The sequence below is a fragment of the Stakelama saccharophila genome (genome assembly GCF_032229225.1).
GTDB lineage: Bacteria > Pseudomonadota > Alphaproteobacteria > Sphingomonadales > Sphingomonadaceae > Sphingomonas > Sphingomonas saccharophila.
In genome coordinates this window covers 1179480-1290423 of sequence record NZ_CP135076.1, presented here as the reverse complement: position 1 = coordinate 1290423, position 110944 = coordinate 1179480, and the positions used below count along the sequence as shown (strand labels likewise).

Annotated in this window: 116 protein-coding genes and 1 pseudogene (2 of these 117 only partly in view); 69 read left to right on the top strand and 48 right to left on the bottom strand. The window is 67.4% G+C overall.

The genetic code is table 11. The annotated features are described in order from the left end of the window. From gspN to RPR59_RS05990, 3 genes are all read left to right on the top strand, one after another. Window positions 1–44 carry the final stretch of a type II secretion system protein N gene (gspN, locus tag RPR59_RS06000; RefSeq protein WP_313918364.1) on the top strand. Its footprint begins 583 nt before the window's first position, so the window shows 44 of its 627 coding nt (coding positions 584–627); its start codon lies beyond the left edge, outside the window; the stop codon is at window positions 42–44. A 371-nt stretch (window positions 45–415) separates the two neighbouring features. Next, on the top strand, window positions 416–1297 hold the full coding sequence (locus RPR59_RS05995; protein ID WP_313917684.1) for a dienelactone hydrolase family protein: 882 nt from the start codon (window positions 416–418) through the stop codon (window positions 1295–1297). 62 nt (window positions 1298–1359) lie between these two features. After that, complete coding sequence (locus RPR59_RS05990) at window positions 1360–2367, top strand: zinc-dependent alcohol dehydrogenase family protein (protein WP_313917682.1); 1008 nt, start codon at window positions 1360–1362, stop codon at window positions 2365–2367. A gap of 15 nt (window positions 2368–2382) precedes the next feature. Here the strand turns inward: RPR59_RS05990 and RPR59_RS05985 are convergent, their stop codons facing one another. The 4 genes from RPR59_RS05985 to gspL are packed head-to-tail and all read right to left on the bottom strand — an operon-like array spanning window position 2383 to window position 6729. Next, on the bottom strand, window positions 2383–3609 hold the full coding sequence (locus tag RPR59_RS05985; RefSeq protein WP_313917680.1) for a type II secretion system F family protein: 1227 nt from the start codon (window positions 3607–3609) through the stop codon (window positions 2383–2385). Next, a complete protein-coding gene (gene gspE / locus RPR59_RS05980; protein WP_313918362.1) occupies window positions 3609–5087 on the bottom strand; it encodes a type II secretion system ATPase GspE in 1479 nt (492 codons plus the stop codon). The genes RPR59_RS05985 and gspE overlap by 1 nt, the downstream gene beginning before the upstream one ends. Before the next feature lie 5 nt (window positions 5088–5092). Further along, the gene (gene gspM / locus RPR59_RS05975) at window positions 5093–5584 is read right to left on the bottom strand and encodes a type II secretion system protein GspM (RefSeq protein ID WP_313917678.1); all 492 of its coding nucleotides are present in this window, start codon (window positions 5582–5584) and stop codon (window positions 5093–5095) included. A 5-nt stretch (window positions 5585–5589) separates the two neighbouring features. Then, window positions 5590–6729 carry a type II secretion system protein GspL gene (gene gspL / locus RPR59_RS05970; RefSeq protein WP_313917676.1) on the bottom strand — a complete coding sequence of 380 codons (1140 nt, stop codon included), beginning with the start codon at window positions 6727–6729 and terminating at the stop codon, window positions 5590–5592. A 9-nt stretch (window positions 6730–6738) separates the two neighbouring features. Here gspL and gspG point away from each other — a divergent pair, with 9 nt between their 5' ends. From gspG to gspD, 5 genes are read left to right on the top strand one after another with little or no spacing between them, the layout of a single operon-like run. Next, window positions 6739–7227, top strand: coding sequence for a type II secretion system major pseudopilin GspG (gspG, locus tag RPR59_RS05965; protein ID WP_313917674.1), 489 nt, complete (start codon window positions 6739–6741; stop codon window positions 7225–7227). Window positions 7228–7233: 6 nt separating this feature from the next. Then, window positions 7234–7704 carry a prepilin-type N-terminal cleavage/methylation domain-containing protein gene (locus RPR59_RS05960; protein ID WP_313917672.1) on the top strand — a complete coding sequence of 157 codons (471 nt, stop codon included), beginning with the start codon at window positions 7234–7236 and terminating at the stop codon, window positions 7702–7704. Continuing rightward, window positions 7701–8072, top strand: a complete 372-nt coding sequence (gspI, locus tag RPR59_RS05955; RefSeq protein ID WP_313917670.1) for a type II secretion system minor pseudopilin GspI — start codon at window positions 7701–7703, stop codon at window positions 8070–8072. The genes RPR59_RS05960 and gspI overlap by 4 nt, the downstream gene beginning before the upstream one ends. Continuing rightward, complete coding sequence (locus RPR59_RS05950; protein WP_313917668.1) at window positions 8069–8854, top strand: type II secretion system protein N; 786 nt, start codon at window positions 8069–8071, stop codon at window positions 8852–8854. The genes gspI and RPR59_RS05950 overlap by 4 nt, the downstream gene beginning before the upstream one ends. Before the next feature lie 11 nt (window positions 8855–8865). Further along, entirely contained in the window at window positions 8866–10926 is a 2061-nt protein-coding gene (gene gspD, locus RPR59_RS05945) for a type II secretion system secretin GspD (protein ID WP_313917666.1), read from the top strand. Here the strand turns inward: gspD and RPR59_RS05940 are convergent. The 6 genes from RPR59_RS05940 to RPR59_RS05915 all read right to left on the bottom strand — a co-directional run bounded on the left by RPR59_RS05940 (window position 10920) and on the right by RPR59_RS05915 (window position 14380). Next, on the bottom strand, window positions 10920–11363 hold the full coding sequence (locus RPR59_RS05940; RefSeq protein WP_313917664.1) for a hypothetical protein: 444 nt from the start codon (window positions 11361–11363) through the stop codon (window positions 10920–10922). The genes gspD and RPR59_RS05940 overlap by 7 nt on opposite strands. Continuing rightward, a complete protein-coding gene (locus RPR59_RS05935) occupies window positions 11360–11821 on the bottom strand; it encodes a hypothetical protein (RefSeq protein WP_313917662.1) in 462 nt (153 codons plus the stop codon). Before RPR59_RS05935 ends, RPR59_RS05940 begins: the two co-directional genes overlap by 4 nt. After that, a complete protein-coding gene (locus RPR59_RS05930; RefSeq protein WP_313917660.1) occupies window positions 11818–12393 on the bottom strand; it encodes a hypothetical protein in 576 nt (191 codons plus the stop codon). The genes RPR59_RS05935 and RPR59_RS05930 overlap by 4 nt, the downstream gene beginning before the upstream one ends. Before the next feature lie 42 nt (window positions 12394–12435). Continuing rightward, window positions 12436–12774, bottom strand: a complete 339-nt coding sequence (locus RPR59_RS05925) for a hypothetical protein (protein ID WP_313917658.1) — start codon at window positions 12772–12774, stop codon at window positions 12436–12438. After that, window positions 12771–13439, bottom strand: coding sequence for a TetR/AcrR family transcriptional regulator (locus tag RPR59_RS05920; protein ID WP_313917656.1), 669 nt, complete (start codon window positions 13437–13439; stop codon window positions 12771–12773). The genes RPR59_RS05925 and RPR59_RS05920 overlap by 4 nt, the downstream gene beginning before the upstream one ends. A 104-nt stretch (window positions 13440–13543) precedes the next feature. Then, entirely contained in the window at window positions 13544–14380 is an 837-nt protein-coding gene (locus RPR59_RS05915) for a hypothetical protein (RefSeq protein WP_313917653.1), read from the bottom strand. Window positions 14381–14504: 124 nt separating this feature from the next. On the opposite strand from RPR59_RS05915, the gene RPR59_RS05910 reads away from it, so the two are divergent. From RPR59_RS05910 to RPR59_RS05880, 7 genes are read left to right on the top strand one after another with little or no spacing between them, the layout of a single operon-like run. Beyond that, a complete protein-coding gene (locus RPR59_RS05910) occupies window positions 14505–15173 on the top strand; it encodes a hypothetical protein (RefSeq protein WP_313917651.1) in 669 nt (222 codons plus the stop codon). A gap of 2 nt (window positions 15174–15175) precedes the next feature. After that, window positions 15176–16372: a hypothetical protein gene (locus RPR59_RS05905; protein ID WP_313917648.1), complete on the top strand. Its 1197-nt coding sequence runs from the start codon at window positions 15176–15178 to the stop codon at window positions 16370–16372. Then, window positions 16369–17325: an AAA family ATPase gene (locus RPR59_RS05900; RefSeq protein WP_313917646.1), complete on the top strand. Its 957-nt coding sequence runs from the start codon at window positions 16369–16371 to the stop codon at window positions 17323–17325. The genes RPR59_RS05905 and RPR59_RS05900 overlap by 4 nt, the downstream gene beginning before the upstream one ends. Then, window positions 17322–18584, top strand: a complete 1263-nt coding sequence (locus tag RPR59_RS05895) for a DUF58 domain-containing protein (protein WP_313917644.1) — start codon at window positions 17322–17324, stop codon at window positions 18582–18584. The genes RPR59_RS05900 and RPR59_RS05895 overlap by 4 nt, the downstream gene beginning before the upstream one ends. Next, window positions 18581–19585, top strand: coding sequence for a stage II sporulation protein M (locus RPR59_RS05890; RefSeq protein WP_313917642.1), 1005 nt, complete (start codon window positions 18581–18583; stop codon window positions 19583–19585). Before RPR59_RS05895 ends, RPR59_RS05890 begins: the two co-directional genes overlap by 4 nt. Next, the gene (locus RPR59_RS05885) at window positions 19572–20459 is read left to right on the top strand and encodes an RDD family protein (protein ID WP_313917639.1); all 888 of its coding nucleotides are present in this window, start codon (window positions 19572–19574) and stop codon (window positions 20457–20459) included. Before RPR59_RS05890 ends, RPR59_RS05885 begins: the two co-directional genes overlap by 14 nt. Then, window positions 20459–20836 (top strand): winged helix-turn-helix domain-containing protein, encoded by a 378-nt coding sequence (locus RPR59_RS05880; RefSeq protein WP_313917637.1) that lies wholly within the window; start codon window positions 20459–20461, stop codon window positions 20834–20836. Before RPR59_RS05885 ends, RPR59_RS05880 begins: the two co-directional genes overlap by 1 nt. Before the next feature lie 21 nt (window positions 20837–20857). Here RPR59_RS05880 and RPR59_RS05875 read toward each other — a convergent pair whose 3' ends face one another. Then, window positions 20858–22213, bottom strand: coding sequence for an MFS transporter (locus RPR59_RS05875; RefSeq protein ID WP_313917635.1), 1356 nt, complete (start codon window positions 22211–22213; stop codon window positions 20858–20860). Window positions 22214–22382: 169 nt separating this feature from the next. Here RPR59_RS05875 and cyoA point away from each other — a divergent pair, with 169 nt between their 5' ends. The 9 genes from cyoA to RPR59_RS05830 all read left to right on the top strand — a co-directional run bounded on the left by cyoA (window position 22383) and on the right by RPR59_RS05830 (window position 30784). Next, window positions 22383–23498, top strand: a complete 1116-nt coding sequence (gene cyoA, locus RPR59_RS05870; protein ID WP_313918360.1) for a ubiquinol oxidase subunit II — start codon at window positions 22383–22385, stop codon at window positions 23496–23498. 13 nt (window positions 23499–23511) lie between these two features. Next, the gene (gene cyoB, locus RPR59_RS05865) at window positions 23512–25527 is read left to right on the top strand and encodes a cytochrome o ubiquinol oxidase subunit I (protein ID WP_313917633.1); all 2016 of its coding nucleotides are present in this window, start codon (window positions 23512–23514) and stop codon (window positions 25525–25527) included. Further along, complete coding sequence (gene cyoC, locus RPR59_RS05860; protein ID WP_432280294.1) at window positions 25524–26153, top strand: cytochrome o ubiquinol oxidase subunit III; 630 nt, start codon at window positions 25524–25526, stop codon at window positions 26151–26153. The genes cyoB and cyoC overlap by 4 nt, the downstream gene beginning before the upstream one ends. Next, window positions 26150–26530 carry a cytochrome o ubiquinol oxidase subunit IV gene (cyoD, locus tag RPR59_RS05855; protein ID WP_313917631.1) on the top strand — a complete coding sequence of 127 codons (381 nt, stop codon included), beginning with the start codon at window positions 26150–26152 and terminating at the stop codon, window positions 26528–26530. The genes cyoC and cyoD overlap by 4 nt, the downstream gene beginning before the upstream one ends. Window positions 26531–26619: 89 nt before the next feature. After that, window positions 26620–27303, top strand: coding sequence for an SURF1 family protein (locus RPR59_RS05850; protein WP_432280307.1), 684 nt, complete (start codon window positions 26620–26622; stop codon window positions 27301–27303). Window positions 27304–27314: 11 nt separating this feature from the next. Beyond that, complete coding sequence (locus RPR59_RS05845) at window positions 27315–28634, top strand: ATP-binding protein (RefSeq protein ID WP_313917627.1); 1320 nt, start codon at window positions 27315–27317, stop codon at window positions 28632–28634. Then, window positions 28624–29157: a response regulator transcription factor gene (locus RPR59_RS05840; RefSeq protein ID WP_313918356.1), complete on the top strand. Its 534-nt coding sequence runs from the start codon at window positions 28624–28626 to the stop codon at window positions 29155–29157. The genes RPR59_RS05845 and RPR59_RS05840 overlap by 11 nt, the downstream gene beginning before the upstream one ends. Before the next feature lie 77 nt (window positions 29158–29234). Continuing rightward, a complete protein-coding gene (gene purE, locus RPR59_RS05835; protein WP_313917625.1) occupies window positions 29235–29720 on the top strand; it encodes a 5-(carboxyamino)imidazole ribonucleotide mutase in 486 nt (161 codons plus the stop codon). After that, window positions 29717–30784 (top strand): 5-(carboxyamino)imidazole ribonucleotide synthase, encoded by a 1068-nt coding sequence (locus RPR59_RS05830; RefSeq protein ID WP_313917623.1) that lies wholly within the window; start codon window positions 29717–29719, stop codon window positions 30782–30784. Before purE ends, RPR59_RS05830 begins: the two co-directional genes overlap by 4 nt. A 221-nt stretch (window positions 30785–31005) precedes the next feature. Here the strand turns inward: RPR59_RS05830 and queE are convergent, their stop codons facing one another. The 7 genes from queE to RPR59_RS05795 form a co-directional block, all read right to left on the bottom strand. Then, the gene (gene queE / locus RPR59_RS05825) at window positions 31006–31638 is read right to left on the bottom strand and encodes a 7-carboxy-7-deazaguanine synthase (RefSeq protein WP_313917621.1); all 633 of its coding nucleotides are present in this window, start codon (window positions 31636–31638) and stop codon (window positions 31006–31008) included. Next, window positions 31635–32324, bottom strand: a complete 690-nt coding sequence (queC, locus tag RPR59_RS05820; protein ID WP_313917619.1) for a 7-cyano-7-deazaguanine synthase QueC — start codon at window positions 32322–32324, stop codon at window positions 31635–31637. The genes queE and queC overlap by 4 nt, the downstream gene beginning before the upstream one ends. Before the next feature lie 209 nt (window positions 32325–32533). Next, the gene (locus tag RPR59_RS05815) at window positions 32534–32965 is read right to left on the bottom strand and encodes a DUF3617 domain-containing protein (protein WP_313917617.1); all 432 of its coding nucleotides are present in this window, start codon (window positions 32963–32965) and stop codon (window positions 32534–32536) included. Window positions 32966–33034: 69 nt separating this feature from the next. After that, window positions 33035–33952 carry an Hsp33 family molecular chaperone HslO gene (gene hslO, locus RPR59_RS05810; RefSeq protein WP_313917615.1) on the bottom strand — a complete coding sequence of 306 codons (918 nt, stop codon included), beginning with the start codon at window positions 33950–33952 and terminating at the stop codon, window positions 33035–33037. A 116-nt stretch (window positions 33953–34068) separates the two neighbouring features. Next, on the bottom strand, window positions 34069–35016 hold the full coding sequence (gene argF / locus RPR59_RS05805) for an ornithine carbamoyltransferase (RefSeq protein WP_313917612.1): 948 nt from the start codon (window positions 35014–35016) through the stop codon (window positions 34069–34071). Between the two features lie 115 nt (window positions 35017–35131). Next, window positions 35132–36328, bottom strand: coding sequence for an aspartate aminotransferase family protein (locus RPR59_RS05800; RefSeq protein ID WP_313917610.1), 1197 nt, complete (start codon window positions 36326–36328; stop codon window positions 35132–35134). Between the two features lie 264 nt (window positions 36329–36592). After that, entirely contained in the window at window positions 36593–37429 is an 837-nt protein-coding gene (locus RPR59_RS05795; RefSeq protein WP_313917608.1) for an ABC transporter permease, read from the bottom strand. A 77-nt stretch (window positions 37430–37506) separates the two neighbouring features. Between RPR59_RS05795 and RPR59_RS05790 the strand changes: the two genes are divergently transcribed. From RPR59_RS05790 to parE, 4 genes are all read left to right on the top strand, one after another. After that, window positions 37507–38172 (top strand): GcrA family cell cycle regulator, encoded by a 666-nt coding sequence (locus RPR59_RS05790; protein ID WP_313917606.1) that lies wholly within the window; start codon window positions 37507–37509, stop codon window positions 38170–38172. Between the two features lie 203 nt (window positions 38173–38375). Next, window positions 38376–38798, top strand: a complete 423-nt coding sequence (locus RPR59_RS05785; protein WP_313917605.1) for a TadE/TadG family type IV pilus assembly protein — start codon at window positions 38376–38378, stop codon at window positions 38796–38798. After that, entirely contained in the window at window positions 38795–40432 is a 1638-nt protein-coding gene (locus tag RPR59_RS05780; RefSeq protein WP_313917603.1) for a pilus assembly protein TadG-related protein, read from the top strand. Before RPR59_RS05785 ends, RPR59_RS05780 begins: the two co-directional genes overlap by 4 nt. Before the next feature lie 80 nt (window positions 40433–40512). Beyond that, the gene (parE, locus tag RPR59_RS05775; protein ID WP_313917601.1) at window positions 40513–42498 is read left to right on the top strand and encodes a DNA topoisomerase IV subunit B; all 1986 of its coding nucleotides are present in this window, start codon (window positions 40513–40515) and stop codon (window positions 42496–42498) included. A 45-nt stretch (window positions 42499–42543) separates the two neighbouring features. On the opposite strand, the gene RPR59_RS05770 is transcribed toward parE, so the two are convergent. The 5 genes from RPR59_RS05770 to RPR59_RS05750 all read right to left on the bottom strand — a co-directional run bounded on the left by RPR59_RS05770 (window position 42544) and on the right by RPR59_RS05750 (window position 45819). Next, the gene (locus RPR59_RS05770) at window positions 42544–42795 is read right to left on the bottom strand and encodes a hypothetical protein (RefSeq protein ID WP_313917599.1); all 252 of its coding nucleotides are present in this window, start codon (window positions 42793–42795) and stop codon (window positions 42544–42546) included. Beyond that, window positions 42782–43321, bottom strand: coding sequence for a GNAT family N-acetyltransferase (locus RPR59_RS05765; protein WP_313917597.1), 540 nt, complete (start codon window positions 43319–43321; stop codon window positions 42782–42784). Before RPR59_RS05765 ends, RPR59_RS05770 begins: the two co-directional genes overlap by 14 nt. After that, window positions 43318–44109, bottom strand: a complete 792-nt coding sequence (locus tag RPR59_RS05760) for a LysR family transcriptional regulator (protein WP_313917595.1) — start codon at window positions 44107–44109, stop codon at window positions 43318–43320. Before RPR59_RS05760 ends, RPR59_RS05765 begins: the two co-directional genes overlap by 4 nt. 109 nt (window positions 44110–44218) lie before the next feature. After that, the gene (gene apaG / locus RPR59_RS05755; RefSeq protein ID WP_313917593.1) at window positions 44219–44617 is read right to left on the bottom strand and encodes a Co2+/Mg2+ efflux protein ApaG; all 399 of its coding nucleotides are present in this window, start codon (window positions 44615–44617) and stop codon (window positions 44219–44221) included. Continuing rightward, the gene (locus RPR59_RS05750; RefSeq protein ID WP_313917591.1) at window positions 44614–45819 is read right to left on the bottom strand and encodes a trans-sulfuration enzyme family protein; all 1206 of its coding nucleotides are present in this window, start codon (window positions 45817–45819) and stop codon (window positions 44614–44616) included. The genes apaG and RPR59_RS05750 overlap by 4 nt, the downstream gene beginning before the upstream one ends. A gap of 62 nt (window positions 45820–45881) precedes the next feature. Between RPR59_RS05750 and RPR59_RS05745 the strand changes: the two genes are divergently transcribed. Then, entirely contained in the window at window positions 45882–47210 is a 1329-nt protein-coding gene (locus RPR59_RS05745; protein WP_313917588.1) for a phospholipid carrier-dependent glycosyltransferase, read from the top strand. A 16-nt stretch (window positions 47211–47226) separates the two neighbouring features. Here the strand turns inward: RPR59_RS05745 and RPR59_RS05740 are convergent, their stop codons facing one another. Further along, window positions 47227–47655: a nucleoside deaminase gene (locus RPR59_RS05740; RefSeq protein ID WP_313918354.1), complete on the bottom strand. Its 429-nt coding sequence runs from the start codon at window positions 47653–47655 to the stop codon at window positions 47227–47229. A 68-nt stretch (window positions 47656–47723) separates the two neighbouring features. Continuing rightward, the gene (locus RPR59_RS05735; RefSeq protein ID WP_313917586.1) at window positions 47724–47966 is read right to left on the bottom strand and encodes a hypothetical protein; all 243 of its coding nucleotides are present in this window, start codon (window positions 47964–47966) and stop codon (window positions 47724–47726) included. 166 nt (window positions 47967–48132) lie between these two features. On the opposite strand from RPR59_RS05735, the gene rpmB reads away from it, so the two are divergent. Continuing rightward, complete coding sequence (gene rpmB, locus RPR59_RS05730) at window positions 48133–48429, top strand: 50S ribosomal protein L28 (RefSeq protein ID WP_313918352.1); 297 nt, start codon at window positions 48133–48135, stop codon at window positions 48427–48429. Window positions 48430–48448: 19 nt separating this feature from the next. On the opposite strand, the gene RPR59_RS05725 is transcribed toward rpmB, so the two are convergent. Beyond that, complete coding sequence (locus RPR59_RS05725) at window positions 48449–49432, bottom strand: esterase-like activity of phytase family protein (RefSeq protein ID WP_313917584.1); 984 nt, start codon at window positions 49430–49432, stop codon at window positions 48449–48451. 175 nt (window positions 49433–49607) lie between these two features. On the opposite strand from RPR59_RS05725, the gene RPR59_RS05720 reads away from it, so the two are divergent. Next, the gene (locus RPR59_RS05720) at window positions 49608–49991 is read left to right on the top strand and encodes a glycine zipper 2TM domain-containing protein (protein WP_313917582.1); all 384 of its coding nucleotides are present in this window, start codon (window positions 49608–49610) and stop codon (window positions 49989–49991) included. Here the strand turns inward: RPR59_RS05720 and RPR59_RS05715 are convergent. The 4 genes from RPR59_RS05715 to RPR59_RS05700 all read right to left on the bottom strand — a co-directional run bounded on the left by RPR59_RS05715 (window position 49979) and on the right by RPR59_RS05700 (window position 54839). Beyond that, window positions 49979–50716: a sulfotransferase family protein gene (locus RPR59_RS05715; RefSeq protein WP_313917580.1), complete on the bottom strand. Its 738-nt coding sequence runs from the start codon at window positions 50714–50716 to the stop codon at window positions 49979–49981. The genes RPR59_RS05720 and RPR59_RS05715 overlap by 13 nt on opposite strands. A 112-nt stretch (window positions 50717–50828) precedes the next feature. Continuing rightward, complete coding sequence (gene phbB, locus RPR59_RS05710; protein WP_313917578.1) at window positions 50829–51551, bottom strand: acetoacetyl-CoA reductase; 723 nt, start codon at window positions 51549–51551, stop codon at window positions 50829–50831. Window positions 51552–51585: 34 nt separating this feature from the next. Then, the gene (gene hemH, locus RPR59_RS05705) at window positions 51586–52590 is read right to left on the bottom strand and encodes a ferrochelatase (RefSeq protein ID WP_313917576.1); all 1005 of its coding nucleotides are present in this window, start codon (window positions 52588–52590) and stop codon (window positions 51586–51588) included. Further along, window positions 52587–54839 (bottom strand): xanthine dehydrogenase family protein molybdopterin-binding subunit, encoded by a 2253-nt coding sequence (locus tag RPR59_RS05700; protein ID WP_313917573.1) that lies wholly within the window; start codon window positions 54837–54839, stop codon window positions 52587–52589. Before RPR59_RS05700 ends, hemH begins: the two co-directional genes overlap by 4 nt. An 80-nt stretch (window positions 54840–54919) precedes the next feature. On the opposite strand from RPR59_RS05700, the gene lgt reads away from it, so the two are divergent. The 5 genes from lgt (at window position 54920) to RPR59_RS05675 (ending at window position 59750) form a co-directional block, all read left to right on the top strand. Next, the gene (gene lgt / locus RPR59_RS05695; protein WP_313917571.1) at window positions 54920–55849 is read left to right on the top strand and encodes a prolipoprotein diacylglyceryl transferase; all 930 of its coding nucleotides are present in this window, start codon (window positions 54920–54922) and stop codon (window positions 55847–55849) included. A 157-nt stretch (window positions 55850–56006) separates the two neighbouring features. After that, window positions 56007–57074 (top strand): class I SAM-dependent methyltransferase, encoded by a 1068-nt coding sequence (locus RPR59_RS05690; protein ID WP_313917568.1) that lies wholly within the window; start codon window positions 56007–56009, stop codon window positions 57072–57074. Then, the gene (locus RPR59_RS05685; protein WP_313917566.1) at window positions 57071–57580 is read left to right on the top strand and encodes a GNAT family N-acetyltransferase; all 510 of its coding nucleotides are present in this window, start codon (window positions 57071–57073) and stop codon (window positions 57578–57580) included. Before RPR59_RS05690 ends, RPR59_RS05685 begins: the two co-directional genes overlap by 4 nt. Further along, window positions 57577–58335 (top strand): peptidoglycan editing factor PgeF, encoded by a 759-nt coding sequence (gene pgeF / locus RPR59_RS05680; protein ID WP_313917564.1) that lies wholly within the window; start codon window positions 57577–57579, stop codon window positions 58333–58335. The genes RPR59_RS05685 and pgeF overlap by 4 nt, the downstream gene beginning before the upstream one ends. Window positions 58336–58439: 104 nt before the next feature. Next, a complete protein-coding gene (locus RPR59_RS05675; protein WP_313917562.1) occupies window positions 58440–59750 on the top strand; it encodes a cystathionine gamma-synthase family protein in 1311 nt (436 codons plus the stop codon). 38 nt (window positions 59751–59788) lie between these two features. Here the strand turns inward: RPR59_RS05675 and RPR59_RS05670 are convergent, their stop codons facing one another. Continuing rightward, window positions 59789–60487, bottom strand: coding sequence for a DUF4396 domain-containing protein (locus RPR59_RS05670; protein WP_313917559.1), 699 nt, complete (start codon window positions 60485–60487; stop codon window positions 59789–59791). A gap of 139 nt (window positions 60488–60626) precedes the next feature. Here RPR59_RS05670 and topA point away from each other — a divergent pair, with 139 nt between their 5' ends. After that, window positions 60627–63161 (top strand): type I DNA topoisomerase, encoded by a 2535-nt coding sequence (gene topA, locus RPR59_RS05665; protein WP_313917557.1) that lies wholly within the window; start codon window positions 60627–60629, stop codon window positions 63159–63161. A 143-nt stretch (window positions 63162–63304) separates the two neighbouring features. Here topA and RPR59_RS05660 read toward each other — a convergent pair whose 3' ends face one another. Then, window positions 63305–63601 carry an SEL1-like repeat protein gene (locus tag RPR59_RS05660; protein WP_313917556.1) on the bottom strand — a complete coding sequence of 99 codons (297 nt, stop codon included), beginning with the start codon at window positions 63599–63601 and terminating at the stop codon, window positions 63305–63307. A 73-nt stretch (window positions 63602–63674) separates the two neighbouring features. Further along, entirely contained in the window at window positions 63675–64523 is an 849-nt protein-coding gene (gene panC / locus RPR59_RS05655) for a pantoate--beta-alanine ligase (protein WP_313917554.1), read from the bottom strand. A gap of 83 nt (window positions 64524–64606) precedes the next feature. On the opposite strand from panC, the gene RPR59_RS05650 reads away from it, so the two are divergent. The 5 genes from RPR59_RS05650 to RPR59_RS05630 all read left to right on the top strand — a co-directional run bounded on the left by RPR59_RS05650 (window position 64607) and on the right by RPR59_RS05630 (window position 69219). Beyond that, complete coding sequence (locus RPR59_RS05650; RefSeq protein WP_313917552.1) at window positions 64607–65401, top strand: division plane positioning ATPase MipZ; 795 nt, start codon at window positions 64607–64609, stop codon at window positions 65399–65401. Then, window positions 65402–65686 (top strand): J domain-containing protein, encoded by a 285-nt coding sequence (locus RPR59_RS05645; RefSeq protein WP_313917550.1) that lies wholly within the window; start codon window positions 65402–65404, stop codon window positions 65684–65686. A gap of 57 nt (window positions 65687–65743) precedes the next feature. After that, entirely contained in the window at window positions 65744–67126 is a 1383-nt protein-coding gene (pgmG, locus tag RPR59_RS05640; RefSeq protein WP_313917548.1) for a phosphoglucomutase/phosphomannomutase PgmG, read from the top strand. 112 nt (window positions 67127–67238) lie between these two features. Further along, window positions 67239–67991 carry an exonuclease domain-containing protein gene (locus RPR59_RS05635; RefSeq protein ID WP_313917546.1) on the top strand — a complete coding sequence of 251 codons (753 nt, stop codon included), beginning with the start codon at window positions 67239–67241 and terminating at the stop codon, window positions 67989–67991. A gap of 22 nt (window positions 67992–68013) precedes the next feature. Continuing rightward, on the top strand, window positions 68014–69219 hold the full coding sequence (locus RPR59_RS05630; RefSeq protein ID WP_313917544.1) for an alpha/beta fold hydrolase: 1206 nt from the start codon (window positions 68014–68016) through the stop codon (window positions 69217–69219). A gap of 29 nt (window positions 69220–69248) precedes the next feature. On the opposite strand, the gene RPR59_RS05625 is transcribed toward RPR59_RS05630, so the two are convergent. The 3 genes from RPR59_RS05625 to plsY all read right to left on the bottom strand — a co-directional run bounded on the left by RPR59_RS05625 (window position 69249) and on the right by plsY (window position 71455). Then, a complete protein-coding gene (locus RPR59_RS05625; RefSeq protein ID WP_313917542.1) occupies window positions 69249–69659 on the bottom strand; it encodes a DUF1801 domain-containing protein in 411 nt (136 codons plus the stop codon). 88 nt (window positions 69660–69747) lie between these two features. Beyond that, window positions 69748–70833, bottom strand: coding sequence for a DNA-processing protein DprA (gene dprA / locus RPR59_RS05620; protein WP_313917540.1), 1086 nt, complete (start codon window positions 70831–70833; stop codon window positions 69748–69750). Further along, entirely contained in the window at window positions 70826–71455 is a 630-nt protein-coding gene (gene plsY / locus RPR59_RS05615) for a glycerol-3-phosphate 1-O-acyltransferase PlsY (protein WP_432280293.1), read from the bottom strand. The genes dprA and plsY overlap by 8 nt, the downstream gene beginning before the upstream one ends. Window positions 71456–71519: 64 nt before the next feature. On the opposite strand from plsY, the gene murI reads away from it, so the two are divergent. Next, a complete protein-coding gene (murI, locus tag RPR59_RS05610) occupies window positions 71520–72314 on the top strand; it encodes a glutamate racemase (protein WP_313917535.1) in 795 nt (264 codons plus the stop codon). Between the two features lie 13 nt (window positions 72315–72327). On the opposite strand, the gene RPR59_RS05605 is transcribed toward murI, so the two are convergent. After that, window positions 72328–72504 (bottom strand): hypothetical protein, encoded by a 177-nt coding sequence (locus tag RPR59_RS05605; RefSeq protein WP_313917533.1) that lies wholly within the window; start codon window positions 72502–72504, stop codon window positions 72328–72330. A gap of 231 nt (window positions 72505–72735) precedes the next feature. Between RPR59_RS05605 and hemA the strand changes: the two genes are divergently transcribed. After that, window positions 72736–73980 carry a 5-aminolevulinate synthase gene (hemA, locus tag RPR59_RS05600; protein WP_313917532.1) on the top strand — a complete coding sequence of 415 codons (1245 nt, stop codon included), beginning with the start codon at window positions 72736–72738 and terminating at the stop codon, window positions 73978–73980. A 38-nt stretch (window positions 73981–74018) separates the two neighbouring features. Here hemA and RPR59_RS05595 read toward each other — a convergent pair whose 3' ends face one another. From RPR59_RS05595 to RPR59_RS05585, 3 genes are all read right to left on the bottom strand, one after another. After that, window positions 74019–74651, bottom strand: coding sequence for a class I SAM-dependent methyltransferase (locus RPR59_RS05595; RefSeq protein ID WP_313917530.1), 633 nt, complete (start codon window positions 74649–74651; stop codon window positions 74019–74021). Beyond that, window positions 74648–75883 carry a BtaA family protein gene (locus RPR59_RS05590; RefSeq protein WP_313917527.1) on the bottom strand — a complete coding sequence of 412 codons (1236 nt, stop codon included), beginning with the start codon at window positions 75881–75883 and terminating at the stop codon, window positions 74648–74650. Before RPR59_RS05590 ends, RPR59_RS05595 begins: the two co-directional genes overlap by 4 nt. A gap of 83 nt (window positions 75884–75966) precedes the next feature. Continuing rightward, the gene (locus RPR59_RS05585) at window positions 75967–76455 is read right to left on the bottom strand and encodes a hypothetical protein (RefSeq protein WP_313917525.1); all 489 of its coding nucleotides are present in this window, start codon (window positions 76453–76455) and stop codon (window positions 75967–75969) included. A gap of 46 nt (window positions 76456–76501) precedes the next feature. Here RPR59_RS05585 and rpiB point away from each other — a divergent pair, with 46 nt between their 5' ends. From rpiB to RPR59_RS05500, 17 genes are all read left to right on the top strand, one after another. Further along, complete coding sequence (gene rpiB / locus RPR59_RS05580; protein ID WP_313917523.1) at window positions 76502–76960, top strand: ribose 5-phosphate isomerase B; 459 nt, start codon at window positions 76502–76504, stop codon at window positions 76958–76960. A gap of 121 nt (window positions 76961–77081) precedes the next feature. Then, entirely contained in the window at window positions 77082–78395 is a 1314-nt protein-coding gene (gene glyA / locus RPR59_RS05575; RefSeq protein ID WP_313917521.1) for a serine hydroxymethyltransferase, read from the top strand. 111 nt (window positions 78396–78506) lie between these two features. Continuing rightward, a complete protein-coding gene (gene nrdR / locus RPR59_RS05570; RefSeq protein ID WP_313917519.1) occupies window positions 78507–78983 on the top strand; it encodes a transcriptional regulator NrdR in 477 nt (158 codons plus the stop codon). A 307-nt stretch (window positions 78984–79290) separates the two neighbouring features. Then, a complete protein-coding gene (locus RPR59_RS05565) occupies window positions 79291–79866 on the top strand; it encodes a NifU family protein (RefSeq protein ID WP_313917516.1) in 576 nt (191 codons plus the stop codon). A gap of 44 nt (window positions 79867–79910) precedes the next feature. Then, complete coding sequence (locus tag RPR59_RS05560; RefSeq protein WP_313917513.1) at window positions 79911–80504, top strand: malonic semialdehyde reductase; 594 nt, start codon at window positions 79911–79913, stop codon at window positions 80502–80504. A gap of 106 nt (window positions 80505–80610) precedes the next feature. Then, window positions 80611–81234, top strand: a complete 624-nt coding sequence (tsaB, locus tag RPR59_RS05555) for a tRNA (adenosine(37)-N6)-threonylcarbamoyltransferase complex dimerization subunit type 1 TsaB (protein ID WP_313918350.1) — start codon at window positions 80611–80613, stop codon at window positions 81232–81234. Beyond that, window positions 81231–81707 carry a ribosomal protein S18-alanine N-acetyltransferase gene (gene rimI, locus RPR59_RS05550; protein ID WP_313917511.1) on the top strand — a complete coding sequence of 159 codons (477 nt, stop codon included), beginning with the start codon at window positions 81231–81233 and terminating at the stop codon, window positions 81705–81707. Before tsaB ends, rimI begins: the two co-directional genes overlap by 4 nt. Window positions 81708–81800: 93 nt before the next feature. Further along, entirely contained in the window at window positions 81801–82226 is a 426-nt protein-coding gene (locus RPR59_RS05545) for a Ros/MucR family transcriptional regulator (protein ID WP_313917509.1), read from the top strand. A gap of 89 nt (window positions 82227–82315) precedes the next feature. Further along, window positions 82316–82738, top strand: a complete 423-nt coding sequence (locus RPR59_RS05540) for a Fur family transcriptional regulator (RefSeq protein WP_313917507.1) — start codon at window positions 82316–82318, stop codon at window positions 82736–82738. Next, window positions 82710–83528 carry a lysophospholipid acyltransferase family protein gene (locus RPR59_RS05535; RefSeq protein ID WP_313917505.1) on the top strand — a complete coding sequence of 273 codons (819 nt, stop codon included), beginning with the start codon at window positions 82710–82712 and terminating at the stop codon, window positions 83526–83528. The genes RPR59_RS05540 and RPR59_RS05535 overlap by 29 nt, the downstream gene beginning before the upstream one ends. Before the next feature lie 181 nt (window positions 83529–83709). Continuing rightward, complete coding sequence (locus RPR59_RS05530) at window positions 83710–83979, top strand: hypothetical protein (RefSeq protein WP_313917503.1); 270 nt, start codon at window positions 83710–83712, stop codon at window positions 83977–83979. 160 nt (window positions 83980–84139) lie between these two features. After that, window positions 84140–86233: a S9 family peptidase gene (locus RPR59_RS05525; protein WP_313917501.1), complete on the top strand. Its 2094-nt coding sequence runs from the start codon at window positions 84140–84142 to the stop codon at window positions 86231–86233. A 117-nt stretch (window positions 86234–86350) separates the two neighbouring features. Then, entirely contained in the window at window positions 86351–87610 is a 1260-nt protein-coding gene (gene miaB / locus RPR59_RS05520) for a tRNA (N6-isopentenyl adenosine(37)-C2)-methylthiotransferase MiaB (protein ID WP_313918348.1), read from the top strand. Between the two features lie 524 nt (window positions 87611–88134). Then, the gene (locus tag RPR59_RS05515) at window positions 88135–89139 is read left to right on the top strand and encodes a PhoH family protein (protein ID WP_313917499.1); all 1005 of its coding nucleotides are present in this window, start codon (window positions 88135–88137) and stop codon (window positions 89137–89139) included. Between the two features lie 90 nt (window positions 89140–89229). After that, complete coding sequence (ybeY, locus tag RPR59_RS05510; protein WP_313917497.1) at window positions 89230–89742, top strand: rRNA maturation RNase YbeY; 513 nt, start codon at window positions 89230–89232, stop codon at window positions 89740–89742. Between the two features lie 9 nt (window positions 89743–89751). Beyond that, window positions 89752–90669, top strand: a complete 918-nt coding sequence (locus tag RPR59_RS05505; protein ID WP_313917495.1) for a hemolysin family protein — start codon at window positions 89752–89754, stop codon at window positions 90667–90669. A 50-nt stretch (window positions 90670–90719) separates the two neighbouring features. Then, complete coding sequence (locus tag RPR59_RS05500; protein WP_313917493.1) at window positions 90720–92069, top strand: PQQ-dependent sugar dehydrogenase; 1350 nt, start codon at window positions 90720–90722, stop codon at window positions 92067–92069. Here the strand turns inward: RPR59_RS05500 and RPR59_RS05495 are convergent. The 3 genes from RPR59_RS05495 to RPR59_RS05485 all read right to left on the bottom strand — a co-directional run bounded on the left by RPR59_RS05495 (window position 92051) and on the right by RPR59_RS05485 (window position 93685). Then, window positions 92051–92875 (bottom strand): hypothetical protein, encoded by an 825-nt coding sequence (locus RPR59_RS05495; protein ID WP_313917491.1) that lies wholly within the window; start codon window positions 92873–92875, stop codon window positions 92051–92053. The genes RPR59_RS05500 and RPR59_RS05495 overlap by 19 nt on opposite strands. Before the next feature lie 66 nt (window positions 92876–92941). Further along, a complete protein-coding gene (locus RPR59_RS05490; RefSeq protein WP_313917490.1) occupies window positions 92942–93244 on the bottom strand; it encodes a polyhydroxyalkanoic acid system family protein in 303 nt (100 codons plus the stop codon). Window positions 93245–93262: 18 nt separating this feature from the next. Continuing rightward, entirely contained in the window at window positions 93263–93685 is a 423-nt protein-coding gene (locus RPR59_RS05485; protein WP_313917487.1) for a VOC family protein, read from the bottom strand. Window positions 93686–93773: 88 nt separating this feature from the next. Between RPR59_RS05485 and lnt the strand changes: the two genes are divergently transcribed. The 5 genes from lnt to RPR59_RS05460 all read left to right on the top strand — a co-directional run bounded on the left by lnt (window position 93774) and on the right by RPR59_RS05460 (window position 101397). Next, window positions 93774–95339, top strand: coding sequence for an apolipoprotein N-acyltransferase (gene lnt / locus RPR59_RS05480; RefSeq protein WP_432280292.1), 1566 nt, complete (start codon window positions 93774–93776; stop codon window positions 95337–95339). A 71-nt stretch (window positions 95340–95410) separates the two neighbouring features. Then, window positions 95411–96634 (top strand): methionine adenosyltransferase, encoded by a 1224-nt coding sequence (gene metK / locus RPR59_RS05475; protein ID WP_313917485.1) that lies wholly within the window; start codon window positions 95411–95413, stop codon window positions 96632–96634. Between the two features lie 358 nt (window positions 96635–96992). Beyond that, complete coding sequence (locus RPR59_RS05470; RefSeq protein WP_313917483.1) at window positions 96993–98258, top strand: cytochrome P450; 1266 nt, start codon at window positions 96993–96995, stop codon at window positions 98256–98258. A 771-nt stretch (window positions 98259–99029) separates the two neighbouring features. Then, entirely contained in the window at window positions 99030–100934 is a 1905-nt protein-coding gene (locus RPR59_RS05465; RefSeq protein WP_313917481.1) for a ribonucleoside-diphosphate reductase subunit alpha, read from the top strand. After that, a complete protein-coding gene (locus tag RPR59_RS05460) occupies window positions 100909–101397 on the top strand; it encodes an endonuclease domain-containing protein (RefSeq protein WP_313917479.1) in 489 nt (162 codons plus the stop codon). Before RPR59_RS05465 ends, RPR59_RS05460 begins: the two co-directional genes overlap by 26 nt. An 80-nt stretch (window positions 101398–101477) precedes the next feature. Here the strand turns inward: RPR59_RS05460 and RPR59_RS05455 are convergent, their stop codons facing one another. Further along, window positions 101478–101729: a DUF2171 domain-containing protein gene (locus RPR59_RS05455; protein ID WP_313917476.1), complete on the bottom strand. Its 252-nt coding sequence runs from the start codon at window positions 101727–101729 to the stop codon at window positions 101478–101480. Window positions 101730–101880: 151 nt separating this feature from the next. Between RPR59_RS05455 and RPR59_RS05450 the strand changes: the two genes are divergently transcribed. Next, window positions 101881–102099 (top strand): hypothetical protein, encoded by a 219-nt coding sequence (locus tag RPR59_RS05450; RefSeq protein WP_313917474.1) that lies wholly within the window; start codon window positions 101881–101883, stop codon window positions 102097–102099. Between the two features lie 54 nt (window positions 102100–102153). Further along, entirely contained in the window at window positions 102154–103206 is a 1053-nt protein-coding gene (locus RPR59_RS05445) for a ribonucleotide-diphosphate reductase subunit beta (protein WP_313917472.1), read from the top strand. 97 nt (window positions 103207–103303) lie between these two features. Here the strand turns inward: RPR59_RS05445 and RPR59_RS05440 are convergent, their stop codons facing one another. Both RPR59_RS05440 and RPR59_RS05435 read right to left on the bottom strand, forming a co-directional pair. Then, window positions 103304–103882, bottom strand: coding sequence for an IS5 family transposase (locus tag RPR59_RS05440; RefSeq protein WP_313918342.1), 579 nt, complete (start codon window positions 103880–103882; stop codon window positions 103304–103306). 29 nt (window positions 103883–103911) lie between these two features. Next, window positions 103912–104034: pseudogene (locus RPR59_RS05435) on the bottom strand (transposase); the annotation flags it as partial. Between the two features lie 484 nt (window positions 104035–104518). On the opposite strand from RPR59_RS05435, the gene rarD reads away from it, so the two are divergent. After that, window positions 104519–105433 carry an EamA family transporter RarD gene (gene rarD / locus RPR59_RS05430; RefSeq protein WP_313917470.1) on the top strand — a complete coding sequence of 305 codons (915 nt, stop codon included), beginning with the start codon at window positions 104519–104521 and terminating at the stop codon, window positions 105431–105433. A 20-nt stretch (window positions 105434–105453) separates the two neighbouring features. Here rarD and RPR59_RS05425 read toward each other — a convergent pair whose 3' ends face one another. Then, window positions 105454–108654, bottom strand: a complete 3201-nt coding sequence (locus RPR59_RS05425; protein ID WP_313917468.1) for an autotransporter outer membrane beta-barrel domain-containing protein — start codon at window positions 108652–108654, stop codon at window positions 105454–105456. A 66-nt stretch (window positions 108655–108720) separates the two neighbouring features. After that, window positions 108721–110944, bottom strand: the 3' portion of a protein-coding gene (locus RPR59_RS05420) for a TonB-dependent receptor (RefSeq protein ID WP_313917466.1). It continues 185 nt past the right edge of the window; the window shows 2224 of its 2409 coding nt (coding positions 186–2409); its start codon lies off the right edge, out of view; its stop codon occupies window positions 108721–108723.

The window sequence follows — 110944 nt, the reverse complement described above, 5'->3', positions numbered from 1 at the left end:
CCTTCGCCGGACTGCCTGCGGGCGCGTCGATCCGACTGGATTAGACCGATCGCAGCTTCGGACAATTCCTCCCCCGCAGGATGCCTCTGCGAAACCCATTCTCGTCTCCCCGGCGGAGGCCGGGTCCACCGAGCCGCTTGGCTTAAGCGTTTGCTATTGCAGCCAAGTGGATGCTGAAACACGTTCAGCATGACGAAAGAGGCTTCCGTTTCGCGCCTTTCGCAGAGGCATCCTCGAAAGGGAGGGGGACCGCGCGCAGCGCGGTGGAGGGGTATCGCGGCCGGCAGAAACAGCGCCTTTCCGAACCACACAGGCCCACGACCCGCGGTCGAACCGGCTCGCTCCCGACGCAACTTTACTCGGTCCCAGCTCTTACTATCGTGTCGCTTGCGGGGGACGGGTCGAGGAGACGGACATGTGCGATCGCGACAATCTGGCCGAATGGGCCCGCTCCGGCGGCTTCGACTGGTCGGGCAACCGGCGGCAATTCTCCGCGATGGCGGCGATGGGCGCGCTTTCCGCCTGCGCCGCGACCGCCCATGGCGACGCCGCGTTGGCCGAGGATATGGTGCGCGTGCGCACGCCCGACGGGCAGATGGACGCCTTCTACGTCCGGCCGTCGTCGGGACGGCATCCCGCCATCCTCACCTGGCCCGACATTGCGGGGCTGCGCGATGCGTTCAAGGTCATGGCGCGGCGACTGGCGGGCCAGGGTTATGCGGTTCTCGTCGTCAATCCCTATTACCGTTCCGGCCCGGCACCGATCTTTTCCGACTTCGCCGACTTCCAGGCGAGCGACGGTTTCGCGAAGGCGGGCGAGATGCGCAAGGAACTGGGACCGGACGCCATCATGCGCGACGCCGGCGCGGCGATCGCCTGGCTCGACGAGCGCACGGAAGTCGACCCGGCCCGCGGGATCGGCACCAACGGCTATTGCATGGGCGGCCCGTTCACCGTCTTCACCGCGGCCGCCGCGCCCGACCGGGTGCGCGCCGCCGCCTCGCTGCACGGCGCCGGGCTGGTGAAGGAGGACGATTCCCAAAGCCCGCACAAGCTGCTGGACCGGACCCGCGCAAGCTATCTCTTCGCCATCGCGCAAAATGACGATGCCAAGGATCCGGAGGCGAAGACGGTGCTGCGGCGGGCGGCGGAAGCGGCCGGCCGCCCGGCGGAGATTGCGGTCTATCCGGCCGACCATGGTTGGACGGTGATCGACGCCCCCGCATATGAGCAGCAGGCGGCGGAAAAGGCGTGGCAGCGGATGAGCGGACTGTTCGCGCGGACGCTGCAGGCCTGATCGGAACCGGGCGGGGCGCGGCTCGGTTGTCACCGCGAATCCCGAATATGGGGTCATCACGCATGAAAGCCGTCAAGGTTCGCAATCCCGCCTCGCTCGACACGCTCGAAATCGCCGACATTGCCGATCCGGGCGATCCCGGTCCCGGCGAAATACGCGTCCGCATCCACGCCAGCTCGCTGAACTTCCACGATCTCGGCATCGTCTCCGGCCGATCGCCGACCGCCGACGGACGCATCCCGATGGCCGACGGCGCGGGCGTGGTCGAAGCGGCCGGCGACGGCGTCGACGAATTCGCCACAGGCGACCATGTGCTCTCGACCTTCTTTCCCGACTGGACCGACGGCGAACCGCGCATCGCCGATTTCAGCCGCACGCCAGGCGACGGCATCGACGGTTATGCCCGCGAACGCGTCGTGGCCCCGGCAAGCTGGTTCACCCATGCGCCCGAAGGGTGGAGCCACGCGGAAACGGCGACATTGACCACCGCCGGACTGACCGCGTGGCGGGCGCTGGTCGTCCATGGCCGGATCAAGGCGGGCGACAGCGTCCTCGTCCTCGGCACCGGCGGCGTGTCGATCTTCGCGCTGCAATTCGCCAAGGCGATGGGCGCGCGCGTCATCGCCACCTCGTCGTCCGACGACAAGCTGGAGCGCGTCCGGGCGATGGGCGCCGATCATTGCATCAACTACAAGACGACGCCCGAATGGGGCGCCGCGGTGCGCGAGGCGACCGGTGGACGCGGTGTCGATCATGTGATCGAAGTCGGCGGCCCCGGCACGCTGCCGCAGTCGATCGACGCAGTACGCATCGGCGGGCATATCGCGCTGATCGGCGTGCTGACCGGCGGGAGCGGTGACGTCCCCACGGCCAGGCTGATGGCGAAACAGGCGCGGCTGCACGGACTGATCGTCGGCAACCGGCGCGAGCAGCAGGATCTGGTCCGCGCGCTCGATACGCTCGACATCCGGCCGGTAATCGACCGCAGCTTTGCGCTGGGCGACATTGCCGACGCCTTTCGCCACGAACAATCGGGCGGGCATCTCGGCAAGATCGTGCTGGAATATTGATCCGGCCGCGCGCCCCTACATCGTCACGAGATTGTTGAGGTTGATGATCGGCAACAGGATCGCCAGCACCATCAGCAGCACCAGCCCGCCCATCACCAACAGCACCATCGGTTCGACGAGCGCCACCAACGTCGCCACCAGCGCGTCGAGTTCGCGTTCCAGCTCGTCCGCCGCCCGGCTGAGCGCCGGCGCCAGCTTGCCGCTCGATTCGCCGCTGGCGACGATGGCGGTCAGCATGCTGGGAAAGATTTCCGATTCCTGCATCCCCTGGCGCAGGCTCGCGCCTTCGCGCACGCGCGCGGCGATGCCCAGCGCCTTTTCGCGGACATACAGGTTGGGCGTCACCGCCGCGGCTGCGTGCAGCGCCTCGACCAGCGGCACCGCGCTTTCCACCAGCGTGGCCAGGCTGCCGGCAAAGCGGGCCGCGTTGAACTGTCGGCTGAACCGCCGCGTCAGGCGCGACGTGGTGAAGCCGCGGTGGATACGCAGCCGGTTTCCCGGCACCCGCGCCCAACGCCCGAACACCAGGAACGCCGCCAGCAACGCCAGTGCCGCATACAGCCCGTAATCGCGGATGAAGGCGCTGAGCGCGATGAGCGCGCGCGTCAGAAACGGCAGGTCGGCACCGCGCGACACGAACACCTTCACGATATCGGGCACGACATAGACCATCAGCAGGACGATCATGCCGAGCGACACGACCGCCAGCAACGCCGGATAGAGCAAGGCCAGTTGCAGCTTCTGGCTGTTGCCCTGCCGCGTCTCGACGAAATTGGCGAGATGGTTCAGCACGTCGCTCAGCTTGCCCGACTGCTCGCCCGCCGCGACCGAGGCGCGGTAGAATTCCGGAAAGGCCCTGGGATGCTGCCCCAATGCGCTCGCGAAGCTGCGCCCGTCGAGGATCGCCCCGCGCACGTCGAGCAGGACCGAACCCACCGCCGGCACCTCGGACTGCGCCGCGATCAGGCGCAGCGCCTCCTCGACCGGAATATCGGAGCCGACCAGCGTCGAAATCTGCCGCGTCACGGTCGCGAGCTGACGCGTCGACATCTTGTTGCGCCTGAGGCTCGGCAGCCGAATCGTACCGGGTTTCAGGTCCCGCTCGCTCGCCGCTTCGACCGACAACGGCAGAAGCGCGCGCTCACGCAGAAGCGCGCGCGCCGCCGCCGGGCTCGCCGCCTCGATGATGCCCTTTTTCCGCGCGCCGGTCTTCTCGGCGGCTTTATAGGCGAATGCCGGCATCAGCCCTCGTCCCGGGTGACGCGCGCGACTTCCTCGATCGTGGTCAGCCCGGCGCGCACCTTCGCCACGCCGTCGTCGAGCAGGCCGGGATTGGCCTCCCGCGCCTTGCGCTCCAGTTCGGCCTCGGACGCGCCGTCGTGGATCATGCCCTGGAATTTCTCGTCCACGGCGACGACCTCGTACAGCCCCGCCCGGCCGCGATAGCCCTCGTCGTGGCATTGTTCGCAGCCGACCGGCCGCCAGATCGTCTCGCCCGGCGCGATCGCATTGCCCAGCAGCGGCGCGTCCGCCTCGCCCGCGCGCGTCTCTTCGCGGCATTCGGGGCAAAGTTTGCGGACCAGCCGCTGCGCCGCCAGTCCGACGACCATCGGCGCCAGCAGATAGCGCTCCACACCCATGTCGATCAGCCGCGTGACCGAACCGACCGCGGAATTGGTGTGCAGCGTCGACAGCACGAAATGCCCCGTCATCGCCGATCGGACCGCCACCTGCGCGGTTTCCCGGTCGCGGATCTCGCCGACCATGATCACGTCCGGGTCCTGACGCAGAATGGCGCGCAGCCCGCGCGCGAAGGTCATGTCGGTACGGGTGTTGACCTGCGTCTGGCCGATGCCGGGCAGTTCGTATTCGATCGGATCCTCGACCGTCATCACGTTGCGCTTGCGGTCGTTGAGCCGCGTCAGCGCCGTGTAGAGCGTGGTCGTCTTGCCCGAACCGGTCGGCCCCGTCACCAGCAGGATGCCGTGCGGCCGCTCGAGCAGCCGCTGAAAGGTATTCCGATCACGCTCCGACATGCCGAGCTGGGCGAGATCGAGATTCAACCCGCCGCGTTCGAGCAGGCGCAGCACCACCCGCTCGCCATGCTGCGTCGGCAGCGTGGAAACGCGCGCGTCGACGTCGTGACCGCCGATGCGCAGCGTCACCCGGCCATCCTGCGGAATGCGCTTTTCGGCGATGTCGAGCTTCGCCATCACCTTGATACGGCTGACGAGCAACGGCGCCAGCCCGCGCTGCGGCTCCAGCACGTCGCGCAGCACGCCGTCGATACGGAACCGCACGACCAGGCGCTTTTCCTGCGTCTCGACATGCACGTCGGACGCGCCTTCCTTGATCGCCTCCAGGAGCAGCGCGTTGATCAGGCGGATGATGGGCGAATCGTCGTTGCTTTCCAGCAGGTCGTCCACCTGCGCCGCGCTGTCGGCCAGGCTGACCAGATCGGTTTCGTCGATGTCGATATCGGCGGCCATACCGGCACGATCGGCAAAGGCGGTGCCGAGCGCCCGATCGAACGTCCCGTCATCGACGGGAACATAGCGCGCTTCCGGCGCCAGACGCTGCACTTCCAGCAGCGCATCGAGCGGCGCATCGGCGCGGTGGACGCATTCCACGCCGCCTTCGCCGTCCCGCAGCACCACGCCGTTCCGGCGCGCAAAACCGTAGGGCAGCCTGGGCGCCGCGATTTGCGGAGGCATCGCCATATCGGTCACGGCGCGAAATCCACCACGGCGTCGACACGCCCGGCCCCTTCGGACCGGGAAATCTTCGCATTCGTCACGGACAGCGCGCTGGACCGCGTTACATCGTCCACCCAACGCACCACCGCGTCATAGGGCGCCGCCGCGACGCTGGCGCGAATCCCGGTCGCCGTGCCCTGCGTCGTCGGCGACAGACCGACGGCGGATGCGGCGGCCGCGACGATGCTTTCCGGCGTGCCGGTACGTCGCGGCGCCTGAGCGGTGGTCAATGTCCCCGCGGCCCGGATGCGCGCGTTCAGCGTCTCATAGGTGCGGATGTCGGCGATCGCGTCGGCCCGCGCCGCCTGGATCGGCTTGACCACGCCGAAGACGAGCACCACCGCCGCCACCAACACCGCCAGCGTGCCGAGCAGGACGCGCTCGCGCTGCGAAAGCGCGCGCCACCAGGCGTCGAACCGAGCAAAACGCCCTTCCAGCGCGGGGACCTCGCGGATGCGCATTACCCTCATAGCGCCTGCGCCGTAATATGGATCGCTCCGTCCGTCGATGGCCGGACCGTCGCCGAGATATTGGCGTCGCGCAGGGCGGCGTCGATGCGGCCGACCATTCCCGGCGCAGAACTCGCCAGGTCGATCGTCAGCATGTCCCCCGCGAAGCGGAGGTCGCGCACCGCGATCGAACCGGCCAGCGGCGTCAGCGCGCCCGATACCCGCGTCAGCGCCGACACGAATCGCCGCTCGCCGGTCGGAGCCGGGATCAGGTCGGCGACCGCACCGGCGATCGGCCCGTCCTGCGGCAGGCCCGCACCCGGCGCCATCGTCGCCACCAGCGCCCGCGTATCCGCCTCGCGCCGATCGGCGATGGCGCGCAGCATCAGCGTGTCGGCGCCCGCTATCGCGATATGCGCGACGGCGCCGAGGCCCAATATCCACGCAACGCGCCGGCCCCACCCCGCATCACTTACGGCACGCTGCCGAGCATAGGCACCCTGGCGCAGGTCGAGCGCCGGCACGGCCAGCCGCTCGACACGCGACCCGGTCGGCCGCGCGACGTCGCCCGCCACCATGTCCTCGGGCAGCGGATCGCCATATTCGACGCAGGCCGGCCGCCCCGCCCGCTCCCACGCGGTCCACAGCATCGGCGCGGCAAGGGCGAAACCGGTGCCGTCGGCCGAACGCACCACCGCCCGCGTCTCCCCCAGGTCGACCGACCAGCATCCCTCCGGCGGCATCGGCAGCGCGAGCGCATCGGGCACCAGCGCGGCCCGTTCCAGTCCCGCCGCTTCCGCCAGTTCGACCCAGTGCCGCATCCGCTCATGCGCGACCACGCCCGCCAGATAGCGGTTGGGCGCGATCGCCGTTCCGAGCGCCAGGTGCACGCCATCGGATTTCTCGGCGATCCGGTCCTCGAGCGCGAAGGGCAATGCCTGAAGCCGCTTCGCGCGCGACCTCAGCGGCAGGTCGACCGCCAGCAGCCGCACCGATTCGCTGGGTATCAGAATGGTTGCGGGGCCTTCGCTATCGGCTATGATCAGCCGATCGCCGGCAAGCGTCCAGATGCCGGAAGACCGCGAACCGGTCGCGGCCGCTATCGTGACGCCGGGATCGGCCGTGTCTGTAACATTGCTTTCATGGACGGATCGCATGGAGCCCGGATGCGCATAGTTTTACAACAATTCCGTGACACCGTGACACCGTGCCGGGCAACCCGCAAGCGTCCTCGGATCGCCCATGGCGAAACCGGCCTGACGCTGATCGAGATGATCGTCGTCCTGGCGATCATCGCGATCGTCGCCGGGCTGATCGTCGGCAGCGGCATTCTCAGCCGGCCGGACCAGGCGCGCGTGACGGTGGCCGAAACCGACATCCGCACCATTTCCTCGGCCCTGAAGATGTACCGGCTGGACAATGGCGACTATCCGACCGGGCAGCAGGGATTGAAGGCGCTGGTCGAAAAGCCGGCGACCGGCGCGCCCAACTGGAACCCGGAAGGGTATCTGGCGGAAATGCCGCTCGATCCGTGGGGCAGGCCCTATGTCTATACCTATCCCGCGCCCGGCGGCTTCTCGGTCGTCTCGCTCGGCCGGGACGGCAAGCCCGGCGGTGAGGGGCTGGACGCCGATATCGACGGGAAGCGCGGCTAGAACGACATGGCGGGGGGCCGCATCATCCGGCCGGCCGAGCGCGGCATGACGCTGATGGAGATGCTGATCGTGCTGGCGATCATCGGCGTCGCGGCCGGTGCCGTGTCGCTCGGCATCGGCGCCGCGACGCGTGCGCCCAGCGCGGAGGCCGAGGCGCACCGGCTCGCCACCCGGCTGCAGGCGGCGGCCGACGATGCCATGCTGGGCGACCGCATGATCGCCTTCACCGCCAGGGACCATGGTTACGGCTTCGCCACCTTCGACGGCGGCGCCTGGGTGCCGCGCACCGACGACGCGACCGGTTTCCACACGCTGCCCGGCGGCATGGTGATCCGGCTCTCGGCGCGCCCGCCGATCATTCTGGGTGTCGACGGCTCGGGCCAGCCGCTGACCGCGACGATCGAAAGCGGCGACCAGCACTGGGTCGTGCGCTATGACGGGATGACCGCGACCGCCACGCAGGTGCCCGCGACATGAGCCCGCGACCGACCGAACAGGGCTTTTCGCTGATCGAGGCGCTGGTCGCGCTCGCCATCCTGGCGATCGCCACCGTCGGGCTGATCCGCGCCGTCGAATCGCACATCGATTCCACCCGCGGCATGGAACTGCGCGCGACGGCGATGTGGGTGGCCGAAAACCGCATGGCCGAACTTCGCATCGGCGATCAACAGGCGGATGCGGGCCAGGTGCCGATGCTGGGCCGGAGGTGGCGGGTGGCCACCACCAGCCGGGCGACCGACGACCCCGCGATCGCCGCGATCCACATCGATGTCTATCGGGCGGACGGGACGGCGGCGCTGGCATCGCTGGACGGGTTCCTCGATATCGGCGACACCGTGATATGATCGCCGATTACCGCCCGACTCCGCGGCAGATTCGCACGGGCCTGGATCTGCTCGCCGGCGCCATGGTGGTATCGGTGGCGTTCGCGCTCGCCGGACTGACCTGGCGCCTTGCGGGCCATGCCGGCGTCGGCGCGATCACCGTTCCGTCGGCGGACCGGCCGCTGACCGTCTCGTCCGACATCGGCCCGGCGCTGGCGCTGGAACCCTTCGGCCGGGCATCGCCTGCGCAAGCGGCCGATCCCACCGGTATCGACGCCCGGCTCACCGGCATCATCTTCGCGGTGCCGTCTTCGCTGTCGACCGCCTATATCGCCGTCGGTTCGAAGGAGCCGAAGGACTTCGCCGTCGGCGACCGCTTCGCCGGCGCGACCATTCGCGCCATCCGGCGCGACCGCGTCATCCTGGATAATGGCGGGAACGCCGAATATCTCGCCTTTCCCGATCCGACGCTGCCCGAAGGCGCAGCCGACCGCAGCGGAGGGGATGCTCCGTCCGCTTCCGGCTCCCCTGCGGCTCCGCAGGCGGCAACCCCCTCCGCGCCATCGGCCGATGCGCTTCTGTCCCGCTTCGATGCGACGCCGACCGATGGCGGCTATCGCATCGGCGATAACGCCCCGGCCGGCCTGCGGGCGGGCGATGTCATCCGTTCCGTCAACGGTCAGACCGTGACCGATGGCGCCGCCGCCCGTCAGGCATTCGCCTCCGCCGCACAAAGCGGCACCGCCCGGATCGAGATCGTTCGGGACGGCAAGACGATTTCGCTATCCGTTCCCATCCGTTAGAAGGCAATTTCGTGCTGAACGCGCTTCGTACCCCGATATTCGCCCTGGCGCTCGCCGGTCTGATCGCGCAGCCCGCCGCGGCGCAGGATGGGCCGCCGGCCGACATCGTCGTCAACATGCACGGCGTCGACATCGCCCAGGTCGCCGAACAGATTTCCCGGCTCACCGGTCGCACACTGATCCTCGATCCCGCCGTGAAGGGCGAGGTGACGGTGACCTCCGCCCAGCCGCTGTCGCCCGCCGGCGTCTGGGAACTGTTCCAGTCGGTGTTGCGCGCCAACGGCTTCGCGGCGGTGCGATCGGGTCGCGCCTGGCGCATCGTGCCGCAGACGGTGGCGGTGCGCGACGGCGGCGCGCCCAGCCGCAGCGCCGGCGGCGAACAGCTCGTCACCCGCATGATCCGCCTGTCCAACGTCCCGGCAGAGGATGCCGCGCGCATCGCCCGGCCGCTGGTCGCGACCTTCGGCAGCGTCGAACCGCTGAGCACGCCCAACGCGATCGTCGTCACCGACTATGCCGACAATGTTGCGCGCATCCAGCAGTTGGTGAACCGGCTGGACAGCGGCGGCGGGTCGAGCTTCACCACCATCCAGCTCGACAACGGCAACGCGCCGGAAGTGGCGGATTCGATCCAGTCGGTGATGGGCGACGATTCCACCACCCGGGTCGCCGCCGATGCGCGCAGCAACAGCGTGATCGTGCGCGGCACCCCGGCATCGGTGGCGCAGGCCCGCAGCATCGCCGCCTCGCTCGACAAGCCCGGCGGGGCCACGCCGATCACCCGCATGTTCCGCCTCAATTATGCCGATGCGGAGTCGGTGACCGAGGTGCTGCGCGGCGTGCTGGGCGCCGAACAACCGGTCAGCAACCCGGTCGCGCGCAGCCTCGATTCGCGCCGCGGCCTCACCGCCGGCGAGCTGATGAGTTCGCGGTCGAACAGCCTGGCCGGCGGCATCAACGGCAATGCCGACCGGCTGCTGAACGGCCAGTCGGCGTCCGACGGCGGCGGCGGGCCGTCCAGCTCGATCGACTTCCCCGCGCGCGGCGACAGCGAAAGCGCACAAGGGTTCTCGACGCCCGACCTGACGGTACAGCCGGCGCCGTCGCTCAATGCGGTCGTCGTGCGCGGCACGCCCAAGGCGATCCAGTCGATCGACGGACTGATCCATGATCTGGATGTGCGCCGCCCGCAGGTGCATATCGAGGCCGCGATCGCCGAAATCCGCGGGGACGAGGCGGAACAGCTCGGCGTTCAGCTCGGTCTGACCGGCGGCGTGCTGTCCGAAGTCGAGGGCGGCGGCACGTCGTTCGACACCGCGGGCAAACCGCTATCGGGCATCCTGAGTGCGCTGGGAATTCCGGCGGGGAACCTGCTGGGCAACGGCCTGACCGGCAACCTCGCGATCGGCGACGATTTTTCGGTCCTGGTCCAGGCGCTGGGCACGTCCGACAATGCCAATCTGCTGTCCACGCCGCAGGTGACGGTGCTCGACAATTCTCCTGCGGAGATCGTCGTGGGCCAGAACGTGCCCTTCGTCACCGGCTCGATCCTGACCGACAATAGCGACGTCACGCCCTATACCACGATCGAGCGCCGCGACGTCGGCATCACGCTGAAGGTCATCCCGCGCATCAATGCGGGAGAGGTGGTGCGCCTCGACGTCAGCCAGGAAGTATCCTCGCTGGCCAGTATCACGATCTCCGGCGCCTCCGACCTGATCACGAACCGGCGCCAGATCACGACCAAGGTGCTCGCCGACAATGGCGAGACGATCGTGCTGGGCGGCCTGATTTCCGACGATCGCACCGAAAGCGAAAAGCGTGTACCGCTGCTGGGCGACATTCCCGTCATCGGCAACCTGTTCCGTGCGCGGCGCGAGGAACACAACAAGCGGATTCTATTCATCTTCCTGCGCCCCACGATCCTGCGCGACACCGACGACGCGGACAGGCTCGCCAAGCAGAAATACGCCCGCCTGCGCCAGGAAGAACAGGAACTTTCGGATGACGGCAGCCTGCTCATCAATCCCCCGGCGCCGCGGCTGACGGTGGAAATCGACGGTATCTACTGATCGGCACCATCGGGCTGCGCGGTGGCGATCGGTACGCGTAGCTGCCGGCCCCCGCGCTCGAAAAAGGCGGCGTCGCTGGCCAGCGACACCAGCCGCCAGCCACCAACCGCGTCGCCCGGCGCAAGGCTGCGCACCGAACCGTCCGCCAGGCGCACGAGCGCCACCGCGCCCTGATCGAGACGGCCGACGATTCCGGCCAGGTCCGGTGCGTCGGCCGGCATGGCGGTCGCATCCCCCTCGCCCGGCAACGGCGCGAACAGGGGCCGGGCATAGACCGCGCGCAGCGCCGGCGCTTGCCCGTCCGCCGGCAGCGTCACGGCCGGGCCGTCCGACGCCGGCCGGCGCACCCGCTCGTCCTGGGCGGGCAGGAGCAGAAGGACGGTTATCGACACCGCGACCGCCAGAATGGCGGCGATGAGCAGGGAATTGCGCGTCATGCCCGCCACGGCGCCACCATCACGGCGCGCAGGCGAACCTGGCCGTCGGCCAGCGCTTCCATCCGCCACCAGTGAAACACCCTCCCCGTCCGCGGGTCGGAAAGCGCGTCGGCGACCGCGATGACGGCCTTTTCCTCGCCGGATATCTGGAAATACACGCCGGCGAGCGGCGCGGTCGTTCCATCGGCGCGCAGGGCCTCCAGCAGCACCGCGTTGTGCCGCACCTCGTCGCGTATCTCGCCGCCGAGGTCCGCTTGCGCCGCGCGCAGATTCGCCGCAGGCCGCACCGCGCCGCGAGCGACCGGGGCGCCTGTCGGCGCGGTCGCGACGGCCGCGCGCGTCGCCGTCAGGTCCGAGCGCGCAGAGGACAGGCGGTCGAGAGCAGTGGTCAGGGGCACGGCAAGGATCAGCGCCACGATACCGGCGAGGCTGACGAGGAGACGCTGGCGACCGTTCATCCGATCCGCGCCCGCACCGTGACGAGCATGGCGGCGTTGACGCGCCGCTGCGACAGGTCGCGGACGGCGTGGAACGCCTCCACCCTCCGGAGCGCCCGGCGAAGCTGGTCGGGATCATCCGTCACGACCTGCATCGTCACGCCGCCGTTCCCCGCCGCGTCGACCGATACGAGCCGCGCATCTTCGGGCAATGCGGCAGCCAGCGCATCCAGCAAAGCGGCAGGTGCCGGTTGCCGAAGCCCCGTGCGCAACGCGACCCGTGCATCTGTCATCGCCCGTCGCGCCGCCAATATCGGTTGCGCCTGGATTTCCAGCCGCTCGGTCCGCCGTTCGGCCGTGCGCGTCATCAGATTCGCCAGGCCGAGCGTCGCCGCCGGCACACAAACCAGCGAGATGGCCGCGATCGCGACCGGAAGGCCGATGCGCCGATCACCCGGCACGGGGTCGGTTCGGGCGGCTATGTCATGCGCACCGTCCGGCCGCCGCCTGCCAGGCCATCCGGCGGTCAGGCGGGCGATCAGGCTCGGCCCGGCCGCCCCCGTTTGCGGGTCTTTGTCGTGCAGTCCGTTCACGACCGCACTATGCGCGATCGCCGCCTTGCCGCAACCTGCCGTTTATTTGCGGACGGGGCTGATCACCTTCGCCGTACCGTCCGGCTGGATCGCGATGACGTGGGTGGCGCCGTCCGAGCAGGTCGCCTCCCAATTGCCCTGCTCGTCCCGGACCGATTTCGTGACCTCCTCGCAATTCATGCCGGCGTCCAGGATCGCCCGGATCATCACGGCGTTGCGCGCCGGGTCGGGCAGCTCGGCGACTTCCTGCGCGATATTGGCGGAATTGTCCGGCCCGCCGGTCATATTGCCGGTCTCGATCGGCTGATCCGCCGCCTCCTGTTGTTGGCAACCGCCGACCATCACCGCCGCGGCTGCTGCCAGAACCATGTATCGCTTCATTTCCGGGCTCCTTTCCCGCCATCATACGCGCGTAGGAACGTGGCCGTTCCATGCTCGACCCGGCGGACGATCTCTTCCTCGGTCACGCGATCGCGCACACCGAACTTCAGCTCGACGTCCATCATTCCCTTCCACAGCGCCATCAAATCCTCCGCCGCCGCGATCGGGTCGGGACAATCGAGCACACCGGTTTCGCTCGCTTGCGCCAGAACCTCCGCGACACGGGCGCGGGACTGCGCCGGCCCCGCTTCGAACAGGCGCTTCGCAAGTGCCGGCATCTGCACGAATTCCTGCGCCATCACCCGGTCGAGCGCGACATGGTTGGGGCGCGAGAGAAAGCTCATCAACGCAGTGCCGAAGGCGTTCAGCCGCTCCTCCAATCCGCCGGCGATCGGCGCATCGGCGTCGAAGGCGCTCGCCATGCGCGCCATCTCCGCCCGCACGCAGGTGGCGAACAGCGTCTCCTTGTCGCAGAAACGCTTGTACACGGTCACTTTCGACACGTTGGCGCGCTGCGCGATCTCCTCGATCGTGCTGCCGTTGAAGCCGCGTTCGAAGAACAGGTCGCGCGCGGCGCCGAGGATGGCATCGTCCTTTGCCGGGTCGCGCGGTCGACCGGCTCCGGTCCGCCGTGCCACCGCTTCGTTGCATCCAAGTTCGTTCACCGGTTCGTCTCCATGAAACGAGCATGGACTCCATCCGGCCCGGTGGCAAATGCCATCTCGCATCCGTACCGCTTCGGCACGCCGGAAACCGGCTCGTCGCCGGTTCAGGCGAAAACGGCTTCCAGTTCCTCGCCGTCATCGCCTTCCTTCGCGATGCGCAGATGGTGGAAGACCGATGCCGACACCGTCGATCGCAGCACCGCGTACACCATGCCGTTGAGCAGGTTGATCACCAATATCGGCACCAGCGACCCCGGAAGGATGGTCGACACGATCCCGCCGATCATGCCGGCGGCCAGCGATGCGACGAACCAGCCGATCCAGACCAGCATGCGCAGAAGGAGGATCCGCCCGCGCGCGCCCTCGCTCAGCCGGTAGCTCCGCCCGAACGCCTGGAACACGGAGGTGCCGTCGCCGACGATCGCCGGCATCACGCAGGTCCACACGATGATGAGGAACAGGCCGGGAAGGATCAGGAAGGCGAGACCGATCGCGATGGCGATCCCCATCACGACCGCCGCGAACAGCGCGGGCAGCAGCACGGCAAGGACATTGCGCATAGTTTCGGCCGGCGGCTCCGCCTCCCCGCGTAGGGCCGTCACGGCCAGGCGCAGGATCACCAGGTCCCCCAGGACCGCCACCACCAGATACAGCGCGACGTAAAGGAGCACCGCAGGCCCCAGCGCGGCGGGATGGATGTCCTGAAACCGCACCGCCCCCAGCGCGAAATAGAGCGCGATCAACGGCACCGCCGACACGATCAGCGCGGTTCCGAACATCCCCAGCGGCCGCCTGCCCATCGCCCGGAACGCGCCGCCGATGACCGCGCCGATCTCGAACGACCATGGCCGATCGCGCCCTTCGCGCAGGCCGAGCACCACCGCCAGCACGATCACCAGCAACACCGCCAGGACAAATCCCAGCACGATCATTCCGGCCATGAACCCCTCTTCCCCCCGATTTCGGGGCGACCTTGGCAAGGAAAAGCGTTGCGCGCAAATTCCCGATTTGCTCCAAGACCACCATGGACCGTTCCGCCATCGCAGCATCAGGGGGCAGGATATCGTGGCAGGACCGGATTCACCCGCCGCTACGGCTGCGGCATCGCCGCCCCCGGCCGGTGCCGAGCCCGGCTCGATCGCTGCCGCGCATCACCGGCTTCTCGCCGACAAGAGCATCCAGTTCGACCTGCCTGTGCGGCAGACGGAACGGCACCCGCCGCCGCAATGGCTTCTCGACATGTTGCACGGAATCGAATCGGCCGCCCGCTGGGTGGGCGACGGCTGGTGGTGGATTCTCGGCGTCGTCGCGCTCGGTCTCGCGGCGATCCTGATCCTGACCTTCTTCCCGCCGGCGCGCCACTGGTGGCGAAACCTGCGTCACGGCGGGGCACAGGCGGCCGAACCCGACTGGACCCCCGATCCCGGCACCGCCCGCCGCCTGCTGGAAGAGGCGGACATGCTCGCCGCCCGCGGCTGTTATGCCGAGGCCGTGCACCTGATCCTGTTCCGCAGCATCGAAGACATCGAACGCTGGCGCGGCGAGGATCTGCGCCCCTCGCTCACCAGCCGGGACATCACCCGCGACCCCGTGCTCACCGACGACGCCCGCGGCATCTTCTCGCACCTCGTCGCGGCGGTGGAACGCAGCCTGTTCGCCGGCCGGCCCCTGTTGCGCGGCGATTGGGACGCGGCACGGCGCGGCTATAGCGATTTCGCGCTGGGTGGGCGCTGACCGTGGAGGATCGCGCCAGCCCCTTCGCCGCCCGCACCGTCGCCGTCCTGATCGGCCTCGGCCTATTGTTCGGCGCGGCCTTCCTGCTGACCGTCGGCTTCGGCAACGACATCGGCGAGCGCTTCGGCCGCCCGCCGCCCGCACGCTCGCATGCAGGCGACGGTCTGTACGGGCTGTACGCGCTGGTCGACGCGCTGCCCGGCCGCCACGCGCGCTTTGCCGATAGGGCCGAAGACGTCGCGACGGCCGGACTCCTGGTCCTGCCGCTGGAAGCCGAAACGGTGCGCGAGGATCTGGATGCGATGATGGCGCAGCGCCGGTCGGCGGGCCGCGCGACGCTGATCGTGCTGCCGAAATGGCAGACCAGGCCCGTTTCCTTCGGCAGCGAACGCGTCGCGATCGTCGGCATGGTCGATCCGGCCGGCTTCCTGCCGGCGCTGGGCCGCGACGACTGGAAGATCTTCCGCATGCCGCCGGCAAAGGCCGCCGCCGCGCCCGATTATACCGGTGATGCACCGCCACCCTTTCGCCGCGCGGTGCAGGCGTTGTCGGGGCCGGGCCTGACGCCGCTGATCACGGTACGGGACAAGGCGGTGCTGGCCCAGATCGGCGATCGCAACACCTATATCCTCACCGATCCCGATCTCGTGAACAACCACGCGCTTCGCGATCGGCGGGGCGCGGCGGCCGCGCTATCCATGCTGAACGCGATTGCGCCATCCTCGGCTTCCGCCATCTTGTTCGACACGACGCTGCATTTCCGCCCCGGCGAGCGCAATCTGGTGCGGTTGATGTTCGTGCCGCCCTTCCTGGCGGTGACGTTGGCCCTGATCGCGGCCGGACTGCTCACCCTGGTCGCCAGCTTCGCCCGGTTCGGACCGGCGAGTGCCGCGCCGCGCGGAATCGCGTTCGGCAAGCGCGCGCTGCTGGACAATATCGCCGCCCTCTCGCGGCTCGCCCGCAAGACGCACCGCGCCGGCGGCCATTATGCCGACGCCGTCGCCGAGCGTACCGCGCGCCGGCTGCACGCGCCGCGCGGACTGTCGCCCGATGAACTGCGCGGATTTCTCGATGCGCGAACACCCAATGGACCGCGCTTCTCCGAACTGGCGGCGCGGGCGAAAGCCGCGCGATCCGAAGCCGAAATGCTGTACGCCTGCAGGGCGATCGACGACTGGCGAAGGGAAATCACTGCATGACGTTAGACGAAGTCCGGGACCTGGGAAGCGCCATCGACCGCGAGGTCGGCAAGGCCGTGCTCGGCCAGTCGCCCGTCGTCCGCCTGCTGACCGTGGCGCTGCTGGCACCCGGCCATGTCCTGCTGGAGGGGCCGCCGGGAACGGCCAAGACGCTGCTTGCACAGAGCTTCGCCCGGACGCTGGGCCTGGAATATGGGCGCATCCAGTTCACGCCCGACCTGATGCCGGGCGATATTCTCGGCTCCAGCCTGTTCAATTTCCAGACCTCGACCTTCACCCTGACGCGCGGCCCGGTCTTCTGCGAGCTGCTCCTCGCCGACGAGATCAACCGCACGCCGCCCAAGACGCAGGCCGCGCTGCTGGAAGCGATGCAGGAACGCGCGGTCACGCTGGACGGCCGCACCGAACGGCTGTCCGACCATTTCACCGTCCTCGCCACCCAGAACCCGATCGAGCAGCAGGGCGTCTATCCCCTGCCGGAGGCGCAGCTTGACCGCTTTCTGTTCAAGATCGCGATCGATTATCCCGACATCGCCGCCGAACGCGCCATCGTCGCGCAATATGGCGCACGCTCCGGATCGCCCCATCCCGAGGACAGCGGCGTCGCGCAGGTCGCCGACGCCGAGGCGATCGACGCGGCGGGCGCTGCGGTCGGGGCGATCCGGCTGTCGGAACCGGTCATCGGCTATATCGTCGACCTGGTCCGCGCCACGCGCGAGCATCCCGACATCGCCACCGGTGCTTCGCCGCGCGCCGCATCGGCGCTGGCCGGCGCCGCCCGCGCCGCCGCCGCGCTCGATGGGCGCGATTATGTCATCCCCGACGACGTGAAACTGCTCGCCCGACCGCTGTTGCGCCACCGCGTCACCCTGTCGCCGTCGGCCGAAATCGACGGGCGGCGCGTCGACGACGTCGTTGCCGGCCTGATCGACCAGACCGAAGCGCCGCGATGATCTATCCCGGCCGCCGCGCCATCTATCTCGTCGCCGGCGCCGCGCCGGTGGCGCTGGTGGCCGGCGTGCTGGTGCCGGGCGGCTGGCTTGCGATCCTGGCCTGGATCGCGCTGATCGTGATCCTGACGCTCGTCGATGCGCTGCTGACGCCCCGGCCGCCGCGCACGCTCGATCTCGCGGCCCCGCCGTCGATCTGGGTCGGCGATACGGTGATCCTGCGCCCGGACGGGTCCATGCAGGCCGATGCACACGGCCTGCACTACGCCGCGGACATCGGCCCGCCGCTGGCGGAGGTGCCCGGATCGCCGCTGCATTATGCCGCCACCCGGCGCGGACAGGCGGCGCTGCGCCGGATCTGGGCGCGGCGCCGGGGGCCGCTGGGTCTCGCCTGGCGCCAGGTCACCCGCACCTCCGACCGCGTCATACGGATATTGCCCAATCTGCGCCCGGTGCGCGAACAGGGCATGCGCCAATATCTGCGCAGCACCCGGTTCGGCGCGCGGATGCGCGCGGAAAGCGGGGACGGAAGCGAGTTCCAGGCGCTCACCGACTTTCAGCCGGGCATGGAACGACGCGCGATCGACTGGAAAGCGTCCGCGCGTCATGCCAGCCTGCTGGCGCGCGAATATCGTACCGAGCGCGACAATGCGATCGTGCTGGCCGTGGATGCCGGGCGCGCCATGGCGGATCCGCTGCAGGGCGTTCCGCGTGTCGATCATGCCGTGTCGGCGGCGCTGCTCGCCGCCTTCGTCGCGCTGAAGGCCGGGGACTGCACGCGCCTCTTCTCCTTCGCCGCGCAGCCGGGCATCGACAGCGGAACGGTGGCCCATGCCCGCGGTTTCGCCGAAATCCACCGTAGCGCCGCCGCGATCGATTACGGCGCACAGGAAAGCAACTACACGCTGTGCCTCAGCGCGCTGGACGCGAAGCTGCGCCGCCGTTCCATCATCCTTTTGTTCACCGAATTCACCGATCCGACCAGCGCCGAACTGATGCTCGCCGCGGCCCGGCGCGTGGCCCGCCGGCATCGCCTGATCTTCGTGATCTTCGACGATGTCGAGCTGGAGGCGATCCGCGACGCCCGACCGCGCGCGGCCGACGACGTGGTCCGGGCCAATGCCGCGCACGAATTGCTGCGCGAGCGCCGGATCGTCGTCGAACGGCTGAAACGCCTGGGCATAGACGTGATCCAGGCACGGCCGGATGCGATGCCGCTGACCCTGGTCGATCGCTACCTGTCCTTGCGGGAGCGCGCATGAACACGACCATGCCCAGATTCGCCGCGCGCCATTTCCGCGCCGAGCGCGAGGCGGACTGGCGCCGCCTCGAGGATCTGCTCGACCGGGTCGAGCACAAGTCGCTGCGCCGCCTCACCGATGCCGACCTGATGGCGTTGCCCCGCCTGTACCGCGCCGCGCTGTCGGCCCTGTCGGTCGCGCGCGATACCTCGCTCGACGCCGCGATGATCGCGTATCTGGAGGATCTGTGCACCCGCGCCTATTTCGTCCTTTATGGCTGTCGCGAGCCGTGGGGACGCCGGCTCGCGAGCTATTTCCGTCGGGATCTGCCGCATGCGGTGCGCGCCATCGCACCCGAAGCGGCACTGACCGCCGCGCTGTTCTTCGCCTCCGCCGTCGCCGCCTATTTCCTGGTGCGTTCCGACCCCGCCTGGTTTTCCGCCATTCTTCCGGAAGGGCTGGCCAATGGCCGGAACATGCAGGCGTCGGCCGACTATCTGCGCGGCACGCTGTACAATCCGCCGCAGCATGGCGGGCTGGAAATCTTCGCCACCTTCCTGTTCACCCACAATTCGCAGATCACCATCCTGTCCTTCGCGCTCGGTTTCGCCTTCGGGATTCCCACCATGTTCCTGATCGCGCAGAACGGGGCGATCCTGGGCGCACTCTATGCCGCCTTCGTGCCGCACGGGCTGGGCGTCGGGCTGACCGGCTGGCTCGCCATCCACGGCACGACGGAGATCAGCGCCATCATTCTGGCCGGCGGGGCCGGCCTGCATATCGGTCGCGCGGTCGCGCTGCCGGGGCGAGAGGGCCGGGTCCGCGCGGCGGCCGAAGCGGGGAAACGGGCCGCGCTGGTGATGATCGGGGTGGTCCTGATGCTGCTTGTCGCCGGCCTGCTGGAAGGATTCGGGCGCCAGCTCGTCACCGACGACGCCGCGCGTTTCGCCGTCGCGGGGGTGATGCTGTGCCTCTGGATCGCCTATTTCGGCCTGTCGGGACGCCGCCATGACCGGACGTGAGGATCGCGCGCGCAGCCTCGATCGCGAACTGACGACTCCCGAAGGCGTAACGCTCCGCCTCGAACTGGCAGGCGCCGGCGCGCGGGCCGGTGCCTTCCTGCTCGACTGCCTGGTGCTCGTCGTCGCGATGGTCGCCATGACCATCGCTGCCGTCCTCGCCTTTCGCGCGATCGGGAAGACCTATCCCGGCGTGATCGCGGTATTGTGGCTCCTCGTCTTTTTCCTGCTGCGAAACTTCTACTTCACCCTAATGGAAAGCGGCCGGCGCGCCGCGACGATCGGCAAGCGGATCCTGAAGATGCGCGTCGTTGCGCGCGACGGCGGGCGGCTGACGGGCGGCGCGGTGGTCGCGCGCAATCTGCTGCGCGAACTGGAGATATTCCTGCCCCTGACCTTTCTGGGCGTGGGGGCGATCGAGGGCTTCGTCGATCGCTGGGTCGCCATTTTCGGCTTCTGCTGGGCGCTCTTGTTCCTGTTCTTTCCGCTGTTCAACCGGGACCGGCTGCGCGCGGGCGACCTCGTCGCGGGAACCTGGGTCGTGTTCAACCAGCGCCGGGCGATGGGCGTCGACCTCCTGCGCCGGGCCGAAGAACACGGCGCCGTGCCCCGTTTCTCGCCGCAGGACCTCGCCGCTTACGGCCAGTTCGAGCTGCAACGACTGGAAGACGTGCTGCGACGCGACGATGCCGACGCGATCACCCTTGTCGCCGGCGCTATCCGGCGCAAGCTCGGGCGGACGGATTCGCTTGACGACCGGATGTTCCTGGATGCCTATTATGCCGCCTTGCGCGGCGAGCTTGAACGCGAACTGCTGTTCGGCCGGCGCAAGCGCGACAAGTTCGACGACGCGACCCGAAGCACGGGGAGGCGGTGATGCGGATCGGTCCGCTGAAGGTGAAGGCCCAGCTTTATTGCGGCGAAGAGATCGCCATGGGGCCGGGCAAGGCGGACCTTCTGGATGCGATCCGCGCGGCTGGATCAATCTCGCGCGCGGCCCGCGCCATGGGCATGAGCTATCGCCGCACCTGGATGCTGGTCGACGGCATGAACCGCTGCTGGGCGGAACGCGTGGTGGAGACGACGGCCGGCGGCGGCAAGCGCAGCGGCGCGCGGCTTACCGCGTTCGGCGAACGGCTGCTCGCCCTGTACCGCGCGCTGGAAGCGGACCTGGCGAGGGCGGGCGAAAGCGATGCCTTCGCCGCCCTTGCCGCGCACCTTCGCAAAACACCTCAGGCGCCGGATGCGCGTTAGACGCCGCGGCCGCGCCTGCGATCATGCGGGTTGCGGTTGCACGGTCTCGGGGCGTTCCTCCTGCCCCAGGGTCTTGCTGATCCACAGCGCCACCAATGTCGCGAGCGCACCCGACAGCAGATAGCCGCCGGCGGCGAGGATGCCCCAGTGCGACGCCAACAGCAGCGCCGCCAGCGGCGCAAATCCGGCGCCGAACAGCCAGGCGATGTCCGACGTCAGCGCCGCACCGGTATAGCGTTCCGAGCGCGGAAAGTTCGACGCGACGACACCCGAGCACTGGCCGAAGGAAATGCCGAGAATGATGAAGCCGCCGACCATGAAGATGATCTCGCCCACGTCGCCGGCATCGAGCAATTGCGGCGCGAAGCCGCTGAAGGCTGCGATCGCCGCCGCGGAAATGGCGAGCAGCGTCCGCCGCCCCACCCGATCGGCGAGATGGCCGGACAGGACGATGGCTCCCAGGCCGAAAAAGGCGGCGACCGCCTCGATGATCAGGAAGCGCGACGGCACCTCGTCCGTGAACAGGAAGATCCAGGACAGCGGAAAGACCGTCACCATGTGGAACAGGGCAAAGCTCGCCAGCGGCGCGAAGGCCCCGATGATGACGTTGCGACCTTCCTTTTCCAGCGTCTTGACGACCGGCGTCGGCTGCAGGTCGCGGCTTTCGAACAGTTTGGTGAAATCGGGCGTGCTGACGAGGCGCAACCGCGCGAACAGCGCGACGACATTGATGGTGAAGGCGCAGAAGAAGGGATAGCGCCAGCCCCAGTCGAGGAAATCCACCGCCGACAGGCTGGACACGAAATAGGCGAACAGCGCGCTCGCCACGATCAGACCGAGCGGCGCACCGAGTTGCGGAATCATCGCATACCATCCGCGACGATTTTCGGGCGCGTTGAGCGACAGGAGCGATGCGAGACCGTCCCATGCGCCGCCGAGCGCCAGCCCCTGGCCGATGCGGAACACCCCCAGCAGGATCGCCGACCAGATCCCGATCGATTCGTATCCCGGCAGGAACGCTACCGCCACCGTCGAGCATCCGAGCAGGAACAGCGCGATCGTCAGCTTGGTCGCCCGCCCGTACAGCCGGTCGACGGCCATGAAGATCAGCGTCCCCACCGGCCGCGCGACGAAGGCCAGCGCGAACAGCCCGAAGGAATACATCGTGCCCGTCAACCGGTCGACATAGGGAAAGACGTAGACGGGAAAGACCAGCACCGACGCGATCGCGTAGACGAAAAAGTCGAAGAATTCGGACGTCCGTCCGATGACCACGCCGATCGCGATCTCTCCCGGCGCGACACGCGTGTCGCGCACGTTCACCTGTCGCGCGTCGCGCTCCATCGCACCGGAGTCGGGTTCGCTGCCGGCTGTCATCAATCGTTACTCCCAATCGCAAGAACGTGGCATGGACGCTCTTTCTTCATACAGCATCCGGGCCTATAGCACTATCCAGTTGCGCTGCGGTATAGCATGTTCGCAACTGCGGCAGGATTGGACAAACTGTCCAATGGGCATGCCGGAGGAAATCTCTTAAGTGGGCGCCATGATCCCGATCAACGATTCGTTTTCGCGGCGGAATTCCGCCGCCCGGATATTGTTCATCCTGCCGGCCTTGGCGCTGCTGGGCGCCTGCAACGCCGTCGTGCTCGATCCCTCAGGATATGTTGCGGCGCAGCAGCGCGACCTGCTCGTCATCTCCGTCGTCCTCATGCTGCTGATCATCCTGCCGGTAATGGCGCTGACCGTGCTGTTCGCCTGGCGCTATCGCCACACGAATACCGAGGCGACCTACGAACCCGACTGGGATCATTCGACCCAGCTCGAACTGCTGATCTGGTCCGCACCGCTGCTCATCATCATCTGCCTGGGCGCGATCACCTGGCTGGGCACGCACACGCTCGACCCCTATCGCAAGATCGAGCGGATCGACGCCAACCGCACGCTCGACGTGGCGAACAAGCCGCTGGAAGTCGACGTGGTGGCGATGGACTGGAAATGGCTGTTCATCTATCCCGAATACGGCATCGCGACGGTGAACGAGCTCGCCGCGCCGGTCGACCGGCCGCTGCAGTTCAAGATCACGGCGACCGACGTGATGAACTCCTTCTACATCCCGGCGCTCGCGGGGCAGATCTATGCCATGCCCGGCATGGAGACCACGCTGCACGCCGTGATCAACGAACCCGGCGCCTATCACGGCTTTTCCGCCAACTATAGCGGCAACGGCTTTTCCGGCATGGACTTCCGTTTCCTGGGGCTGGACGATGCGGGTTTTCGCCAGTGGGTCGCCGAGGCGAAGTCCAGCGGACGGTCGCTCGATCGGGCGACCTATCGCGACCTGGCGAAACCGAGCGAGAACGTGCCCGTAAAGCGTTACGCCGCGGTCGGCGACGGCCTCTATCCGGCGATCCTCAACATGTGCGTCGAACCCGGCGCGACCTGCATGGGCGAGATGATGCGCCGGGATGCGCGCACCGCACGCGGCAAATCGGGCACCCACGAAGCAGGCCGTCACATGATGCAGGACAAGGCGGCATCGGCCGACGAACCGGTCGCGGCCAATGCGCCGCTGACCGGGGCCGGCCTGTCGGCGCCCGGCCGCACGCCGCCCCGACGCGAAACCGCCGCCACCGCCGCCGCGACCGGCCAGTCCCTCTGAGCGAACGAAACCCATGACCCATCCCCCGATCCCCGACAGTCCGATCTTCGGGCGCCTCACGCTCGATGCGATTCCGCTGCACGAGCCGATCCTGATCGCCACTTTCGCCATGGTCGCCGTGGGCGGCGGCGCGGTGCTGGGCGCGCTCACCTATTTCCGCCTGTGGGGGCCGCTGTGGCGCGACTGGTTCACCAGCGTCGATCACAAGAAGATCGGCATCATGTACATGGTGATGGGGCTGATCATGCTGCTGCGCGGTTTCGCCGACGCGCTGATGATGCGCGCGCAGCAGGCGATCGCCTTCGGCGGGAACGAGGGCTATCTGCCCGCCGAGCATTACGACCAGATCTTCACCGCGCACGGCGTCATCATGATCTTCTTCGTGGCGATGCCGCTGGTGACGGGACTGATGAACTATGTCGTGCCGCTCCAGATCGGCGCGCGCGACGTGTCCTTTCCCTTCCTCAACAATTTCAGCTTCTGGATGACGGCGTCCGGCGCGGCGATCACGATGATTTCGCTGTTCATCGGCGAATATGCGCGCACCGGCTGGCTCGCTTATCCGCCGCTTTCCGGCCTCCTGCACTCGCCCGGCGTCGGCGTGGACTATTATATCTGGGGCCTGCAGATAGCCGGTATCGGCACCCTGCTATCGGGCGTGAACCTGATCGCGACGATCGTGAAGATGCGCGCGCCGGGCATGTCGCTGATGAAGATGCCGATCTTCACCTGGACGTCGCTGTGCACCAACGTGCTGATCGTCGCCGCCTTCCCGGTGCTGACGGCGGTGCTGGTGCTGCTCAGCCTCGACCGGTATCTCGACTTCCACTTCTTCACCAACACCATGGGCGGCAACGCCATGATGTATGTGAACCTGATCTGGATCTGGGGCCATCCGGAAGTCTACATCCTGATCCTGCCGGCCTTCGGCATCTATTCCGAAGTGGTGTCGACCTTCTCGGGCAAACGCCTGTTCGGCTATACCTCGATGGTCTACGCGACGGTGGTCATCACCATCCTGTCCTATCTCGTCTGGCTGCACCATTTCTTCACCATGGGATCGGGCGCCAGCGTCAACAGCTTCTTCGGCATCACGACGATGATCATCTCGATCCCGACGGGGGCGAAGATCTTCAACTGGCTGTTCACCATGTATCGCGGCCGCATCCGTTTCGAGCTGCCGATGATGTGGACGCTGGCCTTCATGCTGACCTTCGTCATCGGCGGCATGACGGGCGTGATGCTGGCCGTGCCGCCCGCCGACTTCGTGCTGCACAACTCGCTGTTCCTGATCGCGCACTTCCACAACGTGATCATCGGCGGCGTGCTGTTCGGGCTGTTCGCCGGCATCAATTTCTGGTTTCCCAAGGCGTTTGGCTTCAAGCTCGACCCGAAATGGGGCAAGCGCTCCTTCTGGATGTGGGTGATCGGCTTCTATCTCGCCTTCATGCCGCTCTACGCGCTCGGCCTGATGGGCGTGACCCGCCGCCTGCGCCACTTCGACGATCCCACCTTGCAGCCCTTCTTCATCGTCGCGGCCGTCGGCGCGGTGCTGATCGCGCTCGGCATCGCCTGCATGCTGATGCAGTTCTACGTCTCGATCCGCGACCGGGAGGCGCTGCGCGACACGACCGGCGATCCGTGGCACGGCCGCACACTGGAATGGTCGACCTCGTCACCGCCGCCGGATTATAATTTCGCCTTCACGCCCGTCGTTCACGACAGCGATGCCTGGTGGGACATGAAGTGCCGCGGCGCCCAGCGCCCGACCGAAGGTTTCAAGGCCATCCACATGCCGAAGAATACCGGCACCGGCGTCATCCTGGCCGGCCTCAGCGTGGCGCTGGGCTTCGCGATGGTATGGCATATCTGGTGGCTCGCCGCGGCCAGCTTCGCCGGCATGATCGCCGTCGCGATCGGCCACACCTTCAACTATACCCGCGATTTCCACATCCCGCGCGAGGAGGTGGTGCGCACCGAACATGCGCGCACGGCGCGACTGGCCGAAGCGAAGGGGGCAGGCCAATGAGCAGCACGACCATGACCGCGACCGGCCAGCCGCCGCGCTTCTACGACACCGACGAGCACGCGCATCCCGACGGCGCCAGCACCATGCTGGGCTTCTGGATCTACCTGATGAGCGATTGCCTCATCTTTGCCGTTCTGTTCGCCACCTATGCGGTGCTGGGTCGCAGCTTCGCCGGCGGCCCCGGCCCGCACGAACTGTTCGAGCTGCCGCTGGTGGCGGTGAACACGGCGATGCTGCTGTTCTCGTCCATCACCTACGGCTTCGCCATGCTGGCGATGGAGCGCAAGCGGCTCGGCGCGACGCTTGCGTGGCTGGCGATCACCGGGCTGTTCGGCCTCGCCTTTCTCGGCATCGAGCTGTTCGAGTTCTCGAACCTGATCGCCGAGGGTGCGGGTCCGTGGCGCAGCGGTTTTCTGTCCGCCTTCTTCACGCTTGTCGGCACGCACGGTCTGCACGTGACGTTCGGCATCGTGTGGCTGGTGACGCTGATGATCCAGCTCGCGCAGAAGGGGCTGATCCCCGCCAACGCCCGGCGCCTGATGTGCCTGTCGATGTTCTGGCACTTTCTCGACGTCATCTGGATCGGCGTCTTCACCTTTGTCTATCTGATGGGAGTGCTGGGATGAGCACCGACACCGCCAATCACGATCACCACAGCCATGACGAAGGCGGCGCGCACGGTTCGCTCAAGGGCTATCTGATCGGCTTCGGCCTGTCGGTGGTCCTGACCGCCATCCCCTTCTGGCTGGTGATGGCCGACGTGATCGCCAACCCGACGACCGCGGCCTTCGTCATCCTCGGCCTGGCGCTGGTGCAGATCGTGGTCCACATGGTCTATTTCCTGCACATGAATCCGAAGTCGGAGGGCGGCTGGTCGATGATGGCGCTGATTTTCACTCTCATCCTCGTCGTCATCACGCTGACGGGCTCGATCTGGGTCATGTACCATCTCAACAACAATATGATGCCGATGAGCCCGGGCGTCACGAGCGCCGCGCCGTGACGAACGGCGGTGTCCCCGGTGGGGCGCCGCCGCCCCCTGCTCCACCGGCCGAACCGGCACGGCGGCCGCGCTCCGCCCTTCGGCTCGGCATCCTCTTCGCGGTCGGGCTGGCGGTGTTCGCCGGCTTCGTCGCGCTCGGTGTCTGGCAGGTCCATCGCCGCGCGTGGAAGCTGGATCTGATCGCGCGGGTCGAGCACCGCATCCATGCCGCGCCGAGGGCCGCGCCAGGCCCCGCCCGCTGGCCGCAGGTCAGCGAAAAGTCGGCCGAATATGCGCACGTCCGCATTGCGGGCCGGTATCTCGACGTGCCGAACACGCTCGTGCAGGCGAGCACCGATCTCGGCGTCGGGCACTGGGTCCTGTCGCCGCTCGAAAGCGACCGCGGTTTCGTCGTGCTGGTCAATCGCGGCTTCGTGCCGGCCGGCACAGCGGCCCCGCCGTCACCCGGCGGAAAGGTCCGGGTGACGGGCCTGCTGCGTATCAGCCAGCCGGGCGGCGGGTTCCTGCGCGACAACGATCCGGCGGCCGGCCGCTGGTACTCCCGCGATGTCCGCGCGATCGCGACCGCGCGCGGACTGGACCGCGTCGCGCCCTATTTCATCGATGCCGACGCCCGGCCCGGCGGGGGCGGCGATCGCCTGCCGGTGGGTGGCCTGACCGTCGTCAGTTTCCCCAACAACCATCTGGGCTATGCGCTCACCTGGTTCGCGCTGGCGGCAATGACCGCCGGCGCGCTGGTTTTCCTGGTCGTGGACGAGCGGCGATTGCGCTAGCGTCGGCGACGATGATCTCCGTGCCCCCCGCCCGCGCCTTTCGCCGGCTGGCGCCGACCCAGGCCGCCGGGCGCGACAATATGCGCCAGCTCATCAATCTGCGCTGGCTGGCGGTGGCGGGCCAGCTCGCCACGGTGCTGATCGTGCGTCACGGCATGGGTGTCGCGCTACCGCTCGCGCCGATGCTGCTGGTCATCGCCGCGCTGGTGGCGCTGAACGTCGTCAGCACGATCGGTCTGCGCCGTCGGCGCGACGTTTCGAACGCGGAGGTGCTGGCCGCGCTCCTGCTCGACGTCGCCGCGCTGACCGCGCTCCTCTACTGGAGCGGCGGGGCCACCAACCCGTTCGTTTCGCTCTACCTGTTGCAGGTGGTGCTGGGTGCGGTGCTGCTCGATATCTGGTCGAGCTGGATTCTGGTCGCGGTCACCAGCGGCTGCTTCGTCTTCCTCGTCCAGGCGCATCGGCGCCTCGAACTGCCGGCGCGGCTGAAGATCGGGTTGTTCGACCTCTACATCATCGGCGCGCTGGTCGCGTTCACGCTCGTCGCCGTGCTGCTCGTGCTGTTCGTCACGCGCATCAACGCCAATCTGCGCGCCCGCGACGCCCGCCTGGCCGATTTGCGACAGCACGCCGCCGAAGAGGATCATATCGTGCGCATGGGGCTGCTCGCCTCCGGTGCGGCGCACGAACTCGGCACGCCGCTCGCCACGGTCTCGGTGATCGCGAACGACTGGGCGAAGGACGACCGCCTGATGCGCGACGCACATCTTGCCGAAGAGGTTCGGGAAATGCAGCGGGCGCTCGTGCGCTGCAAGGCCATCGTCGGCGGCATCCTGCATTCCGCGGGCGAGGCGCGCGGCGAAAACCCGACGATCACATCCCTGCACCACTTCCTCCGCGACGCCTGCGCCGAATGGCGGCAGCGCAATCCGGGCGTGGCGATGGCGGCTGATCTTGCCGTAGGCACGGACATCCGCATCATCGCGGACATCGCGTTGCGCCAGGTTCTCTGGAACGTGTTCGACAATGCGAAAGAGGCCGGCGCCACCTGCGTCCGCGTGACCGCCGCCTGCGAAGACGGCACGATCGCGATCGACATCGCCGACGACGGCCCCGGCTTCGCGCCGGACATGCTGGCGGATTTCGGCCGCCCCTATGCCACGACCAAGACGGGAACCGGCGGGCTCGGCCTGTTCCTGGTCGTCAACGTGATGCGCAAGCTGGGCGGACAGGCGAGCGCGCGCAACCAATCCGGCGGCGGCGCGCTGATCGCGTTGCGGCTGCCGCTTTCGGCGCTGGAACTGCCACCGGGCGAGGAGGATCGTGACTGACCGAACGCTGCTCATCGTCGAGGACGACGCCGATTTCGCCAGAACGCTCGGCCGCTCCTTCCAGCGGCGCGGCTATGACGTGTCGATCGCGCCCTCGCCGGAGGCGGTCCGGGAGCATATCGCCGCGCGCACGCCCGATTACGCGGTCGTCGACCTGAAGCTCGGCACCGAATCCGGGCTCGGCTGCGTCAAGGCGCTGCACGCCAACAGCCCCGACACGATCATCGTCGTCCTCACCGGCTATGCCAGCATCGGCACGGCGGTGGAGGCGATCAAGCTCGGCGCGTCGCACTATCTCGCCAAACCGTCCAACAGCGACGATATCGAGGAGGCGTTCCGCCGCACCGAGGGCGACGTCGCCGCGCCGCTGCCGTCGCGCACCACGTCGATCAAGACGCTCGAATGGGAACATATCAATCAAGTGCTGGCGGAAACGGATTTCAACATCTCCGAAGCCGCGCGACGCCTCGGCATGCACCGCCGCACGCTGGCGCGAAAGCTGGAAAAGAAGCAGGTCCCATAAGGCGGGAAACTTCGATTGCCCTCGCCCGCGCGCTTGTTTAGGAAACAGCGCTTCCTGACGCGCAAACAGGCGGGACGATGGCGGAAACACCTCTGGTCGGCATCATCATGGGCAGCACCTCCGATTGGGAGACGATGCGCCATGCCGCCGATGCGCTGAGCGCGCTGGATGTGCCGCACGAGGTCAAGGTCGTCTCCGCGCACCGCACGCCGAAACGGCTTTACGACTATGCCGAAAGCGCGGTCGAACGCGGGCTGAAAGTCATCATCGCCGGCGCCGGCGGTGCCGCGCATCTGCCGGGCATGGCGGCGTCGATGACGCGGTTGCCGGTGCTGGGCGTGCCGGTGCAGTCGAAGGCGCTCGACGGGCTCGACAGCCTGCTGTCGATCGTTCAGATGCCCGGCGGGGTTCCCGTCGGCACGCTGGCCATCGGCAAGGCGGGCGCGACCAATGCCGGGCTGATGGCCGCGGCGATCCTCGCCACCACCGACGAGGCATTGGCCGCGCGGCTCGACGAATGGCGGGCCAGGCAGACCGACAGCGTGGCCCACGAACCCGAATGACGATGCTGCCGCCCGGATCGACCATCGGCATCATCGGCGCCGGTCAGTTGGGGCGCATGCTGGGCGTCGCGGCGGCGCAACTCGGCTATCGCATCCATGTCCTCGCGCCGGCGAGCGGCCCCGCCTGCGACGTCAACAACGCCTTCACGGCGGCCGCCTATGACGACGAAGCGGCGCTCGCGGAATTCGGCGAACAGTGCGATGTCGTCACCTACGAATTCGAGAATATCGAGGCGGCGCCGATCGCGACGCTTGCCGAAAGCGTACCGGTGCGCCCCTCCGCCGCAGCGCTCGCCATTGCGCAGAACCGGGTGGAGGAAAAACGCTTCGTCGAAAAGCTGGGCGGACGCGCGGCACCGTGGCGCGACGTCGCGACGCGCGGGGACCTCGATACGGCCATCGCGGAAATCGGCTGCCCGGCGATCCTGAAGACGATCCGCTTCGGCTATGACGGCAAGGGCCAGGCCCGGCTCGCCAGCGCCGACGATGCCGATGCGGCATGGGACGCGATCGGCGGCAACCCCGCGATCCTGGAGGGGTTCGTCGAATTCGATCACGAATTCTCGATCGTGCTCGCGCGCGGGGAGGATGGCGGCCATGCCAGCTATCCGCCGCCGCTCAACGGGCATGAGGACGGCATTCTCGCCCGATCGACCGTCCCTGCCCCGCCGCAGGTCGCCTCGCAATGGACCGAAGCCGCCGCCCTGGCCGGGCGCGTCGCGGATGCGCTTGATTATGTCGGCGTGCTGACGCTCGAATTCTTCGCCGGCCGTGACGGCCCGATCTTCAACGAGATGGCGCCGCGCGTGCACAATAGCGGGCATTGGACCATCGAGGGCGCGGTGACGAGCCAGTTCGAAAACCATATCCGCGCGATCTGCGGCCTGCCGCTGGGCGCGACGACCGTGACCGGCACGCGCGTCGAGATGGAGAACCTGATCGGCGATCAGGCGAAGCGCTGGCGAGAGATCGTCGCCGAGCCGGAAGCGCACCTGCATCTTTACGGCAAAACCGAGATCCGCCCCGGCCGCAAGATGGGGCATGTCACGCGGATATGGCGGTGATGTGCGAAGGCCGCCTCCCCCGAATGGCTGCCGCGACGGGAGCGAGGCAGTGTCCCGCCCTTTGCAGATAATGGTAAGCTCGACCGCGCGACCCGCGAAGGCGGGAGCCCAGCCTGCGTCCCCGCCACCGGGCCCATCAAAATACTACTTCGATGGCGCTCTTCGCGGGGACACAATGCGGTTCCGTACCTCCCGAAACATTCGGGGCGATGCATTCGCCTCTAGCGCAGGCCCAGCAGCTTGTGGGTCTGGAGCGACAGCCGCCAGCGCGGACGTTCCAGCACGAAGGCGATCGCCGCGCGTCGATTGGCCTCCGCTTCGGCGCTGTCCATCGGCTGGACCAGGAAGTGATCGAATTTCCAGTCGGCGAGCGCATCCGGGTCGATCCCCGCCTGCGGCCAGACCAGCTTCAGTTCGTCGCCCGAACGCTGGACCACCTCGCTGCCCGCCTTCGGGCTGACGCATACCCAGTCGATGCCGGGATGGACGGGGAGCGTCCCGTTGGTCTCGACCGCGATGCGAAAGCCATTTTCGTGCAGCGCATCGACCAGCGCGTCGTCGACCTGCAGCATCGGTTCGCCGCCGGTCAGCACCGCCATGCGCTCAGCACGCGCCGGCCCCCAATGCGCCGCCGCCGCATCGGCCAGCGCCGCGGCGTCTGCAAAGCGGCCGCCGCCCTCACCGTCCGTCCCGACGAAATCGGTGTCGCAGAAGCGGCAGATCGCGCTCGCCCGGTCCTTTTCCCGGCCCGACCAGAGATTGCAGCCGGCGAAGCGCACGAACACCGCCCGCGCACCCGCCTGCACCCCTTCGCCCTGCAGCGTCAGGAACATTTCCTTGACGGCGTAGCTCATGGCGCGGCGGCATATCGGGTCGGATCGGGCAACCCTGCCTCCGCGAACCCCTTGGACCGCAGCCGGCAACTGTCGCACAGGCCGCAATGCAGCCCATCCGGCCCGGGGTCGTAGCAGGACCAGCTCAGCCCCGCGTCCAGGCCCAGCCGGTCCGCCTCGCGCGCGATGTCGGCCTTGGTCATGTCCTGCAAGGGCGCGTGGATGCGAAACGCCTCGCCCTCTGCCCCCGCCTTTGTGGCAAGTTCGGCCAGATGCTCGAAACCGGCGATGAAGTCCGGCCGGCAGTCGGGATAGCCGGAATAATCGAGCGCATTGACGCCGATGAACAGGTCGCGCGCGCCGGCCGCCTCCGCCCAGCCGAGCGCCAGCGAAAGAAAGATGGTATTGCGCGCCGGCACATAGGTGACGGGAATGTCGTCGCCGACGCCGGCTTTCGGCACGTCGATATCGGCGGTCAGCGCCGACCCGCCGAAACTGCGCAGGTCGAGCGGCAGGATGATGTGCCGCTCGGCGCCCAGCATGGCGGCGATCCGCCGGGCGGCGTCCAGTTCGACCCGGTGCCGCTGGTTATAGTCGATCGACAGCGCCAGCAGCCCGTATCCCGCTTCTTTCGCGCGCGCCGCCGAAACCATGGAATCGAGCCCGCCGGAAACGAGCACCACCGCATATTTGTCCGTTCTGGTCATAACCTCAGTCCGCTAGGCCCTGCGCCCGCCCTCCGCAATGGGCCGTGGCGCGAATCCCGGTGCCGCCCCGCGGCCGAAGAAGAAAGGGCCGCCCGGAACGGGCGGCCCAGCGTATTCGGGGTAACCCTGGACACTGTACAGGCACCCGACAGGGAGCGGGAACGATCATAAGCCAACAGGGTAAACCGTAGCTGAACGCGCGACCCGGATCAGCGACAGGTGCCGACCCGCCTGCCGTCGAAACGGGCGTGGAAGGGCGAACCCCGCGCCACGCCCTGCGTGGTCACGAGGATGCGCCGCGGCGTCTGCATCTGCACCGTGGTGCGGCCATGACCACGGCCGGGACAGGTATAATGCACCGTCGCTTCGCGCGGCTCGTTCGCCACGACGAAGCGCGAGCATTGACCGCCGCGATGTTCGATCTGGATCAGCGCCGTCGGATCGGGCAGGCAGACCGTGCGCACCTCTCGCTGTTCGTCGAGGTCGCGCAACTGCCATTTGCCGGGATCGAGCGATTCCACCGCATGCAGCGTCGGCGCCTGGGCCGATGCCGCGCCGGCCACGCAGCCCAGCACCACGATGCCCGCCGCCACGATCCGACGAAAGCCCTTGCCCCGCACCTGCCCTGCCCTGTTTCGCATGGTTCTGCCCGCTAATGAACGATGTCGTTCACAAACAGATGGGAAGCCCGATGACGCGCTGCAATATGTTCAGGACGCCAAAGTTTCCAGCGGCACCGGGAACTGCCTGGCGCAAAAGGCACAGTCCACTGAGATCACGCCGTTTTCATCCGCCATCTCGCGCCGTTGCTCGGGTGCGAATTTCGCCAGGACCTGCGTGATATAGGCGGCGTCGCAGCGGCAGCCGCGCACGAGCGGAACCGCGCTCGGCATCCGCACCTCGCGCTCCTCGTTGAACAGGCGCCAGACCAGCGTTTCCATCGGCACCGCGGCGTCGACCAGTTCGTCCACGCCCATGGTCGCCGCCAGCGCCTCGACATGCTCCCATTGCGGATGGTCGAGCCGGGTATGAATGCGGTCGCGGCCTTCCTCGCCGTCCGGCAGATATTGCAGGAACAGGCCGCCGGCGACGACGCGCCCATCCCCATCGTGCCGAACGCCTAGCCGGACGAGGCTCGGAATCTGCTCCGACTGCGCGAAATAGCTTTCCGCCGCCTCCGACAGCGAGGCGCCGTCGAGGGGCACGATGCCCTGATAGCGCTCACCGGTCGTCACCTGATCGAAGGTGACACCCAGAAAGCCGTTGCCGAACAGCGCGAACAGGGTGGGATCGTCCGGCGCCTCGGCCAGCTTGGCTTCATCGAACTGGACATAGCCGCGCAGCTCGCCGCCCTTATAATCGCACACCATCAGGTCGACGATGCCGTTCTGCGTCTGCGCCTGCATGGTGAGCTGCCCGTCGACATCCTTCAGCGTGGTGCCGAGCAGCGCGGTCAGGGCGAGCGCCTCGCCCAGCAGCTTCTCGATCACCGGCGGATAGGCGTGCGCCGACAGGATTTCCTCGAGCACGGGGCCGAGGCGCACCATCCGCCCGCGCGCATCGCGCTCGGGAATGGTGAAGCCGATGGCCCGGTCGAGATCGGGGGTGGAAGCGGGTTCAACGGTCAAATCAAATTCCTCGTCATCCCGGCGCCCGCCGGGACCCAACATCGTTTGCGCCGAGATCGGGAGATTCCGGCCAACGCCGGAATGACGAGGTAGGAACCCTGTCGGCCGCGTTCAACTCATCCGATCTGGCCGAAGCACCAGCGCAGAATCGATTTCTGCGCGTGCAGCCGGTTCTCCGCCTCTGGCCAGATCAGCGATTGCGGCCCGTCGATCACTTGCGCCACCACCTCCTCGCCGCGATGCGCGGGCAGGCAGTGGAGGAAGACCGCATCCGGCTTCGCGCCCGCCATCAACTCCGGCGTGACCTGATAGGGCATCATCGCCGCGAGTTTTTCCTGGGCATGATCCTGTCCCATCGAGATCCAGGTATCGGTGACGATCACATCCGCCTCCGCCACCGCGCGCACGGGGTCGCGCTCGATCGCGACGCGCGCGTTGGTGCCCTCCAGCCGCGTATTGGCCGCCTCAATCCAGCGCGCCTGCGGGTCGTAGCCATGCGGGCAACCGACGCTCACCGAGAATTTGAACAGCCCCGCCGCCTCGACGATCGAGTGCAGCACATTGTTGCCGTCGCCCAGCCACGCCCATTTGAGCCCCGGCAGCGCCTTGCCCGCCTCGATCACGCTCAGCAGATCGGCGGCGATCTGGCAGGGGTGCGAATCGTCGGTCAGGCCGTTGATGACCGGTACGCTGGCATATTCCGCCATTTCCTCGATCTTCGCATGGTCGTCGGTGCGGACCATGATCGCGTCGCAATAGCCCGACAGGATGCGCGCGGTGTCCGCCACCGTCTCGCCGCGCCCGAGCTGGGTGGAGGCCGCGTCGAGCACCAGCGCCGTCCCGCCGAGCTGGCGCATCGCCATGTCGAAGCTGACGCGGGTGCGCGTCGAGGATTTCTCGAACACCATCGCCAGCGTGCGGCCGGCGAGCGGCGCGTCGGGATCCGGCTGCCCCTTGGGCCATCCGGCACGCGCCTTCTTACGATCGAGCGCATCGGCGATCATCGCCGCGACCCCGTCGCCGCCGGCATCGGACAAGTTCAGGAAATTACGATAGTTAGTCATGAGGAGGTCTCCCCCACCCGCTCGTGCTGAGCCTGTCGAAGCACTGCCCTTCTTGTCGCACAGAAGGAGAAGTGCAGCCCTTCGACAAGCTCAGGGCAAACGGTGATGCTTCAGGTCAGTCATCGGCGGGCGGGTTATAGACCCGCGCGGCATCGCTCAGCTTCTCGGCGAACTCGGCGACGTGGCGTTCCTCGATTATCAGCGGCGGAAGGATGCGCACCACATTCTCGCCGGCGGCGACCAGCAGCAGCCCGTGATTGTCGCGGGCATGGCCGACGAAATCGCGGCTCACCGCCGGGTCCTTGAGCTTCAACCCGAGCATCAGCCCACGTCCGCGCACGCTGTCGAACAGATGGTCGTGATTGGGGATCATCTGTTCGAGCGTCGAGCGCAGCCGCTCGCCCATCTGCCTGACGTGATCGAAGAAGCCGTCTTCGAGCATCACGTCGAGCACGCCTTCGCCCGCCGCCATCGCCAGCGGGTTGCCGCCATAGGTCGACCCGTGCGTGCCGAACACCATGCCCCTGGCCGCTTCCTCGGTGGCGAGGCACGCGCCCAGCGGAAAGCCGCCGCCGATGCCCTTGGCCGAGGCGAGGATGTCGGGCTCGATGCCATATTGTTCGTGCGCGAAATAGGTGCCGGTCCGGCCATAGCCGCACTGCACCTCGTCGAGCACCAGCATCAGGCCGTGCTCGTCGCACGCCTTGCGCAGGCCCTTCAGGAACGCGTCGGACGCGACGCGGATGCCGCCCTCGCCCTGCACCGGCTCGACCAGGAAGCCCGCGGTGTTCTCGTCGATCAGCGCCAGCGCACCCTCGAGATCGTTGAACTCGCAATATTTGAAGCCCGGCAGCAGCGGCTCGAACCCGTCGCGCATCTTCGCCTGGTTGGTCGCGGAAATCGCGCCCAGCGTGCGGCCGTGAAACGCCATAGAAAAGGTGATCAGGTCGTGACGCTCGGGATTGCCATTGGCATGGTGATAACGCCGCGCCGTCTTGATCGCGCACTCGACCGCCTCGGCGCCCGAATTGGTGAAGAACACCGTGTCGGCGAAGCTGTGGTCGGTGATCCGCCTGGCGAGCTTTTCGCCCTGTGGACTGCCGTACAGGTTCGATACGTGCATCAATGTCGCGACCTGATCCTGCAACACCCTGGTCAGGTGCGGGTGGCCATGGCCGAGGCAGTTGACGGCGATGCCGCTGGCGAAATCGAGATAGCGCTCGCCGCGCTCGCCGATCAGATAGCAGCCCTCGCCTCGCACCGGACGCACATCGCACCGCGGATAGACGGGCATGAGCGGGGGGATGGTCATGGGAACTGCTCCTTGGACGACAAGGCGCGGCACGCGCCGGAAACGAAAAAAGGACGGCCAAGCCGGGCCGCCCGGAGCCGGTATCTACGAGCCGCCGCACGGGGGCGTCAACACCGCCTCAGAACGTACTACGCCGGGAACTAACCACCGTTGTCATGCCAGCGAAGGCTGGCATTCATATCTGTTCACAGGTTACGCTGCTGCTCGATGAAGTGCGTGACTCTTCAGAGACATGGGCAGCGCACCACCTTCAGCCCCGCCCGCTCAGTTCTTGATCTTCCACCCGCTCCTGAGCAGCGCGTAGCAGATCAGCGCCATCACCACGTCCATCGCCAGCACGACGACCGCGCCGACGGCGACCGGCGAATCCGACACGCCCAGAAATCCGTAGCGAAAGCCCGAGATGATGTAGAAGAACGGGTTGAGGTGGCTGACCACCTGAAACGCCGGCGCCAGCCGCTCGACCGAATAGAATGTCCCCGACAACAGCGTCAGCGGCGCGACGACAAAATTGTTGACCGCCGCCGAATGGTCGAACTTCTCCGCCCAGATCGAGGTCAGCACGCCAACCAGCGCAAGGAACACCGCGCCCAGCGTGCCGAACCACAGGATCGCCCACAAATGCATCGGCGCGACATGCACGCCCGGCCAGAACGCCATCGCCAGCCACACCGCGCCGCCGACGCAATAAGCGCGCGTCACCGCCCCGCCGACCAGCCCGATCAGCAGTTCGCTGGTCGACAGCGGCGGTTGCAGATAGTCGACGATGGTGCCCTGGATCTTGCCGACCAGCAGCGAGAAGCTGGCATTCTGAAAGGCATTGTTGAGCATTCCCATCACGATCAGACCCGGCGCGATGAAATCGGCGAACGGCACGCCCATCACCGATGCGCGCCCGCGACCGCTCAGCGCGACGGTGAAAATGACGAGGAAAAGCAGCGTCGTTACCGACGGCGCCCATACCGTCTGGAGCTGCACCTTGAAGAAACGGCGCACCTCCTTGATATATAGGGTCTTGAGCCCGCCCCAATTGACGTTCCGGATCGTCGGGACGCCGGGTGCGGAAATCAGGGTTTCGCCGGTTTCGGGCTGGTCGTTCATGGCAGCATCGCGTAGTCGCTGCCGCTTCGACCTGCAAGACCGGCAGGCCCATGACGAACCTTCACTAGGGAATCACTATGAGCTGGACCGAAGAACGCATCGCCACGCTGACGAAGATGTGGGAATCGGGCAATACCGCGAGCCAGATCGCCGAGGAACTGGGCGGCATCAGCCGCAACGCCGTGATCGGCAAGGCGCACCGGCTGGGCCTGAAATCGCGCCCCTCGCCGGTAAAGGCGGGCGAATCGGAAGCGAAGTCCAAGCCGAAGACGAAACCGGCCGCGCCCAGGGCGGCGCCGAAACCCGCTCCGGCCCCCGCACCCGTACCGCCGGCCGAAAGCGCCGCACCGGAGCCGGCGCCCCGCGCCCCCGAAAACCGGGAACCGGAACCGGAGACTGAGCGTCAGCAGATCGCCCGCTCGGTCGGGCCCGGCGGGTTCCTTCGCCAGAATCCGGGCGAACAGGGCCCGCCCTCGACGCCGGCGCCGCCGCGCCGCCTCGTTCCCGCACGCCCGTCCGAAGCGGTGGCGGACAAGACCAGCCTGCTCGATCTCAACGACCGCATCTGCAAATGGCCGATCGGCCATCCCGGCGAACCCGATTTCCATTTCTGCGGCGAAAAGGTGAATCCGGGCTTTCCCTATTGCGTCGAACATTGCGGCCATGCCTATCAGGCGCAATTGCCGCGCCGCGATCGCCGCCCGCCGCCGCCGCTGCCCTATGGCGGGCCGCGCGTACGCTGAACCCGCACCGCCCGCCACGGCGGGAAGGACGATTCGACGGAACCCGCCTTCCGAGAGGAGGGCGGGTTACGCGAATCCCGCAAGGGCTGCACTCCGCGCCCGCGCCATATCGTGCAGCGGCCTTCGGACGTGCGTAATCCGCGCAAACCGTCGCGGATTCTGCGCTAGCACGGCCGAAAGCACGCATCGGCATGCTCCAGGGCATGCGAACGATTCCCTCCGCCGCGCTACTCCGCGCCGACATCCGCGCCACCGCGCTGGTCGAATTCGCGATCGTGCTGCCGATATTGCTGTGCCTGCTGGCCGGTATCGTCGGCTATGGCCGCTATCTGCTGATCGCCCATGATGCGCAGCAGATCGCCAACGATGCCGCGCGCGCGACCATCGCCGGCCTGAACACGCCCGAACGGCGCAGCCTCGCCGCCGCCGTGGTGGCGCGCGGCGTCCGGGAACTGGGGTTGTCCGCCGACCGCGTCAGCCAGACCGTCGCCGACGATGCCGGCCGGGTGACCGTCACGGTGCGGATCGACACCGGCGGCGACGCCCTGCTGAGCACCGATCTGATCCCCCTGCCCGGCCGCATCGTCGAACGCCGCGCCGTCGTCGCCCCCGGAGGGATCCGATGACTCCGCCCGCCACGCTGCGCCGGGATCGTCGCGGCACCACCGCCATTCTCGTTGCGGGCGCGATGCCGATGATCCTGGGTGCCGCCGCACTGGCGATCGACCTGGGCTCGGCCCGGCTCGATTCGCGCAAGCTGCAGGGAATGGCCGATGCCGCCGCCCTGGCGGCGACCGCCGATCCGGCCAATGCCCGGCCCGTGGCGCGGCAGATCGTGGCGAAAACCGACTGGGCGCAGGCCGTGACGGTCCGCACGGTCCGGGGCAGCTATTCACGTTCCGTCGATCTGGCGCCCGCCGAACGATTCCAGCCGTCCGCATCCGGGGACGCGGTGCGGGTCTCCCTGTCGAGCCGATCGCCCACCTTCTTCGCCCGCATCTTCGGCGCGGACAGCATCCCCATCGCCCGGACCGCCACCGCCACGCGCACGAAAATGGCGAGCTTCAGCATCGGCAGCCGTCTGCTCGCCCTCGATGGCGGGCTGCTGAACGCCTATCTGGGCGCGCTGACCGGCAGCGACATTTCGCTGAGCGTGATGGATTACGAAGCGCTCGCCGGCGCCGATATCGACCTGCTGTCCTATGTCGACGCGCTGCACAGCAGCGTGGATGCACAGGCCCTCACCTTCGATCAGGTCCTCGACAGCGACATCGACGTGGCGCAGGCGATACGCGTGCTCGCAAGCACCACGCCGGACGCCGGCGCGCGGTCCGCCATGCTGCGCCTGGCCGCGGGCACGAGCGCGGGCACCATCCGTCTCGCCGACCTGATCGACCTGGGTCCGCTGGGCGGGCAGGACGGCGGCGGCACGGGGCTGGTCAAGGTGAACGCCATGCAGCTCGCCACCGCCCTGCTGCAACTGTCGTCGGGGGAGCGTCAAGTTGCGCTGGACGTCGGCGCCGGCATTCCCGGCCTCGCCGAAACCCGGGTGATGCTGGGGATCGGCGAACGTCCCGACAGCGCGCCCTGGATCGCGGTCACCGACAATGGCGAACCGGTCATCCGCACGGCGCAGGCGCGCATCTATCTGGAAACCAAAATCGCCGATGTCGCCCTGCCGGGCCTGAGCAGCCTGGTCGCCGTCGACCTGCCGGTGTTCGTGGAACTCGCGAGCGGCGAGGCGCGGCTGAACGCGATCACCTGCGGCGACGGCGGGCGCGGCGTCACCCTCGACGGCCGACCGGGGCTCGGCAAGGCCGCGATCGCACGGATCGACGAGCAGCGCTTCGACGATTTCACCACGCCGGTGCCGCTGCACGAGGCGCGGCTGGTCCATGCCCTGGTGGTCGATGTCGACGGCCGCGCCGTGGTCGATCTCGGCGCCGACGAGCGCTGGCAGCAGGTCCGCTTTTCCGCCGACGACATCGACGAGGGTGCGGTGCGGACGATTTCCAGCGGTCATGCCGTCGGTGGCCTGACCACCAGCCTCGCCAGCAACCTCGACGTGACCGTCCGCGCCTTGTTCCTGCGCCTGCCCGCCGGCCCTGTCGCCGGCGCCATCGGCAGCAGGCTCGACCTGCTGGCGCCGGCGCTCGACGGTGTGCTGAACCTCGCGACGGGGGCCGTCGGCGTACGCTACGGTCAGGCCGATCTGCGCGTCACCGGGATGCGCTGTGGCGAGCCGGAGCTGGTCGGCTGATCAGTCCGGCATGACAAGGTGTCGGCACGGGCGCGCCGTGCCGCTTGCACGGCTCTCCGGCCCGCCCCTATACCGGGCGCATGTCCGACAAAGACCTGTTCGCGTCCGGCGCGAAATCACCCCCATCCTCCGATTACGACGCCTCCTCGATCGAAGTGCTGGAGGGGCTGGAACCCGTCCGCCGCCGCCCCGGCATGTATATCGGCGGCACCGACGAGCGCGCGCTGCACCATCTTGCCGCGGAGGTGATCGACAATTCGATGGACGAAGCGGTTGCCGGCCACGCCAACCGCATCGAGGTGACGCTGGAAGCGGGCAACCGCCTGACCGTCACCGACAACGGCCGCGGCATTCCCATCGACCCGCACCCCAAATTCCCCGGCAAATCGGCGCTGGAGGTGATCCTTTCGACGCTCCATTCGGGCGGCAAGTTCTCGGCCAAGGCCTATGCCACATCCGGCGGCCTGCACGGCGTCGGCGTCAGCGTGGTCAACGCGCTGTCGTCGGACACGGTGGTCGAGGTCGCGCGCGACCGGCAACTCTATCGCCAGCATTTCTCGCGCGGGGTGGCGCTCGGCCCGCTCGAACATCTGGGCGGCACGCCCAATCGCCGCGGCACGATGACGTCCTTCACGCCGGACACCGAAATCTTCAAGGAGCTGCACTTCAAGCCGGCCCGGCTCTACAAGCTGGCGCGGTCCAAGGCCTATTTGTTCGCCGGGGTCGAAATCCGCTGGAAATGCGATCCCGACCTCATCACCGACGACACGCCGGCCGAAGCCGTGTTCCAGTTTCCCGGCGGCCTCGCCGATCATCTGAAGGAACAGGTGAACGGCCGCGAATGCGCCACCGCCGATTTCTTCACGGGCAGTCAGGACTTCCCGGACAATCACGGCAAGGTCGAATGGGCGGTCGCCTGGCCGCTATTTTCCGACGGCAGCTATAGCTGGTATTGCAACACCATCCCGACGCCCGACGGCGGCACCCACGAAACCGGGCTGCGCGCCGCACTGACCAAGGGCATCCGCGCATTCGGCGATCTGGTCGGCCAGAAAAAGGCCAAGGACATCACCGCCGACGACATGATGACCGGCAGTGAGCTGATGCTTTCGGTCTTCATCCGCGACCCGCAATTCCAGTCGCAGACCAAGGACCGCCTCACCTCGCCCGAGGCGGCGGGCCTCGTCGAGCGTGCGGTGCGCGACCATTTCGACCATTTCCTCACCGACAATATGGAGCGCGGCAAGGCGCTGCTCGGCCTGATCCTGGAACGGATGGAAGACCGCCTGCGCCGCAAGCAGGAGCGCGAGGTCAAGCGCAAGACCGCGACCAGCAGCCGCAAGCTGCGCCTGCCCGGCAAGCTCACCGACTGTTCGAACGACGGCAACGACGGTACCGAGCTGTTCATCGTCGAGGGCGACTCCGCCGGCGGATCGGCCAAACAGGCACGCGACCGCAAGACCCAGGCGATCCTGCCGATCCGCGGCAAGATCCTGAACGTCGCCTCGGCGACCAGTGCGAAGATCCTCGCCAATCAGGAAATCGCCGACCTGGTCCAGGCGCTCGGCTGCGGTACGCGGGGGGATTGCGACGCCGCCAACCTGCGCTACGAACGCATCGTCATCATGACCGACGCCGATGTCGACGGCGCGCATATCGCGACGCTCCTGATGACCTTCTTCTTCCAGGAAATGCCCGACGTGGTACGCAAAGGGCACCTGTTCCTCGCTCAGCCGCCGCTCTACCGCCTGACTGCCGGCACGAAGAGCCTCTATGCCCGCGACGACGCGCACCGCGCCGAGCTTGAAGCGACCGAGTTCAAGGGCAAGAAGGTCGATGTCGGCCGCTTCAAGGGACTGGGCGAGATGAACCCCGCGCAGCTCCGCGAAACGACCATGGATCCTCGCACGCGCAATCTGCTGCGCATCATGCTGCCGCAGGAATATGAGGAGCGTGCGGGCGTAAGGGACCTGGTCGACCGGCTGATGGGCAACAACCCCGCCCACCGCTTCGCCTTCATCCAGGAAAATGCCGGCCGCATGGACGAAGAGGCGATCGACGCGTAGCATCGCGAATGATTGTCCGCCCGATCAGGACATCGATGCTCCGCCCTATTCCCCGCGCATCCGCCGGCGGTGATATTGCGTGCGCTGCACCACCGCGGCGACCATGAATGCGCCGCCGGTCAGGATCACAAGTAATGGAATCCATTCGGGCAGCCGCCCCATCCGCGCCGCCACCGCCAGGAACACGCCGACCAGCGTGATCGCCAGCGCGGCCAGGCGCAACGGCCTGCCGACGCCGCGCAGTTCGCGGACATAAGCGCGCCGCTGCGCCGGATCGTCGAGATCAGGCGCGCTCACCCAGCCACTCCTCGCGCAACAGACCATAGATCACGCTGTCGCGCACTCCGATATGCGTTTCCCACTCGCCGCGCAGATTGCCCTCCGGCGTGAAGCCCAGCCGTTCCAGCAGCCCGCGCGACGCGGCATTGTCGGGATCGGTGTCGGCGAAGACGCGGCGCTTTTCCTCGACCCGGAAAAGCTGGTCGAGCACACCGGCCACCGCTTCGCGCGCGCGGCCCGATCCCCAGGCCGCCCGGATCAGGAAATATCCGATCTCGCTGACGCCGCCCTGCCGCTTCTCACCGACGGACACCCAGCCGAGCGCATGATCGTCGTCGTTGCGCGTGATCGCCCAGGCACGCCATCCGTCCTTCTGGCGCGTGGCCAGATAGTCCCGCGTCGACTCCGGCGATTCCAGCGGCGCGCGCGACCACCAGGTCATGGTCTCGGGATCGGAAAGGCCGGGATACAGCGCCTCCGCATCGTCCGCCACGAGGCGACGCAGACGCAGCCGCGCGGTCTCGATCACCGGTGTGTCGTTCACTGCGCCAGCGCGTCCACCAGGTCGCGCACCTTCTGCTGGCGCCATTGCGGCAGCGGGGCGACCATCCAATAGCCTTTGGGATACGGCTTCGCCTCCCCCACCACCTGCACGCGGCCGGCGGCGAGGTCGGCGCGGGCGATCAGTTCGGGCACGGTGGTCCGGCCCAGGCCGGACGCCGCCGCCTCGATCGCCAGCCCGGCATCGCCCACCCGGATCAGCGCGCGGCCCTCCTCCGCCATGCAGCCCGGCCAGGAAATGCGGGTATCGGCCCCGCCGCCCGGCCGCTCGATCGTCACCATCCCGTCCGATTCCAGCGCTTCGCCCTCATGTTCGCCGGGCCCGTCGCCCCAGCGGATGGCAAGGTCGACATTGGCCTGGGTAAAATCCACATCCTCATCCGCCGTAAGCAGCGAGAAACGGATTTCGCCGTCCCTGGATGCAATTTCCGCCAGGCGCGCCATCAGCCACTTGGCGGTCAGGTCGCGCGGCGCGGCGATGGCGAGCGATTTCGACGACTGGCCCGCCTGCATCGCGCGCACCGCGTCCTCGAACTGCAGGAAGCCGCCGCGCAGCGCCTCCAGCCCGGCGTCGCCTTCCGGCGTCAGTTCCAGCCCGCGCGTGGTGCGGCGGAACAGGACGACGCCCAGCGTCTCCTCCAGCGCGCGCACCTGCTGGCCCACGGCCGCCGGCGTCACGGCCAGCTCGTCCGCCGCGCGCGTGAAGGACAGGTGGCGCGCGGCCGCATCGAACACGCGCAGCCCGTTCAACGGAAGATGCGTGCGTTTCATTGCCCAATCCCCACCGTTCGTTTCGCGCAAAGTCGGGAAACGTGCCGGGAGCGGATCGTCGGGTATCCCGACGTCGCTCGACACCAACGAAGGATCTGGTTGTCGGCCCTCATCCCGTCACCGCCGGCGCGATGAGCGCAAATTGCGGAATGGCGACATCGAACGCCGTCCCGTCCTCGGCCAGCACGCGATAACTGCCCTGCATCGATCCCGTCGGCGTCGACAGCGGGCAGCCGGAGACGTAATCGAAACTTGTACCGGGCTCGATCCGCGGTTGCTCGCCGACCACGCCGTCACCTTCGACCGAATGGCGCGCGCCGCGCCCGTCGGTGATGATCCAGTGGCGGGTGAGAAGCTGCACCGTGACCTCGCCCGCATTCTCGATCCGTACATGATAGGCCCAGAACCACCGGCCGCGGTCGGGCTCCGACTGTTCGGACAGATAGCTGACCGACACCCGCACGACGATGCCGCGCGTCTCGGCGACATTGTCGAACAGCGATTTCACAAGCCCACCTTGCGAAGCGCCGCATCGAGATCGTCGATCAGGTCGCGGGGGTCCTCCAGCCCGACATTGAACCGCAACAGCCCCTCGCCGATCCCCATTTCCAGGCGCTTTTCCTCGGCCACGCCCGAATGGGTCGTGGAGGCGGGATGCGTCATCAGCGAGCGCGAATCGCCGATATTGTTGGAAATGTCGATCAATTTCAGCGCGTCGAGCAGGCCGTGCGCCTGCCCCCTGCCCTCGACCTCGAAGGAAAAGACCGAGCCGCAGGCCGTCATCTGCTTGCGTGCGAGTTCGTGCTGCGGATGGCTTTCGAGACCGGGGTGGAGGATGCGCGGCACGCGCCCCTCCAGAAAGGTGCCGACCGCCACCGCATTCTCGCTCTGCCGGCGGATGCGCAGGTCGAGCGTCTCCAGCGATTTCAACAGCACCCAGGCGTTGAAGGCCGACAGCGTCGGGCCGGTATTGCGGGTGAAGGGCAGCAATATGTCGTTGATGAACGCCTGTGTGCCGCAGACCGCGCCCGCCAGTACGCGGCCCTGTCCGTCCATCATCTTGGTGGCGGAATAAGCGACGACATCGGCGCCGAACGCCATCGGCTTCTGCAACACGGGCGTGGCGAAGGCGTTGTCGACCACGCTGGTGATGCCGCGCTCCCGCGCGATGGCGCAGACGGCTTCCAGGTCGACCACGTCCATCGTCGGGTTGGCCGGCGTCTCGAAGAAGAAGACCTTCGTATTCGGCCGCACCGCATCGGTGAAGGCCTGGGGGTCGCGGGCATCGACCGTCGTCGTTTCGATGCCGAACTTGGGCAGCAGCGTGTCGGTCAGCCAGCGGCAGGACCCGAACAGCGCGCGACCGGCGACGACATGGTCGCCCTGTTCGAGCTGGCACAGCAGCACCGCCGTCATCGCCGCCATGCCGCTCGCCATGGTGCGGCAGGCCTCCGCCCCCTCCATCAGCGCGATTCGCTCCTCCAGCATCTCCACGGTCGGGTTCTGGAGTCGCGAATAGGTCATGCCCTGCTGATCGCCGGCGAAGCGCGCCGCGGCATCACCCGCGCAGTCATAGGCATAGCCCGACGTCAGGAACATCGCTTCCGAGGTCTCGCCCCACTCGGAACGCGCGGTCCCGCCGCGCACCGCCTGCGTCGCGGGGCGCCAATGCTGGGTGATGCTGCGGTCCTGGCCGGTATTGCGCTTCATGGCGGAACGCTTTGCCGGGTGCGCGGGCATGCCGTCAAGCCAAGCCCTGCTTGGCGCGGCATATGGCAATCCTTGGCCGGGCCGGCTATGGACCGCGATCGATGCTGGACCGTCTGCGACGAGACCCGCTGCTGGCGGCCCTGGTGATCGGCCTCGGCGCCGAGATCCTGTTCCTGGTGCATCTCGGCTGGCCCGACCGGCTGGTCTTCGACGAGATTCACTATGTCCCGGCGGCCCGCGCGATGCTGGCGCTGAACCGACCGCTCAATACCGAGCATCCGCTGCTGGCCAAGGAATTCATCGCGGCGGGAATCGCCCTGTTCGGCGACAATCCGCTGGGCTGGCGCTTCTTCGCGACGCTGGCCGGCACGGCGACCGTGCTCGCCGGCTACTGGATGCTGTGGCTGCTGTTCGCCCGCGTGCGCACCGCCGCGTTCGGCGCGCTGCTGATCGCCGTCAACCAGATGGTCTATGTCCAGGCGCGAATCGCGATGATCGACATCTATCTCGGCGCGTTCGTGATGCTCGCGGCCGCAGGCTTCGTGTGGGCGATGGAGGCGCCGCCCGAGTGCGTAAAGCCGCGTCTGATCCTGACGGGGACGCTGCTGGGCCTGGCGACGGCGGCGAAATGGGCCGCGGTGCCGTATATCGTCTTCGCCGGTATCGCGTTCCTCCTCGTCCGCTGGCGCGACGCAGCACTTGCCGGCCGGCCCGCGATCAGCGCCCTTACCGACGGCGCCCATCCGCATTGGCGCGGCACCGGCACCGTCCCTGCGATGCTGCTGATCGGCGGGACCAGCATCATCGTCTATTTCCTGACCTTCGCGCCGCAATTCTTCTATGCCCATGATCCGCTCACCCTGCGCTGGCTGCTGCCGTTCCAGCAGGCCATGTTTGATGCGCAGACGCAGGTGCTGCGGTCTCACCCCTATCAATCCGCCTGGTGGACCTGGCCGCTGGTCATCCGGCCGATCTGGTATTTCTACGAACCCGATGGCGGGGTGTGGCGCGGCGTGCTGCTGATCGGCAATCCGGTGGTGATGTGGGGCGGACTGGCGGCGGTCGCGGCCTGCCTGTTCGCCGGGCTGCGCGATCGCGCCGCCCGTCCTCTCGCCCTCGCGCTATTCTGGATCGCCTCTCTGGGCATCTGGGCGATCATCCCGAAATCGCTTGGCTTTTATTATTATTACCACCTGTCCGGCGTCATCATCTGCCTGTGCCTTGCCGCGGCCTTCCACCATTTCGCGCGCGGGCGCTTCGCCAAGGCGGACGAATGGTTCGCGATTCCCGCGATCGCGGTGTTCCTCTATTTCTATCCCGTGCTGTCGGCACAGCCGCTGGGCGGTGAAGGCGCGTTCAACCACTGGATGCTGTTCGATAGCTGGCGGTAACGGCGGAAGGGTGCCCTCAACGCCGGCCAGCGAAGAAATTGCGCAGCAGCCCCGCCGCTTCGCCCTCGCCGATTCCGGAAAAGATTTCCGGCCGGTGGTGGCAGGTGGGCTGCGCGAAGAATCGCGGGCCGTGTTCGACCGCGCCGCCCTTCGGGTCCGATGCGCCGTAATAGAGCCGAGCGATGCGGGCATGGGCGATCGCCCCGGCGCACATGGCGCAGGGCTCCAGCGTCACCCACAGGTCGCATCCCTCCAGCCGGTCGCTGCCCAGCCGCGCCGAGGCCGCCCGGATCGCGCAAATCTCCGCATGCGCGGTGGGATCATGCAGCCGGCGCGGCGCATTCGCGGCCGTGGCGATGACGGTCCCGTCGCGAACCACGACCGCCCCGACCGGCACCTCGCCCTGCGACGCGGCATCGCGCGCGGCCTGCAACGCCCGGCGCATCGGTTCGGGCAAGGGAAACATCGTCGGTGCGTTAGCGCCCCCGGCCCGTCCGGGCCAGTCCCCGTCGCTCAGCGTTCGGTTTCGTTCGCCGCCGGCTTGTTCACGCGGACATCGGGAACCGTCACCGTTTCGTTTTTCGAACCCACGTCGATATCGCCGACATCGGCGTCGAACTCAGGCGTCTGGCCCCCTTCGACATTGACACGCGGCATGCTGGCTTCACGTGTCTGGCTGAGCTGAATCCAGCCCACCATCATCAGCAGCGCCAGGATCAGGGCGACCAGGCCGAGGAAAAAGAGAATGATCCGCATGACGCGCGTCCTTCTTCGTTGTTGCAGACATTACGGCACGATAACGTTTCACCCCCCGAACCCGTTGCCTGCCAGCGGTGAATCGGTTGACGGCGTGATGATTAGCCGCTATCCGCCCCGACTTTCCGGGCATCTGCCCGTTCATTACCAGATCAGGATTGAACCGATGTCGCGCATTTGCGAGCTGACCGGCAAGGGCCGGCAGGTGGGCAACAACGTTTCCCACGCGAACAACAAGACCAAGCGTCTTTTTCTGCCCAACCTGCAGAACGTCACGCTGATGTCCGAAGCGCTTGAAAAGAGCGTGAAGCTGCGCGTCTCCACGCACGGCCTGCGGTCGGTCGAACATGTCGGCGGCCTCGACAACTGGCTGATGAAGACCAGCGAGGACAAGCTGTCGACCCGCGCCCGCCGCCTGAAGCGCGACGTCGCCAGGAAGCTGTCGGAAAAGACCGCGGCCTGATCCGGCGGGGCTTCGTGCCTCAAATGCCGGGATCGAGGCGGAACTTCAGCAACAAGGTTCGCTGAAGCGCCGACAGATTGTCGTCGGATGCGATCCACAGGATCGTCGCATCGCCTTCGCGCGTTGCGGCGATCGCTTCGTAATTGTCGTCGATCACCGGGGACGCGAACGTCGCGATGACGCGCCCGCGCACCAGCCTGCCCGGGCCGATGGCCGCCGGGTCGATCAGCGTCACCTTCACCGGAAATTGCAGGGACGGCAGCCGCACGGTGCGGTTGAGCACGACGATCCTGCCGTCGGGCAGGACGGTCATGTCCGATGGGCTGTACCCCTTGGGCGGCATGTAGCCGAAGCGATAGCCGCGACGCGGATGCGCGACGGGATCGCCGGCGAATCGTACCGCCGCCCTGCCCCGGCCCTTGCGCCATCCCTTGCCTTCCGAAATGACGATGAACGATCCGTCGGGCATCCGGGCCATCGATTCCGGACCGCTGCTGCCCGGCCATTTCCGCATGACCGGCGGCGCGACATGGCCGGTGGCGTGCGAAAGGGCGGCGTCGTAGCGCCAGATCGCGTTCGCATCCTCGAACCCCACCCACAGCGACCCCGACGCCGGATCGCGCGCCAGGGATTCGCTGTCTCGCTGGATCTTGGTCCAGCCCGTCCCCGGCCCGTCGCGCAGAAAGCCGTAACGGGCATCGTGCATGCGCCAGTCGCTGCCCATGCGAAACCGCACGAAATTGCCGCCGTCGTTCAGCATCAGGAAGGTGTCGCCCGATATCTGCATGGCCGAAAAGCCGCCGAATGCGCCGTCGGGGCTCGTCAGTTCGACACCGCCCAGATAGGTCAGCGCCCCCACCCGCCGGCGCCCCGGCTGATCGGCGACCAGCGGAACCGGCCGCATCGCGATCTTCGGCTCGCCGCGGAGCAGCGCCAGGCGCGGCTCGCCCGAATAGCCGGGAATGAAGATCAGCAGCAGCAGGACGGACCAGACGATACGCATCGACCGCCCTTTACGGGGATGCGCGCCGGGCTGAAACCCGTTGCGGATGCTTAACAGTGGATGACGGGCCCATTCAGCACCGGCTCAATGCGAATCGGCCATAACCCCATTATCGATTTCGGCGATTCGGCCGGTGTCGAACGGAATACGGACTGAAGCGTAAGGAGTATAAGCCATGTTCAAGAAACTCTCGCTCCTTGGCGCGGCGTTCACCATGAGTGCCGCTGCGCTGATCCCGGCGACACCTGCCGCCGCCCAGAGTCATCGTGGCCACCATTACGGCCATTACGATCGGCATGATCGCGGCCATTATCGCAACTATGACCGCTACGACCGCCGTGCGCACTACGATCGGCGCTATGCCTATCGCCGCGGCGCGCGCTGCGACGACAATGGCGACGGCGGTACGGTGATCGGCGCCATTGCCGGCGGCCTTGCCGGCCACGAAGTCGTCGGCCGCTATGGCGACAAGACGGCGGGCACCCTGGTCGGCGGTGTCGTCGGTGCCCTTGCCGGTCGCGCGATCGACCGCTCGGATCGCCCTGATTACTGCCGCTGATCCGAAGGCTTGCGAGTTCCCTCGAGTGGCGTATCGAGGGCGGGGGCCGCCTTTGACGGGGCGGCCCCCAATGTCTGCAACCGCAGGCTCAACGCCAGGTTCCACGCCTCCAGTTGTTGCAGAATGCGGTTGGGAATGGCTCGCCTGATCGGCAGTTCTGCCGCAGCGTTGGCATGCGGGAACAGTTCGTCCGGCATGTCGCATCCCAGATAGCCGCATAGTTCGGGCCAGCCGTCGCCGCGCTCCCAGCACAGGACACGGACGCGGTCGCCCAGATACTCGCAAACCTCGCGATTGTGCCGGCAATAGATGTCGCGGTGCGCATCCGGCGCGCTGTGCGGATAGTTGTAACCATAAGCGATTTTGCGTGCGTGGCGGAACGGGCGCGACCGCAGCGAATGGCGGCGCAGGCTTTTCAGCCAGACATCGGGATCACGCCGCACCGTGAGGATGAACTTCGCGTCGGGATAGCGCACCGCCAGTTCGCGGTACATCAGCGGATAGGGCCAGTCCTCGAAACTGTCGTAACGGTCGATCTCCGCGAAGATTTCTGCCGTCCGCCCGTCGTAGAGCGCACGCAGCAAGTCGGGGCGATAGCCCATGTGGCGGTAACCAAGCTGCGCGAGGCACTGACCCAGCGTAGTTGTTCCGGTCTTGTTGAGCCCGATGCCGAATACTTTCGCCTTCATGGCAAAGGAATAGCACCGGCGGATTCGTGTGGACATGCCCCGCCGGCGCCTATTTCGGGGTATTTCTACCCTGGAATTATCGGCAAAGGTCGTACTACTGCCCGGCCATCCTCCCGGCGGACTACAGCAAAACCTTGGTCCGAATACATCAATACATATGCTGTCCGCCGTTGATCGAAAGCGTCGATCCGGTGGCGAAGCCGCCCTCTTCCGAACAGAAGAAGGCGACGCCGCGCGCAATCTCGCTCGCCTGGCCCAGCCGGCCGACCGGGACCCGCGCGACGATCTTCTCCAGCACGTCGGCGGGCACCGCCGCCACCATGTCGGTGTCGATATAACCCGGCGCCACCGCGTTCACGGTGATGCCGAACCGCGCGCCTTCCTGCGCCAGCGCCTTGGTGAAGCCGTGAATACCCGATTTGGCGGCGGCGTAGTTGACCTGCCCGTACTGGCCGGCCTGGCCGTTGATCGAGCCGATATTGACGATCCGCCCCCATTTACGCTCGCGCATGCCGGGGAACGTCGCCTTGGCCATGTTGAAACAGCCGCCCAGGTTCACGCGGATGACCTCGTCCCACATCTCGGCGGTCATCTTCATCATCGTGGCGTCGCGGGTGATGCCGGCATTGTTCACGAGCACGTCGACCGGCCCGACATCCGCCTCGACCCGCTTCACCGCGTCCTGGCAGGCGTCGAAATCACCGACGTCCCATTTGTAGGTGCGGATGCCCGTGCGCTCGGAAAAGGCGTTCGCCCTGGCATCGTCACCGGCATAGTTCGCGGCGACGGTCATGCCCATGTCCTGGAGCGCGAGGCTGATGGCCTCGCCGATTCCGCGTGTTCCTCCGGTAACGATCGCGACGCGCGCCATGATAGCCTCTCCCTAGTGAATCAGGTCGTGGAAGCTAGGCGGGGTCCGCCCAGCCCGCAAGCTCGCGCGACAAAATGCTGCGCAGCATTTCGATGCCGGGCGCGCTTGCGTTGAGACAAGGCAGGCAGGCGAAATCGGTTCCCCCGGCCCCCAGGAATGTTTCGCGACCGCGGATCGCGATCTCCTCCAGCGTTTCGACGCAATCGGCGGAAAATCCCGGCGTCACCACCGCCACCCGCTTCATCCCCTCGCCCGGCAGCGCGGCGAGTACGGCGTCGGTCGCGGGCTCCAGCCACTTCGCCCGGCCGAAACGCGACTGAAAGGCGATGCGCACCTCCCGTCCCAGCGCATCGGACAGCAGCCGCGCCGTCTTCTGACAGTGGCAGTGATAGGGGTCGCCCAGTTCCAGCGTCCGCTGCGGCATGCCGTGAAAGCTGGCGAGGATCAGGTCCGGCGCGAAATCGAGCGCGGCCACATCCGCCTCGATCGATCGCCGCAGCGCGTCGATATAAGCCGGATCGTCATGATAAGGCGGCAGCGTGCGGACCGCCGGCTGCCACCGCATATCTGCAAGCGCCGCGAACGCGTTGTCGTTGGCGGTCGCGGTCGTCGCCGCGCAATATTGCGGATAAAGCGGTGCCAACAGCACACGCTCGCACCCGGCATCCTTCAGCGCCTGCAACCGCTCGGCGATCGCGGGGCGGCCATAGCGCATCGCCCAGTCGACCAGGACGCCGCCGCCCCACGCGCCCTGCAACGCCTCTGCTTGCGCCTTGGTGATCGCGGCAAGCGGCGAGCCGTCCTCGCTCCAGACCTGGGCATAGGCCTCGGCCGATTTCTTCGGCCGCGTGCGCAGGATGACACCGCGCAGGATCGGCTGCCAGGCGAGCCGGGGAATTTCGATCACGCGCGGATCGGACAGGAATTCGGCCAGATAGCGCTTCACCGCCGGCGGTTCGGGCGCGTCGGGCGTGCCGAGGTTGATCAGCAGGACGCCGATCTTGCGCGGCGGTATCGATGGATGGTCGTCGGGCTTCACGCATCGCTCCCCGGTATCAGCGGCAGACGGCGCAGACGCATGCCGGTCGCCGACCAGATGGCGTTGGCGATCGCCGGCGCAACCGCCGGCACGCCGATTTCTCCGACGCCGCCGGGATCGGCCTCGCTGGCGATCAGTTCCACCGTCACCTCCGGCGCGTCCGCCAGACGCGGCAGACGGAGATCGGCAAAACCGCGCGCATCGGCCAGATTGCCGGTAAAGCCCGTACTCGCTCCCAATGCCGAGGCCATGCCGAAGAGCAACCCGCCCTCGACCTGCTGCCGGACCATGTCGGGATTGATCTGGCGCCCGCAATCGACCGCCGCCACCAGCCGGTCGACCCGGATCCGCTGATCGCCGCCGATGCGCGCCTCCGCCAGCACGGCGATGGACGATCCGCGAAAGGCGTGGGCGGCGAGGCCCTGTCCGCTGCCCGGCACGCCGCCGCGCCAGCCGCCGAGCGACGCGACGGTGGACAGGCACCGCGCCAGCCGCGGCTGTCCACCCAGCATGGAGATGCGGAAACTATGCGCTTCGATCCCGGCGACATGGGCCAGTTCGTCGATGAAGCTCTCGGTAAAGAAGGTGGTGTAGCTGTGCGCGCCCGACCGCCAGGCGCCCACCGGCACGCCGATCTCCGCCGGGTGATGGTCGACCGCCATGTTGGGAATGCCATAGATCGGCACCGCACCGGCAACGGCGGAGGCATCGCCCGCGCTTCCGCCCGGCAGCGACAGCGACAAGGCGACTGCGGGATCGCCGCCCAGCAGGCGATTGGCAAGTTCGCGCCCGACCGACGGCGCGGCGATCTTCGTCAGCCAGCCTTCCACCGCGCCGTTGCGGCCCAGCCTGGCCGACAGGCGTCCCGCCGCCGCCGGGCGGTAGCGATCGTGCAGGCAATCCTCGCTGCGCGACCAGGTGAGCTGGATCGGCTTCTCCAGCGTGCGCGCCATCAGCGCGGCCTGTTCGGCCACCTGATATTCCAGCTTCGCGCCGAACGAGCCGCCCGCCATCATCGGATGCACCACGACGTCGCTCTCGTCGATGCCGGCCGCGCGGGCAGCGCCGGCGCGGGCCAGACCCGGCGCCTGCGTCGGCAGCCACAGCGCCAGCCGCCCGTCGCGCCATTCCGCGGTGGCCGTCATCGTCTCGATCGGTGCATGTACGCCCAGGCCGACCTGATATTCGGCGGTGACGATCTGCGCATCGCGAAAGGACGTGGCGAGATCGCCGGTTTCGCTGATCCGCTGGCCATCGCCGTCGAGCGCAGTTGCCAGCGCCGCCTCGATCGACGCGCTGTCGACAATGGCGCCGCGCGTTGCGAACCGGGGCGCAAGCGCGTCGAGCGCCTTGTCCGCCGCCCACCAGGTCTCGGCCACCGCGGCGACCCACGAATCGGTCTGCACGATATGGCGGACGCCGGGCACCCGGTCGGCGGCCTCCCGGTCGACCCGGATCAGCCGGGTATCGCCCACCGGCCCCTGCCGGACGGAGGCGAACATCATGCCCGGCAGGCGGACATCGCCCGCGAAATTGGCCGATCCGTCGACCTTGGCCGGCGTGTCGAGCCGGGGCACCGACGCCCCGCTCAACCGGTTGTCCGCCCCGCTGCGCAGCACGAGGTCGCGCGGCGGCTCGTACTCCGACGCCGCCGCCGCAAGCTCGCCGAAGCGCAGCCGGTTGCGATCGTGAACGACGAAGCCGCCCACGGTCCCGCACGACCGCCAGTCCACCGACCAGCGATCCGCCGCCGCCTTGCACAGCAGGATACGTGCCGCCGCGCCCGCGCGGCGCAGCGGCTCCTCGAACGCGCGGATTGAGGTCGAGGCGCCGGTCAGCACCAGCGCGTTGCGCTCCGCGTGGCGGCGCTGCACGCTTTCGGGCAGATGGCCGAGCGCATCCTCGAACAGGATGCCGGCCGCCAGCGGGTTGGCGTACAGCGCGTTGAGCGGCGCCGCCTCGACCCCCACGGTACGCCAGTCGGCGCCCAGCTCGTCGGCGGCGATCTGGGGCAGCGTGGTATAGACGCCCTGGCCCAGCTCCGCCTGCGGCACGACGACCGTCACCTCGCCGCTCTCCGCGATCTTCAACCAGGCATTGAAGATGTGTTCGCCCGCCGCCGCCGTCAGGTTGGGCGAATAGCGGCGCGGCCACACCGCCCAGGCGACGATCAGGCCCAGTCCGGCGCCGCCGCCGATCAGCAGGGTGCGCCGGTCGATCGTGCGCTGGGGTCCGTCGCGGTCAGCCATCCGCTGACGCTCTATCGCGTCGCGCGGCGGCTTGCCAGATGATCCGCACAAGTACCTTGGGTTCGCGCGGCGATGCCGGTATGGGACGACGCGCAACCTTCGCGGAGCGCCCGTCCTTGATCCTCACCCAGCTTGCCGCCGATCCCGGCCAATATCTCCATTTCACCGATCTGGGCCTCAGCCCGACGGCCGTGCCGATCCACCTGTTCGGGTACGAATTCGACCTGAAATGGTATTCGCTCGCCTATATCTCGGGCATCCTGATCGGCTGGTGGTATCTGTTGAAGCTGCTCGACCAGCCGGGCGCGCCCATGGCGCGGCGTCATGCCGACGACCTCGTCTTCTACGCCACGCTCGGCATCATCCTGGGCGGGCGCGTCGGCTATATCCTGTTCTATGCGCCCTGGATGATCGCCAACCCGCTGGAGATGTTCCGGTTGTGGGACGGCGGCATGTCGTTTCACGGCGGGGTGATCGGCACCAGCCTCGCCATCATCTATCTCGCGCGCCGCAACGGTCTGAACTGGCTGCGCATCCACGATTACGTCGCCTGCTGCGTGCCGTTCGGCCTGTTCTTCGGCCGGCTCGCCAATTTCGTGAACGGAGAGCTTTGGGGCAAGCCGACGACCGTTCCCTGGGCGATCGTCTTTCCGCGCACCGTCGCCGGCGGCATGGATCCGCCGCGCCACCCCAGCCAGCTCTACGAAGCGGGATTGGAGGGCATCGTCCTGTTCGCGATCCTGTGGTTCCTGTTCTGGCGCACCGATGCGCGGCACCAGCCCGGCAAGCTCGTCGGCACCTTTCTGCTCGGCTATGGCTGCGCGCGCTTTTTCGTCGAATTCTTCCGCCAGGCGGATTCGCAGTTCCAGGGCACCTTCCTGTGGAACGTCATCCACATGGGTCAGTTGCTGACGCTGCCGATGATCGTCGCGGGAATCTATCTGATCGCGACCGCCAAGCGCCGGCGCGAGCGCGCCGAACCGGTCGCGGACGGCAGAAGCGTGGCCTGAACGAGCCGTGCTCCTGCGAAAGCAGGAGCCAGGGCACCACATGCGGCGCCTGCCACTCCGGGCTCCCGCTTTCGCAGGGGAGCACGGAGCTGCCCGCTGGAAACCAACCAATCACGGGGTGAAATGCTCCCGGCGACCCGGTAGAGCACGGCGGGCCATGACCGAATCCGAATCGACCGCCGTGGAGCCTGCGCTGCCGGAACGCCTCGCCCGCGCCATCACGCTGGCGGGACCCATCCCCGTGTCCCAGTTTATGGGCGCCGCCAACGCGCATTATTACGCCACGCGCGATCCGCTGGGCGAACGCGGCGACTTCACCACCGCGCCCGAGATCAGCCAGATGTTCGGCGAGCTGATCGGTCTGGCGCTCACCGATCTGTGGCACCGCGCCGACCGGCCGCAGTCGCATTACGTCGAATTCGGCCCCGGTCGCGGCACGCTCGCCGCCGATGCGCTGCGGGCGATGAAGACAGTGGGACTGCAACCGCCGGTGCACCTGATCGAAACCAGCCCGACCCTGCGCGAGCAGCAGGCGGAGCGCGTGCCCGAGGCGCAGTGGTGCGTCGATCTGGTCGGCGTGCCGGAGGACGGCGCGCTTCTGGTCGTCGCCAACGAATTCTTCGACGCGCTTCCCGTCCGGCAATTGCTCAAGGCCGGTGACGGATGGCGCGAACGGCTCGTCGCCTGTCAGGATACGCTGTTCCTGCCGATCGCCGGCGATCGCGGCTTCGACCAGATCATCCCGCCGCACCTGCGCGATGCGCCCGCAGGATCGATCCTGGAGACCTCGCCGGCCGCGGTAGCGGTGATGCGGGCGCTCGCCAAGCGGATCGTGGCGCAGGGCGGTGCCGCCATCATCGTCGATTACGGCTATGAAGGCCCGGCCATCGGCGACACGCTGCAGGCGGTGCGCGGCCACGAATATGCCAATCCGTTCGAGAATCCGGGCGAACAGGATCTGACCGCCCATGTCGATTTCGGCACCCTGGCCGCCGCGGCCCGCGCCGAGGATGCCGTGGTGCACGGTCCCGTCGGCCAGGGCGACCTGCTGCGCGCGCTCGGCATCGACGAACGCACCGAGGCGCTAGCGGGGGCCGCTCCCGACCGTGCGGAGATGATGCGCACCGATCGCGAGCGGCTGGTCGGCAAGCAGCAGATGGGCGAGCTGTTCAAGGCGATCGTGGTCACCGCCCCCGGTTGGCCCGCCCCCGCCGGTTTTGCATGACGGCGTTCCGCGACGCGCGGCCGGCGGACGGCCCCGAGCTTGCGGCGATGGCCGCCCGTTCCTTCACGGAAACCTTCGGCACGCTTTATCCCCCGGCCGATCTCCGCGCTTTTCTCGACCGCACATTCGGCGAAGCGGGCCTGATCGCCCATCTGGGCGATCCGGCCTACCGCGTGCGCATCGCCATCCGGGACGATCGCATCGTCGGGTTCGCCAAGATCGGGCCGGTGGACTTTCCCGGCGACTGGGGCGACGCCACGGTGGAGTTGTGCCAGCTCTACGTGCTCGGCGAATGCCACGGCGCCGGCATCGGTCCCGCCTTGATGGACTGGGCGCTCGCCACCGCACGCAACGAGGGATACGGTCGGATGGTGCTCAGCGTCTATGTCGACAATCATCACGCGCGGCGCTTCTACGAACGCCGCGGCTTCGTCGAGGTCGGCCGCTACGATTTCGTCGTGGGCGAGACGATCGACGACGACCGCATCATGGCCCTGTCGCTATGAGCGTGGAGGTCATCCGCGCCCGCGCGCTGAGCGGGATCGCCCACGGCTTTCTCGGCCGTCGCGGCGGTGTCTCCAGCGGCGTCCATGCCGGCCTGAATGTCGGGCGCGGCTCGGACGACGATGCCGATATCGTATGCGAGAACCGGCGCCGGGCGACGGAGGCGGTCCTCCCCGGCGGCCATCTCGTCACCGTCTATCAGATCCATTCGGCAGAGGCGGCCACGGTGCTCGCCCCGTTCGCCGAGGACGATCGGCCGCAAGCCGACGCACTGGTGACCGACCGCCCCGGCCTCGCCCTCGGCATCCTGACCGCGGATTGCGCGCCGGTGCTGCTCGCCGACCGACAGGCGGGCGTCGTCGGCGCTGCGCATGCCGGCTGGAAGGGCGCGCTCGGCGGCATCACCGACGCCACCCTCCGCGCCATGGAGGGGCTGGGCGCGAAGGTCGATCGGGTCGCGGCAGCGGTCGGGCCGTGCATCGCGCGCGCCAGCTACGAAGTCGATATTCCCTTCGTGGAGCGCTTCTGCGTGCAGGATCGGGCAAACGAACGCTTCTTCGCCGATGGCGGCCCCGGCCATGCCCGGTTCGACCTGGAGGCCTATGTCGCGCACCGCCTGGCCGCAGCCGGCGTCCGACAGGTCGAGGCACTCGGCTTGGATACCTACGCCGATCCGGACCGTTTCTTCAGCTATCGGCGCAGCACGCACCGGAGCGAAGCGGATTACGGCCGGCAGATTTCGATCATCGGCCTCTGAAGCCCGCCCCGCCGCTCTGGCGGGGTTTGGTTTCATTTGATACCACTCGCGCCATCGGCCCGTGCTGCAGGGCAGACACCACTAGCGAGAGAGATCGAACCGCCATGAAAGACGAAACCGAAGCCGACATGACGGGCATCAGCCCGCGCCGCCGTCCCAAGCCCGATATCGAGGAAATCGGCGGCCGCAAGCTGAAGCCGTCCACGCTGATGATGGGCCACGGGTTCGACCCCGCTCTATCCGAAGGATCGCTGAAGCAGCCGATCTTCGCCACCTCCACCTTCGTCTTTCCCAACGCCGCGGCCGGCAAGCGCCATTTCGAGGGTATCACCGGAAAGCGCGAGGGCGGCGCCGAAGGCCTCGTCTATTCGCGCTTCAACGGCCCCAATCAGGAGATTCTCGAGGACCGTCTCGGCGTCTGGGAAGAGGCCGAGGAGGCGCTCGCCTTCTCCAGCGGCATGTCGGCGATCGCGACGCTGTTCCTCGCCATGTGCAATCCCGGCGACACGATCATCCATTCGGGCCCGCTTTATGCAGCGACCGAGACGCTGATCGCGCGCATCCTCGGCAAGTTCGGGGTGAAGTTCCTCGATTTCCCCGCCGATGCGAGCGTCGAGGAGATCGAGAAGGTGATGGAGCAGGCCGGCGACAGCCGCGTCGCGCTGATCTATCTCGAAAGCCCGGCCAACCCGACCAACGCGCTGGTCGATATAGAGGGCGTCGCCGCGGCGCGCGACAAGGTCTTCGCCGGCAAGGACGAGATACCGCCGATCGCCATCGACAACACCTTTCTCGGTCCCCTGTGGCAAAAGCCGCTGCACCACGGCGCGGACATCGTCGTCTACAGCCTCACCAAATATGCCGGCGGTCATTCCGACCTCGTCGCGGGCGGCGTGCTGGGCACCAAGAAGGCGCTCGACCCGATCCGCGCGATGCGCAACACGATCGGCACGATCTGCGACCCCAACACCGCCTGGATGCTGTGCCGCAGCCTCGAGACGCTGGAACTGCGCATGAGCCGGGCCGGCGAGAACGCCGTCAAGGTCTGCGAATTCCTGAAAGACCATCCCAAGGTGGAAAAGGTCGGCTATCTCGGCTTTTTGAAGGACGATGCGCAGTACGACATCTATAAGCGCCACTGCACCGGCGCGGGGTCGACCTTCTCGCTCTACCTGAAGGGCGGAGAGCGGGAGAGCTTCGCCTTTCTCGACGCGCTGAAGATCGCGAAGCTGGCCGTCAGCCTGGGCGGCACCGAGACGCTGGCGAGCTGCCCGGCGGCGATGACGCACATCTCCGTTCCCGACGAGCGCAAGAAGGCGCTTCGCATCACCGACAACCTCGTGCGCATCTCGATCGGCGTCGAGGATGCCGACGACCTGATCGCCGATTTCGACGCGGCGCTGAACGAGATCTGATCGGACGTGGCGGGAAGGGCGCGCTCTTCCCGCCGCTCCTACATCTTCTCCTTCAGGCCGGCCTTCACCAGCCACCAGTTGACGGGATAGGCGGTGGCGAACCCGGCGAACATCGCAAGCTGCATCAGGAACCAGAATTCCGGCGTGTTGACCTCCGCCACGCCGCCATAGGCCGGCTTGAACCACAGGAACTGGCCGACCGCCATCAGCCCGTACATGCCGACCTGCCAGCTCGTGATCGACAGGGTATCGGCTTTCACCGCCGCCCAGATGCCCTTTCCGAGGCCAAGGTCGCGCATCGGCGCGATGGTGAAATACTGAAAGACGATGCCGAACAGGAAGGCGACGATATAATCCGGGATCCACACCGCGAACGTCTTTTCCGCGAACAGCCCGTGCCAGCCGAAGAACACCGCGATCGCCGGCGCCGCGAAGGCCGCCCATTCGACGACGATATCGCCCAGCGTGCAGCCGGCCCCGCAATGCGAGGCGCCCTTGGCGACCGCGATGTGCATCGGCGGTTCGCCCTTCTGGCTGCCGTCGTTGCGGCCGAAACTGCGGTAGAATGCCAGCCAGATCACACTGCCGAACAGCGCCGTCAGCGGCCATACCAGATTCATGATCCACATCTTCTGCGGATGGCGCACCTCATCGATCGCGATATAGATCGCGCAGGCGAAACCGATCGCGAGCGAGATGGTGGCAAGCGTATGGAGCCATGCGGGAAAATCTGCCAAGCTGTCCTCCTTTTCCCAGACCTAACACGCAAACGCCCCTGTCGATCCCATGACGCTTTCAGGCTTGCCCCCGCTTGACGAGCCGCTAGGTGGCTCCCCATCCTCGCACGCACACACGTAAGGACCGCGTCACACCCCCATGCAGCTTGTCATCGTCGAATCGCCCGCAAAGGCGAAGACCATCGAGAAATATCTGGGCAAGGACTACCGCGTCCTCGCGTCCTACGGCCATGTCCGCGACCTGCCGCCCAAGGACGGGTCGGTCGATCCCGATCACGGCTTCGCGATGCAGTGGGAAGCCTATGCCGACAAATCGAAGCAGCTAAAGGCGATCGCCGACGAGGCGAAAAAGGCCGACCGCCTGATTCTCGCCACCGACCCCGATCGCGAGGGCGAGGCGATTTCGTGGCACGTCCAGGAAGTGCTGGCGAAGAAGAAGGCGCTGCCCGCGCAGGTCGAGCGCGTCACCTTCAACGCCATCACCAAAAAGGCCGTGACCGATGCGATGGCGCATCCGCGCGGCCTCGATACCGACCTGATCGACGCCTACCGCGCACGCCGCGCGCTCGACTATCTGGTCGGCTTCACCCTGTCGCCGGTCTTGTGGCGCAAGCTGCCGGGCGCGAAATCCGCCGGGCGCGTCCAGTCGGTCGCGCTGCGCCTGATCGTCGAGCGCGAGCGCGAGATCGAGGCCTTCGTTCCGCAGGAATATTGGTCGGTCATCGCCGATATGGAGCAGGACGGCACCGGCTTCGAGGCGCGGCTGGTGCGCTTCGAAGGCGACAAGATCGACCGGCTGTCGATCGGCGACGAAGGCACGGCGAAGCGCGCGAAGGAAGCCGTCGAGGCGGGCCGCTTCTCGGTCGCCAGTGTCGAGACCAAGCCCGGCACGCGCAACCCGCCGCCGCCCTTCACCACCTCGACGCTGCAACAGGAAGCGGCGCGCAAGCTCGGCTTTTCCGCCAGCCACACCATGCGGATCGCGCAGTCGCTCTACGAGGACGGCGCGATCACCTATATGCGGACCGACGGCGTACAGATGGACGGCAGTGCCATCTCCGACGCGCGCCGCGCGATCTCGGCGCGCTATGACGGCAGCTATGTCCCCGAAAAGCCGCGCCAATATCAGACCAAGGCCAAGAACGCGCAGGAAGCGCACGAGGCGATCCGCCCCACCGACTTCTCGAAGGACCGCGCCGGCTCGGGCGATCACGGCCGCCTCTACGACCTGATCTTCAAGCGCGCGCTGGCCAGCCAGATGGCCTCGGCGCGGCTGGAGCGCACCACGGTCGAGCTGGAGGACGGCACCGGCCGCACCGCCCTGCGCGCCACGGGACAGGTCGTGCTCTTCCCCGGCTTCATCGCGTTGTACGAAGAGGGCCGCGACGATTCGCACGACGAGGATTCGCACCGCCTGCCGATGCTGCGCGAGGGCGATTCGCCGGCGAAGAAGGGCGTGCGCTCGGAGCAGCATTTCACCCAGCCGCCGGCGCGATTTTCCGAAGCATCGCTGGTCAAGCAGCTCGAGGAACTCGGCATCGGCCGACCCTCGACCTACGCCTCGATCATTCAGGTGCTCAAGGACCGGTCCTATGTCCGCACCGAGAAGAACCGCTTTTTCGCCGAGGAAACCGGACGGCTGCTCGTCGCCTTTCTCGAGCGCTTCTTCCGGAAATATGTGAATTACGATTTCACCGCCGATCTGGAGGAGGAACTGGACGATGTCTCGGGCGGCCGCGCCGAATGGCAGGCGGTGCTCGACCAGTTCTGGCGCGACTTCAAGCCGCGCACGACCGAGGTGATGGATTTCAAGCCGTCCGAGGTGACGGCCGAACTCGACCAGTTCCTCGAACCCTATCTCTTCCCGCCCAAGGCCGACGGCTCGGACCCGCGCGCCTGCCCCAATTGTGGCGACGGCAGGCTGGCGCTTCGCGGCGGCAAGTTCGGGCCGTTCGTCGCCTGCTCCAACTATCCCGAATGCAAGTTCACCCGCGCCTTCGCCCAGCCCGGCGTGGCGGCGGAGGATACCGGGCCGGAGACGCTCGGCACCGATCCCGAGACCGGGCTGCCGGTCGAACGCAAATCGGGGCGGTTCGGCCCCTATATCCAGCTCGGCGAGGGCAAGGAGGCGAAGCGCGCTTCGATTCCGAAGGACCTGCCGGGCGAACTCGACCTGGAAATGGCGCTCAAGCTGTTGTCGCTGCCGCGCGTGATCGGCGATCATCCCGAAACCGGCCAGCCGATCGAGGCGTCGATCGGCCGCTACGGCCCCTATCTGCGCCATGACGGCAAATATGCGAAGCTCTCCTCCACCGAAGAGGTGTTCGAGACCGGCATGAACGCGGCGGTGGTCAAACTGGCCGAGGCGGCGGAAAGGGGTCCGCGCGCGCGCGGCGCGCGTGAGCCGTTGAAGGTGCTCGGCAAGCATCCGCGCACCGAGGAAGAGATCAAGCTGATGGAAGGGCGCTACGGCCCGTACGTCACCGACGGGACAATCAACGCGACGCTGCCCAAGACCATCGACAAGGATGCGCTGACGCTCGAAGAGGCGGCGCAGCTCATCGACGACAAGGCCGCCAAGGCCCCGGCGAAGAAGAAGGGCGGGCGCAAGACCACGGCGAAAAAGCCCGCCGCCAAGAAGAAGGCGGCCGCGAAAAAAGCGGCAGAGAAGTAATCCTCCCCGGTACGGGGAGGGGGACCAGCCGCAGGCTGGTGGAGGGGCGTAGCCGCAGGCGATGCCCGATCTGCCGACACTTGTTCGGCGCACCCTCTCCGACCCGCTGCGCGGGCCACCTCCCCGACACGGGGAGGATCAGCCTACGCCGCGCGGCGATTCGCCGTCTGCAGCCAGGCGCGGGCCTGCTTCTGGGCTTCGGCAATTTCGCTGGCCGACATGTCCGCCGCGATCTCGGCCCGGCATTCCTGCGCGCGGGCATTGCCGCTGAGCGCTGCCAGGTTGAACCATTTGTGCGCTTCGACCAGATCGATATCGGCACCGGCAGCGCCGCTCGAATAGACCATGCCGAGTTCGAAACAGGCCTCGACATTTCCGCGGACCGCGTCGTGCAGGCGACTTTCGATCAGAAACCGTGCGCTCTTGAGACTGTTGGCCATGAAGCCATCCCCCGATTGACCTTTCGTCGGGGGACGGTTCTGCCGTCAGGGTTTCAAGAAATGGTTAACGCGCTTAACCCTCTTCCTTGAGTTCGATCAGCAGGTTGTCGATCAGCCGCGTGCCGCCGATGCGCGCCGCCGCGATCAGGCGTGAGGGCTGTTCGAGATCGTGCGGCTCCAGCGTTCCCTCGCGCACGACGTCGACATAATCCACCTCGAATCCGGCCTTGGCCAGCGTTTCGCGCGCCTGGGCGAGCGCCGCCGCGACGTCGCCGCCCCGCGCGATGTCGCGCGCGGCCACGCCCAGCGCACGCGGCAACGCCACCGCCTTCGCCCGGTCCTCGTCGGCCAGATAGACATTGCGCGAGGACAGAGCGAGGCCGTCATCCTCGCGCTGCGTCGGCACGCCGACGATCTCGATCCCGAAGTCCAGGTCGGCCGTCATGCGCCGGATCACCGCAAGCTGCTGATAATCCTTCTCGCCGAACAGCGCGACGTCGGGGCGCACCTGGTTGAACAGCTTGGCGACCACCGTCGCCACACCGTCGAAATGGCCCGGCCGGGCAGCACCGTCATGGCTCTCCGTGATGCCGGCGACCGACACGGTGGTGGCGAAGTCCTGCGGGTACATCTCCTCCACCGGCGGCATCCAGAGGACCGCCACATTCGCCTCGCTCAACAGGCGCTGGTCGGCCAGCTCGCGCCGCGGATACTGGTCGAGGTCCTCGTTCGGCCCGAACTGCCTGGGATTGACGAAGATCGACACCACGACATGGTCGGCCAGGCGTTTCGCCGCTTCCACCAGCGCCAGATGGCCGGCATGGAGCGCGCCCATGGTGGGCACGAGGGCAATGCGGCCGCCGGCTTCGCGCAATGCGGTGAGTTGTTCGCGTAACAGGGTTGATTGACGGATGGTTTGCACGCCGTACTGGCCTCGGATATGGACGGAAAGAGGCGGTCTTCTATGGGGGGTCCCGCCCGCGATCAACTAGGGATGTTTGCGTTTTGGGCAACGGAACGGGCCGGCTGCACGTCATCGTGTTCGCCAACGAAAAGGGCGGAACCGGAAAGTCGACCACCGCGGTGCATACGGCGATTGCGCTGGCTGCACGCGGCGCGCGCGTTTCCGCATTCGATCTCGATCACCGCCAGCGCACCCTGGGCCGGTATCTGGACAATCGCGCGACCACCATGGAGCGCACCGGCCGCGGCCTGCCGATGCCGCGCCACGCCACCCATGACGGCGAAAGCATGGACTTCTTCACAGAGAAGCTGGAAGAACTCGGCGCGGGCGCCGACTTCCTGATCGTCGACACGCCCGGCCGCGACGACGAATTCGCGCGCATCGCCATCACCAATGCCGATACGCTGGTGACGCCGATGAACGACAGCTTCGTCGATTTCGACCTGATCGGCCAGGTCGATCCCGACACGTTCAAGGTGACGCGCCCCAGCTTCTATTCCGAACTGGTCTGGGAATCGCGCACGCAGCGGGCAAAGGCGGACGGCAGCTCGATCGACTGGGTCGTGCTCAGGAACCGCATGCAATATGTCGAAGCGCGCAACATGCGCCGCGTGTCGGAGGCGATCGACCAGCTCGCCAAGCGCGTCGGCTTTCGCGTCGTGCCCGGCCTGTCCGAACGCGTGATCTATCGCGAGCTGTTCCCCAAGGGCCTCACCATGCTCGATTCGAAGGAGTTCGGGTCCATGGGCCTCGCCCATGTCGCCGCGCGGCAGGAACTGCGTGAGATGATGGCGGGGCTGTCGCTGCCCGAACCCGTCCGGGCGAAGAGCGCCTGAATGGCGAAGCTCGTCCTTGTCGTCGCGCTGGCGGTGATGGTCTGGATGTGGTGGCGGCGTTCCGAGATCCGCAAGGCGATCCGCGAACCGGCGCGCCGCTCCTCCATGGCGGAGCGCGAAGCGCGCGCGCTGCTCGGGCTGGACGACGATGCCGATGCCGCCGCCATCCGCGCCGCCCACCGCCGCCTGATCGCCGACGCGCATCCGGACCGGGGCGGCTCGGCTGATCGCGCCCGGCGCCTCAACACGGCGCGCGACGTGCTCCTGCGCCGAACCAGCGATTGAACTTTCGCCGGCCTTCGGGGATTGAGCGGGCGGACAACGCCATTTGCGGGAGGCAGCATGACCCATCGTTTCGACCCCACCAGTCTGCGCGAATATGACATTCGCGGCATCGTCGGAAAGACGCTCGGCCCGGATGATGCCCGCGCCATCGGCCGGGGTTTCGCCACCCTGCTGCGCCGCGCCGGCGGCACGCGCGTCGCCGTCGGGCGCGATGGACGCGCCTCCTCGCCCGGGCTGGAGGCATCGCTCGTCGAGGGGCTGAAGGCCAGCGGCGTCGACGTGGTGCGCATCGGCATGGGGCCGACGCCGATGCTCTATTATGCCGAGGCGACGCTAGAAGTGGATGGCGGCATCCAGATAACCGGCAGCCACAATCCCTCCGAGTATAACGGCTTCAAGATGGTGTTTCAGCACCGCCCCTTTTTCGGCGACGACATCCAGACGATCGGCAAGCTGGCGGCCGAGGGCGACTGGGAAGAAGGCGAAGGATCGGCGAGCGACATCGATATCATGGACGATTATGTCGGCCGTCTGTTCGCCGGCTATGCCGGGGGCGACTACCGGATCGGCTGGGACGCCGGCAACGGCGCGGCCGGCCCGATCATCGAGAAGCTGGTGAAGCTCCTGCCAGGTGAGCATCATCTGCTGTTCACCGATGTGGACGGCGATTTTCCCAACCATCATCCCGATCCTACCGAGGAAAAGAATCTCGCGGACCTGAAGCGTCTCGTCACGAAAAAGAATCTCGATTTCGGACTGGCCTTCGACGGCGACGGCGACCGGATCGGCGCGGTCGACGGGAAGGGCCGCGTCGTGTGGGGCGATCAGCTTTTGTCCATTCTGGCCGTACCCGTGCTGAAGGAAGCGCCGGGTTCGACCATTATCGCCGATGTGAAGGCGAGCCAGATGCTGTACGACCGCATCGCCGAGCTGGGCGGCGAGCCGCTGATGTGGAAGACCGGCCACAGCCTGATCAAGACCAAGATGAAGGAAACAGACGCGCCGCTGGCCGGCGAAATGAGCGGCCACATCTTCTTCGCGCAGGACTATTACGGTTTCGACGACGCCATGTTCGCCGCCGTGCAGCTCATCCGCGCGCTCCACGTCGCGGGCAAGTCGCTGACGGAACTGCGCGACGCGATGCCGCAACTCGTCAACACCCCCGAAATGCGCTTCCAGGTTGACGAATCGCGCAAGTTCGACATCGTGCAGGAGGTGCTCGACCGGCTCGAAGGCAGCGATGCGGAGGTCAACCGCACCGACGGCGCGCGGGTGAAGACGGCCGATGGCTGGTGGCTGCTGCGCGCGTCCAACACCCAGGACGTGCTGGTCGCCCGCGCCGAATCGCACAGCCAGGAAGGGCTGGACCGGCTGGTCGCGCAAATCGACGACCAGCTCGCCAGGAGCGGCGTCCAGCGGGGTGCGCAGGCCGGCCACTGACCGCCCTTCCCGCCGCCAGCGCGACCGCGCGGCGGCGGGAATCGCCCCCGCGGAATGACGCTTTGGATTAAGGGGGTGGCAATCGCGGCCGTGACGCGCCACTTAAAGAGCCATGTCGTCGCCGCATATTATCCGCACCATCGACCTCGAAACCACGGGGTCGAGCCCGCCGACGCACGGTGTCTGCGAAATCGGCTGGCAGGACGTGGCGCTGGGCGATGACGGCCGGTGGGAATTGAGCGGCGACGGCGGGGCCGTCCTCGTCAATCCGGGCCGCCCCATCCCTCCGGTGACGCAGGCGGTGCACCATATCCTCGATGAACAGGTGGCCGATGCGCCCTGGTGGCACGATGTCGCGCGCCAGGTGCTCGACCCATGGCCGCGCCGCCTGGCGCTCGCCGCGCATCGCGCCGATTTCGAGCAGCAATTCTGCACCGCGCGCCTGACGCACGGCGCCGACTGGATCTGCACCTGGAAATGCGCCATGCGGCTCTGGCCCGACAGCCCCGGATTCTCGAACCAGATGCTGCGTTACTGGCGCAAGCCGGAGGGGCTGGAGCACGAACGCGGCCTGCCGGTCCACCGTGCCTTTCCCGATGCCTATGTCACCGCGCACCATCTGCGCGACATGCTGAACGAGGCGAGCCTGGCCCAGTTGATCGAATGGTCGAACATGCCGGGCCTGCTGCCGCGCGTCCGCTATGGCCCCGATCGCGGCAAGGAATGGCGGGAGATCACGGACGAGAGTCTCGCCGGCTTCCTCCACGATCGCGATCCCGACGTGCGCCACACCGCCGAGCGGGAATTGGAACGCCGCCGCGGCGGTACGATCGGCCGCGCGTTGCAGGAACAGTTGCTGTTTTGATCGCCGAGCGGGGGGCGTAGCCATGCCATCACGGCCAGTCACCTTCACCGGCGCGCGCGGCGACCGGCTGGCGGCGCGGATCATCATGCCGGTCGGGCCGGTCCGGGCGGTCGCGCTGTTCGCCCATTGCTTCACCTGCACGATGCAGAGCCATGCCGCGACCCGCATCGCCACCGCGCTGGCCGCCGCGGGCATCGCGACGCTCCGGTTCGATTTCACCGGCCTGGGCGACAGCGAGGGCGAGTTCGCCGAAGGAGGATTCGCCGCCGACGTGGCGGACATCGTCGCCGCCGCCGGCCATCTGCGCGATACCGTCGGCGCGCCGTCGATCCTGATCGGGCACAGCCTGGGCGGTGCCGCCGTTCTCGCCGCCGCCCACGACGTGCCGGAGGCGAAGGCGGTGGTGACGATCGGCGCGCCGTTCGATCCCGAACACGTGCTGGACAGCATCCAGGGCGATCTCGCCGCGATCGAGCGGGACGGCAGCGGCGACGTGACCATCGCCGGCCGCCCGTTCCGGATCGGCGCCGGCTTTCTGAAGGCGGTGCGCGATGCCGAGCCCGGCCGCCGCATCGCCGCGCTGGACCGCGCGCTCCTCGTCCTGCACGGGCCGGCGGACGAGGTCGTCGGAATCGACAATGCCCGCATGATCTACGACGCCGCCCGCCATCCGAAGAGCTTCGTGACGCTGGACGATGCCGACCATCTGCTGACGGCGGAAACCGATGCGCGCTACGTCGCCGGCCTGATCGCCGCCTGGGTCGAACGCTATCTGCCCGCGCGCGAGGATTCGGCCGATGTCGGGGAAGGCGCCGTCGTCGCCGGCAGCGCCCACGGCGCGTTCGGCACGATTCTGCGCAGCCACGGGCACGACTGGATTGCCGACGAACCGGAATCGGTCGGCGGCGACGATGCCGGTCCGGGGCCGTACGACATGCTGCTCGGCGCGCTGGGGGCCTGCACGTCGATGACCATCCGGCTGATCGCCCGGCGCGAGCGCATCCCGCTGGACGACGTCACGGTAACGCTGCGCCACGATCACAGTCATGCCCGGGACTGCGATCATTGCATGAAAGACGGCGGCCATATCGAAGCGATCTTCCGCGAGATCACGTTCGCGGGCGATCTGACCGATGCGCAGCGCGCACGACTGATGCAGATCGCCGACCGCTGCCCCGTCCACCGCACCCTGACGGGCACGCTCCACGTCCATACGCACGCGGGCTGAACCCGCGGGCAATCGCTTGCGTCTCTTGCTTACCCGTTCGTGTTCAAGGCCACGGCAGCCTGCACGAGCGCGACGAAGGCCTTCTCGTCGATCTGCTCTCCCGCGCCGATATCGATGGCGCGCCGCAGGTTTCCGTTCAGACTGGCGTTGAACAGCCCTGTCGGATCGGGCAGATGCGCGCCCTTCGCGAATGTCAGCTTCACCTTGTCGCGATAGGTTTCGCCGGTGCAGATGATGCCGGCATGCGACCAGGTGGGCACGCCGCCCGGATTGCTGGGCTTGCGCCATTTGACATCTTCCACGACGCCCGGATCGGCCGATCGGATGAGGTCCCGCATTCGGCGGAGCGTCTCGCCGCGCCAGTCGTCCAGTCGCGCCAGCCGCGCGTCGACCGCCTCGGCCCCGGCGGGTTGGTTCCCGTTTCCGGTCGTGTCTACCATGTCGCCCTCCTGTCGTTCAGCGGCTTGATAGACGATGCGCAAGACGCTGTCTGCCGACAGGCGGACGAGCGATAGGCCGTGACCGCCCTTACGCCAGGCTGACCCTTCCCCCGGCATGGCGATCCAGCCGGCCGGCCAGTTCCAGTTCCAGCAGCACCGTCTGCACCACCGCCGGCGCCTTCCCGGACTGGCGCACGATTTCGTCCACCGCGACGGGCGCCGGCCCCAGCAGCGCCGTGACCGCAGCCCGGTCGCCGTCGCTCGCATCGTCGGGCGGCGGGCCGGCGAAGGCGTCGGTCGGCGCACGCACCGCCCGCATGTCGATCGGACGGACCATTTCGAGGATGTCCGCCACCGTCTGCACCAGCGTGGCGCCGTCGCGGATCAGCAGGTTGCAGCCCTGCGCCCGCGGATCGAGCGGACTGCCGGGAACCGCCATGACCTCCCGCCCCGCCTCGCCCGCCAGGCGCGCGGTGATCAGCGACCCCGATTTGGGCGCGGCTTCCACCACGACCGTGCCGATTGCCGCGCCGGCGATGATCCGGTTGCGATAGGGAAAGTGGCGCGCCCTCGGTTCGGTGCCGGGCGGCTGCTCCGCGATCAGCAGGCCGCGCCGGGCGACGGCCTCCTGCAACTCGGCATTTTCGGGGGGAAAGGCGATGTCGATGCCGCTCGCGATCACGCCCACGGTGCCGCCGTCGAGCGCGGCGACATGCGCGGCCGTGTCGATGCCGCGCGCTAGGCCGGAAATGACCGTCACCCCTTCCGCCGCCAGCCCCGCCGACAATGTCCGGGCAAAGCGCACCGCCGCGGCGGAGGCGTTGCGTGCGCCCACCATCGCGACCGTCGGCCGCGCCAGCAGCGTCGGGTCGCCGCGCAAGATCATCGCCGGCGGCGGATTTTCGATCTGCGCCAGAAGCGGCGGATAATCGGGATCGTCGAGGAAGCAGTAATGCGCGCCCAGCCGCTCCACCGCCGCCATTTCCCGTTCCACGGCGCCGGCATCGGCGATCGTCGGTGCCCGGCCGCGGCCGCGCGCGGCGAGTTCGGGAAGCGCCTCCAGCGCCGCCTGCGCCGAACCGAAGCGCGCGATCAGGTGGCGATAGGTAACCGGCCCGACATTGGCCGAGCGGATGAGCCGGAGCCGCGCGCGCGACGCGGCGCCTTCACCCACGCCCGCCGCCGACCTTCGGTTCCGTGCCCGCCATCAGCCGGTCAATATTGGCGCGGTGCTTCCACAAAACGACGAGCGACAGGCCCAGAAACAGCAGCACCATGTCGAACCGGCCGAACAGCGCGGCGGTGAGCGGGGTGCTGAGCGCTGCGATCATGCCGGCGACGGAAGAAACGCGAAGCAGCGCGATCAGCCCCAGCCACAGCACCGCATAGATGAGCGCGCAGGGCCAGCACAGCGCGAGCGTGATGCCCATGAAGGTGGCGACCCCCTTGCCGCCGCGAAAGCCCAGCCAGACCGGATAGCAGTGGCCGAAGAACACGCCGACCGCCGCGATCGCGCCCTGCCCCGGAAAAATGGCTTCCGACAGCGCGACCGCCAACCAGCCCTTGAGCACGTCGAGCAGCAGCGTCGCCGCCGCCAGCCCCTTGCGACCGGTGCGCAGCACGTTCGTCGCGCCGATATTGCCCGATCCGATCGCGCGCAGGTCGCCCGCGCCCGTCAGCTTCGTCAGGATCAGGCCGAACGGGATCGCGCCGAGCAGATAGCCCAGCACCAATGCGCCCGCAGGCTCTATCCAGAGAATTTCCGTAGACACTGGCGTCCCCCTTGTCTCCGCCATAGCTAGGATGTTGATTATGGCCGCGCAACAATCTCGATCAGTTGCCACACCGAAACGGATTCCGATGCCCGACGACCGCCCCATCCTGTTCTTCGATTCGGGCGTCGGCGGGCTTTCCGTGCTCGCCCCGACCCGAAAGCTGCTGCCGACGGCACCGTTCGTCTATGCCGCCGATTCGGCCGGCTTTCCCTATGGCACGCGCAGCGATGCCGAGATCGCGGCACGGGTGCCGGCGCTCCTGGGGCGACTGACCGAGCGCTATCATCCGCGCCTGATCGTCATCGCCTGCAACACGGCCTCGACCATCGCGCTGGCGGCGGTGCGGACGGCGCTGTCGCTGCCGATCGTCGGGACGGTGCCGGCGGTGAAGCCGGCCGCCGGCATTAGCGAGACCCGCGTCATCGGCATCCTGGGCACCCGCGCGACGATCCGGCAGCGCTATGTCGACGATCTGACTGCGCGATTTGCCGCCGATTGCACCGTGCTGCGCCACGGGTCGGCGGAACTGGTGGAATTGGCGGAGGCGAAACTGCGCGGCGAAGCACCGGATACAGCGCATTTCGCCGCCGCGCTCGCCGGCTTGTTCGATCAGCGGCGCGGAGACCGGATCGACGTGGTGGTGAATGCCTGCACCCACTTTCCGCTCGCCCTGCCGGAACTGATCGCCGCCGCACCCCGCCCGGTGCGGTTCATCGACGGCGGCGACGGGATCGCGCGCCGGATCGCTCATCTGACGCAGGACCAGGGGTGGCCCGCGGCCGCGCCCGGCCGCGCGGTGTTCACCCGGCTGGACGGCGCCGCACAGGCCCTCGCGCCGGCGCTGCGGCGATTCGGTCTGGATCGGATCGAGACGCTGTGACCCAGCGCCGGGCTCAGCTCTGCGCTACGGCGATCTTCGGCATCGCCGCACCGCTTGCCAGCAGCGCCGAATAACGATGCGCCAGTTCCTCATGCGCCCGCCGCGCGGCTTCGTCGCTTGCCCGCCTGGCGAACTCACGTTCCTGCTGTTCGCGCCGCGTCCAATAGTCCAGTTCGATATGGTCGGTCATGGGCAATGCTCCATTCCTGCTATCGAGGGGCCCATCGTCTGTCGATCGCGACCGTTTCGTACTCGATCGTCCGAGTCGCGATGCAGGAATCTTACCACCGCGCCGCCGTCGAGTCTCGAACCGCACCGAAAAAAGGAAGCGGCGTCCGGCCGGGTGGGACATTTGGTCCACCTTCGTGCGTGCGCAAATCACTGGAAATCGCGGGACGACCGCACTAGGTCGACTCGGGTCATGACCACGGACACCAACGACTCCCGCCCGGTCGACTACGGCCGCGTCTTCGCTCAGGCGATTGACCGCCTGCACGCGGAGGGGCGCTACCGCGTCTTCATCGACATCCTGCGCAATAAGGGCATGTTCCCCAATGCGCGCTGCTTCGCCGGCCATAACGGGCCGAAGCCGATCACCGTATGGTGCTCGAACGACTATCTCGCCATGGGCCAGCATCCGGACGTGACCGCCGCGATGGAAGAGGCGCTGCACGATGTCGGCGCCGGATCGGGCGGCACGCGCAATATCGGCGGCAACACCCATTATCATATCGACCTGGAGGGCGAGCTTGCCGATCTGCACGGCAAGGAGGGCGCGCTGCTGTTCACGTCGGGCTATGTCTCGAACGAGGCGACGCTGTCGACCATCGCCAAGGTGCTGCCCGGCTGCATCATCTTTTCCGACGAGCTGAACCACGCCTCGATGATCGCCGGCATCCGCCATTCGGGCTGCGAGAAGCGGGTCTTCCGCCACAACGACGTGGCGCATCTGGAAGAACTGCTCGCCGCCGAAGACCCCGCCGTGCCGAAGCTGATCGCGTTCGAAAGCGTCTATTCGATGGACGGCGACGTCGCGCCGATCCACGCCATCTGCGATCTCGCCGACAAATACAACGCTCTCACCTATCTGGACGAGGTGCATGCCGTCGGCATGTACGGCGCGCGCGGCGGCGGCATTTCGGAACGCGAAGACGCCGCCGACCGGCTGACCATTATCGAGGGCACGCTCGCCAAGGCGGTGGGCGTGATGGGCGGCTATATCGCCGCCGACCGGACGATCATCGACGTCATCCGCAGCTATGCCCCCGGCTTCATCTTCACCACGTCGCTGTCGCCGGTGCTCGTCGCCGGCGCGCTGGCGAGCGTGCGCCACCTCAAGGCCTCCTCGGCCGAGCGCGATGGGCAGCAGCAAGCCGCCGCCCGGCTGAAGACGATGATGCGCGAGGCGGGCCTGCCGGTCATGGCCTCGACCACGCACATCGTGCCGCTGATGGTCGGCGATCCGGTCAAGGCCAAGCGGATCAGCGACATCCTGCTCGCCGAATACGGCATCTATGTACAGCCGATCAACTTCCCGACCGTGCCGCGCGGCACGGAGCGGCTGCGCTTCACGCCGGGGCCGACGCACGACGAACGGATGATGTGCGAACTGACGGACGCGCTGGTCGAGATCTGGGGCCGGCTGGAAATGAAGCTCGCGGCATAGGCCGGGACGACCGCTCCTGCATAATCCCCGCGCGAGCGCTACCCGATCACCGCGCGCCAGGCATAGCCGCGATAGAGCCGCTCTACCCGGACCGGCCGCGCGCCCTCCAACCCCGCGGCGGCCGCGGCGTCGTACAGCTCCGCGCGCGGCGTCACGTCGAAATGGCCGAGCCATGCAAACAGCGCACTGCGGAACAGACGCGGCAGCCGCTCCTGCTGGCCGAAATCGACGATCAGCACCTTGTCGCCCACCGCCACCGCCTGGCGGATCGCCGCCTGCCAGCCGGGAATCATCGACAGCGTATAGCTGAGGAACACGCGCTCGAACCGCGCGATACCGAACAGCGCGGGCGCATCGAAGTCGGTCGCATCGCCCTGCGCCAGCGTAATCCGATCGGACAGCGCGGCTTTCGCCACATTGCGCCGCGCGGTTGCGAGCATCGCTTCCGATATGTCGAATCCGAAGAACCGCGCGTCGGGCCAGTACTTCGCCGCCGCGATCAGGTTGCGCGCGGTGCCGCAGCCGACCTCCAGCACCGCGCCGCCCGGCGGCGGCGCCAGATCGCGAATCAGCGAATCGCGGCCGAGCAGATAATATTTGCGCGTCAGGTCGTAGAAGTGGCGCTGCGTCGCGTAGATCGCGTCCATGCGCCGCGCATGATCGCCGCTCATTTCAGCGCGTAGAGATGCACGCCGCCATAGATCGCCGAGCGGTCGCGGGCGGTGAAGTCGCGCGACTGCGCCTCGCGATAGTCCCAGAGGCAAAGAAGTTCCTCCGGCACGCGGCCCGGCAACAGCGTCGGCTGCGCGGCGGTACGGAACAGGACGCGCGCGCCGGGCTTCGCGGTGCGCGTGATCTCGCCCCACAAACGGGTAAGCTGCGCATCGTTCATCCAGTCCTGCGCATCGAGCAGGACATAGCGGTCGAGCGATCCGTCCGGCATCGATTCGAGATAGTCGGCCATATTGGCGTGCTGCACCTCGACCCGGCCGGCGCGGGCGACCACCGCGCCGTAATTCGCCGCCTGCAGATAGGGCGGCAGCGGCGCCGACGGCCCTTCGCCATAGCCGCGCCCGAACGCCTGCCAGGCGAAATAATTGTCGGCGAGGTCGAAGCCGCAGGCGAGCTTTTCGAGCCGCTGGCGCAGCACCGCGGAGATTCCCTTCGGATCGTCGGCGGCAAGCGCGTCATATTGCGCCGGCGGAATGCCCAGCCCGAACAGCGATGCCGGCTGGTCGATCAGCCAGCGCACCAGCCGCCGGTCGAACACGGGCGCGAACTTCGCATCGAAGATCGCGCGTTGATCCTGGATCGTCGTCGCCGCCAGCAGATCGCGCGGATCGATCCCGTGCAGCCTGGCCACGACATGCGCTATGCCGATGAAGCCGCCCAGCAGACCGCGCTTGTAGAAGCCCTTGCCGAAGCCCGAAATGCGCCGCCGCCCGGCAAGGCCCCGCCCTTCCCAATAGCGCCGCGAAACCTCGTCGAGGTGCGGACGGACATGGTTCCTGTACGCCTGCACATTGTCCTTGCAGTTGGCCTGCGCGAAAAATCGGTGGAAGGCCGCGTGGTCGGGCAGATGCCTTGCCGCCGTGAGCTTCAACCGGTTGAGCGCGATATGCGCGGTGTTGAGGTCGATTGCGGTAATCGCCTTCGGGTCCGCGGTCAGATAGCTCAGCACGTTGCAGCCGCCCGATGCGATCGTCACCACATGGCAGTCGGGCGTGATCGCCAGCGCCTCGAGATCGACCAGCGGGTCTTCCCAGATCTGCGCATAGACCAGCCCTCGAAAGGCGAAAGTGAAGGCGCGTTCGAGCAGCCCCTGTTTCGACAGTTGGCGATGCTGGTGGACGGCGCCGCCGACGGCGCGGCCCGTGCTGCTCTTGCGTTCCGTGTTCATCATCGACCCCGGCCAGCCCGCACCCGTTGGCACGGTGGCCGCCGGTTAGCCGGCATGTGTGACGCTGACATGTCACCCGTCGGGCGTCAGTCGCGGCAATAGCCCTCGCCCGGCTTCACCGTCAGGCAGTCCTGCTTGTCCGCAAGATATTTCATGCCCGTCGCCGCGCCGTCGGTGTGATGCAGCACGAACGTGCCGTCCGGCCGCGTGAACCTGATCCCCTCGTCGGTGGCGACCCCGTCGAACGTGCCGCTGTCGTCCAGCGTATAGTGGTTCGCGATCTTGTAGTGCCTGCCGCCCTTGTCGTGATCCTTCTCCACGTCGAGATACAGGCCCTCGACGCCGACCCAGCGGCCCACCCAGTCGTCATAGGGTCCGGGCTCCACCGGTCCGACGATCGTGTTGCCGGCATCCGCGATACTGTTGCTCAGCGCTTCGCCCGTATCGTCCACGGCGTTGACGATCGCCTCGCCCGTCTCCGTCACCGCGCCTTCGTCGTTTTCGACGGCCGTCGGTCCGCCGCCGCATCCGGCGAGCATTCCCGCCAGCACCAGGCCGATCACCACGTTTCGCATCCACATCTCCTTGGCCACCGCCGCTGTTCGCGCTAAGACATGGCGCATGACACGCCGCATTGCCATCGCTTCCGATCACGCCGCCTATCAGATGAAGGCGGAACTCGCCCGATGGTTGCGCGACGCCGGCCACGACGTCCTCGATCTCGGCACCGACGGCCCGGATAGCGTCGACTATCCGGACTATGGCTACAGGCTCGCGCGCGCCATCGCCGGCGGCGAGGCGGAAACCGGCGTGGCGCTGTGCGGATCGGGCATCGGCATTTCGATCGCGGTCAACCGCAACCCGGCCTGCCGTTCGGCGCTCGTTTCGGAACCGCTGTCCGCCCGGCTGGCGCGCGAGCATAATGACGCCAATGTCATCGCCATGGGCGCGCGCCTGATCGGCATCGAGATGGCGAAGGAATGCGTCGCCACCTTCCTCGCCACGCCGTTCGGCGGCGACCGCCACCAGCGCCGCGTGGCCAAGCTCGGCGCGCCGGAAGCGGAGGCGAACCCCGCCTGACGGGCGTGCAAAAGGACGGTGGCAATTGCCCCGCGACCGGCCTAGACAGGCGGCGAACATTTCGGCGCCGGCGCCGCGTGCGCCAGGCAACGCACCCACAGCTTCGGCAAAGGACGCCTTCATGAGCACCAAACCCGGCACGCCATCCGATATCCGTCCCGACGATTTCTTCACCCGCGATCTCGCCGATGCCGATCCGGAGATCTTCGCCGGCATCCGCCACGAGCTGGACCGCGAGCAGTATCAGATCGAACTGATCGCTTCGGAAAACATCGTGTCGAAGGCAGTGCTGGAGGCGCAAGGGTCGGTCTTTACCAACAAATATGCCGAGGGCTATCCCGGCCGCCGCTACTATCAGGGTTGTCACCCTTCAGACGAGGTCGAACAGCTCGCCATCGACCGCGCGAAAAAGCTGTTCGGCTGCCGGTTCGCGAACGTCCAGCCGCATTCGGGGGCGCAGGCCAACGGCGCGGTCATGCTCGCGCTGGTAAAGCCGGGCGAGACGATCATGGGATTGAGCCTCGACGCCGGCGGGCACCTGACCCACGGGGCCAAGGCGGCGATGTCGGGCAAGTGGTTCAACGCGGTCCAGTACGGCGTGCGCAAGGACGATCACCAGATCGACTTCGAAGAGGTCGAACGGCTGGCGAAGGAGCACCGGCCGAAGATGATCATCGCCGGCGGCTCGGCCTATCCGCGCCAGATCGATTTCGCGAAGTTCCGCGCCATCGCGGATGAAGTCGGCGCCTATTTCATGGTCGACATGGCGCATTTCGCCGGCATCGTCGCCGGCGGGCTGCACCCCTCACCCTTCGGCCATGCCCATGTCGTCACCACCACTACGCACAAGACGCTGCGCGGCCCGCGCGGCGGCATGGTGATGACCGATGACGAGGGAATCGCGAAAAAGATCAACTCGGCGGTCTTCCCCGGCCTGCAGGGCGGTCCGCTGATGCACGTCATCGCGGCCAAGGCGGTCGCCTTCGGCGAAGCGCTGCGCCCCGAATATAAAAGCTACATCCAGGCGGTCGTCGACAATGCCAAGATGCTGGCGTCGACGCTCAAGGAGCGCGGCTCCGATCTCGTCGCCGGCGGCACCGACACGCATGTCGCGCTGGTCGATCTCCGCCCGCTGGGCATCACCGGCAAGGACGCCGACGAGGCGCTCGAGCGCGCGGCGATCACCTGCAACAAGAACGGCGTGCCGTTCGATCCGCTGCCGCCGATGAAGACCAGCGGCATCCGCGTCGGCTCGCCCGCCGGCACGACCCGCGGCTTCGGCACGGCCGAGTTCCGCGAGATCGGCAACATGGTCGCCGATGTGCTCGACGGGCTGGCCGCCAAGGGCGAAGGCGGCGACGCGGCGGTGGAGGCGGACGTAAAGCAGCGCGTCCGCGCCCTGTGCGAACGCTTTCCGATCTATAGCGATTTGTGATGTTTCTAGCCCTCTCCCCGCCGGGGAGAGGGTTGGGAGAGGGGAAGTACGAGACGGCGGCGCTTCTGCCCCTCTCCCCTACCCTCTCCCCGACGGGGAGAGGGAGTTCAGATGCGTTGCCCGTTCTGCGCCCATGAAGACAGCCAGGTAAAGGATTCGCGCCCGACCGAGGACGGCACCGCGATCCGACGCCGGCGCCAGTGCGAAGCGTGCGCGGCGCGCTTCACCACCTTCGAGCGCATCCAGCTCCGCGACCTCACCGTCCTGAAATCCGAAGGGTCGGGCGGCGAGAATCGGCGCGAGCCCTTCGACCGCGACAAGCTCGTCCGCTCGGTGTCGATCGCCTGCCGCAAGCGTCCGATCGACGGCCAGCAGGTCGAAAAGCTCGTCTCCGGCATCCAGCGCCAGCTCGAAACCGGCGGCGACACCGAAATCGCCGCACAGCGCATCGGCGAACTGGTCATGCAGGGGCTGAAGGGCCTCGATTCCGTCGCCTATATCCGCTTCGCCAGCGTCTATAAGGACTTCACCGAAGCGCGCGATTTCAAGGAATTCGCCGGCACCGTGAACGAAGTGGCGAAGGGGTAAGGCCGCGCATTGGCCGGTTTCGTCATACCAGCGCAGGCTGCGCATCTCTCGAAAATACCCTTAGGATCACCGCATGCGCTGCGGTGGCTGGCCCTGTCTGACGGCCGTCCCGTTCGCGTAGAAAGAAACACGTGCTCCTGCGCAGGCAGGAGCCCAGAGCTTCACACGCCGCGCTGCTGGCTTCTGGATTCCTGCCTGCGCAGGAATACGGGCTGGAGACGATACGATGGGCGTCGTTCAACCCGAAACCATCCGTTTCCTGCCGCGCGCACTTGATCCCGGCCCGCGCGCAGCCCAAATGCCACGCATGCTGATCGAAACCGAAACCACGCCCAATCCGGCGACGCTCAAATTCCTCCCCGGCCGCACCGTCATGGAGACGGGCACGCGCGACTTCGCCACGCCCGAAGCGGCCGAGGTGTCGCCGCTGGCGGAGGCGTTGTTCGGCCTGGGCGACGTGACGGGCGTCTTCTTCGGCCGGGACTTCATTTCCGTCACCGCCGCGCCCGGCGTCGACTGGAACGGATTGAAGCCGGACGTGCTGGCAATCCTGCTCGATCATTTCTCCGCGCAGATGCCGCTGTTCAAGCCGGGTTCGGCCGCTGGCATCGCCGTCCCGGCCGACGTGCCGGAGTTCGAGGAGAATCCGGAGGACGCCGATATCGTCGCCCAGATCCGCGACCTGATCGATACCCGCGTCCGCCCGGCGGTGGCGGGCGATGGCGGCGACATCGTCTATCGCGGCTTCGACCGGGGCAAGGTCTATCTGCAGATGCAGGGCGCGTGCTCGGGCTGCCCGTCGTCGACCGCCACGCTCAAGCACGGCATTGAGCAGCTCCTCAAGCATTATGTGCCCGAAGTGAGCGAGGTTCGCGCCGTCTGAGGCGCCGCCGCCCCGCCACATCACCAACGAAGAAGGACGACGCCATGGGAAAGCCGCTTGACGAGGCCGGTCTCGACACGATCTTCCGCACCGCGCGCACCTATAATGGCTATACCGACCAGCCAGTGACCGAGGCGGAGATCCGCCGGATCTACGACCTGCTCAAGATGGGGCCGACCTCGGCCAATCAACAGCCGGCCCGCTTCGCCTGGTGCCTCAGCCAGGAATCGCGCGACCTGCTCGCCGACTGCGCGTCGGGCAACAATCCCGACAAGATCCGTAAGGCGCCCGCCGCCGTCGTCATCGGCATGGACGAGGATTTCCACGAGCAGCTTCCCTGGCTCTTTCCCCATGCCGACGCGAAAAGCTGGTTTGAAGGCGACGCGGCGGGCCGCAAGGAACACGCCTTTCGCAATTCCTCGCTGCAAGGCGCCTATTTCATCATCGCCGCGCGCGCGGTCGGGCTCGACACCGGGCCGATGTCCGGCTTCGACCATGACAAGGTCAATGCCGCCTTTTTCGGCGACAATCCGAAGGTGAAGGCGAATTTCATCTCCACGCTGGGGCACGGCGATCCGGAAACGATCTTCGACCGCAGCCCGCGGCCGGATTTCGATCGGTTCAACAGCATCCGCTGACGAGGGTTTCTCGCATATGGCGGGATTGCGCGACCGGGCGGGCCGTTCCTATCATCGACGATGACCGGGCGGAGCCGTTCCGCGCATATTCGGAGTAGCCGTGCCGATCCACCAAAGGGTCCTCGTCATCGAGACCGCAACCGCCGCCTGTTCGGTCGCGCTGATCGAGGGGGACAGCATTGTCGCTGCCGCGCACGAGGTTGTCGGGCGCGGTCATGCCGAACGCCTGATCCCGATGATCGCGGACCTTCCGGATGCCGGCCGTGCGGCCCGGATCCTGGTCGATTGCGGTCCGGGCAGTTTCACCGGCGTCCGCGTCGGCCTGGCCGCGGCGCGCGGGCTGGCCATCGGCTGGCGGGCGGAGGTCGCGGGCTATTCCTCGCTCGCGCTCGTCGCCGCGGCGGCGTTCGCCGAACCCGGATCGCCGGACGCGCTTGCGGTCGTGCTGGAAGGCGGGCACGGTGAAGTCTTCATGCAGCGTTTCCACGCCTCGCCCTTCCGCGCCCTGAGCGAGCTTGCTTCGCGCCGGCCGGACGCGGCGCTGGCGGCGCTGGGCGGGCTGCCGGCCATCGGCAGCGGTGTCGGCCGGCTGGCCGCGCTCGATTCCGGCCTTGCCGTGACGGAGGCGCTTCCCGACGCCGCCGCCGCAGTCCACCTTTCCGGTACGTTCGCTTCCCTGCCGCCGCGGCCGCTCTACGGCCGCGCCCCGGATGCGAAGCCCGCCGCATGAAGGGCTCCAGCGTGATCGGGCTGCGCCGCGGCGGTCCGGAAGACCTCGTCATGGTCAACGAGATCATGCAGCAGGCGTTCGATCCGCGCTATGGCGAGGCGTGGACCCCGGCCCAATGCGCCGGCATGCTCTCGCTGCCCGGCAGTTGGCTGGTCCTGGCCGAAATCGACGATGAACCCGCCGGGTTCGCGCTCGTGCGCGCGACGCTCGAAGACGGCGAATTGCTGCTGCTCGCCACGTCGCCCGACCGGCGCCGCCGCGGGGTCGCCGCGACGCTGTTGCGCGCCGCCATGCGCGAGGCGAAGGAGCGCGGCGTCGTCAACTTCCATCTCGAAGTGCGCAGCGGCAACCCCGCCGTGGCACTCTACCGCCGCGAAGGGTTCACCAGGGTCGGTATCCGGCACAATTATTACCGGGGTATTCACGGCGACCAGTATGACGCCGAAACATTCCGCAATAATCTCAAACAATAATAGTAAACGTCCTCGCCGCCACTTGCATGATGCGCCAAGTCATCCGATATGGCGGTCCTCAATTGCATAAATGATACGCGCAAGAGGAAGAGAATGGAAACCCAACCGGACAATCAATCGGAAATGCAGGAAACACTGGTGACGCTGACCGCCGAAATCGTTGCGGCCCATGTCAGCAACAACAGCGTCGCGGTTTCGGATCTGCCACTGCTGATCCAGAACGTGCACGGCGCCCTCAGCAGTGTCGGTCACGTCGCAGCGGAACCGGAAGTAAAACAGGAACCTGCCGTTTCGATCCGGTCCTCGGTCAAGCCCGATTACATTGTCTGTCTGGAAGACGGCAAGAAGCTTAAGATGTTGAAACGTCACCTGATGACGCATTACGACATGACGCCGGAACAGTATCGCGCCAAGTGGAACCTTCCCTCGGATTATCCGATGGTCGCTCCCAATTATGCCGAGCAGCGCCGCAACCTGGCGAAGAAGATCGGCCTGGGCACCAAGCGCCGCAAGGGCTGACGCGAAACCCCCTTCGCCGTCGCGGTGAAGGGCGCAGCCTCTTTTCCCGTCGGTTCGATCGGGCTACATCGGCTGGCGAAAGGAAGGGAATGGCTCGAAAGATCGATCTCGAAGCATTGTGCCACGAAAAGGGCCTGCGCATCACCGACCAGCGTCGCGTGATCGCCAGGGTCCTGTCGGAAGCGGAAGACCATCCTGATGTGGAGAAGGTCTATGAACGCGCCTCGGCCATTGATCCGGGCATATCCATCGCGACGGTGTATCGCACCGTTCGCCTGTTCGAAGAGGCCGGGATTCTCGACCGCCACGATTTCGGCGACGGGCGCTCGCGCTACGAGCCCGCGCCCGAATCGCATCACGACCACCTGATCGACGTCGAGACCGGCAAGGTCATCGAATTCGTCGATCCCGAACTCGAACTCCTGCAGAAACAGATCGCCGAGCGGCTGGGCTTCCGCCTGGTCGATCACCGCATGGAGCTGTATGGCGTCGCCCTCGACCGCAAGAGCTGACGCCGCTGCGGGCCGTCCGCCGCGGCTTACGATCGGTGGGCGCCTGCGGCTCGCCATCCGCCTTGCCCTGCTGTTCGTGGCGACCCTCGTCGCGGTGCCGCTATATTATCTGTGGCGGCTGTTCCGGTTTCCCAATCCCTGGCCGCGTCTTTTCCTCGGCGCATGCGCCCGGATCGTCGGCGCGCGGGTCCGCAGGGTCGGCACGCCGCTCAGGCGCAACGTCTTCTATATCGCCAACCATCTGAGCTGGATCGACATCCTCGCCATGGCCGGCGCCAGCGGCACCGCCTTCATCGCCAAGGCGGAACTCGAAAAGACGCCCGTCATCGGCTGGCTCGCCAGCTTCAACCGCACCGTCTATGTCAGCCGCCAGGATCGGATGGGCGTCGCCGCGCAGATCGAGCGGCTGCGCGAGGCGTTGGCGGAGAACTGGGCGATCACCGTCTTTCCCGAAGGGACCACGACCGACGGCAGGTCGCTGCTGAAATTCAAGACGGCCATGCTGCGCGTCCTCGAACCGCCGCCCGCGGGCGTGATGGTCCAGCCGGTGATGCTCGATTATCACGATGCCGGCGAGGATATTGCGTGGATCGGGGCGGAAAGCGGCAAGGACAATGCCATGCGGATACTCGCGCGCCGGGGCAGTTTTCCGGTGAGCTTGCATTTCCTCGACCCCTTCTCGCCGGCCGACCATGCCGGGCGCAAGGCGATCGCTGCGGAAAGCCGCCGGCGGATCGAGCAGGCGCTGACGGCCGCGCTGGGGCACCCGCTGCGCGACTTCGCTTACTAGCCCTGGGTGCGGGCCGCGCGAAAACGGCCGCTTGGACGCAGCAAATTCGCTGCGGCGGGCCGCCCGATGAAACGGACTGGTAACCGCTTCGTTTTACGAAGGGGATTGGCAGGGTCGACGAAATGCCGTACCTGTTCCAACCTCGTATAAATTTGATGATTGTTCAAAGGGAGTTGCCTAGATGACCGGCAAATTTTTCGCAGCAGCCGCTGCCCTTTCGGTAGTTGCAGCCCCGGCCATGGCTGCACCGGCGCAGTCCGCCTCGGCTCGCTCCGCCAGCAGCGTTGCCGTTTCGCAGCACGTTCGCGCTTCCAGCGACGTCAAGAAGTCCAGCAAGCTGGCCAGCGGCGCGCTCATCCCGGCGGTGGTACTCGGTGCCGGCATCCTTGCGATCCCGGTCATCGACGCCGTCAAGGACGATAACGAGGATCTGCCCGACAGCGTCGGCTGAATCTCCGACACCGGCGATTCCGCTGAAATCGAGGGGCGTGCCGAAAGGCGCGCCCCTTTTTCATGCGCGCCGCCCTGTCGCGAGGGGCTGCAATATTGGCTTTGTCTCCCGCCGGTTCCGCGGCTACGCAGGGACACATGACAGCGGGGAGACCAAGACCATGCGCCTGATATCCGGAATCCTGTTCGCAACGCTGGCCGCCGCGACGCCGATCACCGCCGCGGCGGCACGGCCCGCCGACAAGGGGCCCGAACGGCATTTCACCGGCGGCGACCTTTTCAACCTGCAGGCCGCGACCGATCCGCAGATCAGCCCGGACGGATCCAGGATCGCCTATGTCCGCATGGCGGCCGACATCATGACCGACGAGATGCGCCCGTCGATCTGGCTGATCGACGTGAAGTCCGGTGAACAGGTGCCGATCGCGACCGGTCCCGGCGCCTATTTCTCGCCGCGCTGGTCGCCGGACGGGAACCGCCTCGCTTATGTCGCGACCGAGGGCGGGGGCAGCCCCCAGCTTTTCGTCCGCTGGATGAAGAGCGGGGAAGCGACGCGGGTCACGGGTTTGCCGGACAGCCCGCACAGCCTTGCCTGGTCGCCGCAGGGCGACACGATCGCCTATGTCATGCGCGTCCCCGGCGAAGCGCCGAAATTCGGCAAGCTGCCCGAAAAGCCCGAGGGCGCGAAATGGGCCGAACCGCTGCAGGTCATCAACCGCGTCACCTACCGCGTCGACGATGCCGGCTATCTGAAACCGGGATTCGATCATATCTTTCTCGTCTCCGCCGATGGCGGCGCGCCGCGCCAGCTCAGCTTCGGCGACTATGACGATGGCGGCCCGCTGTCCTTCAGCCCGGATGGCGGCACCATCTATTTCAGCGCCAATCGCAGCGCCGACTGGCAGCGCGATCCGATGAACAGCGAGGTTTATGCCCTCGACATCGCCGGCGGCGGCATCACGGCGCTGACCACCCGCAACGGCCCCGATTCCGCCCCCGCCGTCTCGCCCGACGGCCGGCACATCGCCTATCTCGGCTTCGACGACGTCAACCGCAGCTACGAAAATAACGAGCTTTACGTCATGAACCGCGACGGTTCGGGCGCACGCTCGCTCACCGCCGGGCTCGACCGTTCGATCGACGATGCCCAGTGGCTCGACGACGACACACTGGCCGTCTCCTATGACGACAAGGGGGTGAAGCGCGTCGCCCGCGTCGGACTGGACGGCGATCTCCGGCCCGTGGTGTCCGGCCTGACCGCCGGCACCGGCATCGACCGGCCCTATACCGGCGGATCGTTCACCATCGCCGACGACGGCACCCTGGCCTATACCGCCGGCACGACGCGGCACCCCGCCAACATCCATGTGGCGCGCGGCGGCGACGAACGGCGCCTGACCGCGCTCAACGCCACCTGGATGGCGAACAAGGACATGGCGCCGGTGCGCAAACTGCCCGTCACGGCGCCTGACGGCCGGCCCATCGACGCCTGGCTGGTCACGCCGCCCGACCGCCGCCCCGGCCAGCGCGTGCCGCTGATCCTGGAAATCCATGGCGGGCCGAACGCGGCCTATGGCCCCAGCTTTTCGACCGACGATCAGCTCTATGCCGCGCACGGATATGCCGTTCTCTACGTCAATCCGCGCGGCAGCACGTCCTATGGCGAGGAATTCGCCAACCTGATCGACCGCGCCTATCCCGGCAAGGACTATGACGACCTGATGGCCGCCGTCGACGCCGCCATCGCCGAGGGGACGGCCGACCCCGACAACCTGTTCGTCACCGGCGGATCGGGCGGCGGCGTGCTGACCGCGTGGATCGTCGGCAAGACCGACCGGTTCAAGGCGGCGGCGACGCAGAAGCCGGTCATCAACTGGACCAGCGAAGCGCTGACCATGGACATGACGACCTTCACTTCGCGCTACTGGTTCGACAAGAAGCCGTGGGAAGCGCCGATGCAATATTGGCAGCGTTCGCCGCTCAGCCTGGTCGGCAACGTGACGACGCCGACGCTCGTCGTCGTCGGGGCAGAGGATTACCGCACGCCCGTCAGCGAGGCGGAGCAATATTACGCCGCGCTCCAGATCCGCGACGTGCCGACCGCGCTGGTGAAAGTGCCGGGCGCCAGCCATCACGGCATCGCGGAACGGCCGTCGCAGGCGGCGGCGAAGGCGGCGGCGATCCTCGCCTGGTTCGACAAGTATCGGGCCACGGGAAAGAAACGCCCCGGCGACGCGCCGGCGATCGCCGACTGACCGCATGCTCGTCGCGCTTGCGAAGCCGCCCCTTACGCGAGCGGGCGGCTTCGTTTATAGCGCGCCGCCATGGCGACCACTCCCAAGACCTATCACGTCAAATCCTTCGGCTGTCAGATGAACGTTTATGACGGCGAGCGGATGGCCGAACTGATGGCCGAACAGGGGCTGACCCCGGCCGAGGCGAACGAGGCCGACCTCGTCGTCCTCAACACCTGCCATATTCGCGAAAAGGCGACGGAAAAGGTCTATTCGGATATCGGCCGGCTGCGCAAACACGGCCGCACGCCGATGATCGCGGTCGCCGGCTGCGTCGCGCAGGCGGAGGGCGAGGAGATCGTTCGCCGCGCAGGCGTCGATGTCGTGGTGGGGCCGCAGGCATATCACAACCTGCCGAAACTGGTCGCCGACGCCGCCTCGGGCAAGGCCGCGCTCGATACCGACATGCCGCTCGACAGCAAATTCGGCGCCCTGCCGGCGCGGAAGCGCGTCAGCCCCTCGGCCTTCCTGACGGTGCAGGAAGGGTGCGACAAATTCTGCACCTATTGCGTCGTGCCCTATACCCGCGGCGCCGAAGTGAGCCGCCCGTTCGCGGCGGTGATCGACGAAGCCAAGGCGCTGGTCGACGCCGGCGCGCGCGAGATCACGCTGCTCGGCCAGAACGTCAATGCCTGGTCGGGCGAGGACGGACGCGGCCTCGACGCGCTGATCCGCGAACTCGACCGGATCGAGGGGCTGGCCCGCATCCGCTATACGACCAGCCATCCCAACGACATGACGCAGGGGTTGATCGACGCGCATGGCGAGGTCGAAAAGCTGATGCCGTTTCTCCACCTGCCGGTGCAGTCGGGCAACGACCGCGTCCTGAAGGCCATGAACCGCAGCCACACGCGCGACAGCTATCTGCGCATCCTCGACCGCGTCCGCGAAGCGCGCCCCGACATCGCCCTGTCGGGCGATTTCATCGTCGGCTTTCCCGGCGAAACCGATGCCGAGTTCGAGGATACGCTCAGCCTGGTCGACCAGGTCCGCCACGCCCAGGCGTTCAGCTTCAAATATTCGCCGCGCCCCGGCACGCCGGCAGCGGAAATGGACGGCGCGCTGCCGGCGGCGGTGATGGACGAGCGCCTGCAGCGCCTGCAGGCCGCCCTCAACCGCGATCAGGCCGCCTTCAATGCCGATACGGTGGGCCGCACCTGCGACGTGCTGATCGAGCGCAAGGGCAAGCTGCCGGGTCAGATGCTGGGCAAGTCGCCCTGGCTGCAATCGGTGCATCTGATGACGGACGCGGCGATCGGCGACATGGTGACGGTCGAGATCGTGAGCGCAGGTCCGAACAGCCTGGGTGGCGTCGAGCGGGTAAGGGCGGCGGCGTAAAGCGGCTCGCTGACGCTCGCCATCCACCCTGCCCCTCCCGGGAGGGGATCTCTGCGAAAGGTGGGCGTACCCTTTCCATTTTTCGTCATGCCGGACTTGTTCCGGCATCCACGGTGCAGCAAACCAGCACCGTACGGGTTCGTGGCTCCGTGGACCCCGGAACAAGTCCGGGTGACGGGGAGTTTCGCGAGAAGTCTCCTGGAGGGGGGACAGATCAGTTGCCATCCCTTTTCCTCCCCTCCCTCCCAGGGAGGGGCCGGGGGTGGGTGTCGCCGAGGCACTCGGCGGCCCTCGCAAGAATGGCTTCCGCCACCCCGTCGGGGTTGGCGAGAACGAAGGGAGGCATCCTCCCTTTTCCCTCTCGCCACGCGCAGGTCCTTCTGCCAAACTCGGGATCGCATGCAGCAGGTCGAATCCGAGCAGCCGCCCTTTCCCGCTACGGGCCGCGCCTGCCTGTTGTCTTCCCCGCCACAGCCCCCACATGACGCGATCTCCCGCGCCGCGAGCGCCCGTGAAAGGACCGCATGAGCCGCAAGCCCGTCCCCGCCCAATCCGGTGAGCGCAGCCGCGTCGAGGTGACGTTCGACCGTCCGCAACTGCTGCCGCAACTGTTCGGCGAGTTCGATGCGAATCTGCTGGCGCTGGAGGAGCGGCTGGGCGTCTATATCACCGCGCGCGGCGACCGCGTCGGGATCGAGGGTTCGGCCGAGGCGGTCGCGCAGGCGCGCGTCGTGCTGCAGGAGTTGCAATCGCGCCTCATCCGCGGCGAGGAGGTCGATACCGGCCTGATCGAGGCGGTGATCGCGATGTCGGAGGAACCGACGCTCGATGGCATCGTCCGCGCCGAAAAGGCCGCGCCGCCTTCCATCATGATCCGCACGCGCAAGAAGACGATCGTGCCGCGATCGGTCGCGCAGGCGAACTACATGAAAGCGCTGGTCAGCCACGACATGATCTTCGCGCTCGGCCCCGCCGGCACCGGCAAGACCTATCTCGCGGTGGCGCAGGCGGTCGCCCAGCTCATCACCGGCAGCGTGCAGCGCCTGATCCTGTCGCGTCCGGCGGTGGAGGCGGGCGAGCGCATCGGCTTCCTGCCCGGCGACATGAAGGAGAAGGTCGACCCCTATCTCCGCCCCTTGTACGACGCGCTCTACGACTGTCTGCCGGCCGAACAGGTCGAGCGCCGCATCACCAGCGGAGAGATCGAGATCGCGCCCATCGCCTTCATGCGCGGCCGTACGCTGGCGGATGCCTTCGTCATCCTGGACGAGGCGCAGAACACCACGCGCGAGCAGATGAAGATGTTCCTCACCCGCTTCGGCCAGAACAGCCGCATGGTCGTCGCCGGCGATCCGAAACAGGTCGACATTCCCGGCGGTCCGCCCGCCTCCGGCCTGGCCGACGCGGTCGCGCGGCTGGAGGGGGTGGAGGGCATCGCCATGTCGCGCTTCACCGCGGCGGACGTCGTGCGCCATCCCATCGTCGGCCGCATCGTCGACGCCTATGAAGGCCAGCATGGCGACGTTTAGGAATATCGGGCCTGCCAACGCCGCTCGTGTCGAGCGAGGTCGAGACACGCTTCTCGACTTCGCTCGAAGCAACCGGGTATCGGAGAAACCATGCTTGAACTAGCCGTCCAGCGCGAAGCCCCCTGGAGCAGCGACACCGACTGGGAAGCGCTTGCCGGCAAGGCCGCCCGCGCGGCGATCGGCCGGACGCCCCAGGCCGCCTGGGTCGACGATCCCGCCCTCGTCGAGATCTCCGTGCGCCTTGCCGACGACGAAGAGGTGCGCCGGCTCAACCATCAATATCGGCACAAGGACAAGCCGACCAACGTGCTGTCCTTTCCCATGATCCAGCACGACCTGCTGGACACGGTGACGCTCAATTCCGACGATGGCGAGGTGATCCTGGGCGACATCATCCTCGCCCACGGCGTCTGCGCGCGCGAGGCGGAGGAGCGCGAAATCACGGTGGCCGATCATGCCGGCCACTTGATTGTTCACGGCTGCCTGCATTTATTGGGCTACGACCATCAGGGAGAAGCGGAGGCGGAGGCCATGGAGGATATCGAACGCGCGGCCATGGCGGCGCTCGGCCTGCACGATCCCTATCCCGTTCGCGAGGACTGACCATCCCTTATGCCAGAGGACCGAAGTAGCGCCGGAAACGGCGACAACAATACCGAAAACGGTGGATTATGGCGCGGCCTGCGCGCCATGCTGTTCGGTGAGGACCATGTCGACACGCTGCGCGCGCGGATCGAGGAGGTCATTGCCGAGCACGAGGCGGATACCGAGGCGCCCGTCGCCGGCGACCTCGCCCCGATCGAGCTGCAGATGCTCAAGAACCTGCTGCATTTCGGCGAACGCGATGCCGGCGATATCGGCGTGCCGCGCGCCGACATGCTGGCGGTGGACGAACAGACCAGCTTCGACGAACTGGTCCGCCTGTTCGCCGATGCCGGCCACAGCCGCCTGCCCGTCTATCGCGACAATCTCGATACCGTCATCGGCATGATCCATGTGAAGGACGTTTTCGCGATCCTCGCCACCGACGCGGCGCGGCCCGAAAGCATCCAGCAACTCATCCGTCAGCCGCTCTACGTCCCGCAATCCATGGGCACGCTCGACCTGCTCGCGCGGATGCAGCAGAGCCGCACGCACCTCGCCATCGTGCTCGACGAATATTCGGGCACCGAAGGGCTGATCACGATCGAGGATCTGGTCGAGGAAATCGTCGGCGAAATCGAAGACGAGCATGACGAGGCGCCGGCGGCCCTCATGGTGCCGGTCGACGAGGACGGCATCTGGGAAGCCGACGCCCGCGCCGAGCTGGAGGACGTGGCGGAGACGATCGACGCCCGGCTGGGCGAGGTGGAGGAAGATGTCGATACGCTGGGCGGTCTCGCCTTCGTGCTGGCGGGGCATGTGCCCGAACCGGGCGAGCTGCTCGATCATCCCAGCGGCTGGCGACTGGAAATTCTCGACGGCGATGCGCGCCGCGTCACCCGGTTGCGTCTCCACCCGCCGACGCCGCATATCGACGCGGAGGCATAAGCGGCGTTTTCGCGCTTGGACGACGCCGCCGCCCGGCCTATCCTGCCGCCATGCGCCAACGCCTCATTGTTCTCGCCGTCCTGCTCCTCATCCTCGTCGGTATCGTCGTCTGGGTGTTTCAGCCCGACCGGGCCGATCTGTCGGTGCAGGCAGTCACCGGCCGCGTGCCGAAGCTGACGGCGCCGGAGGTCGAGACGTTCCCGACCACCGACGTCGCCGAGGCCGTCGGCTGGCCGGAGGGCGCAAGGCCCAGCGCCGCCGCCGGACTGACCGTGCAGGCTTTCGCGCGCGGGCTCGATCATCCCCGCTGGCTCTATCAACTGCCGAACGGCGACGTGCTGGTGGCCGAAACCAACTCGCCACCCCGCGACAGGGACGGCATCACCGGCTGGGTCATGGACCGGCTGATGCGCAAGGCGGGCGCGAGCGTGCCCTCGGCCGACCGGATCACCCTGTTGCGCGACACCGACGGCGACGGCATCGCGGACAAGCGCTCGCCCTTCCTCAACGGCCTGCACTCGCCCTTCGGCATGGCGCTGGTGGGTGAGACGCTGTACGTCGCCAACACCGACGCGCTGCTCGCCTTTCCCTATGAAAGCGGTCAGACGCGCATTACCGCCAAACCGGACAAGATCGCCGCACTGCCCGGCGGCGGCAACCACTGGACCCGTAATATCCTAGCCGATCCCGCGACCGGCCGGATCTGGGTCGCGATCGGCTCGTCGAGCAACATCGCCGAGGACGGCATGGCCGCGGAGGAAGGCCGGGCGCGGATCGTGACGGTCGATCCCGATACCGGCGCCGCGCGCGAATATGCCACCGGCATGCGCAATCCCACCGGGCTGGCGCTCAATCCGCAGACCGGCAAGCTGTGGGCCGTCGTCAACGCCCGCGACATGCTGGGCTCCGACATGCCGCCCGACTATCTGACGGAAGTCGATTTCGGCAATTTCTACGGCTGGCCCTGGTATTATTGGGGCGGGTACAGCGATCCGCGCGTCGACGGCGTCGGGCCGCAGGGGCGCGACATGCGCCAATATACCGCGCGGCCCGATTATGCGCTGGGGCCGCATGTCGCGCCCATGGGCCTCGCCTTCGCCGCCGGTGCGAAGCTGGGCGACCGGTTCGCGCAAGGGGCCTTCGTCGGTGAGCACGGGTCCTGGAACCGGGTGCCGCCATCGGGCTACAAGGTCGTCTATATCCCCTTCGGCGAGGACGGCTTTCCCGCCGACGGCGCCGCCCCGGTCGACGTGCTGACGGGCTTTCTGAACGACGACGGCGATGCGCGCGGCCGGCCGGTCGGCGTCATCGTCGGTCGCGACGGCGGGCTGCTGGTGGCCGACGATGTCGGCAACACGATCTGGCGGGTGACGGCGGCGGCTCAGTCGAAGGCGGGATAATCCATCGGCTCGGCCGGGCCGCTCCCGGAGCCCGATCGGCCTTCCGGCGCGATGGAGGCGGCCGGCCGCGGGGCAGCGGGCGCATCGGACGAAACGCCTGCGGTCCTTTCGCCATCGACGACCGCATCGTCGCGATCGAAATCGGATGCGAACCCGTCCGGCGCGCTTCGCCTGCCGGTCATCACGGTCACCGATCCCTGCGGCGTATCGACGCGGTAGCGGTCGGCCCGCGCCCGGCGCGCGGGGCGGATATCGGCATAAGGGTCCGACCGCGGCGGGACATAGCCGTCGGCATCGTCCACCACCACCATGCCGGGTGCGCGACCGGCGTGGCGATGCCGGTGCCCGCCATCCCCGACATCGGCCGGGCCATAGGCGTCATAGGCGTCGCCCATCTCGTCCGCGCCGTCTTCATACGGCTCGGGATAGACCGCGTCGCGCAGGTTCGAATCGAAATCGCCATCCGGCCCGAACCCGTCGCCGTCGCGCGCCAGATCGGCGTGCATTGCCGCCGCTTCGTCGCGCTGGCGCCCATAAGCGTCGAGATAGCTGTCGTCGTCGAACGCGGCGTCGGTGATATCGCCCGCGCTCGCCCGTTCCACCGGCCGCTGCGCGGAGGCGCTCTCACCGCCGTCGGCATAGCGTTCCGCCAGCCCGCGGTTGGTGCCCGGATCCGGCGTGTCAAAGCCATAGGCGTAATCGCGGCGCATATGGTCGCTGATATCGCCGCCGATGGCCATGCCGATCGGCAGCGCGGCCGCCACGGCCCCGCTCATCATCAACGCAATCTTGCCGAGCGGTTGCATGCCGCGCCGCGCCTCCTTGCCCGGGACACCAACGGATGCCGCGATATTCACGTTCCCCCGGCGCGCCTATTTCAGCAGCGACGGCCCTTTGCGTTGCAGTTTGTCACGGATCTTGTCCGCGAACAACGCCAGGAAGGGTGGCAGATCGACGATCAGGTGGACCCGGTCGTCGAACAGTTCCGCCGTGCTGGCCACGCGCTGTCCCATCGCCTCGACCGTGAACTGCAGGCGGTCGCCCTCCCAATGGTGCTCGGTCACGGTGCCGCCCGGCAGCATGTCGGCGACCTTGCCCAGACCGCGCTCGATCCGGTCGCGCAGGGTGGCGCGGTCCAGCTTGTGGGGAATGTCGACGGTAACGGGTTCGGCCATGAAATACTCCGGATAAACTCAGCGCGCGAACAGCATCGCGTCATCGGCAAACGCCTTGAACTCCAGCGCGTTTCCGCTGGGGTCGCGAAAGAACATCGTCGCCTGTTCGCCGGGCCGCCCCTTGAACCGGACCTGGGGTTCGATGCCGAACGCGATGCCGGCGGCGCGCACCCGCTCGGCGAGCTTTTCCCAGTCGGCCATGGTCAGCACGACGCCGAAATGCGGCACCGGCACGTCGTGGCCGTCGACGGGGTTGGATGCGCCTGCGGGCCGTGCCGCTTCGTCCAGATGCGCCACGATCTGGTGGCCGTACAGGTCGAAGTCGATCCAGCGATCGGCGCTCCGCCCCTCGCGGCAGCCCAGCACGCCGCCATAGAAGCCGCGCGTCGCGGCAAGATCGTGAACCGGAAAGGCCAGGTGGAAGGGACGAACAGTATTCATGTCCCGTCCTTAGCAGCTCTTGGCCCCGAAGTGCGAGCGCCGAGCGCACCCTCTCTTGCCCGCAGGCGCAATCCCGGCGATAGCCGCGATGATGTCGCACTGGATCCGTCGCCACCCTTATTGGGTCGCCATCGCCGCCGGGCTCGCTTCCGCCACCGGCTTCGCCCCGCTCGACCTGTGGCCGCTGGCGCTGATCTGCTTCGCCGTATGGCTGTGGCTGGTCCATGATGCGCCGACGCTGAAATCGGCGCTGCTGCGCGGCTGGACGTTCGGCGTGGCGCATTTCACCATCGGCAACAACTGGATCCAGCACGCCTTCGACTATCAGGACAAGATGCCGCCCGCTCTGGGCTATGTCGCGGTGGTGGCGCTGGCGCTCTACCTCGCCGTCTATCCGATGCTGGCGGGCGGCCTCGCCTGGCGCTTCGCCAGCCCCCGATCGGTGGGCGATCTGCGCACGCCGCCCGGCCCCGGCTTCGTCCTGGTGGCGGCCGCCGCCTGGATCGTCGCCGAATGGCTGCGCGCGACGATGTTCACCGGCTATGCCTGGAACCCGCTGGGCATGGTCTGGCTGCCCGCCTTCGGCATTGCCCAGGCGGCGAGCTGGATCGGCACCTACGCCCTGTCCGGCGTCGCCATCCTGGCTGCCGGCGCGCTGCTGCTCGCGGTCGGGCGCCGCTGGGCGCTGCCCGCCGTGACCGTCGCCGCCCTCGCGCTCGTCGCCGTCATCGGCCGCTCGCCCACGCCCGCGACGGGGCCGGACCGGCCGCTCGTGCGCGTCGTCCAGCCCAATTTCGGGCAGGAGCATGTCGGCTCGCCCGGCTACAACGCCCGCATTCTCCAGGCGATGATGGACCTGAGCGGCACGCCGGGCCGGCGCCCGCGCCTGATCGTCTGGCCCGAAGGCACGGTGAATTACTATGTCGAGGATGGCTATCCGCCCGAATGGTATTGGCAGGCCGATCCGGCCGCCGTACGCGACAGCATCGCCGGCCATCTCGGCCCCCGCGACGTCGCGCTGATCGGCGGCACCGCACTCGAATTCGGTCCGGCGGGCAAGCTCGCCGGCGCCGGCAACTCGATCTTCGTCATCCGCCCCGATGCGACGCTGGCCGGCCGCTACGACAAGTCGCACCTGGTCCCTTATGGCGAATATCTGCCGATGCGCTCGATCCTGGAGCCACTCGGCCTGTCGCGCCTAGTCATGGGCGATTACGATTTCCTGCCCGGCCCCGGCCCCGAAACCATCCGCATTCCCGGCTTCGGCAAGGTCGGTATGCAGATCTGCTACGAAATCATCTTTTCGGGCCAGGTGGTGGACGCAGCGCACCGGCCCGATTTCATCTTCAACCCGTCCAACGACGCATGGTTCGGCACCTGGGGACCGCCCGAACATCTCGCCCAGGCCCGGATGCGCGCGATCGAGGAGGGGCTGCCGATCCTGCGCGCCACGCCCAACGGCATCTCGGCGGTGGTCGGCGCGGACGGCCGGCTGATCGACACCATCCCGCACGGCAAGGCGGGCGCGATCGAGGTGCCGCTGCCGGCCCCGGAACCGCCGACACTGTTCGCCCGTATGGGCAACTGGATGGCGTTCCTCGTCGTGGGCCTGTTCCTCGCCGCTGCCGTTGCCATCCGCGCCGCCAAGCGTTAAAACGGCATATAACGATTTCTTTATATGCGCGCCCGGCCGCGGGCTGCGCCCCATCAGAGCAGAGGATTTGCATGCGCCCCAACTACCTCTTCACGTCCGAATCGGTGTCCGAAGGCCATCCCGACAAGGTTTCCGACCAGATTTCCGACGCCATCGTCGACCTGTTCCTGTCCAAGGACCCGGAAGCCCGCATCGCCTGCGAGACGCTGACCACCACCAATCGCGTGGTCCTGGCGGGCGAGATCCGCTGCAAGGGCGTCTATGAAAACGGCGAATGGGCCCCCGGCGCCCTGCAGGAGATCGAGGATACGGTGCGCGACACCGTCAAGGAGATCGGCTACGAGCAGGACGGCTTCCACTGGAAGACGTTCGCGTTCGAGAATTATCTCCACGGCCAGTCCGCGCACATTGCGCAGGGCGTCGACGCCAGCGGCAACAAGGACGAAGGCGCCGGCGACCAGGGCATCATGTTCGGCTATGCCGTCGCCGACACGCCCGACCTGATGCCGGCGACGCTCGACTACAGCCATAAGATCCTCGAGCGCATGGCCGCGGACCGCAAGTCGGGCAAGGCCAGGTTCCTGGAACCCGACGCCAAGAGCCAGGTGACGCTGCGTTTCGAAAACGATCGCCCGGTCGCGGCGACCGCGATCGTCGTCTCCACCCAGCATGCGCCGGGCTATGACACCGGCGAGAAGGAAGCCGAGCTCAAGAAATATGTGAAGGACGTCATTGCCGACATCCTGCCCGCCGAATTGCTGTCGGACGAGACCGAATATCACATCAATCCGACCGGCACGTTCGAGATCGGCGGCCCGGACGGCGATGCCGGCCTCACCGGCCGCAAGATCATCGTCGACACCTATGGCGGTGCGGCCCCGCATGGCGGCGGCGCCTTTTCCGGCAAGGACCCGACGAAGGTCGACCGCTCGGCGGCGTACATCACGCGCTATCTGGCGAAGAACATCGTCGCCGCGGGGCTTGCGCGGCGCTGCACGATCCAGCTCGCTTACGCCATCGGCGTCTCCAGGCCGCTGTCGATCTATGTCGACACCCACGGCACCGGCAAGGTGGACGAGGAGAAGATCGAGGATGCGATCCGCAACAATCCCAAGCTCGGCGGCCTGACCCCGCGCAGCATCCGCACGCATCTGGGCCTGAACAAGCCGATCTACCGCAAGTCGGCGGCTTACGGCCATTTCGGCCGCAAGGCGGAAGGCGACACCTTCCCCTGGGAACGCACCGATCTGGTCGAGGACCTGAAGACCGCGCTCATGGCCGAAGCCACCGCCTGAGGCGGCGGCCCATCGCGTAATGAGGGGCGGCGGTCGCTGGAGATCGCCGCCCTTTTTCGTGTCCGGCCGGGCAATACCCTCCCCTCCCTTGATGCCTCTGCGAAAGGGAGGGGAGGAAAATTCCTCCCCAAGCTCGCTTGGGGAGGGGGACCGCCGAAGGCGGTGGAGGGGCGCGGCGAAGCCGCGAAGCGGTGCGCACGCTTCACCCCGTTCGGACCGCCTTGCCCATCCGTCCCACAACGCCTCCCGAGGGCGATGGGACGCCGATTTCCAAAAGACAGCCGCCGCCCACGCGCCACGGCCCGCCCCTCCGGCGGGAACCGCACCACCCACCCAGACGCTGTCGGCAGGATACGCCATGCCCATTCCCGCCGATCCCGCCTTCGACAGCACGCTCTCCTTCCTGCGCGAGGGCTATGATTATATCGGCAATCGCTGCCGCCGCCTCGGCAGCGACATCTTCACCGCCCGGCTGATGCTGCGCCCCGTCACCTGCATCGCCGGGGAAGACGCCGCCCGGCACTTCTACGACGGCGAACATTTCACCCGCGTCGGCGCCATGCCGCCCACCACCGTGCGCCTGTTGCAGGACAAGGGCAGCGTGCAGGCGCTCGACGGCGCCGCCCACCGCGCGCGCAAGGCGATGTTCCTCGCCATGATGGACGACGCCGCGATCCACGCCGCCGGCGACATGTTCGACCGTCAATGGGACCGTGCCCTTCGCCGCTGGCGCGAAGCCGGCGCCATCACCTTCCATGACGAAGCGGTGCGGCTGTGTACCGCGACCGCCTGCGAGTGGATCGGTCTGTCGCTCGGTCGCGCCTCGCTCGACAAGCGGGCCGAGGAACAGGCGGCGATGGTGGCCGGCGCCGGCTCCGTCGGGCCGAATCTCGCCCGCGGCCTGTGGCTGCGTCGTCGCAGCGAGCGCTGGGCGCGCCGGGTCATCCATGCCCTTCGCGACGGCAGACTGGCGGCGGATTCGCAGACGCCGATCGCCCGGCTCGCCACCTTCCGCGACGCGAACGGCGCGCTCCTCGACCGCAAGACGGCGGGCGTCGAGCTGTTGAACCTGCTGCGCCCGACCGTGGCCGTCGCCCGCTTCCTCACCTTTGCCGGGCTCGCCCTGCACGAGCACCCGGCGGCGGCACAGTGGCTCGGCGATGCGCGCGATCCGGCGCGCGTCCATGCCTTCGCGCAGGAGGTGCGGCGCTATTATCCCTTTTTTCCGGTCATCGGCGGCCGGGTGCGCAAGCCCTTCACCTGGCGCGGCCATGATTTCGGCGACGGCGACTGGGTGCTGCTCGGCCTGCACGCCACCAACCACGATCCCCGGCTCTGGGACCGGCCGGAGCGCTTCGATCCGGCGCGCAGACCCGAATCGCTCGACGATGGCTTCCGCCTCGTGCCGCAGGGGGCGGGCGACCATGCCGCCGACCATCGCTGCCCCGGCGAGTGGCTGACACTGGAGCTGATGCGCCGCGCCATCGTCCGGCTACGCGCCCTCGGCGCCGCCGTCCCGCCGCAGGACCTGACCGTGCCCCTCGACCGCTTCCCCACCCTGCCGCGCAGCGGATTGCGGCTGCGCATGCCCGCCGGCGACGGAGCCGCGTCCCGGCCACGGTGACCCGCGCATGTCGGCGGCGGATGCCGAGCCGAACCGGGAAACACACCGCGCCACCGTGCGGAGGGGGCGTCGTGCCCGACTCCCATATCCGGTGCCCCGACCCGCAAGCGGAGGAACCCGGCGCCGAAGCATCAACCTTACACCAAACCCGTTTGCCCTGAGCTTGTCGAAGGGCTGTCCTGAGCGCCCGCCTTGGCAGGCAGTCGAAGGGGGCCGCTCTTCTTCTTCCGCAGAAAGGCAGGACAAGGCTTCGACAGTGAGCAGGTGGAAACTGCCCCGGCAGTTTCCACCTGCTCACCAGCCCAAACGGGCTTGGGTGCGGCGCGTCAGATTTCAACGCCCGGCCCCTGACCGAACAGCGCGCCCTGCGGCGGTTCGATACCAGATGCCTCCACGCCCACCGTACCCCGTCCGGCAATGCAATATTTTTTCGTTCCACCCCTGTTCCCTTGCAATTCTCCGACGCTAGGAAGGTCCGCGCGTCGCGTCCTCCCGCATGCCGTGAAACGAGTCATTCGAGCGACGAACCGAGCCTGCGAACGGGCAGGAAATCGCTTGCGTTGCGATCCGTTTAGGCACAATCTCTAGTGGTTGCTTTCGGGGGAAAGCCCAAGCGCTGGTATAAGACACCCGCGACCCTATGTCGTGGGAACGGGCGGATTCGTGCCTGTTGCCGGCCGAGTGGACACTTTTTGTTCTCGCGGGCTTTCCTCGGATGATAGTATCGGGGTTCGCATCCCCGAGTCGAACGGAAACGGAACGGGGCACATCATGGATTTCAGGGAAACGCAGGACGGGCATGTGAGCGACCAGACCGCCGAGACCATCGACGCCGCACCGGAAACGAAGGCGAAGGCCGATACCGATTCAAAGGCGATCCGCCCCAATCCGTACACGCTGGAGGTCGATCACGGCCGTGACGATCTCCTGACGGATTTCGGCAAGGAGACGCTGAAGGACCGCTATCTGCTGCCCGGCGAATCCTATCAGGACCTGTTCGTGCGCGTGGCCTCGGCCTATGCCGACGACGAGGCGCATGCCCAGCGCCTCTACGACTATATCAGCCGCTTGTGGTTCATGCCGGCGACGCCGGTCCTGTCGAACGGCGGCACCGGGCGCGGTCTGCCGATCTCCTGCTACCTCAACTCGGTGCCCGACAGCCTGAACGGCATCGTCGATACCTGGAACGAGAATGTCTGGCTCGCCTCGCGCGGCGGCGGCATCGGCACCTATTGGGGCAATGTCCGCGGCATCGGCGAGCCGGTCGGTCTCAACGGCAAGACCAGCGGCATCATTCCCTTCGTGCGCGTGATGGATTCGCTGACGCTCGCGATCAGCCAGGGGTCGCTGCGCCGCGGCTCGGCCGCCTGCTATCTCGACGTAAGCCACCCGGAAATCGAGGAGTTCCTCGAAATCCGCAAGCCCTCGGGCGATTTCAACCGCAAGGCGCTCAACCTGCACCACGGCGTGCTGTTGACCGACGCATTCATGGAAGCGGTGCGCGACGGCGCCGAATGGGTGCTGAAAAGCCCCAAGGACGGCTCCGAACGCGCCCGCGTCGACGCCCGCGCATTGTTCCAGAAGCTCGTGGAAACGCGGCTGGCGACCGGCGAGCCGTATATCGTCTTCGCCGACCATGTGAACAACAACATGCCCAGCCATCACCGCGAACTGGGGCTGAAGGTTTCCACCTCGAACCTGTGCAGCGAGATCACGCTGCCGACCGGCTACGATCATCTCGGCAACGACCGCACCGCGGTGTGCTGCCTGTCCTCGCTCAATCTCGAAACCTGGGACGAATGGTCGAAGGAAAAGGGCTTCATCGAAGACGTGATGCGCTTCCTCGACAACGTCCTCACCGACTATATCGACCGCGCCCCCGACGAGATGGCGCGGGCCAAGTACAGCGCGATGCGCGAACGCTCGGTCGGTCTCGGCGTGATGGGCTTCCATAGCTTCCTGCAGGCGCGCGGCCTCCCCTTCGAGGGGGCGATGGCCAAGTCGTGGAACCTCAAGATCTTTAAGCACGTCAATGCGCAGGTGAACGAAGCCTCGATGCAGCTCGCGGTCGAGCGCGGCCCCTGCCCCGATGCGGCCGATGTCGGCGTGATGGAGCGCTTCTCGTGCAAGATGGCGATCGCGCCGACCGCGTCGATCAGCATCATTTGCGGCGGCACCAGCGCGTGCATCGAACCGATCCCGGCGAACATCTACACGCACAAGACGCTGTCGGGCAGCTTCGTGGTCAAGAACCCGTATCTCGAAAAGCTGCTCGACAAGAAATCGAAGAACGCCGACAGCGTGTGGCATTCGATCCTGGAAAAGGGCGGATCGGTCCAGCATCTCGACTTCCTGACGCCGGAAGAAAGAGATTGCTTCAAGACCAGCTTCGAGATCGACCAGCGCTGGGTGCTCGAACTCGCCGGCGACCGCACGCCCTATATCGACCAGGCGCAGTCGCTCAATCTGTTCATCCCGGCCGATTGCGACAAATGGGACCTCTTGATGCTGCATTTCCGCGCCTGGGAACTGGGCATCAAGTCGCTTTACTATCTGCGGTCCAAGAGCGTGCAGCGCGCAGGCTTCGCCGGCGGGGTAGAGGCCGACAACACTTCCGAACCCGCCAAATACGAGCTGCCGAGCACGGACTATGACGAATGTCTCGCCTGTCAGTGAGATGACGGCTCGCGCTGCTCCTCGTTCCTCCTCTCCCCTTGTGGGAGAGGAAGGGGCCCGCGCCGCGAAGCGGCGTGGGAAGGTGAGGGGAAATGCCGACGGGTTGACGAAGCGGCAACTGCTGCCGGCCCGCACGGTTGCTCGTTCCCGCGAACTGCGCCGGAATGCGACGGATGCGGAAAAGATGCTCTGGCGCCTCTTGCGGGAAACGGTTCCGGGTGCGAAATTTCGCCGGCAAGTCCCGCTGGGCCCCTATTTCGCGGATTTCTGCTCGCACGCGGCGCGACTGGTGATCGAGGTCGACGGCGGGCAGCACGCCGAAGCCGTAGCTCAGGACGCCGCCCGCACACGCTTCATCGAAGGCGAGGGATATCGCGTAATCCGATTCTGGAACAGCGACGTGCAAGACAATCCGAACGGCGTGATGACCGTGATCCGGCAATATATCGACGGTGCGGTATGATGACGCCCCGCCCCCTCACCCTTCCGCAGCCTAACGGCTGCTCCCTCCCTCTCCCACAAGGGGAGAGGGAAACGCAGCGCTCACTCCGCCTCTTCGAACATGTCCTGCGCGTTCTGCGCGGTGGCGGACAGGCGGACGGTGTCGCCTTCCACCTCGGCGACCAGGCCGGCGGGGATGTAATGATGCTTCGCGCCCTGCCCGTCCTCGGTCTGCGGGCTGTCGGTCCTGGTCAGCTTGATGCGGTCGCCGTCAAGGTGATCGACCGTGCCGAGATGGACGCCGTCGGCGCCGACGACGTTCATATGTTCCTTGATCTGGCTGGTGTCGGCCATCGCGGTTCTCCTCTTGCTGTGACGGGGGTCGAACGCCCGAAACCGGCAAACGATGCGTGGGAGTTGGCGGCATGACGCGGTTTCGCACCTTTTCCGCGTTCCCCGCGCTCGCAGGCCCGAGCGCCGTGTACAGGACGCGGATGGTCCGCCGATGACCATGACCGTCGCCATCATGTTCGCGGTGGCGGGCGTGGCCGGCATCCTCGGCCTCGCACTGCTGTTCCGGCTCCGCCAGCCGCTTAGCGAGGCGCGCACCTATGCCTATCGCATGGTCGCGGTGATGGCGCTGGCCCTCGCCGCCGTGCTCGCCATGTCGGCCAGCGCGATGTGGTCGTGGAACGACGAGATCGCGAGCGGAGGCGCGACGTGATCCAGGCGCCCCCGCACCCCATATTGTTTTCAGTTTCGAACCCGGAGTAGTCCCATGTCCCTCACCGAAGCCCGCAAGACCTACAAGCCCTTCGAGTACCCCTGGGCCTACGACTTCTGGAAGCGGCAGCAGCAGGTCCATTGGCTGCCGGAGGAAGTGCCGCTGGGCGAGGATTGCCGCGACTGGGCGCAGAAGCTGACCAATCACGAGCGCAACCTCTTAACGCAGATCTTCCGCTTCTTCACCCAGGCCGATGTCGAGGTGCAGGATTGCTATCACGACAAATATGGCCGCGTGTTCAAGCCGACCGAGATCAAGATGATGCTCACCGCCTTTTCCAACATGGAAACGGTGCACATCGCGGCCTACAGCCACCTGCTCGACACGATCGGCATGCCCGAAAGCGAATACGGCGCCTTCCTCGAATATGCCGAGCTGAAGGACAAGCACGACTATCTGCAGAAGTTCGGCGTCGATACCGACGAGGACATCGCCCGCACCCTCGCCATGTTCGGCGGCTTTACCGAGGGCGTGCAGCTCTTCGCCAGCTTCGCGATGCTGATGAATTTCCCGCGCTTCAACAAGATGAAGGGCATGGGCCAGATCGTGAGCTGGTCGGTGCGCGACGAAAGCCTGCACTGCGAAGGCATCACGCGCCTGTTCCACGCCTTCTGCGCCGAACGCGACTGCCTGACCAAGGCGGTGAAGGACGACATCGCCGATGTCTGCCAGACGACGATCCGGCTGGAGGACAATTTCATCGACCTCGCCTTCGAAATGGGTCCGGTGAACGGCATGACGCCCAAGGAGATCAAGCGCTATATCCGCTACATCGCCGACTGGCGCATGCAGCAACTGGGGATGAAGCCGATCTATCTGGTCGACGAACACCCCCTGCCCTGGCTGACCCCGCTGCTGAACGGCGTCGAGCACGCCAATTTCTTCGAAACCCGCGCCACCGAATATTCGAAAGCCGCGACCCGCGGCAACTGGAACGAGGTGTGGGACAGCTTCGACAAGCGCCAAAAGGCCAATGCCGGCAACGACGACGAAGCCGAGGAGGAAGGCGATGCAGAACTGTTCTCGGGGACGCAGGCGGCGGAGTGAGGGCGTTTAACCAATGAGCGACACTGCAGGTGGAATTAAAGAAATCACCAAAGGTGATATTCAGAAAATACAAGAAATTGCCTTTAAGGTATTCGCTCTAGGCTTTGTGGACAAAGGGTAACCACAGCAGAGCTGAGGCGAGACTGACGAAGCCGATGTATGACGTGCGGGTCTTGTCGTAACGGGTGGCGATCCGGCGCCAGTTCTTAAGCTTGTTGAAGAGCTGTTCGATCCGGCTGCGCAGGCGGTATTTGTCGCGGTCGTGGGCCGCGGGATTGCGGCGCCCGCGCTTGGCCGGGATCACCGCCTGCACGCCATGGAAGGCGATCTCCTCGCGGATGGCATCGGCGTCGTAGCCGCGGTCGGCGAGCAGCGCCGTCACCTTATCGGTGAGCATGCGGAACAGCGGCGCGAAGCCGTGCACGTCGTGCGCCTCGCCCGGTGTCAGCATGAAGCCGAGCGGGCGGCCTTTGCCGTCGCAGCGCGCGTGGAGCTTGGTGGTGAAGCCGCCGCGCGATCGGCCAAGTGCCTCGGTCGTCTGAGTCCCCTTTTTATGCCGACTGCGCAGTGGTGCGCCCGGATGATGGTGCTGTCGATCATGTCGACGGAGCGTTCCCGGCCGGCCATCTCGGCCAGCGTCTCCAGCATTGCGTCGAACACGCCCGTCTCGACCCATCGTCCGTAGCGCCGGAAGACGCTGTTCCACTTGCCATACTCGTCCGGCAGGTGACGCCACTGCGAGCCGGTCCGTGCCATCCACATCATGCCTTCAAAGAACGGTCGGTTGTCGCCTGCCGGTCGGCAGCCGCGCCCTCGCTCAGGCGGCAGCAGGGGCCCGATTAGCGCTCATTCCTCGTCTGTAAGCCCGATCCGCTCGCCCAACGCCGCCTCCAAAAGCCAGCGTTGAATCAGCGGCGAGTCACCTCGGCAAGCTTTGTCCACGACGCCCAGTTGCGGCGCGAGGGGCGGTTCACCGCCCTCGGCCCGGCCCGCACACGGCCGCCGGCGCGACCATCCTGACGCGGGCGCGGGTGCGGCGGCGCGTTGTGCGGCGCAGCTACGAATAGGGGTTGTCGCCTGCGCCGCTTTTCCACAAGCTGGCGGCGACTACCGGACGAGAGACGGGGGAGAGGATATGGACATCAACAGCATGCTGCTGCTCGCGATCTGCGCGCTGACGACGATCAGCACGCTCGGCGCGATCGTGATCTTCGCGCGCAAGCCGGCCGACTGACGGGCGCGTCGCGCGCGCTATCGCCGCGACTGGAATTTCTTGCTGGCGTCATCGCGCCCGCGGCAATAGCCGCACCGCATGTCCCGGCATCAGCATCCCGATTCGCCGCCGGCGGACGGCCTCGCCATGGGCGTCGGCGCCTATGCCCTGTGGGGCCTGCTGCCGCTCTATTTCAAGCTGCTCCAGCCTGTCGGCGCGGTGGAAATCGTCGCCCACCGCGTCGCCTGGTCGCTGCTGCTGGTGCTGGCGATCGTGGCGCTTCGCCGCCGGCTGGCGCTGTGGCGGTCGCTGCTCCGGCAGGTGCGGGTGCTGCGCCTGATGGCCGCCAGCGCGACCCTGATCGCGGTCAACTGGCTGGTCTATGTCTGGGCCGTGAACCACGCCCATGTCGTCGCCGCCAGTCTGGGCTATTTCCTCAACCCGCTGGTGAACGTGGTGCTGGGACTGCTGGTCTTCGGCGAACGGCTGGGGCGCCTGCAATGGACCGCCATCGCCTTGGCCGGCGCCGGCGTCGCGGTGATGGCGCAGGCCGCGCCGGGCGGGCTCTGGATCAGCCTGGCGCTGGCGCTCTCTTTCGGCTTCTACGGCATGGTCCGCAAGCTGGCGCCGATCGAATCGCTGGAGGGGCTGGCGACCGAGACGCTGCTGCTGACGCCAGCGGCGCTCGTCTATCTGGTCTGGCTGGGCGTCGCCGGCGGGCTGGATTTCGGACAGGAACGCGGCACCGACCTGTTGCTGATGCTCAGCTCGGTGATGACGTCCGTGCCGCTCCTGCTGTTCGCCGCCGCCGCCAGACGCCTGCGCTACAGCACGCTCGGCCTGCTGCAATATATCGCGCCGACGCTGCAATTCCTGCTCGGCGTCCTGGCCTTCGGCGAGCCGCTGACGACGCGCATGCTGATCGCCTTCGCGCTGATCTGGACCGGGCTGGCGGTCTTCACCGCCCACGCCCTGGCGACGCACCGCCGGCGCCGGCCGGCGCCGGCGGTCTGACCGTCGGCGCGGGCTCGCCGCTACCAGTTCAGGCGAACGGACATGCGGGCGGCGATGGCGGTATGGTCCTGCTGCTCCTCGGCGCTGACTTCGCCGCCGACGGTGAACAGGTCCTGCCCGCCGGCGAGCCGCACCCGACCCAGCCAGCCGCTCTTGCGCGCCGTCGGCTGCAGCGTGAAGGGATCGCCGTCGCCATACCGGGCGGTGGTCGCCGCGATGTTGCCGCCGACGATCTCGCGCCGGCCGCCTTCCAGTTCCAGCCGCAGCCAGCTTTCCGTGGGGTCCAGGCTGCCCAGTTCGTAGCCCAGCGTCATGCTGCCGGTCGCGGCCGCCTCGTCGCTGACCCGCTTCTCGACGGTCAGGTCGAAGGCGTCGCCGCCGCCCGTCTCGCTATGTGCATCCTCGCTCAACCGGTAGTAATCGATCGCGGCGCGCGGCCGGATATGCAGGCGCTTGCCGACCGCCAGGTCGTAGGACGCCATGCCGGTCGCCGACCACAAGGTGCCGCCCCAGTCGCCTTCCGACAGGCGATCGAAACCGTCGCCGAAAAAGCGGCGCTGGCTGTGAAAATCGACCTTGCCGATCGATCCCCGCGCGGCGAGGCCCAGTCCGCCGAACCGGGCACGCCAATGCACCGCCGCTTCATACTGGCCGGTGGTAACCTCGTTGTCGTTCGAGCCGTCGCCGTCGCGCCCCAGGCCGAAACCCAGCGTGACGCCCAGATAGCCGAGATTGCCGATCGCGTGCTCCGCGCCGCCGGTCGCGCCCCAGCCGCCGATGTCATAGGCCTGGGTCTCGCCGACATCCTTCGATGCGCCCCAGCCATATTGCTGCAACCAGATATTCCATTTCTCCTGCGCGCTCTCGGGCTGACGGTCGGACAGGAAGCGCGCCTGCTGGCGCGATGCCTGGGTGACGGACTCGAACAGCCCGGCGGCGTCGGCCGGCAGGAACGTACGGTAATAATCGTAGAAGGTGTCCGCGTCGTCCACGGCGAGGAAGGTGTCCGCGATCTGTTCGTCGGCGTCGAGCGCGTTGACGACCGCATCATATGCGCCGGCCTCGGACCGATTCATGCCCAGCTCGCCCGCCGACTTGCGGTCGATGCTCAGCGTGACGGTTCCGGCCGCCTCGTCGGCGGTCAGGTCGCTCTTGAACAGGAACGGCAGCACCGCCTCGCTCGTGGTCAGGGCGTCGCCGCCGCTCAGCGTGCCCGCCTCGACGATCACATGGTCGCCCAGCGATCCCTGGATGGTGTCGAGGTGGACGAGAACCCTGGCGCCCTCGGCAAAGGATGCCGCGCCGGCGACCTGGTACACGGTGTTCGTACCCGTCTCGCCATCGATCGTGACGCCCAGCGCGCCGTTCTCGCCGACATCGAGCGACCCCAGGGCCACCGCGCCGGCATTGGTCGCGTCCAGCGTGCCGGAAACGCTGGCGGCAAGCCCGGCGCTGCCCGACAGTGCGCCGCGAAATGCGGTTCCCTCCGCCAGCGTCAGCACATCCGCGCCGCCGCCGAAATCGACATTGCCGACGACGCTGGCTTCATCCGAAAGCGCCAGCGTGTCCGCCCCGCTGCCGAAGGCGATGGCGCCCGAATGCGCCGCATCGCCGCTCAGCAGGTAGCGATTGCCCCCGGCACCGAAAGCGACGTCGCCGCCTACCGCGCCGTCCGCCACCTCCAGCATATCGTCGCCCGCGCCGAACAGGATGTCCCCGCGGATGGCAGGCGCTGCGGCATCTTCACCGGCCAGCGACTGCCGGATCGTGGCGCCGCCGTCATTGGCGCTGAGGTCGATCGCGATCATGCGGCCGTTGGTATCGGTGGCGCCCGTAGCCGCGATCGCGCCGCTATTCTCGATCAGGTCCAGCGTGCCGGAGCGGTCCTCGATGGCGATGGCGGTGCCGGCCCCGCCGGTCGTGGCGGAAATCTGACCGCTGTTGGAAATGGTCGCCACGGTTGCGCCCTCGCCGATTTCGATGGCGCGGGTGACGTGCGCCTCGTCGCTTCCCCCGCGCGCCGAGACCTCGCCGCCGACGAGGATTTCGTTCGCCGCGGCGCCGTCCGCCAAACGCAGCGCGGTCGCACTCGCCTGGCCCTGCGAGGCCACCGCGCCGTCGATCGCGATGCCCTCACCCAGATCGACGGCGTGTCCCATGCCGCCGATCTCGATGGCAACGGCGTCGACGCCGGAATAGACGCCAGCGGAGCCGACGGAACCGCGAATGACGAGGCTGTGCCCGTCGGCGCCGGCGACACCGCCGATGGTGAGGTCGCGTGCATCCGATCCGATCTGCAACGCCGGCGCCGCGCCATAGCTGGTGATGCTTCCCGTGCCCTCGTCGGCATCGTCGATGCCGTCGTCGTCCTCGTCGTCGACATCCTCATCGGCATCGGCCGGCGGCGCATCGACCAGGATGCCGCCGCCGACATTGCCGGCCACCCGGACGGCCGGCCCGCCCTGCAACAGATCGTCGGTATCCAGATCTTCGACGTCCCCGGGCGCCTGCAGATAGCGATAGCCGGTCGAGGCGATGCTGCCCTGGACATGGACCGCGCCGCCGACATCGCCGTCCAGCGCGACGCCGACCGTATTCTCGCCGCGCGTCGCGATCGTCCCGCGCAGATCGACGTCTCCGGTAACGTCTCCCGCTTGGATAGCCGCGCCGTCATCACCGGTCAGCTCGATCTTGCCGGTGGACGACAGGGAGCCGGCCAGCGCGCCGCCCAGCGCAATGCCGCCCGAATCGTTACCCTCCACCGTGATGGTACCGGAATTGGCGATGTCGCCGGTAAAAGCCCCATCGGTGCGGATGCCGAACCGGCCCGTCCCTTCCGCAAACGGTCCGTCCAAGTCGTCATCGTCGTCGGCGTCTTCGGCTTCGTAGCTCTCGTCGATGACGATGGAGCCGCTATTGGTGATGTCGCCGGAACCCGCCGTGCTCGCCTCGATGCCGACCGCGCCGTCGGCGTCGGTAATCTGTATCTCGCCGGCATTGGCCACGTCGTTGGCGCTGTCGAGAGTCACGGCAGTGCCGCCGTCCAGCGTGATCGCCCCGTCCTCGGTGATTTCGACATCGGCAGGCTGGCCGGAGGCGGCGGTCGCGGTGGCGACCGGCGTCGTCACTTCTTCGTCGATCGTTCGCGTCTGGGCCGACGCCGTTGCCGGCGCAAGAGTGAGGACGGTGGCCAGGCCGGTGGTTGCAAGCAGAATACGCATCGGGCTCCCTCGAACATTGCTTTCGGGAGCCGAGACGGAGCCGACGATACGAACCCGCAACCGATATTACCAACTGGCGTCGAACCCGATGCGGATCGTTCGCGGGCGCAGCGGCGTGATCTGCCCGCCCTCGCGAACCTGGAAGGGGCTTCCCAGCGCAAACCGGTTGCCACGCACATCGAACAGATTGGTCACGCCGAGGGTGATTCCCCGCGCCGCCGTGCCGAGCCGCAGGTCCAGCCCGCTATCCAGATAATCGCCCTGCCGTTGCCCCAGTTCGCGCCCGACGCCCAGCCGGGATTCGCCCACATAGCGGGCATAGCCCGAAAGCGTTAGGTCGTCCGCGCCGCCGAGGTCGACGCGGTATCGGCCGCCGATCCGGGCGCTGACATCGGCCACGTTCGGCAGGGCGTTGGGCGCCTCCTCCGAAGCGGCCGCAGCGAGGATGTGTGCCACGCCGGGGGGCGTGCTCGTCACCCTGGAATCGTTCAGATAGAGCGACCCGTCCAGGGTCAGGCCGTAAAGCGGCCGCCAGGCCGCGCGGATGCCCAGCGAATGAACCCGGCCATCGCCGATATTGGTGGTCGTGGGAAATCCCGTTCCGTCGATCAGGTCGGCCTGGATGTCGTGCCAGCGGGTGGCGGCCAATGTCACCGAAAGGTCGAGCGGCACCGCCGCCCCGCCGTTCCAGCGCCCGCCGATTTCGGCCGTCACGATGCGGTCGCCCTGGAAGCGCCGGATCGCGTCGCTTTCCACCGCAAGGCCGCCGGGCCGATAGCCTTCCTGCACGCGAGCGAACACCGTCCACCGCCCGCTCGGACGCCATGCGAGCGCCAGCGACGGCAGCGCCTCGGTCGATTCGCGGCTCGCTTTTCCCTGCGGGTCCTTGCGAAACGCATAAGCGACGGGCGCATCCTCGGCGCTGCCCGAAAGGCGGGACCAGGTCAGGCGACCGCCCAGCGTGAGTTCGAGGTCGGACGCCGGCACCAGCGTCGCCTCGCCGAAGGCGGTCACTTCGTCCACGCGGTTTCGCACGCCGGTCGCCGGCGCGATCATGACGACCGGCCCCATCTTGCGGTTGATGCGCGTCTCGTTGGTCAGGCCGCTCACCCCCAGCAACCAGCCGCTGCCGTCCTCGGCCCGCGTCCACAGCCGGGTTTCGGTGGCGACCATGCGGATGCGATTGATCTGGCGAAAGGCGCGGGGCGCCGAGTGCGCGACCGCGAAATCCAGTTCGCCGTTCGCGTTGGCGGTCGCGTCGAAGGTCTCCGCGACATATTGGTCGGTGATACCGGTGGTGGAAACGATCGAGACCTCGCCGATCCGACCGCGTACGGTCAGTCCGCCCAGAAAATAGTCGTTGGCATAGGGCTGCGCGATGGCGCTTTCCCGACTGAGGTCGCCACGATCCCGATCGGCATATTGCGCGTCGTCCCCGTCGATCCGCTGATAGGTCGCCGCCAGGTCGATCGTCCAGTCGCTCGCGGGTGCGACGCGCAGCATCGCCCGGCCGCCGGCGATATCGACCTGGTTCACGTCGTCGCGGCGGCGCAGCCGGTCGTCGATATAGCCGCCCTCGCGCCCGGCATAAGCGAGAACCCGCGCCGCCGCGACGTCGCTGGCCAAAGGCAGGTTGATCAATGCGCCGAGATCGCCCCCCGGATCGCCGTGCTCGGTCGCCTGGCCGCCGATCCATGCGCGCCCGCCGATCCGGTCGAGTTGCGGATGTTGCGGAACGACGCGGATGATGCCGCCCAGCGAGCCGGCGCCGTACAAGGTTCCCTGCGGACCTTCGAGGATTTCGACACGGTTGATGTCGTACAGCCGCAAATCGGGATCGGGCGCGCTATAGCTCACGCGCATATTGCCCCAATACCGGCCGACCGTGGACTGGGTGGGGCCGGTGAAGCTCGAATCCGCGATACCGCGCAGGAACAGCTTGTTCCGGCCGGGGCCGAGATGGGTGGAACTCAGGCTTGCGCTCTGCGTCTCGAGCGCGTCATTGCCCCGCCCGGCGGCCGCCAGCGTAAAGGCGTCCCCGTCGATCACGACGGCATCGCCGGGATAATCGGACAGCGGCGTATCGCGCTTGCTGGCCGTGACGATGATGTCTTCGGGCTTTTCCGGCGGCGGCGGCGGCGGGAACGGTTCTTCGCGCACGGGCCGCGGCATTGCCGGTCGCGCCTCTATGACGAAGCGTCCGTGGCCGATGCGCCGCGCCCTGGCGCGGGTGCCGGCCAGCATGCGGTCGAGCGCCTGTCCCGCGCCGAGCGAGCCGGATACCGGATGG

What these genes read in the sequence shown, in the direction of transcription:
- RPR59_RS05895 (WP_313917644.1), top strand. Translation starts at nt 17,322, where the DNA reads ATGATCTATCCCGGCCGCCGCGCCATCTATCTCGTCGCCGGCGCCGCG.
- topA (WP_313917557.1), top strand. Translation starts at nt 60,627, where the DNA reads ATGCAGCTTGTCATCGTCGAATCGCCCGCAAAGGCGAAGACCATCGAG.
- RPR59_RS05440 (WP_313918342.1), bottom strand. Translation starts at nt 103,882, where the DNA reads ATGGGTCGAGACGGGCGTGTTCGACGCAATGCTGGAGACGCTGGCCGA.
- cyoB (WP_313917633.1), top strand. Translation starts at nt 23,512, where the DNA reads ATGACCCATCCCCCGATCCCCGACAGTCCGATCTTCGGGCGCCTCACG.
- RPR59_RS05935 (WP_313917662.1), bottom strand. Translation starts at nt 11,821, where the DNA reads ATGAACGGTCGCCAGCGTCTCCTCGTCAGCCTCGCCGGTATCGTGGCG.
- RPR59_RS05460 (WP_313917479.1), top strand. Translation starts at nt 100,909, where the DNA reads ATGACGAATGTCTCGCCTGTCAGTGAGATGACGGCTCGCGCTGCTCCT.
- RPR59_RS05915 (WP_313917653.1), bottom strand. Translation starts at nt 14,380, where the DNA reads ATGGCCGGAATGATCGTGCTGGGATTTGTCCTGGCGGTGTTGCTGGTG.
- RPR59_RS05495 (WP_313917491.1), bottom strand. Translation starts at nt 92,875, where the DNA reads ATGCAACCGCTCGGCAAGATTGCGTTGATGATGAGCGGGGCCGTGGCG.
- RPR59_RS05715 (WP_313917580.1), bottom strand. Translation starts at nt 50,716, where the DNA reads ATGTCCACACGAATCCGCCGGTGCTATTCCTTTGCCATGAAGGCGAAA.
- parE (WP_313917601.1), top strand. Translation starts at nt 40,513, where the DNA reads ATGTCCGACAAAGACCTGTTCGCGTCCGGCGCGAAATCACCCCCATCC.
- murI (WP_313917535.1), top strand. Translation starts at nt 71,520, where the DNA reads ATGCCCGACGACCGCCCCATCCTGTTCTTCGATTCGGGCGTCGGCGGG.
- RPR59_RS05540 (WP_313917507.1), top strand. Translation starts at nt 82,316, where the DNA reads ATGGCTCGAAAGATCGATCTCGAAGCATTGTGCCACGAAAAGGGCCTG.
- RPR59_RS05900 (WP_313917646.1), top strand. Translation starts at nt 16,369, where the DNA reads ATGACGTTAGACGAAGTCCGGGACCTGGGAAGCGCCATCGACCGCGAG.
- gspE (WP_313918362.1), bottom strand. Translation starts at nt 5,087, where the DNA reads ATGGCGATGCCTCCGCAAATCGCGGCGCCCAGGCTGCCCTACGGTTTT.
- RPR59_RS05745 (WP_313917588.1), top strand. Translation starts at nt 45,882, where the DNA reads ATGGCAATCCTTGGCCGGGCCGGCTATGGACCGCGATCGATGCTGGAC.
- RPR59_RS05645 (WP_313917550.1), top strand. Translation starts at nt 65,402, where the DNA reads ATGGCGAAGCTCGTCCTTGTCGTCGCGCTGGCGGTGATGGTCTGGATG.
- RPR59_RS05660 (WP_313917556.1), bottom strand. Translation starts at nt 63,601, where the DNA reads ATGGCCAACAGTCTCAAGAGCGCACGGTTTCTGATCGAAAGTCGCCTG.
- RPR59_RS05445 (WP_313917472.1), top strand. Translation starts at nt 102,154, where the DNA reads ATGTCCCTCACCGAAGCCCGCAAGACCTACAAGCCCTTCGAGTACCCC.
- pgmG (WP_313917548.1), top strand. Translation starts at nt 65,744, where the DNA reads ATGACCCATCGTTTCGACCCCACCAGTCTGCGCGAATATGACATTCGC.
- RPR59_RS05565 (WP_313917516.1), top strand. Translation starts at nt 79,291, where the DNA reads ATGCTGATCGAAACCGAAACCACGCCCAATCCGGCGACGCTCAAATTC.
- RPR59_RS05720 (WP_313917582.1), top strand. Translation starts at nt 49,608, where the DNA reads ATGTTCAAGAAACTCTCGCTCCTTGGCGCGGCGTTCACCATGAGTGCC.
- queC (WP_313917619.1), bottom strand. Translation starts at nt 32,324, where the DNA reads ATGACCAGAACGGACAAATATGCGGTGGTGCTCGTTTCCGGCGGGCTC.
- plsY (WP_432280293.1), bottom strand. Translation starts at nt 71,455, where the DNA reads ATGGCGGAGACAAGGGGGACGCCAGTGTCTACGGAAATTCTCTGGATA.
- RPR59_RS05500 (WP_313917493.1), top strand. Translation starts at nt 90,720, where the DNA reads ATGCGCCAACGCCTCATTGTTCTCGCCGTCCTGCTCCTCATCCTCGTC.
- rpmB (WP_313918352.1), top strand. Translation starts at nt 48,133, where the DNA reads ATGTCGCGCATTTGCGAGCTGACCGGCAAGGGCCGGCAGGTGGGCAAC.
- RPR59_RS05790 (WP_313917606.1), top strand. Translation starts at nt 37,507, where the DNA reads ATGAGCTGGACCGAAGAACGCATCGCCACGCTGACGAAGATGTGGGAA.
- miaB (WP_313918348.1), top strand. Translation starts at nt 86,351, where the DNA reads ATGAACGTTTATGACGGCGAGCGGATGGCCGAACTGATGGCCGAACAG.
- RPR59_RS05735 (WP_313917586.1), bottom strand. Translation starts at nt 47,966, where the DNA reads ATGCGGATCATTCTCTTTTTCCTCGGCCTGGTCGCCCTGATCCTGGCG.
- rpiB (WP_313917523.1), top strand. Translation starts at nt 76,502, where the DNA reads ATGACACGCCGCATTGCCATCGCTTCCGATCACGCCGCCTATCAGATG.
- RPR59_RS05595 (WP_313917530.1), bottom strand. Translation starts at nt 74,651, where the DNA reads ATGAGCGGCGATCATGCGCGGCGCATGGACGCGATCTACGCGACGCAG.
- RPR59_RS05740 (WP_313918354.1), bottom strand. Translation starts at nt 47,655, where the DNA reads ATGCGCCGGGCGTTGCAGGCCGCGCGCGATGCCGCGTCGCAGGGCGAG.
- RPR59_RS05490 (WP_313917490.1), bottom strand. Translation starts at nt 93,244, where the DNA reads ATGGCCGAACCCGTTACCGTCGACATTCCCCACAAGCTGGACCGCGCC.
- lnt (WP_432280292.1), top strand. Translation starts at nt 93,774, where the DNA reads ATGATGTCGCACTGGATCCGTCGCCACCCTTATTGGGTCGCCATCGCC.
- RPR59_RS05505 (WP_313917495.1), top strand. Translation starts at nt 89,752, where the DNA reads ATGCCAGAGGACCGAAGTAGCGCCGGAAACGGCGACAACAATACCGAA.
- gspM (WP_313917678.1), bottom strand. Translation starts at nt 5,584, where the DNA reads ATGCGCATCCGCGAGGTCCCCGCGCTGGAAGGGCGTTTTGCTCGGTTC.
- RPR59_RS05525 (WP_313917501.1), top strand. Translation starts at nt 84,140, where the DNA reads ATGCGCCTGATATCCGGAATCCTGTTCGCAACGCTGGCCGCCGCGACG.
- RPR59_RS05985 (WP_313917680.1), bottom strand. Translation starts at nt 3,609, where the DNA reads ATGCCGGCATTCGCCTATAAAGCCGCCGAGAAGACCGGCGCGCGGAAA.
- gspG (WP_313917674.1), top strand. Translation starts at nt 6,739, where the DNA reads ATGCGCATAGTTTTACAACAATTCCGTGACACCGTGACACCGTGCCGG.
- RPR59_RS05685 (WP_313917566.1), top strand. Translation starts at nt 57,071, where the DNA reads ATGACGGCGTTCCGCGACGCGCGGCCGGCGGACGGCCCCGAGCTTGCG.
- RPR59_RS05795 (WP_313917608.1), bottom strand. Translation starts at nt 37,429, where the DNA reads ATGAACGACCAGCCCGAAACCGGCGAAACCCTGATTTCCGCACCCGGC.
- RPR59_RS05780 (WP_313917603.1), top strand. Translation starts at nt 38,795, where the DNA reads ATGACTCCGCCCGCCACGCTGCGCCGGGATCGTCGCGGCACCACCGCC.
- RPR59_RS05535 (WP_313917505.1), top strand. Translation starts at nt 82,710, where the DNA reads ATGGCGTCGCCCTCGACCGCAAGAGCTGACGCCGCTGCGGGCCGTCCG.
- RPR59_RS05515 (WP_313917499.1), top strand. Translation starts at nt 88,135, where the DNA reads ATGAGCCGCAAGCCCGTCCCCGCCCAATCCGGTGAGCGCAGCCGCGTC.
- RPR59_RS05925 (WP_313917658.1), bottom strand. Translation starts at nt 12,774, where the DNA reads ATGAAGCGATACATGGTTCTGGCAGCAGCCGCGGCGGTGATGGTCGGC.
- RPR59_RS05950 (WP_313917668.1), top strand. Translation starts at nt 8,069, where the DNA reads ATGATCGCCGATTACCGCCCGACTCCGCGGCAGATTCGCACGGGCCTG.
- RPR59_RS05845 (WP_313917627.1), top strand. Translation starts at nt 27,315, where the DNA reads ATGATCTCCGTGCCCCCCGCCCGCGCCTTTCGCCGGCTGGCGCCGACC.
- RPR59_RS05830 (WP_313917623.1), top strand. Translation starts at nt 29,717, where the DNA reads ATGACGATGCTGCCGCCCGGATCGACCATCGGCATCATCGGCGCCGGT.
- RPR59_RS05625 (WP_313917542.1), bottom strand. Translation starts at nt 69,659, where the DNA reads ATGGTAGACACGACCGGAAACGGGAACCAACCCGCCGGGGCCGAGGCG.
- RPR59_RS05635 (WP_313917546.1), top strand. Translation starts at nt 67,239, where the DNA reads ATGTCGTCGCCGCATATTATCCGCACCATCGACCTCGAAACCACGGGG.
- RPR59_RS05940 (WP_313917664.1), bottom strand. Translation starts at nt 11,363, where the DNA reads ATGACGCGCAATTCCCTGCTCATCGCCGCCATTCTGGCGGTCGCGGTG.
- RPR59_RS05560 (WP_313917513.1), top strand. Translation starts at nt 79,911, where the DNA reads ATGGGAAAGCCGCTTGACGAGGCCGGTCTCGACACGATCTTCCGCACC.
- RPR59_RS05890 (WP_313917642.1), top strand. Translation starts at nt 18,581, where the DNA reads ATGAACACGACCATGCCCAGATTCGCCGCGCGCCATTTCCGCGCCGAG.
- lgt (WP_313917571.1), top strand. Translation starts at nt 54,920, where the DNA reads ATGGGACGACGCGCAACCTTCGCGGAGCGCCCGTCCTTGATCCTCACC.
- purE (WP_313917625.1), top strand. Translation starts at nt 29,235, where the DNA reads ATGGCGGAAACACCTCTGGTCGGCATCATCATGGGCAGCACCTCCGAT.
- RPR59_RS05815 (WP_313917617.1), bottom strand. Translation starts at nt 32,965, where the DNA reads ATGCGAAACAGGGCAGGGCAGGTGCGGGGCAAGGGCTTTCGTCGGATC.
- ybeY (WP_313917497.1), top strand. Translation starts at nt 89,230, where the DNA reads ATGCTTGAACTAGCCGTCCAGCGCGAAGCCCCCTGGAGCAGCGACACC.
- RPR59_RS05425 (WP_313917468.1), bottom strand. Translation starts at nt 108,654, where the DNA reads ATGCGTATTCTGCTTGCAACCACCGGCCTGGCCACCGTCCTCACTCTT.
- hemA (WP_313917532.1), top strand. Translation starts at nt 72,736, where the DNA reads ATGACCACGGACACCAACGACTCCCGCCCGGTCGACTACGGCCGCGTC.
- rarD (WP_313917470.1), top strand. Translation starts at nt 104,519, where the DNA reads ATGTCCCGGCATCAGCATCCCGATTCGCCGCCGGCGGACGGCCTCGCC.
- rimI (WP_313917511.1), top strand. Translation starts at nt 81,231, where the DNA reads ATGAAGGGCTCCAGCGTGATCGGGCTGCGCCGCGGCGGTCCGGAAGAC.
- RPR59_RS05530 (WP_313917503.1), top strand. Translation starts at nt 83,710, where the DNA reads ATGACCGGCAAATTTTTCGCAGCAGCCGCTGCCCTTTCGGTAGTTGCA.
- RPR59_RS05800 (WP_313917610.1), bottom strand. Translation starts at nt 36,328, where the DNA reads ATGACCATCCCCCCGCTCATGCCCGTCTATCCGCGGTGCGATGTGCGT.
- RPR59_RS05880 (WP_313917637.1), top strand. Translation starts at nt 20,459, where the DNA reads ATGCGGATCGGTCCGCTGAAGGTGAAGGCCCAGCTTTATTGCGGCGAA.
- metK (WP_313917485.1), top strand. Translation starts at nt 95,411, where the DNA reads ATGCGCCCCAACTACCTCTTCACGTCCGAATCGGTGTCCGAAGGCCAT.
- argF (WP_313917612.1), bottom strand. Translation starts at nt 35,016, where the DNA reads ATGACTAACTATCGTAATTTCCTGAACTTGTCCGATGCCGGCGGCGAC.
- RPR59_RS05960 (WP_313917672.1), top strand. Translation starts at nt 7,234, where the DNA reads ATGGCGGGGGGCCGCATCATCCGGCCGGCCGAGCGCGGCATGACGCTG.
- cyoA (WP_313918360.1), top strand. Translation starts at nt 22,383, where the DNA reads ATGATCCCGATCAACGATTCGTTTTCGCGGCGGAATTCCGCCGCCCGG.
- pgeF (WP_313917564.1), top strand. Translation starts at nt 57,577, where the DNA reads ATGAGCGTGGAGGTCATCCGCGCCCGCGCGCTGAGCGGGATCGCCCAC.
- RPR59_RS05885 (WP_313917639.1), top strand. Translation starts at nt 19,572, where the DNA reads ATGACCGGACGTGAGGATCGCGCGCGCAGCCTCGATCGCGAACTGACG.
- RPR59_RS05700 (WP_313917573.1), bottom strand. Translation starts at nt 54,839, where the DNA reads ATGGCTGACCGCGACGGACCCCAGCGCACGATCGACCGGCGCACCCTG.
- RPR59_RS05785 (WP_313917605.1), top strand. Translation starts at nt 38,376, where the DNA reads ATGCGAACGATTCCCTCCGCCGCGCTACTCCGCGCCGACATCCGCGCC.
- RPR59_RS05995 (WP_313917684.1), top strand. Translation starts at nt 416, where the DNA reads ATGTGCGATCGCGACAATCTGGCCGAATGGGCCCGCTCCGGCGGCTTC.
- phbB (WP_313917578.1), bottom strand. Translation starts at nt 51,551, where the DNA reads ATGGCGCGCGTCGCGATCGTTACCGGAGGAACACGCGGAATCGGCGAG.
- RPR59_RS05990 (WP_313917682.1), top strand. Translation starts at nt 1,360, where the DNA reads ATGAAAGCCGTCAAGGTTCGCAATCCCGCCTCGCTCGACACGCTCGAA.
- RPR59_RS05590 (WP_313917527.1), bottom strand. Translation starts at nt 75,883, where the DNA reads ATGATGAACACGGAACGCAAGAGCAGCACGGGCCGCGCCGTCGGCGGC.
- RPR59_RS05585 (WP_313917525.1), bottom strand. Translation starts at nt 76,455, where the DNA reads ATGCGAAACGTGGTGATCGGCCTGGTGCTGGCGGGAATGCTCGCCGGA.
- RPR59_RS05630 (WP_313917544.1), top strand. Translation starts at nt 68,014, where the DNA reads ATGCCATCACGGCCAGTCACCTTCACCGGCGCGCGCGGCGACCGGCTG.
- nrdR (WP_313917519.1), top strand. Translation starts at nt 78,507, where the DNA reads ATGCGTTGCCCGTTCTGCGCCCATGAAGACAGCCAGGTAAAGGATTCG.
- gspI (WP_313917670.1), top strand. Translation starts at nt 7,701, where the DNA reads ATGAGCCCGCGACCGACCGAACAGGGCTTTTCGCTGATCGAGGCGCTG.
- gspL (WP_313917676.1), bottom strand. Translation starts at nt 6,729, where the DNA reads ATGCGATCCGTCCATGAAAGCAATGTTACAGACACGGCCGATCCCGGC.
- queE (WP_313917621.1), bottom strand. Translation starts at nt 31,638, where the DNA reads ATGAGCTACGCCGTCAAGGAAATGTTCCTGACGCTGCAGGGCGAAGGG.
- RPR59_RS05675 (WP_313917562.1), top strand. Translation starts at nt 58,440, where the DNA reads ATGAAAGACGAAACCGAAGCCGACATGACGGGCATCAGCCCGCGCCGC.
- RPR59_RS05455 (WP_313917476.1), bottom strand. Translation starts at nt 101,729, where the DNA reads ATGGCCGACACCAGCCAGATCAAGGAACATATGAACGTCGTCGGCGCC.
- RPR59_RS05470 (WP_313917483.1), top strand. Translation starts at nt 96,993, where the DNA reads ATGCCCATTCCCGCCGATCCCGCCTTCGACAGCACGCTCTCCTTCCTG.
- RPR59_RS05760 (WP_313917595.1), bottom strand. Translation starts at nt 44,109, where the DNA reads ATGAAACGCACGCATCTTCCGTTGAACGGGCTGCGCGTGTTCGATGCG.
- RPR59_RS05875 (WP_313917635.1), bottom strand. Translation starts at nt 22,213, where the DNA reads ATGACAGCCGGCAGCGAACCCGACTCCGGTGCGATGGAGCGCGACGCG.
- RPR59_RS05750 (WP_313917591.1), bottom strand. Translation starts at nt 45,819, where the DNA reads ATGAAGCGCAATACCGGCCAGGACCGCAGCATCACCCAGCATTGGCGC.
- RPR59_RS05725 (WP_313917584.1), bottom strand. Translation starts at nt 49,432, where the DNA reads ATGCGTATCGTCTGGTCCGTCCTGCTGCTGCTGATCTTCATTCCCGGC.
- RPR59_RS05605 (WP_313917533.1), bottom strand. Translation starts at nt 72,504, where the DNA reads ATGACCGACCATATCGAACTGGACTATTGGACGCGGCGCGAACAGCAG.
- RPR59_RS05690 (WP_313917568.1), top strand. Translation starts at nt 56,007, where the DNA reads ATGACCGAATCCGAATCGACCGCCGTGGAGCCTGCGCTGCCGGAACGC.
- cyoC (WP_432280294.1), top strand. Translation starts at nt 25,524, where the DNA reads ATGAGCAGCACGACCATGACCGCGACCGGCCAGCCGCCGCGCTTCTAC.
- RPR59_RS05450 (WP_313917474.1), top strand. Translation starts at nt 101,881, where the DNA reads ATGACCATGACCGTCGCCATCATGTTCGCGGTGGCGGGCGTGGCCGGC.
- cyoD (WP_313917631.1), top strand. Translation starts at nt 26,150, where the DNA reads ATGAGCACCGACACCGCCAATCACGATCACCACAGCCATGACGAAGGC.
- glyA (WP_313917521.1), top strand. Translation starts at nt 77,082, where the DNA reads ATGAGCACCAAACCCGGCACGCCATCCGATATCCGTCCCGACGATTTC.
- RPR59_RS05485 (WP_313917487.1), bottom strand. Translation starts at nt 93,685, where the DNA reads ATGAATACTGTTCGTCCCTTCCACCTGGCCTTTCCGGTTCACGATCTT.
- RPR59_RS05465 (WP_313917481.1), top strand. Translation starts at nt 99,030, where the DNA reads ATGGATTTCAGGGAAACGCAGGACGGGCATGTGAGCGACCAGACCGCC.
- RPR59_RS05545 (WP_313917509.1), top strand. Translation starts at nt 81,801, where the DNA reads ATGGAAACCCAACCGGACAATCAATCGGAAATGCAGGAAACACTGGTG.